This window comes from Hymenobacter nitidus (assembly GCF_020447315.1).
GTDB lineage: Bacteria > Bacteroidota > Bacteroidia > Cytophagales > Hymenobacteraceae > Hymenobacter > Hymenobacter nitidus.
Window position 1 is genome coordinate 171498 of the sequence record NZ_JAJADQ010000003.1, and the last position, 115343, is coordinate 286840.

Annotated in this window: 63 protein-coding genes and 1 tRNA gene (2 of these 64 cut by a window edge); 31 read left to right on the forward strand and 33 right to left on the reverse strand. The window is 62.3% G+C overall.

Annotated elements, in window-relative coordinates; translation table 11 throughout:
- The 7 genes from LGH70_RS06890 to LGH70_RS06920 form a co-directional block, all read left to right on the forward strand.
- Positions 1–55: the 3' end of a glycoside hydrolase family protein gene (locus LGH70_RS06890; protein WP_226184002.1), read on the forward strand. Its footprint begins 1088 nt before the window's first position; the window shows 55 of its 1143 coding nt (coding positions 1089–1143); its start codon lies off the left edge, out of view; it ends in the stop codon at positions 53–55.
- A 165-nt stretch (positions 56–220) separates the two neighbouring features.
- Positions 221–2644, forward strand: coding sequence for a beta-galactosidase GalB (gene galB / locus LGH70_RS06895; RefSeq protein WP_226184004.1), 2424 nt, complete (start codon positions 221–223; stop codon positions 2642–2644).
- 158 nt (positions 2645–2802) lie between these two features.
- On the forward strand, positions 2803–6156 hold the full coding sequence (locus LGH70_RS06900) for a glycoside hydrolase family 2 TIM barrel-domain containing protein (protein WP_226184005.1): 3354 nt from the start codon (positions 2803–2805) through the stop codon (positions 6154–6156).
- Position 6157: 1 nt separating this feature from the next.
- On the forward strand, positions 6158–9619 hold the full coding sequence (locus tag LGH70_RS06905) for a glycosyl hydrolase (RefSeq protein WP_226184007.1): 3462 nt from the start codon (positions 6158–6160) through the stop codon (positions 9617–9619).
- Positions 9620–9649: 30 nt separating this feature from the next.
- A complete protein-coding gene (locus tag LGH70_RS06910; RefSeq protein WP_226184010.1) occupies positions 9650–11701 on the forward strand; it encodes an aceric acid hydrolase in 2052 nt (683 codons plus the stop codon).
- 144 nt (positions 11702–11845) lie between these two features.
- Positions 11846–13282 (forward strand): sialate O-acetylesterase, encoded by a 1437-nt coding sequence (locus LGH70_RS06915; protein ID WP_226184012.1) that lies wholly within the window; start codon positions 11846–11848, stop codon positions 13280–13282.
- A gap of 26 nt (positions 13283–13308) precedes the next feature.
- Positions 13309–15609, forward strand: a complete 2301-nt coding sequence (locus LGH70_RS06920; protein ID WP_226184014.1) for a DUF5703 domain-containing protein — start codon at positions 13309–13311, stop codon at positions 15607–15609.
- A 206-nt stretch (positions 15610–15815) separates the two neighbouring features.
- On the opposite strand, the gene LGH70_RS06925 is transcribed toward LGH70_RS06920, so the two are convergent.
- From LGH70_RS06925 to LGH70_RS06995, 15 genes are all read right to left on the reverse strand, one after another.
- On the reverse strand, positions 15816–18002 hold the full coding sequence (locus tag LGH70_RS06925; RefSeq protein WP_226184016.1) for an alpha-L-rhamnosidase-related protein: 2187 nt from the start codon (positions 18000–18002) through the stop codon (positions 15816–15818).
- A gap of 59 nt (positions 18003–18061) precedes the next feature.
- Entirely contained in the window at positions 18062–19936 is a 1875-nt protein-coding gene (locus tag LGH70_RS06930; protein ID WP_226184018.1) for a right-handed parallel beta-helix repeat-containing protein, read from the reverse strand.
- A 132-nt stretch (positions 19937–20068) separates the two neighbouring features.
- Positions 20069–21469: an alpha/beta hydrolase family protein gene (locus LGH70_RS06935; RefSeq protein WP_226184020.1), complete on the reverse strand. Its 1401-nt coding sequence runs from the start codon at positions 21467–21469 to the stop codon at positions 20069–20071.
- 115 nt (positions 21470–21584) lie between these two features.
- Positions 21585–22715: a sialidase family protein gene (locus tag LGH70_RS06940; RefSeq protein ID WP_226184030.1), complete on the reverse strand. Its 1131-nt coding sequence runs from the start codon at positions 22713–22715 to the stop codon at positions 21585–21587.
- Positions 22716–22746: 31 nt separating this feature from the next.
- Positions 22747–23979, reverse strand: coding sequence for a glycoside hydrolase family 88/105 protein (locus tag LGH70_RS06945; RefSeq protein WP_226184032.1), 1233 nt, complete (start codon positions 23977–23979; stop codon positions 22747–22749).
- Between the two features lie 163 nt (positions 23980–24142).
- Positions 24143–26905 carry an alpha-L-rhamnosidase gene (locus tag LGH70_RS06950; protein WP_226184034.1) on the reverse strand — a complete coding sequence of 921 codons (2763 nt, stop codon included), beginning with the start codon at positions 26903–26905 and terminating at the stop codon, positions 24143–24145.
- A 225-nt stretch (positions 26906–27130) separates the two neighbouring features.
- Entirely contained in the window at positions 27131–29275 is a 2145-nt protein-coding gene (locus LGH70_RS06955; RefSeq protein WP_226184036.1) for a hypothetical protein, read from the reverse strand.
- A 74-nt stretch (positions 29276–29349) separates the two neighbouring features.
- Positions 29350–32190, reverse strand: a complete 2841-nt coding sequence (locus LGH70_RS06960) for a glycoside hydrolase family 2 protein (protein WP_226184038.1) — start codon at positions 32188–32190, stop codon at positions 29350–29352.
- A 129-nt stretch (positions 32191–32319) separates the two neighbouring features.
- Positions 32320–34194, reverse strand: coding sequence for a sialidase/neuraminidase family protein (locus tag LGH70_RS06965; RefSeq protein ID WP_226184048.1), 1875 nt, complete (start codon positions 34192–34194; stop codon positions 32320–32322).
- Complete coding sequence (locus tag LGH70_RS06970) at positions 34187–35149, reverse strand: glycoside hydrolase family 43 protein (RefSeq protein ID WP_226184050.1); 963 nt, start codon at positions 35147–35149, stop codon at positions 34187–34189. The genes LGH70_RS06965 and LGH70_RS06970 overlap by 8 nt, the downstream gene beginning before the upstream one ends.
- 5 nt (positions 35150–35154) lie before the next feature.
- Complete coding sequence (locus LGH70_RS06975; RefSeq protein ID WP_226184052.1) at positions 35155–36564, reverse strand: glycoside hydrolase family 140 protein; 1410 nt, start codon at positions 36562–36564, stop codon at positions 35155–35157.
- A 230-nt stretch (positions 36565–36794) separates the two neighbouring features.
- Positions 36795–38447 (reverse strand): pectate lyase family protein, encoded by a 1653-nt coding sequence (locus LGH70_RS06980; protein WP_226184054.1) that lies wholly within the window; start codon positions 38445–38447, stop codon positions 36795–36797.
- 206 nt (positions 38448–38653) lie between these two features.
- A complete protein-coding gene (locus LGH70_RS06985) occupies positions 38654–40393 on the reverse strand; it encodes a RagB/SusD family nutrient uptake outer membrane protein (protein WP_226184064.1) in 1740 nt (579 codons plus the stop codon).
- 19 nt (positions 40394–40412) lie between these two features.
- On the reverse strand, positions 40413–43394 hold the full coding sequence (locus LGH70_RS06990) for a SusC/RagA family TonB-linked outer membrane protein (protein WP_226184067.1): 2982 nt from the start codon (positions 43392–43394) through the stop codon (positions 40413–40415).
- A 53-nt stretch (positions 43395–43447) separates the two neighbouring features.
- Positions 43448–45118 (reverse strand): fucose isomerase, encoded by a 1671-nt coding sequence (locus LGH70_RS06995; RefSeq protein ID WP_226184070.1) that lies wholly within the window; start codon positions 45116–45118, stop codon positions 43448–43450.
- A 574-nt stretch (positions 45119–45692) separates the two neighbouring features.
- Between LGH70_RS06995 and LGH70_RS07000 the strand changes: the two genes are divergently transcribed.
- The gene (locus LGH70_RS07000; RefSeq protein ID WP_226184073.1) at positions 45693–46586 is read left to right on the forward strand and encodes an AraC family transcriptional regulator; all 894 of its coding nucleotides are present in this window, start codon (positions 45693–45695) and stop codon (positions 46584–46586) included.
- A gap of 111 nt (positions 46587–46697) precedes the next feature.
- Here LGH70_RS07000 and LGH70_RS07005 read toward each other — a convergent pair whose 3' ends face one another.
- The 7 genes from LGH70_RS07005 to LGH70_RS07035 all read right to left on the reverse strand — a co-directional run bounded on the left by LGH70_RS07005 (position 46698) and on the right by LGH70_RS07035 (position 62049).
- Positions 46698–47621: a dihydrodipicolinate synthase family protein gene (locus LGH70_RS07005; protein ID WP_226184082.1), complete on the reverse strand. Its 924-nt coding sequence runs from the start codon at positions 47619–47621 to the stop codon at positions 46698–46700.
- A gap of 70 nt (positions 47622–47691) precedes the next feature.
- Complete coding sequence (locus LGH70_RS07010; RefSeq protein WP_226184084.1) at positions 47692–49293, reverse strand: sodium:solute symporter family protein; 1602 nt, start codon at positions 49291–49293, stop codon at positions 47692–47694.
- A 149-nt stretch (positions 49294–49442) separates the two neighbouring features.
- Complete coding sequence (locus LGH70_RS07015; protein ID WP_226184086.1) at positions 49443–52982, reverse strand: malectin domain-containing carbohydrate-binding protein; 3540 nt, start codon at positions 52980–52982, stop codon at positions 49443–49445.
- Between the two features lie 174 nt (positions 52983–53156).
- A complete protein-coding gene (locus tag LGH70_RS07020) occupies positions 53157–55988 on the reverse strand; it encodes a glycoside hydrolase family 95 protein (protein WP_226184088.1) in 2832 nt (943 codons plus the stop codon).
- 38 nt (positions 55989–56026) lie between these two features.
- Positions 56027–57601 (reverse strand): glycoside hydrolase family 28 protein, encoded by a 1575-nt coding sequence (locus LGH70_RS07025; RefSeq protein ID WP_226184090.1) that lies wholly within the window; start codon positions 57599–57601, stop codon positions 56027–56029.
- Between the two features lie 92 nt (positions 57602–57693).
- Entirely contained in the window at positions 57694–59259 is a 1566-nt protein-coding gene (locus tag LGH70_RS07030; protein ID WP_226184092.1) for an MGH1-like glycoside hydrolase domain-containing protein, read from the reverse strand.
- Between the two features lie 18 nt (positions 59260–59277).
- A complete protein-coding gene (locus LGH70_RS07035) occupies positions 59278–62049 on the reverse strand; it encodes an alpha-d-galacturonidase (protein ID WP_226184095.1) in 2772 nt (923 codons plus the stop codon).
- A gap of 500 nt (positions 62050–62549) precedes the next feature.
- Here LGH70_RS07035 and LGH70_RS07040 point away from each other — a divergent pair, with 500 nt between their 5' ends.
- The 9 genes from LGH70_RS07040 (at position 62550) to LGH70_RS07090 (ending at position 79148) form a co-directional block, all read left to right on the forward strand.
- Positions 62550–64187 carry a pectate lyase family protein gene (locus LGH70_RS07040; RefSeq protein ID WP_226184097.1) on the forward strand — a complete coding sequence of 546 codons (1638 nt, stop codon included), beginning with the start codon at positions 62550–62552 and terminating at the stop codon, positions 64185–64187.
- Positions 64188–64291: 104 nt separating this feature from the next.
- The gene (locus LGH70_RS07045; protein ID WP_226184098.1) at positions 64292–67435 is read left to right on the forward strand and encodes a DUF6298 domain-containing protein; all 3144 of its coding nucleotides are present in this window, start codon (positions 64292–64294) and stop codon (positions 67433–67435) included.
- Between the two features lie 2 nt (positions 67436–67437).
- Entirely contained in the window at positions 67438–68901 is a 1464-nt protein-coding gene (locus LGH70_RS07050; RefSeq protein WP_226184100.1) for a sialate O-acetylesterase, read from the forward strand.
- On the forward strand, positions 68898–69800 hold the full coding sequence (locus LGH70_RS07055) for a sugar phosphate isomerase/epimerase family protein (protein ID WP_226184102.1): 903 nt from the start codon (positions 68898–68900) through the stop codon (positions 69798–69800). The genes LGH70_RS07050 and LGH70_RS07055 overlap by 4 nt, the downstream gene beginning before the upstream one ends.
- 239 nt (positions 69801–70039) lie before the next feature.
- Entirely contained in the window at positions 70040–70726 is a 687-nt protein-coding gene (locus LGH70_RS07060) for a DUF3826 domain-containing protein (RefSeq protein WP_226184104.1), read from the forward strand.
- 31 nt (positions 70727–70757) lie between these two features.
- A complete protein-coding gene (locus LGH70_RS07065; RefSeq protein WP_226184109.1) occupies positions 70758–73970 on the forward strand; it encodes a SusC/RagA family TonB-linked outer membrane protein in 3213 nt (1070 codons plus the stop codon).
- A gap of 15 nt (positions 73971–73985) precedes the next feature.
- Positions 73986–75764: a RagB/SusD family nutrient uptake outer membrane protein gene (locus tag LGH70_RS23540; RefSeq protein ID WP_262905261.1), complete on the forward strand. Its 1779-nt coding sequence runs from the start codon at positions 73986–73988 to the stop codon at positions 75762–75764.
- A 659-nt stretch (positions 75765–76423) separates the two neighbouring features.
- The gene (locus LGH70_RS07085) at positions 76424–78211 is read left to right on the forward strand and encodes a GMC oxidoreductase (RefSeq protein WP_226184117.1); all 1788 of its coding nucleotides are present in this window, start codon (positions 76424–76426) and stop codon (positions 78209–78211) included.
- Between the two features lie 16 nt (positions 78212–78227).
- Entirely contained in the window at positions 78228–79148 is a 921-nt protein-coding gene (locus LGH70_RS07090) for a cupin domain-containing protein (protein WP_226184119.1), read from the forward strand.
- A 419-nt stretch (positions 79149–79567) separates the two neighbouring features.
- On the opposite strand, the gene LGH70_RS07095 is transcribed toward LGH70_RS07090, so the two are convergent.
- From LGH70_RS07095 to LGH70_RS07105, 3 genes are all read right to left on the reverse strand, one after another.
- Positions 79568–79864, reverse strand: a complete 297-nt coding sequence (locus LGH70_RS07095) for a helix-turn-helix domain-containing protein (protein ID WP_226184121.1) — start codon at positions 79862–79864, stop codon at positions 79568–79570.
- Positions 79865–80009: 145 nt separating this feature from the next.
- Positions 80010–80822 (reverse strand): hypothetical protein, encoded by an 813-nt coding sequence (locus LGH70_RS07100; protein ID WP_226184123.1) that lies wholly within the window; start codon positions 80820–80822, stop codon positions 80010–80012.
- Between the two features lie 191 nt (positions 80823–81013).
- Positions 81014–81089: transfer RNA gene (locus LGH70_RS07105), tRNA-Lys, on the reverse strand.
- Positions 81090–81356: 267 nt separating this feature from the next.
- On the opposite strand from LGH70_RS07105, the gene LGH70_RS07110 reads away from it, so the two are divergent.
- Positions 81357–81878: a hypothetical protein gene (locus LGH70_RS07110; RefSeq protein WP_226184125.1), complete on the forward strand. Its 522-nt coding sequence runs from the start codon at positions 81357–81359 to the stop codon at positions 81876–81878.
- Positions 81879–81963: 85 nt separating this feature from the next.
- Here LGH70_RS07110 and LGH70_RS07115 read toward each other — a convergent pair whose 3' ends face one another.
- Entirely contained in the window at positions 81964–82770 is an 807-nt protein-coding gene (locus LGH70_RS07115) for an SDR family oxidoreductase (RefSeq protein WP_226184127.1), read from the reverse strand.
- Positions 82771–82962: 192 nt separating this feature from the next.
- On the opposite strand from LGH70_RS07115, the gene LGH70_RS07120 reads away from it, so the two are divergent.
- From LGH70_RS07120 to LGH70_RS07140, 5 genes are all read left to right on the forward strand, one after another.
- Positions 82963–85191 carry a GEVED domain-containing protein gene (locus LGH70_RS07120; RefSeq protein WP_226184129.1) on the forward strand — a complete coding sequence of 743 codons (2229 nt, stop codon included), beginning with the start codon at positions 82963–82965 and terminating at the stop codon, positions 85189–85191.
- Positions 85192–85278: 87 nt separating this feature from the next.
- A complete protein-coding gene (locus LGH70_RS07125) occupies positions 85279–91047 on the forward strand; it encodes a T9SS type B sorting domain-containing protein (protein ID WP_226184147.1) in 5769 nt (1922 codons plus the stop codon).
- Positions 91048–91389: 342 nt separating this feature from the next.
- Positions 91390–92799: a 23S rRNA (uracil(1939)-C(5))-methyltransferase RlmD gene (gene rlmD, locus LGH70_RS07130; protein WP_226184149.1), complete on the forward strand. Its 1410-nt coding sequence runs from the start codon at positions 91390–91392 to the stop codon at positions 92797–92799.
- A gap of 6 nt (positions 92800–92805) precedes the next feature.
- Positions 92806–93129, forward strand: coding sequence for a hypothetical protein (locus LGH70_RS07135; RefSeq protein WP_226184154.1), 324 nt, complete (start codon positions 92806–92808; stop codon positions 93127–93129).
- Positions 93130–93141: 12 nt separating this feature from the next.
- Entirely contained in the window at positions 93142–93516 is a 375-nt protein-coding gene (locus LGH70_RS07140) for a hypothetical protein (RefSeq protein ID WP_100336676.1), read from the forward strand.
- A 96-nt stretch (positions 93517–93612) separates the two neighbouring features.
- On the opposite strand, the gene thiL is transcribed toward LGH70_RS07140, so the two are convergent.
- The gene (gene thiL, locus LGH70_RS07145) at positions 93613–94641 is read right to left on the reverse strand and encodes a thiamine-phosphate kinase (protein ID WP_226184156.1); all 1029 of its coding nucleotides are present in this window, start codon (positions 94639–94641) and stop codon (positions 93613–93615) included.
- 306 nt (positions 94642–94947) lie between these two features.
- Between thiL and LGH70_RS07150 the strand changes: the two genes are divergently transcribed.
- From LGH70_RS07150 to LGH70_RS07165, 4 genes are all read left to right on the forward strand, one after another.
- Positions 94948–95826 carry a helix-turn-helix transcriptional regulator gene (locus LGH70_RS07150; protein ID WP_226184158.1) on the forward strand — a complete coding sequence of 293 codons (879 nt, stop codon included), beginning with the start codon at positions 94948–94950 and terminating at the stop codon, positions 95824–95826.
- Between the two features lie 136 nt (positions 95827–95962).
- Positions 95963–96847 carry an NmrA family NAD(P)-binding protein gene (locus tag LGH70_RS07155; protein WP_226184160.1) on the forward strand — a complete coding sequence of 295 codons (885 nt, stop codon included), beginning with the start codon at positions 95963–95965 and terminating at the stop codon, positions 96845–96847.
- Between the two features lie 4 nt (positions 96848–96851).
- Positions 96852–97790: an alpha/beta fold hydrolase gene (locus LGH70_RS07160; RefSeq protein WP_226184161.1), complete on the forward strand. Its 939-nt coding sequence runs from the start codon at positions 96852–96854 to the stop codon at positions 97788–97790.
- Between the two features lie 239 nt (positions 97791–98029).
- Positions 98030–98623, forward strand: coding sequence for a hypothetical protein (locus LGH70_RS07165; protein WP_226184163.1), 594 nt, complete (start codon positions 98030–98032; stop codon positions 98621–98623).
- A gap of 196 nt (positions 98624–98819) precedes the next feature.
- On the opposite strand, the gene LGH70_RS07170 is transcribed toward LGH70_RS07165, so the two are convergent.
- The gene (locus tag LGH70_RS07170) at positions 98820–100565 is read right to left on the reverse strand and encodes a M3 family oligoendopeptidase (protein ID WP_226184165.1); all 1746 of its coding nucleotides are present in this window, start codon (positions 100563–100565) and stop codon (positions 98820–98822) included.
- 404 nt (positions 100566–100969) lie between these two features.
- The gene (locus LGH70_RS07175) at positions 100970–102076 is read right to left on the reverse strand and encodes a ferredoxin--NADP reductase (RefSeq protein ID WP_226184167.1); all 1107 of its coding nucleotides are present in this window, start codon (positions 102074–102076) and stop codon (positions 100970–100972) included.
- 166 nt (positions 102077–102242) lie between these two features.
- Between LGH70_RS07175 and LGH70_RS07180 the strand changes: the two genes are divergently transcribed.
- Positions 102243–102947, forward strand: coding sequence for a peptidoglycan DD-metalloendopeptidase family protein (locus LGH70_RS07180; protein WP_226184168.1), 705 nt, complete (start codon positions 102243–102245; stop codon positions 102945–102947).
- 86 nt (positions 102948–103033) lie between these two features.
- Here LGH70_RS07180 and LGH70_RS07185 read toward each other — a convergent pair whose 3' ends face one another.
- Positions 103034–104365 carry a Gfo/Idh/MocA family protein gene (locus tag LGH70_RS07185; protein WP_226184169.1) on the reverse strand — a complete coding sequence of 444 codons (1332 nt, stop codon included), beginning with the start codon at positions 104363–104365 and terminating at the stop codon, positions 103034–103036.
- A gap of 321 nt (positions 104366–104686) precedes the next feature.
- Positions 104687–105901 (reverse strand): ABC transporter permease, encoded by a 1215-nt coding sequence (locus LGH70_RS23790; RefSeq protein ID WP_226184171.1) that lies wholly within the window; start codon positions 105899–105901, stop codon positions 104687–104689.
- A 48-nt stretch (positions 105902–105949) separates the two neighbouring features.
- On the opposite strand from LGH70_RS23790, the gene LGH70_RS07195 reads away from it, so the two are divergent.
- The 3 genes from LGH70_RS07195 to LGH70_RS07205 all read left to right on the forward strand — a co-directional run bounded on the left by LGH70_RS07195 (position 105950) and on the right by LGH70_RS07205 (position 108753).
- A complete protein-coding gene (locus LGH70_RS07195; protein ID WP_226184174.1) occupies positions 105950–107188 on the forward strand; it encodes an exo-beta-N-acetylmuramidase NamZ family protein in 1239 nt (412 codons plus the stop codon).
- 132 nt (positions 107189–107320) lie between these two features.
- Positions 107321–108271, forward strand: a complete 951-nt coding sequence (gene fmt, locus LGH70_RS07200; RefSeq protein WP_226184176.1) for a methionyl-tRNA formyltransferase — start codon at positions 107321–107323, stop codon at positions 108269–108271.
- Positions 108268–108753, forward strand: coding sequence for a dihydrofolate reductase (locus LGH70_RS07205; protein ID WP_226184178.1), 486 nt, complete (start codon positions 108268–108270; stop codon positions 108751–108753). The genes fmt and LGH70_RS07205 overlap by 4 nt, the downstream gene beginning before the upstream one ends.
- Here LGH70_RS07205 and LGH70_RS07210 read toward each other — a convergent pair.
- Both LGH70_RS07210 and porU2 read right to left on the reverse strand, forming a co-directional pair.
- Positions 108725–109993: an acyltransferase family protein gene (locus LGH70_RS07210; RefSeq protein ID WP_226184180.1), complete on the reverse strand. Its 1269-nt coding sequence runs from the start codon at positions 109991–109993 to the stop codon at positions 108725–108727. The two genes, LGH70_RS07205 and LGH70_RS07210, sit on opposite strands and share 29 nt — an antisense overlap.
- Before the next feature lie 253 nt (positions 109994–110246).
- On the reverse strand, positions 110247–115343 hold the 3' portion of the coding sequence (porU2, locus tag LGH70_RS07215; protein ID WP_226184182.1) for a putative type IX secretion system sortase PorU2. Its footprint extends 72 nt past the window's final position; 5097 of the gene's 5169 nt are visible here — the last part of the coding sequence; the start codon falls outside the window, past its right edge; its stop codon occupies positions 110247–110249.

Genomic DNA, 115343 nt, shown 5'->3' on the forward strand with positions numbered 1-115343 from the left:
AAGCAAACTCACCTTCATTGCCCCGCCCGTGAAGAAACCGAAAGAAGCGAAGTAGTACGCCTCACCCCCAGCCCCCTCTCCGAAAAGGAAAGGGGGAGCCGAACGAAATAAAGTAAAAGCCTACCTGACAGAAACAAGATACCGCCCACGCCGCCGTGGCTCCCCCTCTCCTTTTCGGAGAGGGGGCCGGGGGGTGAGGCCCACCGCAAGAACGACCACTATGCCCCGTCTCCTCCCCTTCCTTCTGCTGCTGTTAGTGCTCGGTACCCGGCCAGCTGCCGACGCCAAGCCGCGGCCAGCCGGGCGGGTAGTAGCGGAATTTAACAAGGGCTGGAAGTTCTTGCTAGGCGACGAGGCGCAGGCAAAAGAAGCGGCCTTCAACGATGCCAACTGGCGGCAGCTGACCTTGCCGCACGATTGGAGCATTGAGGGCAAATTTGACGAGAAGAACCCCGCCAAGCCCGAGGGCGGCGGCCTGCCTACCGGCATCGGCTGGTACCGCAAAACGTTCACGCTGCCCGCTACCAAGGACAAGCGCGTCTACATCGAGTTTGATGGCGTGTACCAGCACAGCGACGTGTGGGTGAACGGCCACCTGTTGGGGCACCGCCCCAACGGCTACAGTTCCTTCCGCTACGACCTGACGCCCCATCTGCGCCCCGCCGGCCAGCCCAACGTGCTGGCCGTGCGCGTCGATAATTCGGCGCAGCCGAACTCGCGCTGGTACTCCGGCTCGGGCATCTACCGCAACGTGCGGCTGGTGACCACCAACGCCGTAGCCGTGGACCACTGGGGCACCTTCGTGACGACGCCGCAGGTTAGCACTACGGCCGCTACGGTGGCCGTGCAAACTCAGATCCGCAACTCGGCGGGCGGACAAGGGTCAGTGAACCTGCAAACAGTGGTGCTGGATGCGCAGGGCAAGGAAGTGGCCCGGCAACTCACCCAAAACATCCGCCTGACCGATTCCACCACCCGCGTGGCCCAGTCCCTCAGCCTCAGCAACCCGCAGCTGTGGTCAACCACGCGGCCCTACCTATACCGAGTGCAGACCTCTGTACTGCGCGGTAAGAAGGCTATTGACTCCTACGAAACGACCCTGGGCGTGCGCACCGCCGTGTTTGGGCCGCAAGGCTTTCTGCTGAACGGCCAAGTGCTGCGCATTCAGGGCGTCAATCAGCACCACGATTTGGGGGCGCTGGGGGCGGCTTTCAACGTGCGGGCCGCCGAGCGGCAGCTGGAAATCCTGCGGGCTATGGGCTGCAATGCCATCAGGATGTCGCACAACCCGCCGGCGCCCGAGCTGCTGGACCTGTGCGACCGGATGGGCTTTCTGGTGATGGACGAGGCCTTCGACATGTGGCAGAAAAAGAAGAACGGCAAAGACTACCACCTCGACTTCCCGCAATGGCACCGCCGCGACCTGGAAGATATGGTGCTCCGCGACCGGAACCACCCCTCAGTATTCATTTGGAGCATCGGCAACGAAATCCGGGAGCAGTTCGACAGCACCGGCACGCGCCTCGCCAAGGAGCTGACCGCCACCGTGAAGCGCCTTGACCCCACCCGGCCCGTCACCTCAGCCCTCACGGAGCAGGAGCCCGACAAGAACTTCATCAGCCAGGCCAGTGTGCTCGACGTGCTGAGCTTCAACTACAAGCACGCGGAATACCCCAAGCTGCCCCAGCGCTTTCCCGGCCAAATCTTCCTGGCTACCGAAACCGCCGCCGCCTTCGAAACCCGCGGGCACTACGATATGCCTTCCGACAGTGTCCGCGTTTGGCCCTTGGACGGCAAAACCAAGTTCACCACCGGCAACCCCGACTTCACGGCCTCCAGCTACGACAACGCCCGGCCCTACTGGGGCGCCACCCACGAAGCCGCCTGGGGCGCCCTCAAGCAGAACCTGCACCTGACCGGCACCTTCGTCTGGAGCGGCTTCGACTACCTGGGCGAGCCGCTACCCTACCCCTGGCCGGCGCATAGCTCCTACTTCGGGGTCATCGACCTGGCCGGCTTCCCCAAGGACGCCTACTACCTCTACCAGAGCGAGTGGACCACCCAGCCCGTGCTGCACCTGCTACCGCATTGGAACTGGCAGCTCGGCCAGACCGTGGACGTGTGGGCCTACTACAACCAGGCCGACGAAGTGGAACTACTCCTGAATGGCAAGTCGCTGGGCACTAGAAAAAAAACCTCCAATGACCTGCACGTATTCTGGCGCGTGCCCTACGCCCCCGGCACGCTGCAAGCCGTGTCGCGCAAAGCCGGCCAAACCGTCCTGACGCGTACCATCAGCACTGCCGGTCCAGCCGCCAAAATCGAGCTAACCGCCGACCGGAGCAAGCTGCAAGCCGACGGTAAAGACCTGTCCTTTCTGACGGTGCGCGTGCTGGATGCCGCCGGCAACCTAGTTCCTGATGCTGCCAACCTGGTGAAGTTCGCCGTCAGCGGCCCCGGCGTTGTGGCCGGCGTGGACAACGGCTACCAAGCTAGTCTAGAATCCTTTAAAGCCGACTCCCGCAAGGCCTACAACGGCATGTGCCTAGCCATCATTCAAACCACCGAAAAAGGCGGCACCATTACGGTGCAGGCCACCGCTGAGGGGCTGGCGCCCGCAGCGGTAACGCTGACGAGCCGGTAGTGGGGCCTCACCCCCTGGCCCCCTCTCCGAAAAGGAGAGGGGAGCCTGACGAAAAAAATTGACTACGAACAAAATAGATGATGCGTCCCATAGATACTTGTTCTGCTAAACAATGCCGCCGTGGCACCCCCTCTCCGTTGAGGAGAGGGGGCCGGGGGGTGAGGCTCCTCGTCTGGGCATTCCTGCTGCTATTTCCCTCACTGCTCCGCGCCCAGGAAGCCAGCGTGTACTTCTTTCCCGGCGTTTCCAACCCGCCCAAAATCTACGCGGGCCCCGAGGGCGACGCCTGGGAAATGCCGCAAATCACGGAGCTGAACCGGGACCGGACGCGGGCCACGGCCTATTCCTTCCCCACCGAAAAAGACGCTCTGCTCGGCGACCGGTCCAAAACGCCGCGCCTGCTGAATTTGAATGGTAACTGGGACTTCAGCTTCGCCAGTAAGCCCAGTGATGCGCCCAAGGATTTCTACAAGAGCCGCGTGAGTGGCTGGAAGCAGCTGGCCGTGCCCGCTAACTGGGAAATGAACGGCTACGATTTGCCGATTTACAAGAGCGCCAAGTACCCATTCCGGCCCGTGAATCCGCCCTTCGTGCCGCAGGACTACAACGGCGTGGGTTCCTACCAACGCACCTTCACGGTGCCTGCGGGCTGGCAAAATCAGAACGTGACGCTGCACTTTGGCGGCGTTAGCTCGGCGTTCAAGGTGTGGGTGAACGGCAAGTTTCTGGGCTATGGCGAGGATAGCTGCTTACCCTCCGAGTTCAACGTGACGCCCTACCTGCAAGCCGGCGAAAACGTCGTGTCGGTGCAGGTAATCCGTTGGTCGGATGGCTCGTATCTGGAAGACCAGGACCACTGGCGGCTCAGCGGCATCTACCGGGAGGTGCTGCTGCTGGCCGAGCCGAAAATGCGCCTGGCCGACTTCCACTGGCAGGCCAAGCTAGATAAACAGTACAAAGATGCGGTGTTGAGCATCCGGCCGCGCCTGGAAAACCTGACCGGCAACAACGACCTGAGCGGCTACCAAGTAGTGGCCCAACTCTACGATAAAACCGGCAAGGCGGTGCTAGCTCAGCCCTTGCAGCGCACCGCCGAAAGCATCATTAACGAGCCCTACCCGCGCCTCGACAACGCCAAGTTCGGCTTGCTGGAAACCACGGTGCGCAACCCGCTGAAGTGGAGCGACGAAGCGCCCAACCTCTACACGCTGGTCCTCACGCTCACCGACAAAACCGGGGCGGTGCTGGAAGCCAAAAGCTGCAAAGTGGGCTTCCGCAGCATCGAATTTTCCAAGGACAACGGTAAGCTGCTCATCAACGGCAAGCAAACCTACCTCTACGGCGTCAACCGCCACGACCACCACCCCACCAAGGGCATGGCCGTGTCGCGGGAGGATATCCGGGAAGACGTGCGCACGCTTAAGCAGTTCAATTTCAACTGCATCCGCACCAGCCACTACCCCAACGACCCGTATTTCTACGACCTCTGCGACGAGTACGGCATCCTGGTAATCGACGAAGCCAACCTGGAAACCCACGGCCTGGGTTCCAAGCTCAGCAACGACCCGGCCTGGACTGCCGCCTATCAGGAACGCAGCATGCGCATGGCCTTGCGCGACAAAAACCACCCCAGCATCATCTTCTGGAGCCTCGGGAATGAGTCGGGGCGCGGGCCGAACCACGCGGCTATGGCGGCTTGGCTGCACGATTTCGACATCACCCGGCCCATCCACTACGAGCCCGCCATGGGCGACCCGCACGTGGAAGGCTACATCGACCCCAACGACCCCGCCTACCCAAAAAACCATGCCTACCGCATCCAAACGCCCCGCGACCAGGCCTACGTGGACATGGTGAGCCGCATGTACCCCGGCTTGTTCACTGGCGAGCTGCTAGCCAACCAGCAAAACGGCGACACCCGGCCTATTTTCTTCTGCGAATACGCCCACTCTATGGGCAATGCTACCGGCAACATGAAGGAGTTCTGGGACGGTTGGCGTGCCACCAAACGCGTGATTGGCGGCTGCATCTGGGAGTTCAAAGACCAGGGCTTGCAGAAGCGCGACTCCGCTGGCACGGCCTTCTATGCCTACGGTGGCGACTTCCAGGAGAAATACTACGACGACTTCACCATCAAGGGCATCGTAGCTTCCGACGGCAAACCCCACGCGGCCATTTACGAGTGCAAGCGGGTGTATCAACCGCTGGAATGCACGTTGGCTGATGCTGGCAAGAACTTGATAAAAGTCGAGAACCGGCACGCTATGAAGTCGGCAGTTGACTACGCGGTGGCGCTGGTGGTGCGCGAAGATGGCCGGGTGGTAAGCACCAAACCGCTGCCCCGGCTGCGCCTAGCGGCCGGCCGCGACACGGTGCTCAACCTCAAACCTTACCTGCCGAAGATGAAGGCGGGCGCCGAGTATCTGGCCACAATTTCCTTCACATTGCCCGAGGCCACCAACTGGGCTCCGAGAGGCCACGAAGTAGCCAGCAACCAGTTTGCCCTGAGTGGCTTGGCCCAGCCGCAAACCAAAACCGCTAAGTATCCGGCCGTAGCGGTGCGCGACGAAGCCGCCGCCTACACGCTGAGCGGCAATAACTTCCAGGTGACCATCGACAAAACCACCGGCGCGCTGACCTCCTACCGCCACCGCGGCACCGAGCAGCTGGCCACCCCGCTCCTGCCGCACTTCACCCGCCCACTCACCGACAACGACCGGCGCGGCTGGAAGGCCGACAAGAAGCTAAAAGAGTGGTTCGCAACGGAACCCAAGCTGCAAAACCTGACCCTGGATAAGTCGAACCCCAGCCAGCCTAGCCTCACCGGCACCTACTCGCTCATCGACGGTAAAACCACGCTGCGCGTGGCGTACACCGTGAATGGCGACGGCACCTTGAAAGTAGATTACGCCCTAATGCCCGCCGCCGGCCTGCCCAACATTCCGCGGGTGGGCATGCAAGTCGGCATTAAGCGCGCCTACGACAACATCAGCTTCTACGGCCGCGGGCCCATGGAAAACTACATCGACCGGCGCTACGGTTTCGATGCGGGCATCTATAGCCAGCCGCTCAGTGAGTTTGCCGATTCGTACGTGGTGCCGATGGAGTACGCCAACCGCACCGATGTGCGCTGGATGCACCTGGCCGACAAGCAAAACACCGGCCTGTTGGTGGTGGCCGATAGCCTGCTGAGCATGAGCGCCTGGCCGCACACCGAGCAAAACATCCAAAAGGCTCGCCACACCAACAAGCTCCAGGACGCCGGTTTCGTCACCCTCAACATTGACCTAGCCCAAATGGGCGTCGGGGGCAACACCAGCTGGGATGCCCAAGCCGCCCCCATCGACAAGTACCAGCTGCCCGCCAAACCCTACAGCTACAGCTTCTATCTGCTGCCCATAGCGGGTAAAAAGACAGATATCAGCACCCTGGCCCGCAAAGTCCGGTTTGGTAGCAAGCAGGGCACTGGGGAAAGCAAACCGTCTACTGTCGGCAGCACCGGCAAACTGTAGCATGAACTGTAGACTCACTTCTTCTTCCTTTACATTCGGCTTGCTGCTCAGCTTTGCCATCTGCGTGGCCAGCCAAACGGCGCAGGCGCAATCCAGCGCGGTGCCTGTTGACTTACAAGCGGCCTTCCAGAACCCACCCGAGGCGGCCAAGCCGTGGGTATTCTGGTACTGGATGAACGCGGCCGTCACGCCCGAGGGCCTCACTGCCGACCTGGAAGCCATGCGCGAAGCGGGCATCGGCGGGGCCTACCTCATGCCCATCAAGGGCGCGGAAAATCCGCCGGCCATTACCCCGCCCGCCGAGCAGCTGTCCCCGCGCTGGTGGCAGATGGTGAAGCACGCCATGACCGAAGCCGAACGCCTCAACCTGAAACTGGCCATGCACGTCAGCGACGGGTTTGCGCTGGCCGGTGGCCCCTGGATTACGCCCGAGCTCTCGATGCAGAAGGTGGTGCACACCCAAACCCAGGTGCAGGGCGGCCGTCGCATCAGCCAGGTGCTGCTGAAAGCTGCCACCGTGCAGAACTACTACCGCGACATTGCCGTGTACGCCTACCCTACTCCTGCGGGCGCTACGACTACCACCGCTAAACCGCAGGTTACAAGCAGCATAGCGGGCACCAAGCCGGAGTTATTGGCCGTGCCAGGCAACAAGGAAGGCTTGAAAACCAGTGAGCCAGGCTGGATCCAGTACGCCTACGCGCAGCCCTTCACCTGCCGCTCCATCCGCATTCGGTCAACGGGCTATAACTACCAGGCCAACCGCCTGCGGGTGGAAGTCAGCGCCGACGGCCGCACCTTCCGGCCCGTCGTGCAACTGACGCCACCCCGCAGCGGCTGGCAGGACAGCAGCGCCGTGACACACGCCATTCCGGCCACTACGGCGCGGTTTTTCCGGTTTGTGTACGACCCGGCTGGCTCGGAACCGGGAGCCGAGGACCTCGACGCGGCCAAGTGGAAACAGTCGTTGAAGGTGACGGAAATCCGGTTGTCGGGTGAGGCGCGCATCAACCATTACGAAGGCAAAAATGGCGAAGTATGGCGCGTGAGTCCGCGCACCACCGCCCAGCAACTCCCCGCTTCGCTGTGCGTACCGCTCAATAAAGTCGTGAACCTGACCGGCAAGATGGACGCCAACGGCCGCCTGACCTGGACCGCGCCGCCCGGCAACTGGACCATCCTGCGCGTGGGCCACGGCTCCACGGGCCAGATCAACACCACCGGCGGCGGGGCCCGGGGCCTGGAGTGTGACAAATTCAACCCCGCGGCCGTGCAGCTGCAGTTCGACAGCTGGTTTGGGGAAGCCGCGCGCCAGGGTGGGCCGGAACTGGCTGGTCGGGTGCTGAAAATGTTTCATGTGGACAGCTGGGAGTGCGGCTCCCAGAACTGGTCGACAAACTTTGCCACCGAGTTCCAGCAGCGCCGAGGCTACGATTTGCTGCCCTACCTGCCGGTACTGACCGGCGTGCCCCTGGAAAGCGCCGACGTCTCGGAGCGGGTGCTGGCCGATGTGCGCCAAACCATTGCCGAGCTGGTGAACGACAAGTTCTACGTGACGCTCAAAGAGCGGGCCCACGCCCACGGCTGCACGTTTTCGGCCGAGGCCATTGCCCCCACCATGGTCAGTGACGGGCTGCTGCACTACCAGCACGCCGACGTGCCCATGGGCGAGTTCTGGCTGCGCAGCCCCACCCACGACAAGCCCAACGACATGTTCGACGCCATTTCGGGGGCGCATATCTACGGCAAGAACATCGTGCAGGCCGAGGCCTTCACCGAGCTCAAGCTGGCCTGGGATGAGCATCCGGGCATGCTCAAAGTCCTGCAGGACCGCAACTACGCGCTGGGCGTCAACCGGATGGTCTACCACGTCTTCGTGCACAACCCCTGGCTTGGCCGGCAGCCCGGCATGACGCTCAGCGGCATCGGCCTGTTTTTCCAGCGCGACCAAACCTGGTGGCAGCCCGGCCGCGCCTGGGTCGACTACGCCCGCCGCTGCCAGGCCCTGCTGCAGCTGGGCCGCCCGGTGGTGGACGTGGCCGTGTTTACGGGCGAAGAAACCCCACGCCGGGCCCTGCTGCCCGACCGGCTGGTCTCGACCCTGCCCGGCATCTTCGGGGAGGCCACGGTAGCCCGGGAAAGGCAGCGCATGGCCAACGTAGGGTTGCCCATGCGGGAGCAGCCGGAAAAAGTGTCGGCCTCGGCGAATATGGCCACGGCCGAGCAACTGGTTGATCCGCTGCGCGGCTACGCCTACGACTCGTTCAATAAGGACGCGCTGCTGCGCCTGGCCACCGTGCGCAACGGCCGCATTGAGCTGCCCGGCGGAGCCAGCTACGGGGTGCTGGTGGTACCCGGCGCCCACCCCATGGACCCGGACAGCACGGCCATGTCGCCGGCTGTGGCCCGGCGGCTGCGCGAGCTAGTGCAGGCCGGCGCTACCGTGCTGCTGAACCGGCGCCCCACTCACTCGCCCGAACTGCGCAACTTCCCGGCCGCCGACAAGGAAATTCAGCAATTGAGCGCGCAACTGCCCGCCTCGAATGGTCCACTGGCAGCTGCGGTGGTGACGCCGGTATCCTACGGTCAGGGCCGGGTGGTACCGGGGCCTTACCCCGCTGCCTCATTTGAGACGCTGGGGCTACCGCGCGACGTAGTAGCGACCGTGAATGGGCAGCCGACCCAAGGCCTGGCCTGGAACCACCGAGCGGGCGACGGATTCGACATCTACTTCATTTCCAACCAGCTCGACAGCGCCCGAACCATCCACTTGTCCTTACGCGTGACGGGCCGGGTGCCCGAACTCTGGGACGCGGTGAGCGGGGAAACCCGCGTGGCCGGGCAATGGCAGATGGCTGATGGTCGCACGCAGTTGCCCCTGCGGCTGGCACCCAACGGCTCGGTGTTCGTGGTGCTGCGCCAGCCAACTACCCAAACCGCCGCCCGCACCGGCGCCAATTGGACCGAGGTGCAACCCCTGCAAACCCTGGCCGGCCCCTGGCAGGTGCGCTTCGATACGCGGGCCGGTGGCCCGGCTCAGCCAGTTCCCTTCCCGGAGCTGACGGATTGGAGCAAAAGCCCGGACGCGGCCATTCGGCACTATTCCGGTACGGCCGAGTACACCAAGTCTTTCCGCTGGAAGCCCAATAAGCGCGGCCCGCAGCGCGTGTGGCTGGAGCTGGGAACAGTAGCCAACCTGGCCGACGTGCAGGTGAACGGCAAATCCTGCGGCATTGCCTGGACGGTACCCTACCGCGTGGATATCACCGCGGCCGTGCAAAAAGGCGACAACCAGCTGCGCATCCTCGTCACCAACACCTGGGCCAACCGCCTCATTGGCGACCAGGCCCTGCCGCCCGAGCAGCGCCTGACCCACACCACCGCGCCCTCGCCGGCCGCTACCAAACCACTGTTGCCGGCTGGTTTGCTCGGGCCGGTTCGCCTCGGGGTTTCCGCTGAGTAACGCCCGCCTTTGCCTTTTATCCCCTCTGTTATGGCTTCTCTTTCTTCCCGCCTGCTGCCGGCCGCCTTGCTGGCCCTGGCCGCCTTTTCTACCCCACCCGCCGCTGCCCAGGGCAAGGGCCTGGTCAATACCTCGGCCAGCCGGTATGCCCGCCTCAGCAGCGTGGATGTGGGCAGCGTGCAGTGGCAGGCGGGCAGCTTCTGGGCCGACCGGTTTGAGGTGTGCCGCCAGTCCATGCTGCCGACCATGTGGGCGCTCTACCATGACCCGGTCCGCAACCACTCTTTCCGCAACTTCGAAATTGCGGCGGGGTTGCAGAAAGGCGAGCATAAAGGCCCACCCTTCCACGACGGGGACTTCTACAAGCTGCTCGAAGCCGTGGCCGCCACCTACGCCACCACCCACGACCCGCAGCTAAATCAGATGATGGACGAGGCCATCGGCGTCATTGCCAAGTGCCAGCGGGCCGATGGCTACCTAAACACCCAGGCTACCATCAACGCCCTGAACACGGGCAAGAGCACCGCGTTTCAGGACCGGCTCAACTTCGAGAGCTACAACCTGGGCCACCTGATGACGGCCGCCTGCGTGCACTACCGCGCCACCGGCAAAACCTCGATGCTGGACCTGGCCAAAAAGGCCACCGACTACCTCTACAACTTCTATCAACGCTCCTCGCCCGAGCTGGCCCGCAACGCCATCTGCCCCTCCCACTACATGGGCGTGGTGGAAATGTACCGCACCACGCAGGACCCGCGCTACCTGGAGCTGGCCCAGCAGCTAATTAACATCCGCGGGCTGGCTGCCGACATTGGCACCGACGACAACCAGGACCGCCTGCCCTTCCGGCAGATGCAAAAAGCCGGGGGCCACGCCGTGCGCGCCAACTACCTCTTCGCCGGGGTAGCCGACGTGTACGCCGAAACCGGCGACGCGACCCTGCTCACGACGCTCGACAAGATGTGGGACGACGTGACCAGCCGCAAAATGTACGTCACCGGGGCCTGCGGGGCCTTGTACGACGGCGTCTCGCCCGACGGCACGGCCTACAAGCCCGACACGGTGCAGAAAATCCACCAGGCCTACGGGCGCGACTACCAGCTGCCCAACCACACGGCCCACGGCGAAACCTGCGCCAACATCGGCAACGTGCTCTGGAACTGGCGCATGCTGCAGGTCACGGGCGAGGCCAAGTACGCCGACGTGCTCGAAACGGCCCTCCACAACAGCGTCTTGTCGGGCATCAGCCTCGACGGCACAAAGTTTCTCTACACCAACCCGCTGGCGACTTCCGCAGCCCTGCCCTTCCAGCAGCGCTGGAGCAAGGACCGCGTCGACTACATCAGCCTCTCCAACTGCTGCCCACCCAACGTGGTGCGCACCGTGGCCGAGGTGAGCAATTATTTGTACAGCGTCTCGGACAAGGGTTTGTGGCTGAACCTGTACGGCGGCAACACGCTCAGCACCACGCTCAAGGACGGCTCCCCGCTCAAGCTCCAGCAGCAAACCAACTATCCCTGGGACGGCGCTATCCAGCTCACCGTACAACAAGCCCCGACCCAGGCGTTTTCCCTGTTTCTGCGCATTCCGGGCTGGGCGGAAGGAGCTAAACTGCTCATCAATGGCAAAACCCAGAACATGCCGCTACAGCCCGGCACGTACGCCGAAGTCAGCCGCGGCTGGCAGGTCGGTGACCGGGTGGAGCTGCAGCTGCCCATGCCCGCACGGCTGGTGGAAGCCAACCCGCTGGTGGAAGAAACCCGCAACCAGGTGGCCGTCAAGCGCGGGCCCATCGTGTACTGCCTCGAAACCCAGGACTTTCCCGCCGGCCAGCCCCTGTCGGCCCTGACTATTCCGGCCGGTACCAAGCTCACGCCTAAGCTAATAACTGTGGAGGGCAGCCCCATGATGAGCCTAACGGGCAAGGGCGAGCTGGCCCCCGGGCCGCAGTGGACCGGGCAGCTCTACCGCACCCTCTCCGGCCGCAAGCCGACTACCGTGCCGCTCACCCTGGTGCCCTACTACGCCTGGGGCAACCGCGGCCACGCCGACATGGAAGTCTGGATTCCGCTGAGCCGGTAGTCGCCACGCATGTCGAGACGCAACCTTGGCTACCGGCTTCCTTCGGTTGCGTCTCGTCGTTGAACGACAACCGATGGAACGAACAACATCAGCAATGCCGGAAACGCACGGTTGCGTTTCTACACTACTTGCCCTGCTTTCCACATGAATTCCAAGTCCTTTCTGCTTTCCTGCCTCTTGCTGCTGGCCCCGGTGCTGCTGCGGGCTGAGCTGCGCCTGCCCTCCATCTTCACCGACAACATGATTTTCCAGCAGCAGGCCGAGTGCGCGGTCTGGGGCTGGGCCCGGCCGGGCGCTACCATTACGGTGGCACCCTCCTGGGGCAAGGCCAAATACCAGACCCAAGCTGACGAGAAAGGCCACTGGAAGCTGAAAGTGAAGACCCCGGCCGCCGGCGGACCCTACACCCTGCGCTTCAGCGGCGACGCCAAGCCGCTGACCTTGCAGAACGTGCTGGTGGGCGAAGTCTGGCTGTGCACGGGGCAGTCGAACATGGAAATGCCGATGAAGGGCTTCAAGGGCCAGCCGATTCTGAACTCCAACGAGGCTATTCTTCGGTCGGCCAACAGCAACATCCGTCTCTACAACGTGCCGCGCAACTCCCGCACCGAACCCAAGCAGAACAGCAAGCCCTTCGCCTGGAAAGTGGCTGAGCCCGAGGCGGTAGCCAATTTCAGCGCCACGGCCTATTATTTCGGCCGCCTGCTGCAAGAGCAGCTCCACGTGCCTATTGGCCTGATCAACTGCAGCTACGGGGGCTCGACCATCGAGGCCTGGATGAGCGCCGAAACCCTGCGGCAGTTCGCGGGCGAAACCCTGCCGGCCACAACCGACTCCATCAAAGTCGTGAACCGCACGCCCACCACGCTCTACAACGGCATGCTGCACCCGGTGGCGGGCTTCGGCATCCGCGGGGCCTTATGGTACCAGGGCGAGTCGAACTACGAGCACCCCGACGAGTACCCGGCCCGGCTGCAGGCCCTGGTGAAGCAGTGGCGCGCGGAGTGGGGCATGGGAGAATTCCCCTTCTACTACGCCCAGATTGCGCCCTACAACTACGCCCAGCTGCCGCCCTACAACAAGGGCGTCAAGTTCAACTCGGCCTTCCTGCGCGACGCCCAGCGCAAGGCTGAAAGCCAGATTCCCAACGCGGCCATGGCCGTGCTGCTCGACGTGGGCGAGGAAAATTCGATTCACCCCATGCGTAAGGAGCCCGGCGGGCAGCGCTTGGCCCTGCTGGCCCTGGCCAAGACCTACGGCCGTAAGGGCTTCGGGGCGGTGAGTCCGGCCTACGAGTCGCTGGAAGTGAAAGACGGCGCGGCCCTGGTCAAATTTCGCGACGCGCCCAACGGCCTGACTTCGTTTGGGGAGGCGCTAGCGGGCTTCGAAGTGGCTGGAGCCGACCAGAAGTTTTACCCCGCCAAGGCCAGCATCAGCGGCAGCGTCATCACCGTGGCGGCCGAGGCGGTGAAGGTGCCCGTGGCCGTGCGCTACGCCTTCCAGGACTTCACCCGGGCCACGCTCTTCAGCACCGAAGGCCTGCCCGTGTCCTCGTTCCGCACCGACGACTGGCAGCAATGAACCGGGCGCTTCACCCCCGCCGCTGGTTGCTCCTGCTCCTACTGCTGCCCTTTAGTCTTCGCAGCACCGCTCAAAACGAGCTATCCACCAACAACATCACCTGGACCAGCCCCAGCCGTAATAGCGCCGAATCCATGCCCTGCGGGGGCGGCGACGTGGGGCTGAACGTGTGGAGTGAAGGTGGCGACGTGCTGTTCTACGTGGCCCGCAGCGGCACTTTCGACGAGAACAACAGCCTGCTTAAGCTAGGCCGGGTGCGCCTGCGCCTCTCGCCCAACCCGTTTGCCGGCGGCACGTTCCGGCAGCAGCTCAACCTGCACACCGGCGACGTGACGCTGACCGGCACCGTGGGCAAAAGCTCGGCCCGCGTGCATATCTGGGTCGAGGTGTTCCGACCGGTGGTGCACGTGGAGGTGAGCAGCACCGAGAAGCTGACGGCCACGGCCGGCTACGAAACCTGGCGCCACCAGGACCGTGCGACCAAAGGCAAGGAAAACAACCAGAACTCCTACAAGTGGGCGCCCCAGGGCGAGGTCTGTACCTGGGCCGACAGCGTCACTTTTCGTGACGGCGCGGTAGAGTTCGTGCACCAGAACCGCGCCCGCACGGTCTTCGACGTGGCCGTGCAGCAGCAGGGCCTGGCTGCCGCGAAAGACCAGCTGTTCAACCCCTTGCAGAACCTGATTTTCGGCGGCGTGCTTTCGGGCGCCAACCTACAGCCGGCCGGAACTACCGATGGCCAGTACCAACGCACGCCCTACCGCAGCTACGCTTTGCAAAGCCGCATTCCGGCCCGCTCCCACGCTCTCACGCTGACCCTGCACACGAGCTACACGCCCAGTCTGGTGCAGTGGCAGCAGCAACTACGGCAAACCCAGCAAGCGGCCCGGCAACACCCAAAGGCCGCCCGGCAGCAGACCCTGGCCTGGTGGCAGGCCTTCTGGCAGCGCAGCTTCATCCACATTGAGCCCGACAAGGCCACAGCCACTACCCCGCAGTGGCAGGCGGGCCGCAACTACCAGCTCATGCGCTATATGCTGGGCTGCAATGCCCTGGGCGCCTATCCAACCAAGTTCAACGGCGGCCTCTTTACCTACGACCCGGCCCTGACCGACTCTACGCTGCGCTTCACGCCTGACTTTCGCAACTGGGGCGGCGGCACCCACACGGCCCAGAACCAGCGGCTGGTGTACTGGCCCCTACTCAAAAGCGGCGACGCGGCCCTGCTGAAGCCTCAGTTCGACTTCTACCTGCGCCTGCTCCACAACGCAGAGCTGCGCAGCCAGACCTACTGGAACCACCCCGGGGCCTGCTTTACCGAGCAGCTCGAAAACTTCGGCCTGCCCAATCCGGCCGAGTACGGCTGGAAACGCCCGCCCGGCTTCGACCCCGGCCTGGAGTACAACGCCTGGCTGGAATACGAGTGGGATACGGTGCTCGAATTCTGTTTGATGATGCTCGAAACCGGCCGCTATGCCGGCCACGACGTGGGCACGTATCTGCCTTTCGTGGAAAGCTGCCTCACGTTTTTCGACCAGCATTACCAGCAGCTGGCCCGGCAGCGCGGGGCCAAGGCCCTGGACGGAGAAGGCCACCTGGTACTCTACCCCGGCTCGGGCGCCGAAACCTACAAGATGGCCTATAACTCGACGGCTACCATCAGCGGCCTGCGCACCGTGCTGACCCGTCTGCTGGCCCTGCCAGCATGTTACGGCACGGCTGAGCAGCGGAAAGGCTGGGCCGGTATGCTCAGCCGGATTCCCGCCATCAGCTTCCGGGAAGTCAACGGGCACCGGCTGATTGCTCCGGCCAAATCCTGGGAGCGGGTCAACAACGTGGAAAGCCCCCAGCTCTACCCCGTGTTTCCCTGGGCCGAGTACGGCATCGGCCGGCCCGACCTGGAAACGGCCCTTAACACCTACCTGCACGACCCGGACGTGCAGAAATTCCGCTCCCACATCGGCTGGAAGCAGCACAACATCTTCGCCGCCCGCCTGGGCCTGACCGACGAAGCCGCCGCCCTGACCCTGCTGAAGCTGCAGGACTCGGGCCGCCGCTTCCCGGCTTTCTGGGGCCCGGGCTACGACTGGGCCCCCGACCACAACTGGGGCGGGGCGGGCATGATCGGGCTGCAGGAAATGCTGCTGCAAACCGACGACCGGAAAATTTACCTACTCCCAGCCTGGCCCAAAAGCTGGGACGTGCACTTCAAGCTGCACGCGCCCTACCAGACTACGGTGGAGTGCGTGGTGAAAGACGGGAAAGTGCAGAAGCTTCTCGTCACGCCCGACTCGCGCCGCGTCGATGTGGTGGTAATGCTGGAATAATAGTGGCTTCGTTGTTTTTCATCTGTCATCCCGAAGCAATGAAGTGGAGCGAAGGACCTACCTCACTACCGTTTTACCACCGTGCAAAAGCCCTTTGCCACCTGGGTGGCAAAGGGCTTTTGCACGGTGAATACTGCTTGTCGCGCAGCAGAACAAGGTCCTTCGCTAAGCGTATCCAGCTGAAGGGTGACAGGCAAAAGACGCCCTCAATCCGCGGCCTGATACGACACCACGTACTCTTTGCCCGGCGCCAGCGGCAACTCGTACTGCCCGTTGCCCTTAGCCTGAATCCGGGTGCCCTTGCAGCTGGGCTTCGACTTGCTGGTGAACCGTAAAACCCCAGTGCCGGCGGCGCCTTTTACCTTGAGTTGCCGGGCCGTGGCGCGCACCGTAATGTCGCCCTGGGGCGTGGGCACGGTGCCTTCCATCCACTCTAAGCCGCCCAGGCTGGGCACGATTTCGTAGGTGGTGTAGCCGGCCGAAAGCGGCTTGACGCCCAGGTAATACTTGCCCAGCAGGTAGATCGGGCTGGCGCCCCAGGCATGGCAGAGGCTCTTACCGAAGGGCCGGCCGTACATGGCCAGGTGCTCGGGGCCCTTTTTCGAGGGGTCATACTCCTCCCAGAACGAGGTGGCGCCCAACTCGAGCATGCCGCCCCAGTAGCTTTTCATTTCCTTCAGCACGTAGGGCTGCTCGCCCAGGGCACAGAGGGCTTCGAGCTCGTAGAAGCGCATGTAGGGCGTCGTGATTTTGGGCACCTGCGAGTTCAGCAGTACCGACTGCTTGACCTGCTGCTGTTGCGCGGGCGTGAGGTAGCCAAAGAAGATGCTGAACATGTTGGCGTAGCGCGTCACGTGCTCGGTCGGTTGCCCGTTCACGCGGCTGTGCACCAAGGCGCCTTTTTCGGCATTCCAGTACGTAGCAAAGATTTTCGCCTTGAGGTCGGCAGCCAGCTGCTGGTACTTACGAGCCCCGGCCTGGTCGTTTACCAGATTGGCGCACAGGGCCATGCTTTCCAGGCTGCGGCACAAGAGCAGCTGCTCGAAGCTGACTTCGCCCTTTTTGCTCAGCCCGTCGGCCCAGTCGATGAACACCCAGTCGCCGGCCAGTCCTTCCATGTAGCCATCCTGATTGCGCCGGCTCAGACAGTAGTCCATCAGGCTCTGCATGCGCGGGTAGAGCTGCTGCACCACGGTTTTGTCGCCGGTGTACTGGTAGGCGTCGTAGATGCCGATAAACCAGTAGAAGGTATAGTCCATGATGGTGTTCACATGGCTCGTTACCGGGTCTTTGCCGCGCAACGCGAAGGTGGTGCGGTTTACCGTAGGCGTGTCGAAGTACAGATAGTAATTCATCAGGTAGCTCTGGTAGGCGTCGCCCGACCACACCCACCGGTCCCGCTTGATGCCGTCGATGAAGAACTCCCGGGTGGTCAGGTCCATGGTGTAGGCGGCCACGTCCCAGATTTTGTTCAGCTGCGCGTCCGAGCTGCGAAACCGGCCCCGCTGGGTTACGGGCGCATATTCGTAGAGCATCGACACCGAATCCAGCGTGACGCCCTGCTCAGGCCGGATATTCACGTAGCGAAATGCCTTGGATAAAGTGGTGAGCTTATCGGCTTTCTGGGGCTGGTTAATCTCCAGACGCTCCAGGGTTTCGCAGCCCTCCACGCTCAGCGCCTCCTCCCTGGACTCGCCGAAGTACAGCGTGGCAGGCCCCTGCCCTTGCAGGCCGTGCAGGCGCACGTAGCCGAAGGTTTCGCGCCCGAAATCTACCAGCAGGCTACCATCCGCGTTGCGCGTGACCCGAGTGGCCCGCCGTGGCTCGGTTCTGAGCTGAAAGGCTGAGGGCAGGGCCTGCGCGTCGTCGAAGTTCCAGGAGCCGGCCGTCAGCCACGTCGTGCCCGACTGGTCCGAGACCTTGCCCGAGGCGTCAATCCACTCCTTGTCCTCGAAAGTGACCAGCCAGCTTCCGTCGGTGCCGATGGTTTTACCCCGCACAAACACGGCCGGCACGTGCTGCTGGTTATACACCTTGATGTTGAGCCGGTGCTTGCCGGCGGGCACCGTCAGCTGCTCGGGCGCACCAGTCAGGAGCTTGCCATCGAGCTTGACGTTGTACTGCCCCTCGGCCCGCAGCTCTATCTGCTCGGCTTCTTTCAGGTCGAAATCCTGGTGAAAGTCAACCAGGGCGTAGTGGCTGTCGAGGCGCCAGAAGGGCGGAAAGAACGAGCCCCGCTCGGTGCGCCGGTTCTGCATCTGGTTGCTGAGCCAGATTTCGTAGTCGCCGGGGTACCAGATCCAGGTGGCGCGGCGTTGGGCCCGCACTTCCCCACAAAGTCCCAGCGCCAGGGTCACGACGAAAGCAATTCGGTTTAAGCGGGAGTTTAGCATCGGATAAGGTTAGAAAATGACTGGCTGGCAGTTAGGAATGATGGCGTGCAGCAATACTTTTACTTGCCGGCGCGCAGGTCCTGGTAGGCAGGCTCCAGACCAGCGGCCTGCTTGATGGCGTCGCTCACCCTCGGCCCGTTGTTGGTCCAGACGTTGTTCGGCCCGTTGGCATTGGCCAGAAACTTCTCCGTGGGGCACCAGTTGTCCTGCACCGTAATGCCCGAGGAGCCTTCGTCGAGGTAGAGGTAAAACCAGTGGTCCGGGTCGTGCACGTAGGGCGCGCGGCCGATTTCCTCTACCCGGTTTTCACTGATGACGGTGCCGGGCTGGGCCGACAGCGTGTAGATGCCGGCCACGTCGTAGGTGTGCTGGGCGTAGTGGTGGATGTAGTTCTGGGTCACTCGGTTGCCGTGCATGGCATTGGCCGTTTTGGTCCACCCCCAACCCAGGCTGATGCCGGTGTAGGGCACCTGGGCAATTTCGTTGTGGCGGATGGTGGCCTGGCGCACGTAGCCGGCCGCAATGCCCACGCAGCCCCAGTCTTCGTTGCCGCAGTCGGTCAGCAGGTTGTTTTCCAGCACCTCGCTGGTGCAGATTTCGCGCGGGTCGGTGGGGTTGTAGGGCAGGTGGGTTTCGGTACCTTCGTCGGAGAACTTGCCCAGTTGGATGCCGTTGCCGGCAATGTCGCGGAAGGTGCAGCCCGTTACCGCGTCGTCGTGGGTGCCACTCTGGTAGTCGAGCCCGGCGGAGGCCAGGTGCAGGAAGCGGCAGCGCGTAAAGCCGGTATGATGGGCCCTGCTGAGCTCTACGGCCGCCGGCGGGCGGCCCAGCCAGGCCTGGTTTTCGAGGTCTTTCTTGTCGGGAGTGCCGGGCGTTTGCAGCGAGTAGGCATCCAGCATAAACAGGCCCGCCTGCAGCGGCACGTGGCCCTGCTCGGAGGGCCGCAGCCAGGTGGTATAAGCAAAGGTCAGCCCTTTGAACTGCACATGGCTCACGGGCTGGTCGAGTGAGCCCGCCACGCGCACCAGGGTTTGGAGGGCAGGCACTATTACTTGCGCAGTGCTCAGGTTTTCGCCCGGGCGCGGCCAGTAGAGAATCTGCCCGCGCGGGGCGTCGAGAAACCACTCCCCGGGCTGGTCGAGCAGTTCCGCGGCGTTGGTCAGGTAAAAGGCCGAGCTGCCGTTTTTGCCGTCGATAATGGGCCGGGGCCAGGGGTGCTCAAACTGAATCCGGCTTTCGGGCTCGTGAAACGTGACGCGGGCCTTGTCACCTGTGACTGTCAGCGTGCGGACGCGCAGCACGTTCACGGCCCACATCTGATGCAGCACCATTTCCAGCTGGCCTGGCTGCCGCACGGCCCCTACTGCCGCAGCCGGAACCACGGCCTCGCGCTGGTCGGTGTCCCAGCTCAGCAGGCGCGGCAGGTTGTCGTGGTTGGGCGTGCGGGCCCGCGTGGCTTTGCGGCTATTCACCCAGAGCTGCCGAAAGTTCAGGGCCCGGCCGGCCACCAGCGGCACTTTGGCCATCCACACCTGCCCCTGCGCGGCAGCAGGCAAGCCGGTAATTTTGCCCGCCACCTTCTGCCAGCCCGCCACGGGTACGCCGCCGCTCAGCACCGGCTGCTCACCGGGTGCGGCTTCAATGGTGGTGGGACTGGCGGCCGTGCCCGAATCTTCGGGCCGGAAAAGCCAGGGCTCGTGCAGCCGGTACTGGCCGCCGCGCAGCCAGATGCGTACGCCGCTCTGCACGGAGGCATCGTGCAAGCGGCGCAGATTACGCGCCGTGCGCAGGGCCATATTCAGCGTGGCCAGTGGCTTTTCCTTCGTGCCGGGGTTGCGGTCCGAGCCTGTGGGGGCCACCCAGATATCGGCGGCATGGGCTACTGAGGTCAGCAGTGTAAGCGCGAGTAGGGCGTAGATGAATCGTTTGCTCATGCTTGTCTGGTGTCCGCGAATCCGAAGCATCTCTACTGCTTCATTGCTGAGAATTAAGGCCATATCGACCAGCGGGAGACATAACATTTTGCTGAGAAAGACGCTCTGGTGGCTATGTCGACCAGTGACACTCTAGGGTGTCGCCGCTTTGTTAAACACGGCCTGCAAAGCCTCGAAGCTCCGGAGGGCAGTAGCGGGCAGCAGCTCACCTTTCGGGCCGAATACCTTCTGTGCTTCTTCCTTTTCCACGGTCACTTTCGACTCGTCCAGCTTCCCGGCCGCATCCTCGGCCGCTGTCAGGTTCAGGCCCAGGTGTTGGGCCAGAAACCGGTACATGGCCTGACGCTTGGAGGGGCCGTAGTCGTGGCCTTCGGCGGGCAGATGGGTGTTTTGCACGAGGCTGGTTTTGCCGTAGTAGCCGTAGATTTTCTGCAGGTAGGGGTAGGCTACTTCCGGAGTTTGGGCAGTCCAGTCCTTGCCATCGGTAATGGCCAGCTGGGGCCGGGGCGCGGCCATGGCGGCCAGCTCGGCGTTGTTGGTGCCGCCCCCGCAGAGGTGCACCGGCATGCCGCTTTCGCAGGGGCAGCCCCCGCTGTGGTAAGTCGAGAGCATCACCACCGGCACGCTGACTTTGATCCGGTCGTCGAGGGCGGTGAGCAGCATGGTCTGGCTGCCCCCGCCCGAGCCCCCGGTGATGGCCACGCGGGTGGGGTCGGCGTTTTTCTGGGTTAGCAGAAAGTCCAGGGCCCGCAGGCCGTTCAGGGCCTGCACCGTCATGGCCAAGCTGCGGCGGTGGTCTTCGGGCTTGAATTGGAGCAGCGACTCGCCCCAGGCAAACAAATCGTAGCTGTAGACCATAGCGCCCATGCGGGCCAGCGTGGCGCAGCGCTTCTGGGCGTCGGCCCGGTAGCGCCCGTCGCCGAAGTGCCCGTCGGGGCTGATGATGACCGGAATTTTGCCTTTAACTTTCAAAGGCCGGTACAGGGAGCCGGTGACGTATAGGCCGGGCAGGGTCTCGAGGGCCACGTTTTCCACCGAGTAGCCGTCGAACTGCCGCTTGTTGGTAGTAATGGGCTTGCCAGCGGGCTTGGCGGGCATAGGGGAAAGTCGCAGGGCCGACCACAGACAGCCCCGCAGCTCAGCTTTGCGCTTTTCCCAGCTGGCCGCATCGGTGTAGCGCGTGGCCAGCTGGGCCAGCTGGGCGGCGCCTTCCTCGGGCGTTTTGAGGTGGTACTGGAAGGTCTTGAGCTTGTAGGCGTTGGCGCCGGTTTTGCTGGCCTGAAGATCAAACGGAGCCAGCACGTTGCGTAGCGTCTCGTCCACGTCGGGGCGGTAGCGCCACTCGGCGTAGGTCACCCACTTGTCCTGTACCATGGCCGCGTCGGGCCTGATTTTCACGCCGTAGCGCTGCTGAATCTGCTCCAGCACCGTGTGCAGCGGCAGGCGGTACTGCTCGTCCGAGGTCTGGGACCGGACGCTGGTAGCCAGGGTCAACAGGAAGCCAATCGTGAGAAGACAAAGCTTGTTAAGCATGGAGAAAAGGCGATGTAGAGACGCCTATTTGCGTCTCAATCGTTGCTGAAGTTGTTCCGGCACGTTGGCAAATCGTTCGACGGCGAGACGCAAGTATGCGTCTCTACAAGCCGGTCTAGTCCTGGGTGATTTCCGCCGTTTCGCCGGGGGCTTTGTAGCCTTTAACGGCGGGCCATTTGCCGTCCTTGATTTTCACCAGCTTCATCTTTTTCGGGTCCAGCACGGCGTGCTTGATGCTCTTGCGGCGCCAGGTATACACGAAATGCACCAGCCCGTCCCGGGTCTGAATCACCGACGGATACGAGTACTGGCTGATGGGCGAGTCTTCCAGAATGGCGGCCGCGTACCACTTCTTGCCATCCTTCGACACCGACACGTTCAGCGGGGTGCGCGGGCCTTTAGCTAAGGTGCCGGGCGGCAGCACGTGGTTATACACCAACAACTGGCGGCCGTCCTGCAGGGTCACCGCGTCGGTGCCGGAGTTGTTGCCGGGCAGGGTGGTCTTGGCCAACGGGGTCCAGGTCCGGCCCTGGTCCGACGACCACGACTCCAGAATGGCCCGGTCGCGGCTGCGGCAGAGCAACTGGAGCTGGCCGTTTTTGTGCTTCAGAATGCTGGGCTGAATGGCGCCCTTGGTTGCGCCGTTTTCGATGGGGCCAATCATCTTCCACGTCTTGCCATTGTCGGCGGTTTCCTCCAGATGCACGCGCCAGCCCCCGCTGCCCTCGGTGCTGGTGGGGCTCAGCAGGCGGCCATCGGCGAGTAGCACGGGCTTGTTTTTCACCGGCCCGATGTAGCCCTCGGGCAGGGCTTCGGCCGCCGCCCACGTCAGGCCGCCGTCGGTGGAGCGGCGCAGGTAGCCTTTCCAGTCGCTGGGCTTGGGGCCGATTTTGTAGAAAAGCATCAGCTCGCCGCCGGGCACCTGGTAGAGCACCGGGTTCCAGGCCGGGTAGCGCAGGGTTTCGTTCACCACGCCGTTGGCCACTTCCACCGGGGCCGTCCAGCGGCCGTTTTCCTGCCGGCTGATCCAGATGCCCACGTCGGGGTTGCGCTCCTTGGTGCCCCCAAACCAGGCCGTGACCAGGCCCCGGGGCGTTTCGGCAATGGTAGCGGCGTGGCTTTCCGGGAAGGGCATCTTCTCCAGAATGAACTCGTCGGTGAGAATGCCGTGCTTCCAGGGCTTGGTCTGGGCCGTGGCGCTCAGCAGCAGCAGGCTACCCAGAAGCGTCAGAACTGTCTTTTTCATGCGAAATTGTTACGGTCAGGCCGAAGGCTATCTATTGGTTCAGCTCCAGACTGGCCAGAATGAAAGGGCCGGTACCTTTGGGGTCATTCACCCGAATCGGCTCCTTGATGTAATACTCGAAGCTGCCGTCCCGGTCGGCACTCAGGCCAGCTACCTCGCAGACTTGCAGCAGGTTCACTTCGCCGTCGGGCTTCACTTCCACCAGCTGCCCGGTAATGCCCGCGTAGCCTTTCTCGGCCGCCGCACGGTAGGTTTTGGGCAAATAGCCCCGGTTGGCCCCTTTGGCCAGGGCGTACACGAACATGCTCGACGCCGAGGCTTCCAGGTAGTTGCCGGGCTTGTCTGCCTTGTCCATTACCTGATACCACAGGCCCGATTTGGGGTCTTGGTACTTGACCACGGCCACGGCGAGGCGGTCCAGAATCTGGAGCAGCTCCTTGCGCTGCGGGTGCTTGGCGGGAAAATGGTCGAGCACGTCGACCAGGGCCATGCCGTACCAGCCCATGGCCCGGCCCCAGACGTTGGGCGAGGCGCCGGTTTGCGGGTTGGCCCATTTCTGCTGCCGGCTTTCATCCCAGCCGTGGTAGAGCAGGCCGGTCTGGGGGTTGCGCAGGTGCTTTTCCATCAGGATAAACTGCCGGGCTACCTCATCGAAAGCGGCGGGCTCGTTGAACGTGGCCGCGTACTGGGCCAGAAAAGGACTGGCCATGTAGGCCCCGTCGAGCCACATTTGCTGGGTGTATTTGAGTTTGTGCCAGTAGCCGCCCTCACTGGTGCGGGGCTGTTTGCGGAGCTGTTCGCGCAGCTGGTCGAGGGCCTTACGGTACTTCTCGTCCTTGGTCTGGGCGTAGAGGTTAAACAGCACCTTGCCCGAGTTGAGGTTGTCGAGGTTGAAGTCCTCAAACTTGTAGGTTTTGATAGTCCCCTGGGCGTCAATCATCTTGTCGCCGTAGCGCTGAATGTAAGCCAGATACTGCGGGTCCCTGGTCTGGCGCCACACCTGCTCCAGGGCGTAGATAATCAGCCCCTGCGTGTAGCCCCAGGTGTCTTTCTGCGTAGCATCGGCCATCCACGGGCTGCGCTTCAGTACCGACTGCAGCATGCGCTCCGACCATTTTGCCGGGACCGGCGCGGGCGGCACCGCGCCCGCCACAGTCTGCGCACCGCCTGGCACTGCCACCGACGCACTGACGCAGCCGCTGCCCATCCCAAAAGTCAGGGACAACGCCAGCAGACCGGTCCGGTATGTGTTTGATCTTAGCATCGTTAGTCTTTCTATCTTTTGAAAGCTCGTCAAATAGTATTTTTTCGGTCATGCTGAGCTTGTCGAAGCATCTCTACCGCTTCGTTGCAGTACCGAATGATTAGCACTGTGGTAGAGATGCTTCGGCAAGCTCAGCATGACGTTCTTGGGTGGTCGTTCAGACTCATTTCACCACGAAAGCATAGTTCCCCGAGCCGACTTCAAACACGGCCCTCTCCCCTTCCATGCGCAAAAACTTCACGCCCGGCGCATTGGCGGCCTTCTTGCCGCCTTCCTGCACCCGCTCGGCATCCTTAGCCGGAATATAGACCAGCGCCTTGGTATTACCGGGCACGGTAATATTCCAGGTGAAACGCTTCGGCTCCTGCTTCCAGCTGCTCTTGATCAGGCCGCGCACCGACTGGTAGGAAGCCGAAACCGAAGTCAGGCCGGCGGTGGGCGTGGGTTTCATTTCCAGGCGCTGGAAGCCCGGCGCGTCGGGGGCGGATTTGATGCCGGCCAGGTTTTCGTACTGCCAGATCAGCAGGTCGCCGAGCAGCATCACGTGGTTCTGCGAGTTCATGGCCGGATCGGCGGTGTTGCCGTTCCACAGCTCCCAGATGGTCGTGGCCCCGTTGGCGGCCATGTAGCCCCAGCTGGGGTAGTCGCGGTTTGAGGCCAGGCGCAGGGCCACGTCGGGGCGGCCGCGCTGGGTAAGGCCGCGCATCAGCCACTGTGTCCCGATGACGCCGGTGCTGATGTGGCCTTTGTTCTCCACCATGATTTTGTCAACGATGTTCTGAAAGACCTTGGCCTCGGCTTCCGGCGGCACCATGCCGTAGGACAAGGGCAGCAGGTTGGCCGTTACGGTATTGTTCGAGTACTGGCAGCTTTCGGGGTTCAGGAATTTCTGGTTGAAAGCCGTTTTCAGCGCGGCCATCTGCTGGGTGTACTCGTCGGCGTCCTTGGTCTTGCCCAGCGTGCCGGCAAAGCCACGCATCAAATCCAGCATATGATAATAGGTGCTGCTGGCAATGAGTACGCCGTCGGTGTTGCGGGCGGGGTCTTTGGAGTGGATGAGCTTCTCCGACTCCGGCGGCACGCACCAGTCGCCGTACTTGTCCTTGGTCACGAGGCCGTTTTCGGAGTAGTTCTGGCCCATATACACCAGCCAGCGGCGCATGGAGTCGTAGTGGCGGGCCAGCACCTGCTCGTCGCCGTACTGGTGGTAGAGCATGTCGGCCACGGTGAGGTAGGTGCCGGGCCAGGTCACGTTGTCGCCGTAGTAGCGCCAGAAGGCGGGGGCCACGTCGGGGATGCTGCCGTCGGCTTTCTGGGCCTGCTCGATGTCGCGCAGCCACTTGGCGTAGAGGCGGGAGTTGTCGAACACGAAACTCTCGCCGTAGGCCCCGGTGGTCCGGTCGCCGAGCCAGGGCTGCCGCTCGTTGCGCTGCGGGCAGTCCACGGGCATGCCCTTGTAGTTGCTGCGGATGCCCCAGTAGGCGTTGCGGTACACCTGATTGATGGTCGCATCGGAGGTGGTCAGCGCGCCGGTGGTCTGCATGTCGTCGTACACCACGCGGCCGTCGAAATCGGCCAGGGTGGGCGCCGGGCCGGGCCAGCCGCTAATTTCCACGTAGCGGAAGCCGTGGTAGACGAAGCGCGGCTCCCAGGTTTCGGGCCCGCCGCCTTTTAAGGTGTACACGTCGGTTACGCGGGCGTCGCGCAGGTTGCGCACGTACAGCTCGCCGCTGGGCTGCAGGGTTTCGGCGAAGCGCAAGGTCACCTGGTCGCCGGCCTTGCCCTGCACGCGCAGGCGCAGCCAGCCGGCCAGGTTCTGGCCCAGGTCGAGGATGTACTTGCCGCCGGCCAGGGGCTTGATGGCCACGGGCTTGAGCGTTTCCATCACCTTCATGTTCTCGTTCATCTGCGCCTCGTAGGTGCCGCCGGGCTCCTGCACCAGCTCGGCCTTGAGCCAGCTTTTGGCGTCGAAGCCGGCGGTGGCCCAGCCGCTCATTTCCTTGGTGGCGTCGTATTCCTCGCCGTCGTACTCGTTGTTGGTGCGGATGGGGCCGTCGGCGGTGCCCTGCCAGGTGTCGTCGGTCTTGACGATGTCGCGCGAGCCGTCGGCGTAGGTCACCTCAAGCTGCATGAGCAGCTTTGGGTAGCCGAAGGTCTTGATTTTGTAGGGCTTGTAGCGCTGCCGCATGGCGTAGAAGCGGCCGTTGCCCAGGGTCACGCCCACCGCGTTGGGGCCGGCTTTCAGCAGGCCGGTCACGTCGTAGGTGTTGTACTTCACGCCCTGGCCGTAGTCGGTGGGGCCGGGGGCCAGCACCTGCTCCCCTACCCGCTGCCCGTTCAGGTGCAGCTCGTACAGGCCCAGCCCGATGATGTAGGCCGTGGCCTGGCGGATGGGCTTGTCGGCCTTGAATTCCTTGCGGAAGTAGCGGGCCGAGAGGCGGGCGTGGCTTTCCTCCTTGTCCCAGGCAAAGGCGCGGTCGAAGCCGATCCAGCGGCCTTTCCAGTCGAGGTAGTTGAGCAGGCCCATGCTCCAGCTGCCGGGCGCGCTCCAGGCCGTGGCGCCCTGGCTGGTCCAGGTGCGCACCTTCCAGTAGCAGCGGGTGCGACTGCGCAGCGGCTGCCCGCCATAGCGCACGTGCACCGACTGCGCCGAGCTGACCTGGCCGGAGTTCCACAGGTCGCCTTCGTCGGCGGCCAGCTTTTCGGGCGAAGAGGCCACCAGCACCTGGTAGGCGGTTTGCTCCAGGCCGCGGGCCGGACCGCTCAGCTCCCAGCTCAGGCGCGGGGCGGTGGCGTCGATGCCTTCGGGGTTGGTGAGCAACTCGCAGCGCAGGCGCCGCAGCTGCACGGCCGCGGGCTTGTCGGTGCGGAAGGCCGTGAGCAGCAGGGCGGTGAGAAGCGAAGAAAGTATAATGCGAAGGTTCATGGGGTAGGCCAGGCCCCGCGGCCCCCGCGCCAACTGAGGCGAGGGGAAGCCGGCCGATGGGCCGGCCGGGGCCGCGGGGTTGTGCTGGGCACTTTTGGCGCTACATAGTTCGCCAATTTCCCCGGGCCATCATTCTACGATCTTAGCAGAAAGCTTTAGGATTTGGGCATGAGTGGGGAAGATTACAGAGAAATCATCAATGGTCAAATTATTACACCTTACAAATCAATCATCCATTAGCTCAGATTCTTCTTTTACAACCTTAATTCCATGTTTTTTCAAAAATTCATCGGTTTTTATATCTATTTCTTCAAATCGCTCAATCTTTTCAAGATTAATAGATTCAATAACCTCAGTCTTGAATATATCTATATCACGTTTGAATTCCCAATTCTGCATCTCAGGTGCAGCATAAGCAATAACTCTGTCTATTATTCGAGCCCCGACTGCAAGAGTTTTTTCACTAAAGGTTGCAAATGAATGAACAAGCGAAATCAATCTAGCTTCTCCAAGAGGCTTAGTAACTTCAGCAAAATCCAAAAATTTAATTGGATTAGCAATCCAACCTTGAAACAGCTTACTCTTTGAAACAGAAATCATAGCAGTATCATACGTAAGCACAATCCAATGCTCATGATTATTGATAATCCTGTCATTAACAAATTGCAAAGCATAAATGTCATGACTAATTAAATTGTGCTTTTTATCAATACCTAATTCACTCAGATGATATGTATATTCCATTTCGAAATCTTTACAATCACCTGGATTATAAAACGGCACATCAATAAATTGAACTTTAGATCTACCAAGTATTGATTGTATATCAATCATTATTGCTCTAACCCAACTCTTTATATCACTTCGTTCAGTTATGATATTCGCGCTAAACGAAGACAAATAATCCATAAAACTATTAGGCACTTTTGCGCCCTTGCTTTTAAGAGCAAAATAATTAGCAACAAAAGCATTTGAAGAGTACGCTAATTCATCTTCACTAAACTCAAGTCCATTATATTTTCTAGCCCTGAGCAAATGCCCAGCACATTCACTAATGTAGAAATAGGGAATATACAAACCAACACCAAGCTCAAGCGCTTGACCAAGGCTTTTAATACTTAAATCAAAATATCTGTTAACTGAACCTTTATACAAACTAGAGCATATATATGGTATGGCAATAGTAGGTTCAACGAGGATTTTAAAATCAGACCAACGATTTGCACCTAAAGCTTTTGCTGAACTTATTGGATTGGAACCTTCTAATGCTAAATAAATCGAAGCACGTGCAATTTTATTAATTAAGGGATGATTCGAAGCATTATCCAATAGCTTTTCCACGACTTTGGAAACATCCTTGTATTTTATCTTTTTCTCCTTAACTAAAAAGTCCCTTAGTTTATCTTCACCATTCTGCGCTATCTGAAATAATGGATTTGACACTATACTAGCTTTGGCTTCCTTCAAAGCATTCAGCTGATCATAAACAGATATATTAGCAATCCATAGTGCAACTTTTTTTGAATCATCCTCTGTCCAAGCACAATCAAAATCATTAACCATTAAATCAACTTGAGATGAAGATATACTTGCTAGTTCTACAGAATATACATCCTTTCTTAACTGAAGTTCTTTCTGCGAACTTGGGTGCAGTTCAACACAACCGTCTGTTGATCTAACAAGCTTACTTTTCCCAAACAAAGCACCTATACGCCTCTTAATTGCATCTAATTTTGCATCATTTAATCCAAGAAATTCTTTTACCTTTACAACAAGCGAATCCTCATTATATCTTTCTTTACCAGAAAGAACAAAGAGAATAGTATCGTCATAAATATTATTTTTCATTTTCATTGCATCATCAGATAATAGAGTATACGAATGCAACGCCATTTCCTTGTAATCATATGAAGGCGTATAATCTCTTGGAAGTGGATAATTACTTTCATCTAATAACCTATTAAGCAAACCTGACTCCAATATTAAGCCAGCAATATTTCTTGGCGACAAGCAGACGGCTTGAATACCTAGGGCACTTGATATATCATTTTCAATAATTCTTGTTTCAATTTCAGTCAAATTATATGTGGCAAAAAAATAGTATCTCTGAACACCCAACTTTTCTATCGCCTTTTTAGCATCTCTATATGCTTTATTTTGAATATCCGTTTTTTGAGTTGTTATCTGGTAACCAACATTTAGCCTTTCTCCAGATGACAGAAAAGAAGAAAAATCAGTGCCTCCATCACTTTTTCCATCAACATTAATTGCATTGAGACCAAAAACATCTTTAAGTACGATTTTGCATGCATTATCGAAATAGATTTTCCCCATTCCAGCTACATGGTTAGTTAACGTTTCGATATCCATTGTCTTAAGTTTTTTAAGGTTGTTTTGTCGGGAGTTTTTGTATCCCACAAACATAGCTTTTCAAACTCTATTTCCTACCGCCGCCCGACGGCTCCAACCGCCGCCTGCTGGCCGGAGAAATCGAAGTACAGGGTCATTTCCTTGGCGTACGAGGGGTCTTTGCCGTAGTCGTAGTACATGTTGGTTTTGCCCATCGGGCCCATGTTCTCGGCTTTCTGCGACTTGGTGCCAATGGCCGAAATGCCGTGCATAAAGGAGAGCTGGCCGCCGGGGAAGGCCGGGGCCGTGTTATAAGGTGTGGCCGAGAAGCGCGGCGTGAACAGGCGCAGGTACACGTCTTCCTGGTCGCAGACGATTGTGAGGGGCTGGCCGGTGGTCTGCAGGGTGAGCCAGTAGAAATTGGAGTAGTAGCCCTTGAACTCGGGGTACTCGGGGCCGCGGGTGCCTTCCATTTCGCCGGTGCTGGTGTTGTTGTAGGCCTTGGTCCACACGCCCAGGTTGGTGCCCTTCAGGCGGTCTTTCCAGACGCGGTAGGGCCCGTCGCCGCGCCACTGAATGCCTTTGACTTCCTTTTCGGGGTAATTGAAGTTGAGGCCGGCCAGCTGGAAGTCGTAGTCTTTGGGGAAGTACTTGGCAGTCAGCTTCACCCAGCCCGAGGGGTACACCGTCCACTGCAGCGACTGGTAGCGGCTCTGCTTGCCGAACTTGGCTTCGATGACCACGTTGGCGCCGTCCTGGCGCTGGCTCAGGCCCTCGAAGGCGGTTTCGCCCTCGGCCAGCACGGGGCCGTTGGAAAGCGGGATGAGGCCCTTGGCGTTGCGCACCTGGCGCAGCAGACCGGAGCGGCGGCTGAATGTCAGCTCCACGCCGTTGGCGGCTACGGAGTAGAGCGAGTCGGTTTCGGTGAGCTTGGCGGCGCCGGGTGCTTCGAGGCGCACGAGCTGCTGGGCCACGGCGCCGGGGCGGGCAATGGGCCAGCTCCAGGTGTAGATTTCGCGGCCGTCGGGGTACTGGGCGGTGATGTAGAGCACGTCGAATCCTTGCCACTTCGAGGGCATTTCGAGGCGCAGGGTGCCGTAGGTGCCGCCGGGCGCGATGCTGGGCACGGTGAGGGTGCCGGTTTGGGTGGCGAGGGTGGCGGCTTTGGCGCCGGGACCGGGCAGCTGGGCGAGCTTCCAGGTGAACTTACACTGGTTCAGATCGGTGAAGTGGAAGCGGTTTTGCACGCGGAAGGTGCCGTCGAAGGTCGGGGTGATTTCGCGGCGCTCGAAGAACACGGGGCTCCAGACTTCCTTGATGGTGAAGAAGCTGCCCTCCTTTTCGCGGTAAGGGCCGAGGATGCCGTCGGCGCCGTGGTTGCCGTCGGTGTCGAGGATGCCGCCCTTGTCGGTGCGCACCACGCCGGCGTCGGAGAAGTCCCAGAGGAAGCCGCCGGCCGAGCGCGGGTGGGCCCACATCTGCTCCCAGTAGTCTTCGAGGCCGGCGCCGTGGCCGCCGTCGTAGAGGCCGTGCAGGAACTCGGTGGGAAACACCACGTTGTGGCCCTGCAGGTGGGTGCCGTTGCCGTAGTCGTAGTTGATGTAGTGCTGGGTATCGGTGCCGCGGAACACCTGCCAGGCGTGGATAACAGGGCGCTGCTGCAGGTCCATGCGGTCGAGCACCGGGTCGAGGTCGAAGTTGTGGCCGCCCTCGTTGCCGTTCACCCACACCACGATGCTGGGGTGGTTTTCATCCTTGCGCACCATCTCTTCGGTGAGCTTGGTGCCGGTGGGCGTGTCGTAGTTGCCGTGCCAGCCGGCAATTTCGTCGAGCACCATCAGGCCCAGCGAGTCGCAGGCGGCCAGGAAATGGTCGTCGGGCGGGTAGTGGGCCATGCGCACCGAGTTCATGTTCATCTCGCGCATCAGGTTCACGTCGATGATGCTCAGCGCCTTGCTGGTGACGCGGCCCGAGGTGGGCCAGAACGAGTGGCGGTTGACGCCCTTGAACTTGACTTTGACGCCGTTGAGATACATGCCGTCCCGCTCGCGCACTTCCATGGTGCGGAAGCCGATGCGCTTATCCACGGTGTGCACTGGCTGCCCGCCCTTGCGCAGGGCGAAGGCCACGCGGTAGAGGTTGGGCGTTTCGGGCGTCCAGAGCCGGGCCTGGCTCAGCGAGGTTTGCAGGCGGGTGGTGGCGGCCCCGCCGGTTACGGCCGCGCGGAACTCGGCGCCGGCCTTCTGCCCGTCGAGGGTGTAGAGCTGGGCCACGACTTCGTCGGCCCCGCTGCCCTGGGTGTACACGTCGGCGCGCAGGGAGCCGTCGGCCTTGGCATCCACGGCTACGCGGCTGATGTGGGTGGCGGGCAGGGCCTCCAGGAACACCGGGCGGAAGATGCCGCCGAACAGCCAGAAGTCGCCGCGCCGCTCGGCGTCGTTGACCGACTCGTTGGCCGAGTGCTTGGCCACGGTGGCTTCGAGCAGGTTGGTTTTGCCCGGCTTGAGCAGCCGGGTAATGTCGTACTTGAAGCGGTAGTAGGAGCCCTGGTGCACTGGCCCGGCCGACTGCCCGTTGATGCGTACTTCGGTGTCGGTCATCGCGCCGTCGAAGACAATGTTCACGGTCTTGCCGTCCCAGTTTTTGGGCACCTTGAACTCGTACTGGTACTGGCCCACTTCCTTGCCGCGGGCGGTGTCCTTGGCGTGGCCGTAGTTGTACTTGCCGAAGCCCTGCAGCTCCCAGTTGGACGGCACCGGGATGGTGGTCCACTTGCCCGCCTTGCGGCCGGCCGAGCAGTGGAACTTCCACTTGACCGTGTGGTCTTTGTCGGTACCGGAGAGGTACTGGATTTGCGTCTGCTGGGCTTGTGAGGCCAGGGGCAGCAGCGTCAGCAGTACTGCGGCAAGGCGGGACACGAGGGAAGTAGTGGGCATGGCAGAGGTGTAGAGACGCCTATTTGCGTCTCAATCGTTGCTGATAGAGGAAATGCATGGTGCCGCTCGTTCAACGTGGGCCGTTCAACGAGGAGACGCAAGTATGCGTCTCTACACCGGGCGAATGGCTTAGTTAGCTTCTTTCGCTGCTGAACTGGCGGCATCCGGCACCGAGGTCTTCAGCGACTTCAGATAAAACACCGCCAACTTCTCCGACTCGCCGGCTCGGGGCAAGTCGTAGGTCTGGTCGGCGGGCGTGTCGGGCGTGGGGAAGTGGCGGGCGGGGCCGGTGCGCAGCATCACCCGCTCGAAGGAGGTCACCGGCGCGAAGAAGATGAAGGTGCTGGTCTTGCCGCCGTTCACCGATACCGTGCAGGTGCGGTTGGGCGCGTCCAGGGTCACTTTCAGGTCCAGCGGCTGGCCGGCCTGGTACTTGGTCACGCCCTTGAAGCGGGCCCCGGCCTTGTAGCTGAGCGTGCCGGTGGAGTCAAACGAAAGCTGCACGGCGGGCAGGCCCTTGGCGTCCTGAAACTCGATTTGCAGCAGGCCGTGGTCGTTCTGCGCGGGCACCACCGACAACTCGGCCACCAGCTGCTTGCTTTCGGGGATGATGCGCTCGGCCTTGCCGTAGTCGAAGCGGTCCGAATCTTTGAATACGAGGCCCTTGCTCCCATCCGGCAGCTTGCCGATTTCTACCGGGGCCTGCACCAGGCTGTAGGTGTTCCACTGGTCCAGTTCCTGACCGGCGGGCAGCTGGGCAAACACGTCGTTGGCGTGGCTCGTAGCCGTGGCGCGGATGGGCACCGGCACCGAGGCAATCCACATATCCTCCTTGTTCACGCTGTAGCTCACCCACATTTTCTTGTCGGGCGGCGTGCCGTCGCCTTCCTGGATGCCGCGCACGTACTGCGGGCCGTAGCTTTTGTAGTTGCCGCCGTAGCGCATGGGCGTGATTTCGCCGTGCACCAGCCAGAGGTCGGTATAGTCGAGGCCGTTCTGGGAGGTGGAAACGGCCAGCGGCCAGCGGAACTCCGAGGGGTTGTACACCGTGGCGTAGCGGCCGTCACTGGTGCGTTGCCCCCAGATTTTGGCGTTGCTGTTCACGAAGCCGGGGGCCCGCACCACCCGGTTGGGCCAGGTTTTCCCGCCGTCGGGGCTGATGGTGGTCAAGGCGTGCTTCCAGAGGCCTACCACCCGGTTGTCGGGCAGATGGTAGTAGCTGAAGGCCTTGTACTCCTTGCGCAGCGGAATGAGCTGGTCGTCGCGGTCCTGCTCCTCCACCATCTGCTGCATCATCAAGGGCGAGGCCAGAATTTCCTCGCAGGCGGCCACGAAGCCCTTGTCCTTGCTCTTGGTGTAGAACGGGTAGGCCGACTTAGCCTGGTCCCAGGTTTTGTTGTAGCGCAGGAAGTAGATGGGGCCGAACTTGCCATTCGGCAGCACTTCGCGCACCACCCGGCCGATGCCCTGTCCGTCGTTGGGGTCGTCCTTGGCGTCGAGGGCAATGCCGTAGTAGCCCAGGGTCAGCAGGCGGTTTTTCCTGGAGGTGAAGAAACCCACGCGCTGGTGCATCACGGCCTCCAGGTTCCGGGCCACCTTGCCGGGCTGGTCGGGCTTGGTGAAGCCGTCGGGCACCTTGTAGGGCGGGAAGATGACCACGGGGTTCGTCCAGGTGTAGCCGTCCTTGCTGGTCAGCAGCAGGGTGCGGCCGGGTGGAATATGCTCGCCGGCGGGGTTGCTCAGGTACTGGTAGTAGAACTGCCCCTGCCAGTAGGCCAGCATGGGCGCGTGGTTGTAGGTCCACCCCTCCCCGTTGGCGGCGCTGGGCTGCTCCCGGTTGGCGCGCAGCACCTGCCTGGCGTGGGTGCCGATGGCCGGGCGCAGCTGCCCGTGGTGATAGTCCACGCTGCTGAGCGTGGTGCCGGTGTAGCGGATGGTTTCCTGGGCCCGGGCCCCGAAGCCAGCCAACGCCGCGGCGGTCAGAAGTGCTAGGTGCTTAGTCATGCGTTCGGCTGGTTGAGGTAGTTGCGGGCGCCCCGGTTGGGGCAGTTTGCAACAGATTTTTCAACGTCTTGCGCGGGGCCCGGAATACGGTACCGTGCTTGTGGCCCGGCGGTACGCTGGTTTGGTCCGATACGTCGGTGAACGTCTTGAAATCGGCCGTTTTCATCACGCCGTAGCGTTTTTCCTGGTAAGCGTCGTAGTAAATCAGCCACTGCTTATTGGGCAGGGCCAGCACGCTCGGCCCCTCGGTGAAGTTGCCGGTGAAAGGGGCCGACACGCTGGGAAATGGCCCCGTGGCACTCGGCCCGAAGGCGACCTTGATGTTGCGGTTGGGCCGGGTATTGTCCTTGACTACCAGCACGTAGTCCTGGGGGCCACGCGGCACCACTACGGCATCAATGGCGCTCCAGCCCGGGTCCAGAAACAGCTGGGTGGGCGCAAAGGTCCGGAAATCAGTTGTCGTGGTGTAGTAGAGGCGGTGGTTGTTGTCTTCGGCTTCCTGGCCCTTCGCAAACCGCCCGGGAATGGTGCTGGCCCACACGATGAAGTACTGCTTGGTGGGCGCGTCGTAGAAAATTTCCGGGGCCCACACGTTCACCGTCGTCGGCTCCTGGCTCATCACATCAACAAAGCGCTGCGCCGACCAGTGCACCAGGTCTTTGGACGAGGCGTAGCCGAAGCCCGTGTCGCCCTTCCAGCCGCAGGTCCAGACGAGGTGGTAGGTGCCGTCGGGGCCGCGGGCAATGCTGGGGTCGCGCATGAGCTTGCTCGGGCCCACCTGCGGGGCGAGGAACGTGCGGTTCAGATCCTGCCACTGGTAGCCGTCGTAGCTGTAGAGCAGGCGCAGGCCTTCGTTGGCCGGCTCGTGAAACGAGGTAAATATATACACGTCCTTCGACGCGGCGCAGGAGCTCAGCAGTACGCCGGCCAGCAGCCAACTCAGGTGTTTGATCATGATGCTCACCCTTTTATCGTGCGGGCCGAGTCCAGAGTCAAGACCCAGTCGTTGCCGTTTTTTGGCTCCCCCGGCGGGTTGAACTCCCGCACGCCGGTGTTGGGAAACTTGCCGATAACGGTGATTTTCCCATCCCGCGGATTATACCAAGCCGCCTGCACTTCCGTGCTCTGAATCTTGCCCATATTCACCTTGATATTGCGGCCGGTGTAGGTGTAGATGAAGGCGTAACTGTTGCCCCGGGTGGCAAACAGCCGGTCGTACTTCTCCCCCACTTCGCCCGCAATCAGGCTCTGGTCGGGCACCCGCTCGAAAAAGCGGCGGGACAGCATCAGGTTTCTCAAATGCACCATCTGGCTTGCGCCCGGCGCGTTCAGGGCCTCCGACCACAGCTCCTTGGAGCCGTAGGCGCTGCCCTTGTCGAAGGCGCTGTGCATCTGCATCACCGAGTTCTGGCCGTAGGTGTAGCCAAAGGCGCCGGCAAACACTGACCAGTAGCCGTAGCGGCGCACGTCGGCATCGGTCCAGCGGGGCTGCTTGATGTCGTGCAGCCCCTGCGGAATCCCCTCGTAGGACGGCTCCCCGTCGAGGCTGGGCTTCAGGGGCTTCAGCGTGTTATCGACGAGCTGGTAGCGCCAGTTATCCTCGCCGAAGTGCTTCTTTTCGTTGCGCGAAGTATCCTGCTCGTAGCGCCGGTGGCCCGACTGGTACATGTGGAAATCCAGCCAGCTGGCGTTGTGAAACCAATCCGACGACTGGGTGCGGCCCCGCGGGTGGTAGGTCACCAGGTGGTTGGGGTCCAGGCTTTTGAGCGTGCTGCCGATAGTGTGCCAGACTTTCAGGGAGTCGGAGCCGGCAATGTCGCCGCCGTTCAGCCAGATGATGTTCGGCCGGTTCTTGTAGCGCTCGGCCAGGAAAGTCGCGTAGGTTTTGGCCTGTTGCTGATTGACTTTGCCGGCCTTCACATTAGTACCCCACACCGGCACAAGGCCCATGTATAACCCCTTTTTGGCGGCCAGATCCACGATGTAGTCGACATGGTCCCAGAAGTCGTACTGGGCGGCATCGGTGGCGGCATTACCCGGCGTGGTCAGGGGCCGGGCCACGTTGCCGCGCACCAGGGCCGAGTCACCGTACACGTTCACACTCGGCACCTGGTGGAGCACCATCACCTGAATGACGTTGAAGCCCTTTTTGCGCCGGTCTTCCAGGTAGGTTTCCGCTTCTTCCCGCTTGAGCTTATTGAACAAGAGCCAACCCGTGTCGCCGAGCCAGAAAAAGGGCTGGCCAGCTTCGGTCTGCAGATAGCGGCCGTTGGCGGATACTTTCAGCTTGCCCGTGGGCGCGGCGGCCGGGGCCGCGCCCACAAGTGACGCTAACAAGACGGAACAGAAAAGGCGCAGGGCTTTGGTCATATACTTGGCAAATACTTTTTGACGCCTGAAATCAGGCCATATGTCATGTCGAGCACAGCGCGGCATCTCGCGTGCCACGGTATTGTCATGCTGAGCTTGCCGAAGCATCCCTCCCGCAATACTTATGTAGCACTTATGTAGCTAGCACTACAACGAAGCGGCAGAGATGCTTCGGCTTCACTGCGTTGCGCTCAGCATGACGTCCTTTTTGCTGCAGTCAACGCCGGTCGTTACGACTTGCTTTTGCCGGCGGGGCGCACGGTGGGCAGGCTCACCACGCTGTCGAGGTATTCCTCGATGTTGGTGTAGCCGTCCTGGTTGCGGTCCTGGGCGGCGTCGGCGGCATTTTTGGGGTTGAGACCGTGCTTTTTCTCCCAGTCGTCGGGCATGCCGTCCTGGTCGGCGTCCTTGTAAGGCGTGCCCTTGTAGGTGGGGTAGCCGCCCACCTGCGCGGGGTCCGTGATGATGCCCTGCTTGTAGGAATCCTCGGGCAGGCGGCGCTTGATGTAGGGGCTTTTCGCCGAAGGCTTGGCGTCTTTGGCGTAGGTGATTTTGCCGGTGCGCACTTCCTCCACAATCCGTGCATCCACCGCGTCGCGCCGGGGCAGGGTCGCGCCCACGTTGGCCAGCACGTACTGGTAGGCCTCCGGCGCGGATACGACCGTCACGTTGGGCAGGGGCAGCGGCTCAGTCAGGCGCAGGCCGGCCAGGATTTTCTCCGGCTCGGCCACGTCCTCCAGCTGCACGCCGCCGGCCCAGTTGTCCTTGGTAATCTTGTCGTTGCCCTCGATGACGTTGCCGGCCACGTAGGCCTTGCCGTACACGGTGCCCAGCTGCTTGTCCCGGCTGGCCTCGGGCTTCAGAATCCGGAAACTGATGGGCTTGTCCAGGGGCGTGATGGGGCCGGGCTTGTAGTAGTTGTTCACGAAGTTGTAGACCGAGCGGTTGTCGCCGCCGTCGGCCGAGCGGTTCCACCAGTTAAACACCACGTTGTTGGCAAAGCCGAAGTCGCCGTACATGCCAATCGAAGGGTTGCGGCTGATGTTGTTAGCCCACAGGTTGCGCATAAACGTGCTGTTCAGGCCCCCGATAGTGCTGCCGAAAGCGTGGTTGTAGGTGTCCAGGGCTTCGGAGAAAATCGAGTTCTGGATGGTCACGTTCACCGTGGGCAGCTTGTCGGCCTTGCCGGTGTCGGGGTTCTGGTACACGTGGCGGTACATCGACATGTTCTCATCCAGCCCCCAGGAAGCCGAAACGTGGTCAATCAGGATGTTGCCCACCGGGTTGCCGCCCAGCGCGTCGTCGCGGCGGCCAACCTCGGTAGCCCCGCGGCGGAAGCGCAGAAAGCGCACCACCACGTCGTGGGTGTTGATCCAGATGGACTCGCCGGCCACGCACACCCCGTCGCCGGGCGCGGTCTGCCCGGCCAGGGTGATATAGGGAGCCCGGATGATGATGGGACTTTGCAGGCGAATAATACCGGCCACGTTGAAGACTACCATGCGGGCCCCACCCTGCTCACAGGCCTCGCGCAGGGTGCCCGGCCCGCTGTCGGCCAGACTGGTCACCACGAACACCTTACCGCCCCGGCCCCCGAAGGAGTACGCCCCGCCCCCCTCGGCCCCGGCAAACGCCGGAATCCTGGCCTGGGGCAAATCCGAGGGCTTGGCGGCCCAGGGTACGTAGGGCTTGCCAGCCTTGGCTTCCCGCTCGATGATGGGCAGAGCCTTGGCCCAGGCCTCGTCCGAGCGTTTCTGGGCCGCGGCCAGTGCCGCTTCGGCCTTGGCTTCCACGTCGGGCGGAATGGAGGGGTACTGCGCCCGGGCGGGCGTGGCGGCCCCAGCGGAAGCGAGGAAAGCGAGGAAAAGCAAGCGGTGGTTCATGTTGGATTGTGGTAGTCGTTCAACGAGGCCTCACCCCCGGCCCCTCTCCGAAATGGAGAGGGGTGCCAGACGGTTCAATTGCCTTCTGTGGCATTGTGCTTTCGTATTTCTTATAACTCATTCTTCCGTGGCTCCCCCGCAAATGCTTGATGCGCATTACCTTCTCGGGGAGGGGGCCGGGGGGTAAGGCGCCCATACTTCTAGGCTTAGTAGCCCGGGTTCTGCTGGAACTCGCCCTTGTTGGTTACCGCGTCAATGTCGCTCTGCGGTATGGGGCGGCGGGCGTGGAAATCCTGGATGGAGGCCTTGGCGTCGGGGTTGTGCTGACGCACGCGCTCCACCAGCTTGCCGGTACGCTTCAGATCCAGCCAGCGCACCTGCTCCCCGGCCAGCTCCCGGGCCCGCTCGTCGAGCACGAAGTCCAGGCTCATCTGCGCGGGCGTCACCTGCATGGCGGCCGTACGGCCGGGCAGGGCGGCCCGGGTGCGCACCAGGTTCACGTAGTAGGCTGCCGAATCGGTGCGGCCCAGGCGCACCTGGGCTTCGGCTCCGATGAGCACGATGTCGCCCAGGCGCAGCATAAACGCGTCGCGGGAGCTTTCCGTGGTCGTGGCCGTGGCCCGGGTTGGGTCGTCGAACTTGCGCAGCGAGGGGTAGTAGCGCCGCTCCCCTTTCAAGGAGCCGTCGGCGTTATACAGATCGTCGATGTCATACACTTTGTAGCGGTAGCGGCGGGTGTAGAGCTGCTGGAAGTTGTCGATGCTGCGCTTGGTGGTGAAGACGGCCGTGTCGCCGACGGCAAACTTGGGCTGGTTCAGCAGGGGTGCCAGGGCCGCGTTCTGGTTGACTTCGGCCTGACTCCAGCGCGGAATGTTGGTGGCGCTGTTGGCCAGCCAGGCCTGCTTGAACGAGCCCAGGTAGCGGGCATCGTTCTGCTCGTTGTAGAGGTCCAGCAAAAAGCGCGTGGGCATGTAGCGCACGCCCGGCAGGCCGTTGGCCACGTCGCGCACCAGGCCCGGCTGGTCGTCGTACTTCATCAGAAACCACTGGTGGCCGGTGTGGCTGCCCGCGTTGAAGGTCAGGTTGGTGGAGTAGTTCACCGCCCAGAGTACTTCCGAATTGCGCTGGTTGCCCATGGTCCACAGGTCGGCGTAGTTGGCCAGCAGCCGGATGCCTTGCCCGCTGTAGGCCGTCGTGACGCGCCGGGCAAAGTGGGCCGCCCGCTGGTACTGCCCGCTCGACAGATACGCCTTGGCGGCAAAGGCCTCGGCGGCGGGCCGGGTGATGCGGCCGTAGTCGGTGGCGGTGGCCGGGGCCGGATACGTGGCCAGCGTGACGGGCAGGTTGGCCACGGCAAACTCCACATCGGCCACAATCTGGGCGTAAACCTCTGTTACCGGGGCGCGGGTGGCCGTCGTCACGACGCCCTCGGTGGGCTCCAGGCGCAGGGGCACCGGCCCGAAGCTTTCCACCAAATGGTAGTAGTACCAGGCCCGCATAAAGCGCAGCTCGGCCTCAGCCGAGGCGCGGCGCGTCGAGGCCAGCCCGGCCGTGTTGATGTACTTCAGGGCCTGGTTCACCAGGTTGATACCGGCGTAGCAGGGCGTCCAGAGGTTGTTTTTCACCCAAACGTTGTCCGTGTTCAGGGCTTGGTAGTTCATCAGTGGGGGCTGGGGCCGGGTGTTGCTGGCGGCCGTGCCGTCGTTGGTGGCCCCGCTGGTCCAGATATCGGTACCCATTTCCAGCAAGGCGTAGCCTGATTCCTTACCGTAGATGATCCGGTTGTAGGTATAGGCGCCGTTGATGGCCGTTTCGAAGCCCTCGGGGGTGGTAAACACGGCTTCGGCGGTGGCGCCGCTGGGGTTAAACTCGTCGAGCTGATCCTGGCAGGCGGAGGCGGCCAGCACGAGCAGGGCCAGCGTCAGGGGGCGGATGATCTTATGCATGATGCGTCGTCTGGTCGGATTAGAAGCCCACGTTCAGGCCGAGCACGAAGGCGCGGTTCAGGGGCCGGTCAATTACGCCTTCGCCCTCGGGGTCGAAGTCCTGCAGGTTGCTCAGGGTGTAGAGGTTACGCCCCGAGATGTACACGCGCACGTTGTCGATGTGGGCCGGGCCCAGCAGGCTCTTGGGCAGGGTGTAGCCCAGCGTCACGTTGCGCACCTTGGCCCAGGAAGCCTCGCGCTCGGTCAGCGTGGTCACGTAGCTGAGCGTGCGCGTGGCGTGGGGGCGTGGGTACTCGTTAGTGGGGTTTTCCGGCGTCCAGTAGTCCACCACGGCCCCGTTGTTGTTGCCGCTGCGGGTGTACTTAGCGTAGTAGTCGGAACTGATCCACTGACCCACACGGGCCACCAGCAGCACGTTCAGGTCGAAGCCCTTGTAGCGCACGTCGTTGCTCAGGCCCCCGGTCCACTTGGGCACCCGCGAGCCAATGACGGTGCGGTCGGCGGCGGTAATTTTGCCGTCGGGCACCCCGTCGGGACCCGATAGGTCGGCCACCTTGATGTCGCCGGGCTGAAACACGCCCGCCCCGTACTGCGAAGCGTCCTCGCCGAGCTGCCAGATACCGATTTTCTTGTAGTCATAGTACACCTGCGCCGGCTGGCCCACAATCAGGGAGTTGCGGTAGTCGTCGGCAATAACGTTGCCGTTGGGCAGCTCCACGATGGTTTCGCGGTTGGCGGCAAAGGTGGCCGTGGTCGACCAGGTCAGGCTCTCGCCACGCAGGTTCTGGGTGGTCAGAGCCACTTCCAGGCCCTTGTTGCGGGTGCGGCCGATGTTGCGGTTTACCGTGGTAACGCCCGTAAACGAGGGCAGGGTGTAGGGGAAAATCAGGTCCCGGGTCTGGGCGTCGTAGTAGTCCACGGTGCCGGTCACGCGGTTATCAAACAGGCCGAAATCCACGCCCAGGTCCAGGGTGTAGGTTTTCTCCCAGCCCAGGTCCCGGTTGCCGATCAGCGGGGCAATGGTATAGGTAGGCGCCGCATTGCCGTCCACGTAGGCGAACGACGTGTTGGTCAACGAGTTCTGGGTACCGTAGGCGTTGATACCGTCGTTACCCGACACGCCGTAGGAGCCGCGCAGCTTCAGCTCGGTGAGCTTCGTGATACCCTGCATAAAGGGCTCGTCGATGAGGCGCCAGGCCAGGGCCGCCGAGGGGAAATAGTCCCACTTGCGGGCCAGCTTGGAAGAGCCGTCCACGCGGTTGGTAGCCGTAAACAGGTAGCGGCCCTTCCAGCCGTAGTTGACGCGGCCGGCAAAGGACACCAGGTTGCTGCGCACGAAGCCCGAGCCGAAGAAGGGGTTCTGGTTGGCCGCGCCCAGGTTGTAGAACGACTGCGAGGGCAGCACCTGGTTGTTGCCGCCGGCAAAGCTGTTGGTGTTGGTGAAGATCAGGTCGCTGGCCACGCCGGTGAGCGTGAGCGAATGGTCGCCGAAGTCTTTCTTGTAGGTCAGTACGTTTTCCCAGCTCAGGTTGCGGTTCTGGTTGCTGGTAACCGAGGCCTGGGAACGGTTGCCGGCCCCGTCGATGGTGTTCAGGCCGTAGAAGCTGCCGGCCTCGGAGGTGGCAAAGTTGGCCGCGAAGGTCGAGCGGAAGCTCAGCCCTTCGAGTGGGGTCAGCTCCACGTAGGCGGCCGCCGTGAGGCGGTTGGTCTTGGTGTTGCGCTCGTAGGCGCCGGGCTGCTCGTCGGCCAGTGGGTTGATCTGGGTGCTGCCCAGCAGGCGGTAAATCAGCTTGCCCTCGTCGTCGTAGACGCGGCCCAGGGGCACGGCCTGGGAAGCCAGGTTGAACGGGTCGCGCCGGATGTCGTTGTTGATGTAGGCCAGCTGGGTCTGCACGCCCACTTTCAGCCACTTGTTCACCGTCTGGTCGATGTTGGCACGGGTGGTGTAGCGCTTGAAGCGGTCCAGCTTCAGCAGGCCTTTCTCGTCGTAATAGCCCAGCGAGAAGTACACCTTGGTGTTCTCCGAGCCGCCGGTGAGGCCGATCTGGTAGTTTTGCTGCATGCCGTTGTGCAGCAGCTGGTCGGGCCAGTTCACGTACTGCTCCTGGGCAATGGCCTCGCGCTGGGCGGGCGTAAAGGCCACCGCGTCGTCGGCGGGCGAGTTCCAGGTGCCGGCCGCTCGGAAGGCTTCCCGGCGGAAGGCCACGTATTGGGGCCCGCTCATAAACTCGCCGTAGCCGGCTACTTTCGTGATGCCGGTGTAGGCGTTAAAGTTGATTTTGGGCTTGCCCGCACTCCCGCGCTTGGTGGTGATGATAATCACGCCGTTGGCCCCGCGCGAGCCGTAGATGGCCGTCGAGGAAGCATCCTTAAGCACCTCGATGCTTTGCACGTCGTTGGGGTCGATGTCGGCCGCATTCACGCCCTGCACCCCATCCACGATGTAGAGCACGTTGTTGGAGGAGCCCGGGTTGGCAATGGAGCGGTTGCCGCGGATGCGGATGCTGGCGCCCTGGCCCGCGTAGCCGTTGGCCCGGCTGATGTCGGCCCCGGGAATCTTGCCCTGCAGGGCTTCGGTCACGGTCGTCACCGGCAGCTTGGTAACCTCCTCCCCTTTCACCGACGTCACGGCCCCGGTCAAGTCGCGCTTGCGCACCGTGCCGTAGCCGATAACCACCACGTCGTCGAGTTCGGCGGTGGCCGGGGCCAGGCGCACTTCCACCCGGGTCTGGTCGGACCGCACGGTCAGCTCCTGGTTGGTATAGCCGATGTAGGAAACGACCAGGGTCACGTCCTGCTTGTCGGGCACCTGCAGGGTAAAGCGGCCCTCCGTGTCGGTGCTGTTGCCGTTGGTGGTGCCTTTCACGACTACCGTCACGCCGGGCAGCGGTTCGGCCTTGTCGCTGCCGACCACCTGCCCGGTCAGAGTGCGCGTCTGGGCCTGGGCGGCCGTGGCCACGCACAGCACGGAGGCAGTGAGAAGAGGAAATAAGCGGTTCATAGGGTGGGAAGAGTTAGAAGCGCAACAATCAGGTGGCGAAGGCCTGGCCGGCGTTAGCGCGGCATAGCCAGGTGCCGGGTCCGGTCTTTGGCGGCCGCCGGGGCAGCCACGCCGATTACGTCGCCGCAGAAGTGCACTTCCACGCCCAGCTCGGCCAGGGCGGCGGCCTTGATGCGGCAGGCCTGGTGGGCCTTGGCCTCGTAGGGGGCATACACCACCTGAATGTGGTTGGCCTTGTGGCGGGCCATCATCTGGTTGCGGCTCACCCCGCGCAGCACGGCGTGCATAATGGGCCACTCGGGCGTGGTTTCCTGCCAGCGGCGCTGGGTTTCGGCCGCGGGCAAAGCCACGGCCTCGCCCACGCCCAAGTCGCAGTGCAGCTTGCCGTCCATTACATACACCCGGCTCCAGACCAGGGAGCCCGGCCGGCTGATGCCCTTGAGGCTGCCCCCGCCGAGGCGGAAATACATGGGCGGCTGCCGCTCGCTGCTGGCGCCCTGGTAGCCGCCCACAAAGTGCGCCGGTGGGGCCGCCCCCGAAATCAGGAACAGCCACACAAACTCCTCGCCCTCGCCCGTGTCGTAGAGCTGGCCCCAGCGCAAATCGTGCAGGGTGGTTTCGCCCGACATGCCCAGCTCCTCCCACAGGCGGTAGGTCAGCAGGGCGTCGAGGCCGGCGCACTCGTCCACCTCGTTGAAGTGGGGCAGGGCCCGGCCGGGGTACAGCTCCTCGCCGGCCAGGGAAAAGACCGGGGGCCGGTCGGTGTTGTTGAGCAGTCCCTCGACCAGGTCGCTGGCGGCAGTCAGGTCCTTAAGGCCCTGCTGGTACTGTATGCCGATGGTGTCGCAGCCAAACTCGGCGGCCAGGCGCAGGGCGGCCACGTACATCCGGCACTGGTCCAGGGTCTGAGCCCGGGTCAGCTCGGTGGCTTCGTCGGTGCCCCAGTTGAACTTCATGCCTTTGGCCAGCAGCCAATGGAGCACGGCCTGGGCATCCTGCTCGCTTACCTCGCGCATCGCCGCGTAGAGCGTGGCCTGGCTCAGGCGCTCCTTGAACACGCCGGTGGGGTGGAGCAGTTCGTCGGGCACAATGGCATTGTACATGCCCATGCAGCCCTCGTCGAAGACGCCCATAATGGCCTTTTGCTCACGGAAGCGGCGGCCAAAGGTCCGGCCGGCTTTCTCGTCGGCGGCGGGCAGGGTGGCGCTGGTAAAGGACTGAACGTGGCTGGCATCCTGGCTGATGGTGCCTTCCTGGAGCCACTGGCGCAGGCCGGTTTCGAAAAAGTCGTCGGTAAAATCCTCGCTCCAGAGCGTGCTGTACGCCACGCCGGCCTTGGTCAGGCAGCCGTTCAGGTTCAGCATGCCCACCAGGCCGGGCCACTGCCCGCTCCAGTTGGCCACCGTCAGGATGGGGCCCTGGTGGGTGGTGAGGCCGGCCAGCACGTGGTGAGAGTACTGCCACACGCTTTCGGCCACAATCAGGGGCTGCTGCGGGTCCAGGGAGCGGAACACGTCCATGCCCATCTTCTGCGAGTCGATAAAGCCGTGCTGCTTCTGCGCGTCGTAGGCGTGGGCGCGCCGCACCGCGTAGCCCTGCCGGGCCAGGGCCGCACCGAGCTGCTCTTCCATGGCCTGCTGGGCGGCCCAGCAGTTCTGGTTGGCGGCCAGGCGCAAGTCGCCGCTGGCCACGAGTAGTACTTCTTTTAGAATAACGGGAGCCACTGCTTGCTGCTAATTAAAGGTTCAGGGGAAGGGTGGCGCCGAGTCGGCCACCGGGACTAGAGTCGGCGCGCCCAGCACTCCCGGACGAGCAAACCCAGCCGGCAACCCACTTGCCCGGACGGCGTGCCGGGGGCGGAAAGTTGCCGTAACAAATATGCCGGACGGCGGCGCCCGGTCCCTGCCGGTTATTAGCTACTTAGTATAGGATGTTAGCATAGCACCCCCACCGCCAAATTTCAGGCACCGCTCCGGCCCGGCCGCACCGCCTGAGGCCAGCAAGTGCCCACTCACCCCGTGGGGCAGTAAAAGAAGTGCCATCCGGCCCCGGGCAGTAGAGTACAGGAGAGTTCGGGGCGCCCGGCAAAATATATTAGTGTCCACTCACTACAAAGCAGGCCTCTCTCTTCCCGCTTAGCAGCTGCTCCCGGCTGAAGCTAAGATCCTAGAGTAAGGGGCCGGGGTTGGCCTTCCACCCGGGAAAGCAGCCCCGACCGGCTGGCCTAGTGAGGTCTGGCCGTAGCCGTTCCCCGGCGCGTTGCTCTCTCCAACTTCCCACCCTATTCCCACCCTCGTCATGAAAGCGCACTTCCACAAAGTCCCGGTCAGCACCCAGAGCTCCTTCAGCATCCGCCACGACCGGAAGCCCAACTTCGGCACCACCTGGCATTACCACCCCGAGCTGGAGCTGCACTTTGTGATTCGGGGCGAGGGCGTGCGCCTCATCGGCGACAACATCAGCAACTTCTCCTCGGGCGAGATTATCCTGCTGGGCGCCAACCTGCCCCACACCTGGCGCTGCAATGAGGAGTATTTTCAGAACGACCCCAGCCAGGAAGTCGAGGCCATCGTGATTCAGTTTCTGCCCGAGTGCCTGGGCCGCTACCTGCTGGGGCTGCCCGAGGCCTACCTGATTCCGAAGCTGTTTGAAAAAGCCAAGAGCGGCCTGCTCATCGGGGGCGAAGCCAAGGCCCGCCTGGCCCCGCTGATGCTGGCCGCCGTGCAGGCCACCGACCTGGACCGCATCATCATCTTTCTCTCGATCCTGAAAATCATTTCCGAGACGTCGGAAATCCAGGCCATTGCCGCCGAGCACCACGCCTACAAGCAGTCCAACGAGTCGGACACCCAGCGCATTAATAAGGTGTGCAACTACACGCTGTCCAACTATAAAAAGGAAATTACGCTGGAGGAAATTGCCTCCATCAGCAACCTGAGTGTGACGTCGTTTTGCCGGTATTTCAAGCTCATCACCAAGAAAACGTACTACGACTTTCTGATTGAAATCCGCATCAGTCAGGCCTGCCGTCTGCTCATTGAGGACAAGATGCCGACGGAAGTTATCTGCTTTGAGTGCGGGTTCAACAACGTGTCGAACTTCTACCGGCACTTCAAGAAAATTACGAAAATGACGCCGCTGGAGTACAAGCGCAAGTATCTGCACAGCTACAAGGAGCTGGCCGCGGCCTAAGAGAAACCCAAGCAGAAAAGGTGAGAGACAAAAAGGCCGCCGTCAGCATTGACGGCGGCCTTTTTGTCTCTCACCTTTTCCTCTTTACCCTTCCCTTCTCTCCTACTTGCCCTACACCAGCTCCAGGCTGCGGCTCAGCGTGAGGTAGTCGCCGCTGAGGGCTTCCACGCCCTGGCGCACGGTGCTGGTAAAATTGCCCACCTGGCGGCGGGTAAACGTTGAAATATCGATGCCGCGCTGCTTGAGCGAGTACTTGGCCGCAATGGGGTACACGTGGTGCATCACGTCCATGTGGCGGATGAAAAACTGCTGCACCTCTTCCACTTCCTGCTGCAGGTGGGGCTGGTCGTAGTTGTCGCAGAGCCACACAATCAGCTCGGGGAAGAAGTTGCCCTGAATGCAGGACAAGCCCGCCGCCCCGGCCCGCAGCGACTCCACCGCGTGGCCCATGTAGGCGTCGTAGAGGCCGAACGGATGGCCTTCGGCGGCGGCCAGCTTGGCTTGCACCTGCTGAATGTCCAGGCAGGTATCCTTGTGATAAATCACGCGGCCGGTTTGCACGAACTCGCCCAGCTGCCGGGCCGAGAGCAGGCGCTTGTAGGGCTCGGGGCACTCGTAGAAGCCCAGCGGAATGCCCGGCGTCCAGTCGAGCAGGCGGAATACCCGCTCGTTGAAGACGGCGTCCGACTCACTTTGCTCGGCCAGCAGGCCGGTGATGACGATGACCGCCTCGGTGCCGGTTTCGTAGACCTGCTTCACAAAATCGGCCTGCTCGGTAAGAGAGCCGGCGAAGGTGCCGGTGGCCACCACGGGCACGGCCCCGCCCACCACGTCCACCACGTGGCGGATGCTTTGCAGGCGCTCCTGGGCACTGAGTTCGAACATCTCGCTCGACAGGCAATTGGCAAACAGCCCGGACGCGCCGGCCCGCAAGTACAGCTCCGTCAGGCGCGTCAGCGCCGGATAATCAATCTGCCCATCGTTCTGAAAAGGCATGAGCATGACCGGGACAAATCCTTTGCGTGATTTTTCCATCTCCTAAACCAGTAATAGTCAGTTAGAATAGCCGCTTCGGGGCTACGTAGTTACGTCTTGGGACCGGGGGCTAGTGCACCGGGTGCTCGGCCGCGGCCAGGGTTTCTTCGGTGGGTACCGCTTTGGCCCCGCGCCACTTGGTAAGCAGCAGGCCCACCAGGAAAATAGTGAGCGTACCGACCACGATAATCATGCTCTTGTGCAGCGGGTTGCGGAAGGCGGCCAGCTCCTCGGGCAGCTTGCCCGAAAACGTCATCCAGAGAATCACCAGCACGCCAATGATAGTGGCGGTGAGGGCTTCGTGGTTGCCGGTCTGCCGGCTGATGACGCCCAGCAGGAACAGGCCCAGCATACCGGCGGCGAAGATGCCCGACAGCTCCCACCACACGTCCAGCACGCTTTTCACGCCAATCATGGCAATACCGGTGCCCATGCCCAGCAAGCCCACCACCACGGTGCCCAAGTGCAGCACCCGCATGGTCTGGCGCATGTTCAGATTGGGCTTGAAGTACCGCTCGTAGATGTCGGCGGTAAATACCGTGGCCGAGGCGTTCATGCCCGAGCTGATGGTGCTCATGGCCGCCGACAAAATGGCCGACACGATGAGTCCCACGAAGCCGGTCGGAATCTTGGTGACCATGAAGTGCGGCATGACTTTGTCGCCGTAGTCGGAAGGCAGCAGCTGGGCCGCGGCCTGGCTGATCTGGGCGGCGGTGGCCGTGAGGGGCAGCTTTTCAGCGGCCACTTTCAGCTTCACGGCCTCAATCAGCTCGGGGTGCACCTGGTAGTAGGCAAACAGGGCCGAACCGATGACGAAAAACAAGAGCGAAGCAGGCAAATACAGCCACACGCACAGCCAGATGGACTTGGCCGCCTGCTTGGCCGAAGCCGCCGTGTGGTAGCGCTGCACGTAGTTCTGGTCGACGCCGAAGTTATTCAGGTTGATAAAGAAGCCGTAGAGCAGTACCACCCAGAAGGTCGACTGGGTGAAGTCGGGCACGAAGCCGCCAAGGCTGAACTTGTCGTGCTGCTGGCCGATGGCAACCACGTTGGGCAGGCCGCCGGGCATGTTCTCGATAATCAGGTAGAGAATCAGCAGAGCTCCAAAGGTCTTGATAACGCCCTGCACTACTTCGGTCCAGATAACGGCCTCAATGCCGCCCAGCACGGTGTAGATGATGATGCAGATGCCGGTGCAGAGCATAATCATCTCCATGGAAAAGCCCGTCAGCGCCTGCAGCGTGAGGGCAATGCCGAAGAAGATGGAACCGATACGGGCCAGCTGGGTGAGCAGAAAGCAAACCACCGCGTAGGTGCGGGCCCAGCTGCCGAAGCGGTGCTCCAGGTGGGTGTAGGCCGATATTTCGCCGGTGCTGCGGTAAAACGGCACGAAGTAGCGCGCCGCCACCCAGGCCGCCAGCGGCATCGACAGGCTGAAGACAAAGGCGTTCCAGTTGGTACCAAAGGCTTTGCCCGGCACGCCCAGGAACGTATTGCTGCTCAGGAAGGTAGCGTAAATCGACAGGCCGATGGCCCAGCCCGGAATCGAGCCCGAGGCGCTGGAATACTGCTCGGGGTTGACGTTTTTCCGGGCAAAGTATACCCCCACGGCTATCATGGCTACCAGGTAGAGGGCAATAATGGACAGGTCTAGAACTCGCAGATTGCTCATGAAACAAACATTGCCAAAATGCCGCGAAATCTCGCCTGCTGGTCAGGGGTAAACTCCTGTTAGCAAAGATATCGGACCGCGCCCCCGGGTACGTGTACCATCTTCCCCTTCTATTGTAGCATCTTGACTTGGTAGGCTAACACTGTGGCCTACTGCACTTCCAGGCCCGAAACGCTTAGCCCGGCCGCGTCCACGGCCGTGAGGCGCACGGTGTAGCTGCCCGCGTTGATCATCGTGCCGGTGGAGGAGGCCAGGTAGTTCCACTTGCCCGGCTTGGAGGGCAGCAGCATGACAGGCTCTTCCCGCAGCCGGGTACCGTCGACGGCCGAGAGGGTGAGCTTGCCCTGCAGGGGCCGGGCGAGTTGGTTGGCGTAGCGCAGCGTGAGCGAATAGGTATCGGCCACGCCCACCTGAATCGTCCATTCCAGGGCTCCGCCGGCCGCTTCGCGGAAACTGATGCTTTCCTTGGCGTGCACGGTTTCCTTGACTACGCCGGGACCCGAGAGGCGGGCTGTGGCCGGCTTGTAGCCCGTCAGGGCCTTCAGGTCGTAGGCCGGCTCGATGGTCGTGGCGCGGTTGACGGCTACCAGATACTCAGTGCCCGCGCCTAGCTCTACCCGGGAGCCGGCCGCAAACCGCCGCCGCAGCACCCGGAAATGCCGGCCGCCGGCCTCGTTGGTGGTCAGCGTGGTTTTGGTGTCCTCGTACTCCTTAAGCCAGCCGGGCAGGACTTTCTGCTGCGCGTCCAGACTGATATACACGTCGGCAGCAGTGCTTACCCGGAAGCTGCCTCCTAACGTACCCGCCGCAGACTGGCGGGGCCCGCGCAGCCACTCCGCTCCGTACAGGGCCGAGGGCAAGGCGCTGAACGCCACGGGTGAATCCTGGTAGGGCTGGTTGCCGGTGTCGAGCCAGGTTTCGGCCGTCCAGAGTGCGGCTGCGTTGGCACTCTGCACGTTGCTGATAACTGGCTCGGGAGCCGGCGCGGGTTTACGCGTGGCGTCAAGGCTGGCAATGGCAATGGCCGAAATCAGGGCCTGCCCGGAGGCGACCTGCGGAAACGAGACGATCAGCTGCCCGCCGGTGACCTGTACTTTCATGGTCTTTTTCAGAGCTTGGTCGTGGCCGGCTTCCTTCCAGATATCCAGGTTGTGAAGCACGGTTTCGTTGTTGATGGCCACGTCAAACTGCCGCCAGCCGGTGCCGTCGAGCCCACCACCGGTGCCCACCCAGGGTTCCACGAAGTACAGCTCGACCAGGTAGTCGCCGTCGGGCACGGGGAAGCGGTAGCGCAGCTTGTCGCGCCCGTAGCGGAAGTCCTGGAACAGAGGCCAGTCGGTGGTGCCGCGGATGGGGTCGTGGGTGCGGCGCTGGCTGGCAAAGAAGGGCGAGAGGCCGGGAAAGTCCCGGGTCCACGACTCCGAGCCCCAGGTTCCGGGGCCAGAGCGGGGCTGGTCGGCCAGCCAGCGGCTGCCGTGCCGGTCCACGTAGGCCGGGCCGCCGCAGTTCACGCGGTAGAGGTAGTTGTAGCCAGCTTGGGGCGCGGTAATCGGCTGGGCAGCGGCCAGCAGCTGGTTGAAGTTCGGCGCTTGGGGCAAGTGGTGCAGCACAATCAGGTCGCGGGCCACGGGCTTGCCGGCCACGTAGCCCACGGCCAGCAGCACGTTGTAGCGCACCTCGACCCCGTCCCACTGAAAGGCCGTGCCGAAGGCGCCGCGGGCTTTGCGGCCCAGGGAGCCGGCGTCCACGTCGTTGAAGAGCTCCACTTCGTCGCAGTTGGAATACACCAGCAGGCTGTCCTGCCGGCCGGGCTTGAGCCACCGGTCGGGCCAGGTGTGGGAGGCCAGGTACACCATCGGCTCCGTTTCTTTGGGGGCGTAGTGCGAGCGGAACATGTAAAACGCGTCGGTGGGCTCTTCCCAGGGCGTGAGCAGGCCCTTGTAGTTCACCGGGCCGATGCGGTCCAGCTCCCGTTGCCCTTCCCCGCCCTGCACCCGGCCGGGGTTGTCGTGGGAAGTGAGCAGCCAGAAAAAGTGGCCGGCGGTTTTGTCTTTCGCCGATTCGGCCAGCCGCACTTTCAGCTGCATGAGCTGGGTGAACCGGTCTTCGCTGAACGGACCCGTATTAAGCGCCGGCGGACCGGTGCGGTGCAGATCCAGAGTGCGCCAGGCCCCGTACTCGCCGATAAGCACCTGCCGCTCCACGTCGGCCGCGTACAGGCTGGGGTCGCCGCCGTAGGTGCCGGTCCAGTTCTGGGGCACATCCCAGTCGGTGCCCTGCCCGCCGTTACAGGTCGTCACTTTCCGTTCCCGCGAAGCCGTAGGGTCAAGCTCCCGGATGAGGGCGGTGCATTCCCGGGCAAAGTCGGCGGGTAGAGTGCTTTCGTTTTCCAGGCCCCAGAGCACCACCGAGGGCGAGTTGCGCCGCTCTTTGACCCATTCGGTGAGCAGGGTTTTGAAGTTCTGCCGGAACTGGGGCGTATCGTACCAGACGTGGGCCGCCAGCTGGGGCCACCACAGCCAGCCTAGCGAGTCCCAGTTGGCCTGGTAGCGCAGATTGTGGGGCTGGTGGGCGTCGCGGAAGGCATTGAAGCCGGCGGCACGCATCTGCTGCACCCGGGTGCGGACCTGCTGGGCCGAAAAAGCGTGGCTCTGGCCCAGCAGGTGCTCGTATTCGGCAATACCGTTGATAAACACCGGCTGGCCGTTCAGTAAAAACTGCTTCTGCCCGGCCGCTGCCGCCTTGCCAATCGGCCAGCTGATCCAGCGGATGCCGTAGGGCGTTTCCAACTCGTCCAGGAGCTTTTTACCGGCACTGATGCGTGTGACCAGCCGGTACAGGTACGGGTCGGCCACCGACCATAGGTGGGGTTGCTGCATTTCGGGCAGCTGCTGTTTCACCTGAACCGCCTGCCCCGCCGCCAGCTTCCGTTTTGTTTTCACTTCGGCCACTACCCGGCCCTGCCGGTCGAGCAGCTGGTTGGTAAGCATCAGCGTCTGCGGCTTGGCGCTGTAGTTTTTCACCTCGGTTTCGACCCGCAGCGTGGCGGCCTGCGCGCTCAGCGTGGAGTCGGCCCAGACGTGGACGCCAAAGTGCTCGATGCGGACAGCCTTGGTGGATACCAGCGTAACGGGCCGGAAAATGCCCAGGGGCTGGGAGCCTTCGGAAAAGCCGCGCTCCTCGGAACAGCCCCCGCATACCCAGGGCAAATCCTGGATACCGGCCGGGTGGTCGGCGCGCACGGCCAGCAGGTTGGCCCGGCCATCGGTGTGCAGGGCCTCAGTTACATCAAGGGTGAAGGTGGTGCGGCCCCCGGCGTGGCTGCCCACAGGCCGGCCGTTCAGCCACACGGTAGCGTAGGAGCCCACGCCTTCGAAGAAGAGAAAGTGGCGCTGCTGGCCCGTTTTGGCTTTGAAGGGGAAGCTTTTGCGGTACCAGGCGTAGCCGTGGCGGTTTCCGTGGCGCTGCCGCCGGTAGCCTTCGTAGGCATCCCAGTTGTGGGGCACGGCCACGGTTTGCCATTTCTGATCCGGAAAATCGGGCAACTCAAATCCGGTATACGCCTGCTGATTTTGGTCGTCGGCCACGGTGCGCCAGTTGTCGAGCAGCGGCGTTTCCTGGCGCGTTTGGGCACGAGCGGTTAGCAGTGGTATCAGGCAGAGCAGCAGCAGCAGTTTTCGCATAGTCATAGCGCGTACGGTGCGCCTCACCCCCTAGCCCCCTCTCCGAAAAGGAGAGGGAGAACTAGCTACGGTTGTATATATTCCACTTCTAGCAAGGTGCTAGAAATCTAATTTCTAGTTCCTCCTCTCCCTTTTCGGAGAGGGAGGCCAGGGGGTGAGGCGTGCTGAAGAGCCATGACTTTACATCGGCTGCAGTTCAGCCGTTAGCTTGTACACTTTGTCAGCTTTGGTTGGAAAGCGTATTTGCTTGCTGCCGTAGCGCACCTCGCAGGGCTGGCCGGATTTCGAGGTTATTTCCACCTGCGTCAGCTTTCCGGCCTGCCAGCGCAGGTTCACGACGAAGCCGCCGCGGGCCCGCAGGCCGCGCACCTCGCCCTGGGGCCAGGCCGTGGGCAGGGCGGGCAGCAGCTCCAGGTAGCCATCGTGGCTTTGCAGCAGCATTTCGGCCATGGCGGCCGCGCCGCCGAAGTTGCCGTCGATTTGAAACGGCGGGTGGGCGTCGAACAGGTTTTTGTAGACGCCGCCCTGCTCACTGCCGGTGGCGTTGTCGGCTGGAGAAAGCAGCTTATCCAGGATGCGCAAGGCGTGGTTTCCGTCGCGGAAACGGGCCCAGAGGTTGGCTTTCCAGGCCAGGCTCCAGCCCGTGCCCTCGTCGCCGCGCTGCAGCAGCGAGGTGCGGGCCGCCTGCATCAGGTCGGGGCTGGTGGCCCAGGTGATGTCGGTGCCGGGAAACACGCCCCAGAGGTGGGACACGTGGCGGTGCGTGTCTTTGGGGTCGTCTTTGTCTTCGAGCCACTCCTGCAGCTGCCCGTGCTTGCCGACCTGATTCGGCGCCAATTGACGGGCTTTGTCGGCCAGCTCCCGGCTGAGCTCCGCATCCAGGCCCAGCACCTGGGCCGCGACGTGGGTATTATCGAACAGCTCCCGGATAAGCTGGTGGTCCATGGTGGGGCCGGCCACCAACCCGCCGTGCTCGGGCGAGTTGGAAGGCGTGCTGATGAGGCGGCCGGTACGTGGTTCTTTTACCAGAAAATCCACGAAAAACAGGGCTGCCTGCTGCATTATTGGGTAGTGCTGGCGCAGAAACTGCTGGTCCTGGGTGAAGCGGTAATGCTCCCAGATGTGCTGGCTGAGCCAGGCCGCGCCCGTTACCCAGATGCCATGATTCGAGGCGTTGATGGGCGCGGTGCCTCGCCAGATATCTGTGTTGTGGTGCAGCACCCAGCCCCGGGCGTTGTAGTGCTCTTTCGCCGTGGCTTTTCCCGCTTCCGAAGCCTCTTGGATTAGCCCAAACAGCGGCTCCGTGCAGGCCGACAAGCCCAGCAGCTCGGCGGGCCAGTAGTTCATCTGCAGGTTGATGTTGGTCGTGTACTTGCTGCCCCAGGACGGCGTCAGCGACTCATTCCACAGGCCCTGCAGGTTAGCCGGCTGCCCGCCTTTGCGCGAGGAGGCAATGAGCAGATAGCGGCCGTACTGCTGGTAGAGCGCCAGCAGGCCGGGGTCGGCGGCGGGGCTGAATTGCAGAATCCGCTCGTCGGTGGGCTGCGCTTCGTTGGGCCCGTGGCCCAGGTCGACGGAATAGGTGTTGAACAAGGGCTGGTAGTCCCGGATATGCTCGGCTTCCAGCGCCTTATACGACTTGCCCCGGACGATGCGCAACGTGTGCTCGGCCAGATTTTCCGGCTGATTTGTCACGTCCTGATAGTTCTTGAAAGACGTGGCGGCCGTGAGGTAAAACGTGGCTTCGGTGGCGCCTTCCAGTTGCATCCGGCCATCTGTTACGGTGACTTTGCCGCCCTTGGCTTGCACGTGCAGGTAGCTCACGCCGCGCACCACCCCGTCCCTGACCTGCACGGCCAGGGCCAGCGTGTGGTCGTCGAGGCGGTAGGTGAGAAAGCCTTTGTGCGGACTTTCCAGGCGGGCCGTCAGGCTGATGCTGCCCTTCTGGCTGGCCCGCAGCCGATACACCAGTGCGTTGCGCGGGGCGCTGGCGAAATAGTCGCGGGTGAAGCGCACGTTGTGTTGGGTGTACTCGGTGCGGGCCACGGCCCGGCTGATATCCAGCTCGCGGCGGTAGCTGGTGGCTTCGCCCTGGTTGGCAAAATCGAGCAGCACCTCCCCAAAAGGCTGGTAGGAAGCCTGGTAGCTGGGCGCCAGCGGCGGTTTTTCGTTCTGCACCCAGTACTGCCACCCGGGATTCAGGGGCACGCCGCTAGCCGGGTCGGCGCCCTCGGGGTAGACCACGAAGATCGGCTGTTTCTCCTTTACCCCAATCAGGCCGCCCTTGTCGTAGTAGTTGAAAACCTGAATGGCCACTTCGTTACGGCCGGGCCGCAGCGCCGCGGCCGGCACCCGGTAGCGCCGCTTCTTGCTGATGCCCTCGTCGGTGCCGATTTGCTGGCCGTTCACGTAGGTCACGTCCTGGTCGCGGATGCGGCCCAGGCTCAGAGTCAGGTCTTTGCCGGCCCAGGCAGCGGGCAGCTCGAACGTCGTTTTAAACCAGACTGCCCCGTCCATTCCTTCCAGGCCCAGGCCGGCGCTTTCCCAGCCGTTGGGCGTCGGAATGGCCACGGGTTTCCAGTCTCGCTGGCTCAGCGCCTGCTGCACGCCGATGGCCTGCACTTCTTGCTGCCACAACGCCTTGAAACCCTCATAGCCTTGCTCGTGGTCCTTCAGACCCATAAACTGCGCGGTGGCCAGGGCTTCGGCCTCGGCCTGCTTGCCTTCGGCGAGCAGCTGCCGGATGCGGGGCAGGTACTGCGCGGCGCCGGGGCGGGCGTAGGCCCGGGGCTGGCCGGTCCAGAGCGTGGCTTCGTTGAACTGCAGCCGGTCCTGGGCTACCCCGCCGAAAATCATGGCGCCCAGCCGGCCGTTGCCGATGGGCAGCGCGTCGGTCCACTTCTCGGCCGGCTTGGTGTACCAGAGCTTCAGCGGGCCGGGCTGCGCGAGGCCCGCACCGGCCGGCAGCCAGCATAGCAGAAGAAGCAGGAAACCAAGGCGCGGCAGGGGCATACGGGCGGGGTAAGTACTGTTCTGAAGCGGTTGACCGGCTAGTTAACCAGCACTTTTTCCGGCACGGCCGCGTCCTGGCTGACCGGGGCTTTCAGGGACTTGAAGTGGTTGTTTTGCAGCACAATGTTGCGCGTTTTAGCGCCCTTGAGCTTAAGAAACGTCTCGGTGCCGGCATAAGGGAAGGAGTTGTAGAGGAACACGTTTTCCGTGTTGGTCAGCTCGACGACCGGCGTGGCGGCGGGCAGGGCGCTGCGCAGTCCGTCGAGGCGCAGCTCCCGCACGTTTTCGGCGCGCAGTGCGGGGCCGGTTTGCGGATTAATCTGCACGTTATGGAAGGCAATGTTGCGCGCTTCCTTTACCGTGAAACCCTGCTTGGCGTCGATGTTGATGTTGCTGAACGTCACGTTTTCGATGGGCATTTCCGCCAGTCCGTTCAGCAGGCCGGCTTGGTTGCCCTCGGCCGTGATGTTGCTGAAATGAATGTTGCGAAACCGCGGCGTACGCTCCGAAACCGGCTCTTCCGGGGCGTTGGCGTACTGCATGTCGAGCACGATGACCTGCTCGCGGATGTTTTTCATCACCACGTTGTCCACCCGAATATCCTCCACCACGCCGCCGCGGCCCCGGGCGGTTTTGATGCGGATGCCCCGGTCGGTGCCGTCGAAGATGCAGTTGCTGATGGTAATTTTCTTCACCCCGCCCGACATTTCCGAGCCGATAACCACCCCGCCGTGGCCCGAGAGCATGGTGCAGTTGGTGATGGTGTAGTTTTCGGCCGGCACGTTCATCTGCCGCCCCGCCCGGTCCTTGCCCGACTTGATGGTGATGCAGTCGTCGCCCACGCTGATGTGGCAGTCGGAAATGCGCACGTTGCGGCACGACTCGGGGTTGATGCCATCGGTGTTGGGCGACTTAGGGTTGTTGATCGTCACGCCCGTGATGGTCACGTTGTCGCAGAACTCGGGGTTCACGGTCCAGAAAGGCGAGTTGCGGATGGTGATGCCCTCGATGCGCACGTTGGAGCAGTACATGGTCTGAATGAAGGGCGGGCGCATGAAGCCGCGCTCAATCACACCGGGCAGATCGGGCTTGAGGATGTTCTGGTTGAGGCGGAAAAACTCCTGCTGCCACTTTGAGTCTTGGCTGGCGCGCGACTTGCCCTCGGCAAAATCCCACCATTTCTTGCCCTGCCCGTCGATAATGCCGCGGCCCTTAATGGTGATGTTCTGAGCCTTATAGGCATAGAACAAGGGCGAAAAGCTGGTAATATCGGTGCCCTCGTAGCGCGTGGGCACCATGGGCAGGTAGTCGTCGAAATTGTCGCTGAAGTAAAGGATGGCCCCGGCTTCGAGGTCGATGGTGATGTTGCTTTTCAAATGAATCGGGCCGGTGCGGTACTTGCCGGCCGGGAAATACACCGTGCCCCCGCCGGCCTTGCTGGCCGCGGCTATAGCCTTGCTGATGGCGACGGTACTGAGCTTGGTGCTGTCGTTGCGGGCCCCGTATTTAAGCACGTTGTAGGACTGCTGGGCCTGGGCAGCAGTGGCGCCGAGCAGCAGCACAAGCAATAGGCAGCAACTGCGGCGCAGGGAGGTGAGGGAAATATGAGTCATGATAAGAGTCACGTTAAGCTATGGCTGACCAGTTCAATCAGGTCGTCATGCTGCGCTTGTCGAAGCATGACGACCTTTACTTGCGTCCTGTGCTATCCGGGCAGCTTGGCCGTTACGCGCTGCAACTTCTCAGCCCGACCGATTTCCTTGCCGTCGGCGAAGATGCGTAGGCCCGCGCCCTTGCCGTATTTCTGGCCGGTTTTGTCCCAGAGCACCGTGAGCAGGCGGCCGTGGTAGCGCACCTGGTCGAGGCAGAAATAGTCCCACTGGCCCGGGGGCACGAGGGGTACTACTTCCACCACGTTGTCGGGGCGGGGCTTGAGGCCCACCAGGCCGGTGATGATGAGGTCGGCAAAGCCGGAGTGGTTGTAGTAGCTGCTGCGCGGGTTGTCGCCTTTGAGCCACTCGCCGTTCTTTTCGTCCTGGTATTCACCCAGATAGGGCTGGCCGTTTTTCTGGTGCGAAAGGGCGTATTTGCGCAGCTCGTCGTAGTATACCTGCTTGCTCATGCCATCCTGGTGCTTGTATTCGGTCAGCAGGTTGGCTAGGCCTTTGAGCGTCTGGGTGGTGGCGTAGGGCCACACGGCTCCGTCCCACTCGCAGCCGTGGCCCGAGCCGTGGGTGCGGAAGCCCGGGGCGCGCCGCTCGGCCGTGGTCAGGCCCCAGGGGGCCCGGAAGCCGCCCTCGTCGGTGAGCTGCGCCCACTGCTTGGCGTACTTGGGCTTGTCGGCGGGCAGGGAGAAATACCACGGGATGTAGCCCAGCTCCTCGCGCCATTCGCAGAGGCCGCCTTTCTCGTACTGCACCTTGAAAAACGAGGCGTTTTCATCCCATAAGGTGCGCTGCACGTCGGTGCGCAGCTGCTTGGCCTTGGCGGCGTACTTGCGCTGCAGTGAGTCGTTTTTCGCCAGTTTGGCCATAGCCGTCAGGGCTTTGGCATTGCCATACATGTAGCTGTTGATGGTGGGCCGCACATTCTTGACCTTGCGCCCTCCGCTGATGGACTCTTCCATGGCGTCCTTCACGTCGTACTGCCAGAACATGCCAGAAGGCAGCATCCGCTCCTTTTCCCAAAGCTTGTAGTCGGCGTTCAGGGCCGGCAAGAGCTCCTGCACCATTTGCTTGTTGTTCTGCACCAGATACACGCTATATACCGCATCCTGGAGCCAGCTGCTGAAGCCGTGGAGCTTGGGCGCCGACCGTTTGGCGTCGGCAAAAAGCCAGAACTTGGTGTACTGGTCGATGTACTGCGGGTCCTGCAGCCAGCGGCCCTCGTTGAGGTGGTGGCCCAGGGCGCTGCTGATGGTGTTGTGGGAGCCCGCGTGCTTCATCGGGGTGATGAACTCGGTAAACACGAAGCCGTCGGGCGTCTGCTTCAGGTGCTTGCGCATACACCACCAGCGGTAGTAGTAGGTGTGCTGCAGGGCCGAGTCGGGGCACTCGAAGCGGGGCACCTGCTGGCTGAGCCAGTCGGCGGCCTGGGCATTGGGCACGTAGTTAATAACCGTTTCCTGGTCCAGCGCGTTGAAGCGGGCCACGTCGGCGCGCAGGGTGGCGTCGGTCAGCACGAAGCCGGCCGGGGCCATTTGGGCGGCCGCGTGGCCGGTAGCGCCCAGCAGGCCGAGGAAAAGGAAAAAGCCGGAGACGGGGAATTTCATAGGTAGTGTGCAGCGCAATTACTCAAATAACCAGTCCACTTCCTTAGCCTGTGCCCCGCCGCTGTTCAGGCCCGCATTGTAGGTGGGCACCGGCTGGCGGGCATCGACAAAGCCCAGCAGCAACACGGCGCCCCGACCCAGATTGAGCGTATGGGTACCGGCCTTAAAGCTATAGGCGTGCACGTTCACCGGGGGCTGCCCGGCCACGGCCACGGCGTTGGCAATCTTGATGTCGGCCTGCCCGTAGTCGTTGGCGCTGGCGTCGGTTTCGAGCTGGGGCGCGGGCAGGTAGCGCGGACTTTTCGCATTGAAGTAGCCCACCAGCAGCTGCACGGGCCGGGTGGTAGTAAAGCGCACCTCGGTGCCTTGCTTGCGCTGCTGACTCCGGCTCAGGCGCAGCCCCCGCAGGCCCGCCAGTTCCGGGGCCAGGGCCGCAATGGCCGCCGTTGTATCAGCAAAAACAGCCTGGCCCGCCTTAAGCGAATACGAGCCAGCCTTGGTGAGCAGCGTGACGGGCGCGTTGGCCAGCACCGTGTTTTTCCGGACCACGGGCACTAGGCGCACCTGCTTGATCGAGTCCAGGTTGTGGCGCAGGTGCCGCACTTCCTTTTGGTAGACGGGCAGCATTTCGGCCCAGGTAATGTAGGTGGCATCCACGCCGCGCATCGGAATTTTGCGCTGGGCGGTCTGCATGCTGTTGGCGTAGAGGTAAGTGTCCTTGGTCAGGCTCACCATCTTCTCCCAGTGCTGCACGCTGCGCTCCAGCAGCGGCAGGGCCGCCTCTAAATCGGCCACGTTGCGCGAGTACTTGTAGCGCAGCACGTGCAGGGCGGCTAAGGCCTTGTCGGCGTAGAAGTTGGCCAGCGCGTCTTGGCAGTACATGTCGTTTTTGAGGCGGGCAAACTCGGCCTGGTTTCTAGTTACCGCCGGCGCGGCCCGCTCAATGGCTGCTACTGCCGCCTTACCGTGGGCTACCACCTCGGCCGCTACCTGGGGCGGGGTTTCGCCGACGTGGGGCAGGCCCTTGGCTTCCTTCTCGGCGTACTCGATAATCATCTCCCCTTCCGGCGCTTCCGATTCGTACAGAAGCGTAAACAGGCCGTAGCGCTTGGGGTTGATAAGCTGGGTCATGAGCATGCCCAGGGTCAGGGTCTGGCGGTTGCCGTCGGTGATGCCGTAGCGGCGCAGGAGCTTGGGCTCAATCTCGCCGGCCTGCTCGTAGGCTTCCAGCACCTGCTTGCCGGCTGCCACGTCGGTGCCGTACAGGGTGCCCAGCTGCTGGCCCCAGTACTCGATTTCGGCGGGCCGGGGCCGGTCGGCCTTCCAGGCGTAGCGGGCCCACTGCTTGTACCAGATCCAGTCCCTATCCACCTGCAGCAGGCGCTCGGGCGTTTTGTCGGCGGTGTAGGGCCAGTCCCAGTACGAGGCCTGGGGGTAGAGGTGCAGGCCGTTGGCCCCGTAGATGCCGTGCATGGCTTGCACCGATTTCTGGATAAAATCGGCTGAGCCGTAGCGGAAGGGTTCCAGGTTGGCCAGGATGTGCACGTTTTCGATGTGCACCGAATTCATGCCGCTCAGGGTGCGGTGCAGCTCGGCCCAGGAGCCGCGCGGGGTGTAGGTCGTCAGGGCCTCCCCGTTGAATTTGGCTTCGGTGTACAGGTTCTTATACAGCGGCAGCGCGGCCTTGATTACGCTCGGCGCGTCGGTGTCGTGGGCCCGCAGCACGATGGGCGGCAGCTCGGTCTGGCCCAGGGCCTTGAGGCCGTCGTGCACGCCGGGAATGATGGTCTTGGTAAACCAGTCGATGTCGTCCTGGCCCACGCCTTCCATGGCTTCGCCCAGGGCCACCATCAGGCCCACGTTGGGGTATTTCTCCACGAAGGCGGCAATGGACTTGCGGGTATAGTCGCTCAGCAGTGGGGTGATGGGCCGGGCCCGGTCCTGGGTTTTGATGCCGTGGTGCTCGGCAAAGGGCTTGGAAACAATAATGTTGTAGAACATCTGAATCACCCAGATACCGCGCTTATCGGCCTCCTGGGCCAGAAACCGGTACATCTCCTCGTTCTTCTTAAAGGTCGCGTCGTCAACTTCCACCGCGTAGGGGTAGTCCTTGAGGCGCACCAGGGAGGCAAACGGGTGGCCGTTCCAGAGGTAGAGCGAGTTCATGCGGTTGTCGGCCAGCATGTCCAGGTACTTCACCCACAGGGCTTTGTCGTAGAGCCACGGAAATACCTCGGGCGTATAGGGATACTCGTACACGGTGCGGCCGGGCAGGTAGTACGGCTTCTGCACCCCGATGCAGGCCCCGCGCAGCACCATTTCGGGCTGGTCGGTGAGGCTGATGTTGTCGCTGAGTTTGCCTTGGCTCTGCACCTGCTCGGCCAGCTCCAGGCAGCCGTAGAGGGCTCCGGTGTTGTCGGCCCCGCTGATGAGAACGTTGTTGTTGGCGGCTGAAACGATGGAAAAGCCCTCTTTGCCGGGGGCAGTGGCACCAGTGGCGGCCGCCTGGCGCAGCAGCCCGTCGGCGGCCCGGCCCACCAGAATCTGGTTTTTTTTCCGGCCGGGCTGGTCCTGCTCACTGATGGTGACCTGGTAGCCGGCCTTGCGCAACGCCGTGGCCAGCCGCTCGGCCCCGTAGTGCAGACGGCCGTGGGCGTTTTTGGGCAGCACGATGGTGCGCGCCCGGCCCGCCGGGTCCGGCTCCGCAGCCCGGGTGCCGAGCGAGGAAAGCAGCAGGCAGCCGATCAGGAAATAACGGGTGGCAAGGTGCTTCCACAAACTTGGACTCATGGGCGCGGGGAGTTATTACGAGGGAAAGATGATTCGCCAAGCCGCTACGGGCGGGTTCAGGGCCCAGAGCCGGCAAAGCAGAACGAATGCCCTCAAAGGTATCCGCAGGCGCCGCCCGCGTCTTATACCATCTTCTCCGGCTCTTATAGCATGTTGCCATCGGCCCGCGGCCTGCCTGCGGACACTATAAGGAGTGGTTTGACTGGTATGCACCACCGCCGGTTTTCGTCCCGAGCCGGTTCGGCTATTACTTTTGGCATCCGCAGGGCAGGTAACGGTACCTTTTTCAGGATTTCCAGCTCCGCAACCGGCTCACTACCCCAAACCGGGCCGATTACTCCCGGACCAGCGCAAATTGGGTAGCTGCCCGCTCCGGAACGCGCGCCCGGGAAAGCCGAACTGGCCGGAATGCTAACATCCTACACAGGGTCGAAAAAATGGTATAGGTGCCGCCCGCTTTTGTCCTGTTATTTAGCTGCGGTTAAAACCCCACCTTCCCCATGAAAAAAATTGCTGGCTCCCTTCTCGGTTTGGCCGTGTCCGTCGCAACGCAGCACGCAGCCCTGGCCCAATACCCCCAGATTCCGGCCGACGTGCAGAAAGCCAGCAAAGAGCTGATGGACGACGCCATGCGCCAGTCGGAACTGGCCTGGGCCAAGGCCTACCCCATCATTCAGCAGGAAGCCCGCCAGGGCAAGCCCTACATTCCCTGGGCCGCCCGCCCGGTCGATTTGCCCCAGTCGCCGCTGCTCGCGTTTCCGGGCGCCGAGGGAGGCGGGGCCCATTCCTTCGGGGGCCGGGGCGGCAAGGTCTACGTGGTGACCAGCCTGGAGGACCGCGGCCCGGGCACCCTGCGCGAGGCCTGTGAGCAGGGCGGGGCCCGCACCATCGTGTTCAACGTGGCCGGCATCATCCGCCTGAAAACTCCGCTCATTATCCGGGCGCCCTACGTCACCATTGCGGGCCAGACCGCGCCCGGCGACGGAATCTGCGTGGCCGGCGAATCGGTGTGGATCAACACCCACGATGTGGTGATTCGCTACATGCGCTTCCGCCGCGGCGAAACCAACGTGGGCCGGCGCGACGACGCCATCGGGGGCAACCCCATCGGCAACATCATGATTGACCACGTCTCGGCCTCCTGGGGCCTGGACGAGAACATGTCGATGTACCGCCACATGTACAACGACAGCACCGGCATTGCCGAGCAGAAGCTGGGTACGGTGAACATCACGATTCAGAACTCTATCTTCTCCGAGGCCCTGGATACCTGGAACCACGCCTTCGGCAGCACCCTGGGCGGGGAGAACTGCACCTTCATGCGCAACCTCTGGGCCGACAACGCCGGCCGCAACCCTTCCATCGGCTGGAACGGGGTGTTCAACTTCGCCAATAACGTGATGTTCAACTGGGTGCACCGCTCCACCGACGGCGGCGACTACCGGGCCATGTACAATATTGTCAACAACTACTACAAGCCCGGCCCGCTCACGCCCAAGGATTCGCCGGTGGGCCACCGCATCCTCAAGCCCGAATCGGGCCGCAGCAAGCTGGGCTACCAGGTCTACGGCCGCGCCTACGTGAACGGCAACATCATGGAAGGCAACGAGAAGGTCACCAAGGACAACTGGGACGGCGGCGTGCAGGTGGAGGAGCTCTCCAACGCGGGCAAGTACATGGCCGACATGCGCGTGAACACGCCCCTGCCTATGCCCGACATCACTATCCTGCCCACCCCGAAAGCCTACGCCTACGTACTGGAAAACGCCGGCGCCACCCTGCCCAAGCGCGACCCGGTGGATACGCGCATCGTGGAGCAGGTGCGCACGGGCAAAATCACCTACAAGGAAGGTGTGAAGCTGCCCGAAACCCAGTTCAAGCACCGCCGCCTGCCCATCGACTCCTACAAGCAGGGCATCATCACCGACATCAGCCAGGTGGGCGGCTACCCCACCTACGCCGGCCAGCCCTACCAGGACGCCGACAAGGACGGCATGCCCGACCAGTACGAGAAGAAGAACAAGCTCAACCCCAACGACGCCGCCGACGCCAGCCAGGTGCGGGGCAAAGACGGCTACACCAACATCGAAGTGTACCTCAACAGTGTGGTGCCGGTCAAGGAAGTAAAGCCGACCTAGCCCGGACTGTTGGCCGCTTTTCTTCCGCTGTGTAAGGCCCGACTCCCCAGAGGCCGCTAGCTTAGCGCCCCCGCATTTTTCTTCACGCCTGCCTTTTTCGCCCAGTGCCCACGCCCCGCTTCCTGCCCGCCGCCTTGCTGTTCCTACTCGCCGCCAGTGCCACGCCGGGGCTGGCGCAGGGCGGCAAGCCGGTGAAAAAGCAGCCGCCCGTGTCGACCGACGCACAGGGTAAGCTGGTGTACGCCCCCGATTCACTGGGCAACCGGATTCCGGACTTTTCCTACTGCGGCTACCAGGCCGGGGAACAGGCTATTCCGCTGGTGCGCAGCCGGGTGGTAGTGCCGGCCCAGGCCGGGGATGCCACCGCCCGCATTCAGGCTGCGTTGAACTACGTGGCGGGCCTGCCGCTGGGCAAGGACGGGTTTCGCGGGGCAGTGCTGCTGGGCCGAGGTCGGCACGAAGTGGCCGGCCGCCTGCTCATCCGGGCCTCGGGCGTGGTGCTGCGCGGCAGTGGCCTTGATGAAAACGGCACCACTCTCATTGGCACCGGTTACTCGCGCGACAACCTGCTTACCCTCACCGGCCGCAACGACCGGAAGCTGGAAAACGCCCAGGCCATTACCGACGCCTACGTACCAGTAAATGCCCGCACCGTGCGCGTGGCCCAGGCTGCCAGCTTCAAAGTCGGGGACCGGGTGCTGGTGCAACGGCCTTCCACGGCGGCCTGGATTCAGACGCTGGGCACTTACACATTTGGCGGGGGCGAGTCGGCCCTGGGCTGGAAACCCGGGCAGCGCGACCTGTTCTGGGACCGGCAGGTGGTGGCCGTGGATGCCACTGGCATCACCCTGGACGCGCCCCTTACCACCGCGTTAGACCAGAAGTACGGCGGTGGCACCGTGGCCCGCTACACCTGGCCCGGACTACTTACGCGGGTCGGGGTGGAAAACCTGCGGCTGGAATCGGCCATGGACCCGGCCAATGCCAAAGACGAAGACCACCGCTGGATGGCTGTGGTGCTGCAGCACGTGCAGGACGCCTGGGTGCGGCAGGTCACGTTTCGCCACTTCGCCGGCTCGGCCGTGCTGGCCCACGAATCGGTGCGCCGCCTGACGGTGGAAGACTGCATTTCCACCGAGCCGGTGTCGGAAATCGGGGGCGAGCGGCGCAACACCTTTCTCACCAAGGGCCAGCAAACCCTGTTTCAGCGCCTGTACGCCCAATCCGGTTACCACGATTTTGCCGTGGGCTATTGCGCGGCCGGCCCCAACGCCTTCGTGCAGTGCGAGGCCGAGGACGCCTACAGCTTCAGCGGGGCCATCGACAGCTGGGCCGCAGGCACTTTGTTCGACATCGTGAAAGAGTACGGGCAAGCCCTGCGCTTCGGCAATCGGGAGCAGGACGGACAGGGCGCCGGCTGGGCCGCGGCCAACAGCGTGTTCTGGCAGTGCACCGCCGCCCGCGTGGACTGCTACCAGCCGCCCACGGCCCAAAACTGGGCTTTTGGGACCTGGGCCCAGTTTGCCGGCAACGGCCACTGGGAGCAGTCCAACGAGCACATCAAGCCCCGCAGCCTCTACTATGCTCAGCTCCAGGACCGCCTCGGCGCCGCGGTGGCCAGCCGGGCTTTTCTGCTGCCCATTTCCACCGAAGCTTCGAGCAGTCCGCCCGTGGCCGTAGCCCAGGAACTGACCAAGCTCTCGGCCCAGGCCGCCCCTACCCTGCTGGCGTTCATCCAGGCCGCGCCTCAGCGCCAGCCCATTGCCACGCAGGACAAGGCCCCCAGCATTGATAATGTAAAGACCAGGCCGGCTGCCAAGCCCGCGTACGCCGCGCCTCTGCAAGTGACCCGCGGCATGCTGGTGCGCGGCAACGCCTTGGTGACGGGGCGCCGCCAGGAAGTACCCTGGTGGAACGGCAGCGCCCGGCCCCACGGCCTGCGCACCCCCAAGCCCCACGTCACGCGCTTCGTGCCGGGCCTGACGGGTCCGGGCCTGACCGACGAGCTAGCCCAGATGACCGACTCGCTGCAGGCCGGCAACGTGGTGGCCCTTTCCCACAACTACGGCCTGTGGTATGAGCGCCGCCGCGACGACCACGAGCGGGTAAAGCGCATGGATGGCGAGGTGTGGGCCCCGTTCTACGAACTGCCTTTCGCCCGCAGCGGGCAGGGCACCGCCTGGGACGGCCTGAGCCGCTACGATTTGACTAAGTACAACAAGTGGTACTGGGGCCGCCTGGCCGAGTTTGCCGACCTAGCCGACCAAAAAGGCCTGGTACTGCTCAACCAGCACTATTTCCAACACAACATCATCGAGGCCGGGGCTCACTACGCCGACTTTCCCTGGCGGCCGGTCAACAACATCAACAACACCGGCTTTCCCGAACCCGCACCCTACGCCGGCGACAAGCGCATCTTCATGGCCGAGCAGTTCTACGACGTGACGGACGCCACGCGCCGGCCCCTGCACCGGGCCTATATCCGGCAGTGCCTGAATAACTTCGTGGGCAAAACCGGTGTCGTGCACCTGATTGGGGCCGAATTCACGGGGCCGCTGAGCTTAGTGCAGTTCTGGCTCGACACTATTAAAGAGTGGGAAGCAGAAACCGGCCAGCAAGCCACCATTGCTCTGAGCACTACCAAGGACGTGCAGGACGCCATCCTCGCCGACCCGGCCCGGGCTGCCGTCGTCGACGTTGTCGACATCAACTACTGGCACTACCAGGCCGACGGTAGCGCCTACGCCCCGCTGGGCGGGCAGAACCTGGCCCCGCGCCAGCACGCCCGCCTGCTCAAGCCCAAGCGCAGCTCCTTTGAGCAGGTGTATAGGGCCGTGCGCGAGTACCGCCAGCAGTTTCCCGCCAAAGCCGTGTTCTACTCGGCCGACAGCTACGACGCCTTCGGATGGGCTGTGCTGCTGGCCGGCGGCTCGTTGCCCAGCCTGCCCCGCGTAGCCGATGCCCGCTTTGCCGCCGCCGTGGCCGACATGACGCCGCTGGAGCTGCCGGGCCAGCCCGCCGGGCAGTGGGCCCTAAGCAATGGTAAAACCGGCCTGCTGGTGTACCGCGACGGGTCGGCCCCGGTGCAGCTGGATTTGTCGGCGCTGAAAGGCACGTTCACCGTGCGGCGCATCAACCCCAAAACCGGCCAACTGAGCGGCGGCAAGGAAACCGTGAAGGGCGGCCAGCCAGTGACGCTCAGTGCGGAACCGGCGGGAGCGGAAGTCCTCTGGCTTCAGAAGAAATAAGCATGAAATCAGGACGTATCGGTGGGCTGCTGGCCGCAATAGCCCTGGCCTTGTCAGGATTGACGCAGACGGTGCGGGCCGAGGTGGTGCTGCCCCGAGTGCTGGGCCACCACATGGTGTTGCAGCGCAACCAGCCCGTGCCGGTGTGGGGCACGGCCGCGCCGGGCGAGGCCGTGGCGGTGCAGTTTGCCGGCCAGCAGCTGCGCACTACGGCCGATGCCAGTGGTTCCTGGCGCGTGACGCTGGGGCCGCTGCGGGCCTCCGCCACGCCGGCCGAGCTGGTCATCACGGGCCGCAACACGATTCGGCTGCAAAACGTGCTGGTGGGCGAAGTCTGGCTGTGCTCGGGGCAGTCGAACATGGAGTATACCATGCGCAAGAACAGCAAGGCCACGATTCCCGCCACCGAAGACGCCGGCCCGCTGCGGGAGCTGGAACGAGCCCACAACCCGCAGCTGCGCATTTTCCTGGTCAACCGCAAGCAGCTGGCCAAGCCCGATTCGCTGCACCGGGGATGGAGCATCGCCCAGGATTCGGCGTTGCGCGCCTTTTCAGCCCCGGCCTATTTCTTTGCCAAAGAGCTGCACGAGAAGCTTCGGGTGCCGGTTGGCGTCATTTCCTCGGCCGTGCCCGGCTCCCGCATCGAGCCCTGGATTGCGGAAGCGGCCTTTGCCCAGGAACCTTACTACACCGGCCGGAAAGTAGACGGCGACCCGGGCAAGTTCTACGAGCCCATGATCCGGCCGCTAGTGCCCTTTGCCCTGCGCGGCTTTCTGTGGTACCAGGGCGAGTCGAACTGCTTTCTGGCCGAAACCACTACTTACACCCGCAAGCTCCAGACCCTGATTCGCAGCTGGCGGGCGGCCTGGCAGAACGAGCAGCTGCCCTTCTACTTCGTGCAGCTGGCCCCGTTCAGGTATTCCGAGTCGAAAGAGCCTAAGGCGGCCCTGACCCGGCTGACGCTGCCCCTGTTTCGCGAGGCCCAGCAGGCGGTGCTCCAAACGCCCCGCACGGGTATGATTGTCACCACCGACCTGGTTACCAAGCTCGACGATATTCATCCGCCCTACAAGTGGAAAATCGGCCAGCGCCTGGCTTGGCTGGCCCTGGCTGATACCTACCGACAACGCCAAATGGCCGCCTCCGGGCCGGTATTTCGCCGGCTGAAAGTGGAGGGCAGTCAGGCCATTGTCACGTTCGCGCCTCTGAAAAGCCGCCTCATCAGCCAGGACGGACAGCCGCTGACGGACTTTACCGTAGCCGGCGCTGATAGTGTGTTCGTGCCGGCCCAGGCCCGCATTCAGGGCCGGCGCGTGGTGGTGTCGGCCCCCGGTGTGACCCGGCCGGTAGCTGTGCGCTTCGCCTGGGATGAGGCGGCCCAGCCCAACCTGTTTTCGGCCGCCGGCCTGCCCGCCCGGCCCTTCCGCACCGATTCGCTCATCCCTTCCCCTCCTTCCCTGCCATGAAGCACCTTGTTTCCCGCCGCGAATTTCTGAAAGCCGGCTCCCTGCTCACGGCCGGCCTGCTGATTCCGGGCCTGGCTGACTCAGCACCCAAGGCGCGGCCCCTCCGCTACAAGATTGCGGTGGTGGATCTGATGATTCTCAAGCGCCAGAAGCTGGGCGCCCTGCCGCTAACCAAGGAAATCGGGGCCGATGGGGTGGAGCTGGACATGGGCGGCCTGGGCCAGCGCGAGACCTTTGACAACCAATTGGCTAAGCCCGAAATCCGCCAGCAGTTTCTCGATAAGGCCCGGGAGCTGGGTCTGGAAATCTGCTCCCTGGCCATGACGGGCTTCTACGCGCAATCGTTTGCGACCCGCCCCACCTACCAGCGCATGGTGCAGGACTGTTTCGACACGATGCAGCTGATGAACGTGAAAGTGGCGTTTCTGCCCCTGGGCACCCAGGGCGACCTAGTGCGCAACCCCGAACTGCGCCCCGCCATCGTGGAGCGGCTGAAGGTGGTGGGCCGTATGGCGCAAAAGGCCGGGGTCGTGGTGGGCATTGAGACGGCGCTGGATGCCCGCGGAGAAGTAGAGCTGCTGCGCGAAATCGGCTCGAAGCACATTCAGATCTACTTCAACTTCTCCAACCCGCTCAAGGCCGGGCGCGACCTGCACGAGGAGCTCAAAATTCTGGGCCGTAAGCGCATCTGCCAGATGCACTGCACCGACGAAGACGGCGTGTGGCTGGAGCACAATACCCGCCTGGACATGCGCCGGGTAAAGCAGACCCTGGCCGAAATGAACTGGCAGGGCTGGCTGGTGATTGAACGCTCCCGCGACGCCAACGACGCCCGCAACGTGCGCCGCAACTTCGGAGCCAACGCAGCATATCTGAAGTCCATTTTCCAGGCGGGGTAGCTTGCCAAGCACCGGCCGATGCGGCGGGCGTAACCGGCACGGTCCCTCAGGGCAGGCCTAGCAGGCAGAAAAAACCAGCACAGGCAGCGCTTCGGCCCGCTTCTGTAGTCAAGGTTAGTGCTTACTCACCCACTGGCCCGCACATGGTAAGATTGTATAATAAGTTGGCTAAAAGCTGGAGGCAGCCCTAAAAAAGGCTATATAAATTGCTTCACCTTTAAGCAGTTACGCACTACGCCATGTCTCACCTATTCTCCCGCTTGCTGTTCGCCGGATTTTTGGCCGCCAGCGCCCCTAGCTGGGCCGTAGCCCAAACAGTAGCGCCGGCCGAAACCAAGGAAGCGGCTTACACGCGCACCATCAACGAGCGGGCGGGCAAAATCGTCGACAAAATCGGGCCGCTGGCTCCGGCCACGGCTTCCCGGGTGCAGCAGATCATTGCCGAGCAGTACCGCCAGCTGAATGAGGTGCACGAGCGCCAGAAAACGGCGCTGGCCGCCCTGAAAGCTCAACCCAAAACCGACGCTACAGCGGCCGCCGTCAAGAAAGCAGAAGACCGCACAAGCCACGACCTGGCCAAGCTGCACACCCGCTACCTGCGCCGCCTCGGCCAGCAGCTCACCCCCGCCCAGGTCGACCAGGTGAAGGACGGCATGACCTACGGGGTGCTGCCCATCACGGTGCGGGCCTACCAGGATATGCTGCCCGATCTGACCGAAGAGCAGAAAACTCAGATCCTGGTCTGGCTGACCGAAGCCCGCGAAAAGGCCATGGATGCCGGCTCCTCGGAACAGAAGCACGCCTGGTTTGGCAAGTACAAAGGCAAAATCAACAACTACCTCTCGGCGGCCGGCATCAACATGAACCAGGCCGGCAAGGACTGGCAGGCCCGCCGGGCCCGTGAAGCCGCCGACTCGTCCAAGTAAGTCCCTCAGCAATTCCCACAACACCATTGCTATGACTAAATTTCTACCCTTGCACCCCACCCGCGCCCACGCTCTGTGCCAGGGCTCGGCCTACACGCTGCTCGTTAGCCTACTGCTCGGCGGTAGTCCGGCCCTGGCCGCTCCGGCCCTGGCTGCCCACCCGCCGGGAGCAGCCGTGCCCGTGTTTATGAACGTCACGGGTACCGTGCGCGACGCCAAAGGGGAAGGCATTCCCGGGGCCAGCGTGGTACTGAAGGGCACCACCACCGGCACTACCACCGACGCCCAGGGCGTGTTCCGCATCAACCTGCCCACCGGCAATGAGGTGCTGGTCATCAGCTCCATCGGCTTTACCAAGCAGGAAATAACGGTGGGCGGCCGCACTACGCTGGAGGTTACGCTGCAGGAAGAGACCTCGAAGCTGAACGAGGTGGTGGTGGTAGGCTACGGCACCCAGTCGCGGGAAACCCTGACGGGCGCCGTCACGACCGTCGACATGAAGGCCATTGAGGAGCTGCCCGTGGGTAGCCTCTCCACCGCCCTGGTGGGCCAGAACCCCGGCGTAGGCGTAAGCGGCGGCACGGGCCGCCCCGGCGACAAAGGCCAGATTACGGTCCGCAACCCGATTGTGCTGACCAAGGACGGCGGCACCACCCGCCCGCTTTACGTGATTGACAACGTGGTGCGCACGGAGGAAGACTTCAACCTGCTCGACCAGTCGGAGGTGGAGGCCATTTCGGTGCTCAAGGACGCGGCGGCGGCCATTTACGGGGCCCGCTCCAACCAGGGCGTGGTGGTGGTGGCTACCAAGCGCGGCAAAGTCGGCCCGCCCAAGTTCTCCTACAGCGGCTCGGTGGGCCAGGCCGATGCCGTGCGCCTGCCCAACATGATGGACGGCGTGCAGCTGGCCACCTACCTGAACGACTACAACATCTACCGGGGCCGCCCGCTGACCGACGCGTCAATTTACACGCCGGATGAGCTGCAGTACTTTGCCAACAACAACTACAACTGGCTGAAAGCGGCCTGGAAACCGGCCGTCGTGACGCGCCACGCCCTGAACGTAAGCGGCGGCACCGACCGGATGACGTACTTCGCCGGCATGTCGTACAACTACCAGAACGGCAACTTCGACAACATCAACGCCAACAAGTGGACGTTCCGGGCCAGCACCGACGTGGTGGTGGCCAAGGGCCTGAAGGCGGGCCTCTCGCTCAGCGGCGACCTGTACCAGAAGCGCATGTACTACCTGAAGGTGGGCGGCGAAAACGCCGAAAACGACATGCGCGGCCTGCTCTACACGCCCATGTTCAACCAGCCCTACGTGAACGGGCTGCCGGTGCAGCTCTCCAGCGGCACGGGCTTCGACTCCTTCCACTTCTTCGAGATTCAGAAGTCGGACAACTACACCTCCCAGCGCAACACCGGCCTGAACATCACGGCCAACCTCGACTACGAGCTGCCCTTCGTCAAGGGCCTGAAAGCCCGGGTGCTGTTCAGCAAGACGATGGACAACAACTTCGGCAAGCAGTACGGCACGCGCTTCCCGGTGTACCAGTTTGCCATGCTCGGCGAGCATAAGCACATCTACGGCGGGGCCGTTACCAAGCAAAACTTTCTCAGCAATGGCGACATTGTGCGCCTGGTGCCCAGCTACACCAACAGCTACCAGCTGAACGGCTACCTAAACTACGACCGGCAGTTTGGCAAGCACCTAGTGTCGGCCATTGCTTTCTTCGAGCAGTCGGAAACCCTCTTCGACGAGGCCGAAACCTACAAGACCAGCCCCATTCCCGGCGGCCTCGACAACGTGCGCTTTGCCACGGGCAGCACCTATTCTTATGAGAGCCAGTCGGAGTCGGGTATCCTTTCTTACGCCGGCCGCCTCAACTACAGCTACGCCAATAAGTACCTGCTGGAGCTGGCCGTGCGCTACGACGGCTCCACGAACTTTGCCCCCGAATACCGCTGGGGCCTCTTCCCCTCGCTGTCGGCCGGCTGGATTCTGTCGGAAGAGTCCTTCTTCCCCACCAGTGCGCGCATCAACTTCCTGAAGCTGCGCGGCTCGGTGGGCATGCTGGGCGGCGACGCCACCCGCGCCTACAACTGGCAGGAAAACTACCGGATTGAAACCGGCAAGGGCGCCGTATTCGGCGGCAACGCCGACCGCACCCTGACGGCCACGCCCAACAACGCGCTGGCCAACCGCGCCGCCCGCTGGGACGACAACACCAAATACAACGCCGGCCTCGACGCGCGCTTCCTCAACAACCGCCTCTCGCTCACGGTCGACGGCTTCTACGACCACCGCTACAACATGCTCACGGCCCTCTCGGCCTCGGCACCGCTGCTGATTGGGGCGCCCCTGCCCTCCGAGAACTTCTCGACCGTGGATGGCTTCGGCTACGAGGTGTCCCTGGGCTTCAGTGACAACATCACCAGCGACTTCTCCTACCGCCTGAACACGTTCCTGTCGTGGAACGACAACAAGCAGATCAAGGTGGACGTGGAGCGCGGCAAGATCGGGCAGTGGGACGACCCCACGGGCCACTCCACCGACCGGGGCGTAGTGGGCTACCGCTACGTGGGCATGTTCCGCAATCAGGCCGAAGTGGACCGTTTCCTGGAAACGAACCGCAACTACACCCTGTTTGGCGACGCGCCCAAGCCCGGCATGCTCTACTACCAGGACATCCGGGGGCCCAAAGATGCGGCCGGCAACTACACCGCCCCCGACGGCAAGATTACCGAAGACGACCAGACCTACCTGACTAAGAAGGAGCAGAACCACTACGGCGTGGGCCTGAACCCCAGCGTGACCTACAAGGGCCTGAGCATCCAAATGACCATGGGCATCTCCTTTGGGGGCCAGGCTGTGGTGGAAAGCGCCGCCCGCAAGGCCGCCACGGCCACGTCCAACCGCCCCGAGTTCTGGGCCGACCACTGGACCCCGGAAAACCAGGGCGCCAAGTACCCGGCCCCGTTCACCAGCAACAGCTACGACCGTACCTCGGAATTCTGGTTTAAGAGCTCTACCTCGGTCGGGATTCGCAACGCAACCATTGCCTATGCCCTGCCCACCACGCTCACGACCCGCATGGGCGTCAGCGGCGTGAAGGTGTTTATGACGGCCGTCAACGCCGTCAATTTCTACAATCCCTTCAACTACAAGGTGTACGGAGGGGGCTATGATGCCTACCCCACGCTGCGCTCGTTGTCGCTGGGTCTGAATGTTGGCTTCTAACCGTCGGATGAACACATGAAATTCTCTCGCATCACTACCCTGCTGGCCTGCGCGGCCTGGTTTACGCTCTCCGGCTGCGAAGACACCCTGGATAAAATGGACCTGAGTGCCGCCAGCGAAGATCTCATCTTCCAGGATGAGTCGCTCGCGGCGCTGAACCTGAGCTACATCTACGACCAAAACCTGCCGACCTGGTTTGGCCAGACCGGCGTGGGCCTGGGCAGCACCAACCCCAGCATTCTCTCGGATGAGGCCGCGGGCGAAAGCCCCTACTTCGAGGGCACCGTGCAGCTGAACACGGTAACGGACTTCGGCACGGCCCTGGCCAACAACAACAACTACGGCAAGGTCCGGACTATCAACATGTTCCTGCGGGCCCTCGACCGCTCGCCCCTGTCCAAAGAAGCCAAGGACCGGCTCCGCTCCCAGGCCCTGTTTTTCCGGGCCTGGCGCTACTTCGACTTCGTGCGCATCTACGGCGGCGTGCCTCTGGTTACCAGCCCCCTGGATGCCGTGGGCGTAGAAGCCAAGGCCGCGGCCTACCTGCCCCGCAACACGACCTCCGCCACGTTTGCGCGCATCGTAACCGACCTGGACTCGGCCATTGCTTACCTGCCCGGCAAGTGGAGCAACTCCGGCGACTGGGGCCGCGTCACGAAAGGAGCCGCGGCAGCCTTCAAGGCCCGGGCCCTGCTGTACGCGGCCAGCCCCCAGTTCAACCCCAACGATGACGTGGCCAAGTGGCAGGCCGCCTTTACTGCCAGCCAGCAGGCCAAAGCGCTGCTTTCGGCCAACAGCTTCGGCCTGAATGCCTCCTTCGACCAGCTCTGGTTTCAGGAGCTCAACAACCCGGAGGCTGTGCTGGTCACGGGCTTCAACAACGCCACCGCCGACCAGCTCAAGAAAAGCAACACCTACGACAACCAGACGCGCCCCTCCTACACCGGCACCGCCGGCGGCTCCAACCAGCCCACCTGGGAGCTGGTGAAAGCCTTCCCGATGCTGGACGGCAAGAAGCCCGGCCAATCAACCAAGTACGCCTATTCCGACCAGCTGTTCTATAAGAACCGGGACCCGCGCTTCGGCAAAACCATTGCCTACAACGGAGCCGTCTGGCCAATGAACGGCAACTCGACCTACAAGCTCTGGACCTACTACAAGGGCAGCACGACGGTAGAGGCCAAGGCCAGCAACACGGGCTTCTACACCCGCAAAGCCATCAGCCCCACGCTGGGCGTGAACGAGGTGCAATTTTCCGGTACCGACTGGATTGAAATCCGCTACGCCGAAGTGCTGCTGAACCTGGCCGAAAGCGCCTGCGGGGCCGGCAACCTGGCCGAAGCCTACACCCAGCTGAAAGCCATTCGGCAGCGGGCCGGCATCGAGGCCGGCGACGGCAACTACGGCCTGCAAACCGGCATGAGCCGGGCCGAAATGTTCGAGGCTATTCTCTACGAGCGCCAGATTGAGCTGGCCTTCGAAGGCAAGCGGTTCTGGGACCTGCGGCGTTGGAAGAAGTTTGAAAGCACCCTCAACGGCAAGCGCCGCCAGGGCGTAACCATCACGCTGAAGAGCAACGCCCCGGCCGACTTCGCCACCAACCGCGACAACCTCGACTTGGACCAGGTGTACACCAACTACTTCACCGTGGCCACCAAGTCGCTCGACACCCGCTACGCCATCAACTGGAAGCCACAGTACTACTTCTTCGCCATTCCCCAGTCGGCCATCGACAACAACCCTTCCCTGGTGCAGAACAGCACCTGGGGCGGGGCCTTCGACCCGGTGCAGTAACGCTGCTTCCGGCCGGCGCGCCAGCCCGGGCCGCAGCCACCACCGTTTTTTGCCATCCCTCATAACCAGTCGTTGCTCATCAGGGGCGCTGGCCGTAGCGTGGGAACTACGGCCGGCCTTCTCACGCCCTTGGAGAGGGGCTTGATGGGTAGCGACTGGTAACGGAATTTCCCCAGCCACTTTTCCTGAATTCCGCCGGCTATTATTTACCCCCAACGGCCTGGCGCAAGTGAAGCAAGCTGCGTAGCCGCTGCTGTATAGGCCAGCACTCTGCTGCGCACTCGTTTAAACGTCCGAAAAAGCCCCGGCCCCACAAGCCGGGGCTTTTGTGCGTGAAGAAGGCGTTGCTGCGGGTAGTAAGTATGGCTACCCAGTAGAAATACCTGGTTCGAAATATGGGTGCTTCTACGCTGTTTCGGTGGGCCGGCAGGCAGTTCCTTTGTCGTGGCAGATGCATTTCCCGGCAGCCGGCTGAGGAGGCCCCTGAGCTACACCAGCAGTAGTGGCGCTCCTTCCTAACGCCCCGCTTCCAGGCTCCCGCTACCGGAAAAGCGGGCCGGGGCCACGCGTGCAAAGCAAGGCTGACTGGCCAGCTCCCTCCAAAAGGAATGCTACTGAAAAACCGCCCATAACACCCCAGAAACTCAAGTATCAGGTATATGAAAACATTCTCCTCCAGCCCCAATCTAGCTTTTGGCTACCCCACCCCGGGTCCGCAGTACCCCACGCCGCAAAAGGTGATGGACCATATCTTCTTCTTGTCGGAAGAGGACTGGAAGCACGCCCGGGAGCAGGAGCAGTTCGATTACATCATCATTGGCAGCGGGTTTTGCTCCCTTGCTTTCGCGGAAAGAATCCTGGCCAAAACCCCAATGGCTAAAATTCTGATTCTGGAGCGAGGCCCGTTTTTCCTGCCCGAGCATTTTCAGAATCTGCCCCTGCCCTACCAGCACACGCTGGGCGGATTGTCGGAAACCTTTCCCTGGACGCTCTCCGGTAAAACGGCGGCGCAGCCCGCGGGCAACATCCAGTTTCAGCACGGCATGGTGCCCTTCTTTGGCGGGCGGAGCATTATGTGGAGCGCCTGGTGTCCGCGGCCCACAACGGAGGAAATGCAGTATTGGCCCAAGGAAACCATTGCGGCCGCCAAGGCCCACTTCGATTCGGCTGAAAAGCTGCTGAACGTGGTGCCCGCCGACAAGATTGACCAGGATCTGGACCCCGAGCACCTGCGCTTCGTGGCCTCGCAACGCCCCGTCTACCGGGTTATGCAGCACGAGCTGCAAGCCATGCTTGAGGCGAACCTGAAGAAAATTCCGTCGGCCACCCGGATGATGGCCGCCCCACTGGCGGCGGGTGCCAGCGTGCAGGAGGGCATCGATTTCGCCAAGTTCTCGACACCTTCCGTCCTGCTGGATCTGGCCAGCAAGCAAGCCGACCTGAGCGCCAAGCAACAGGGCAGCCCCCTGAAAATTGCGGGCGAGTGCGTGGTCAACCTGATTTATCAGCAGGACGGCGTGGCTACAGCCCTCGACACGTCGCGCGGGGTGGTGAATATTGGCAATGCCAAACTGATTCTGGCCATGGGCACCATTCCACCCGCCACGCTGCTCATGAACTCCTTCCCGCAGCTGGCCAAGGCCGGTGAGCGGTTTACGGCCCACTTCATCACGTCGGTCGTTGCCCGTATTCCCCGCCAGGACTACGCGTTTGCCGACCGCCTCGAAGAGTTGGAGTTGGCTGCAATCTACCTGGCCGGCGTGAACGGCAAAAGTGGCATGCAGTACCACGTGCAGCTCTCGGTCCTGTCGGACCGCGACCCGATGAAAAATGCCCGCAAGGCCGCCCGGTACATGCCCGATGTGGTTGCCACGGCCTCGCTGGCCCAGCTGACCAGCTCCGAGGATTACCTGGTATTTGTGTGTGCCGTGCTGGGAGAGCTGGATTTCAAGAACCCCGATAATTTTCTCCGCCGCAACGGCCAAGGCAACCCGACAACGAACGTGGATCTGCAGGTGCTGGCCAACGAAAAGGATTTGCAGACCTGGGACACGATGGACGAAGGCACTTTCCAGATGCTGGAGCGGGCCTTGTCTCCCCGGGGAGGCCAGCGCGTGGAGTACTGGCACGGCACGCCCACGGCAGGAACTTGGAGCCACGAGCAGCCCGCCATGGAGCAGCGCCGCGTGGGCGGCCTGGTGCACGAAGGCTCGCTGCTGTGGATTGGCAAAGGCACGGAGGGCGTTGTCGGCCTCGATTACCGGCCCAACGGCATCGAGAATGTATACGTGACCGGCGGCGCCCTGTGGCCCGCGAGCGGCTCCTGGAACCCGACCATGACCATGGTGGCCCTCACCCAGGATCTGGCAGATAAGCTGCTGGAAGAAGATCAATCCACTCCCGCTTCGGCTTCGGTAGGCCAGGTACTGGCCCCGGCCCACGCGTAAGCCCTGCAGCAGCACCATGGAAAATACCCAGGTAAACCTCGAAGATATTGACCTCAACGATTTGCCGCTGAACACCGATCCTGCCATGTCGGTGGGCGATGTACTTAGCCTCACCGACGGCGTTTATTTCTGCATAAAGGACCGCGACTCGGTTTTTTTATGGGTGAATGAAAACTTCGCCCGGCTGGTAGGCCAGCGCCAGCAGGACATCATCGGCACCCGCGACAGCCGGGCCGCCCACGTTGCCCACGACAAGGAGGTGATGGCCAGTGGCATTCCCTTGCTCAACTTCCACGAAACGATTCAGGTACCGACCGAAAATGGCGACCTGACCGATTTGGAAATCGTCACTCAGAAAGGCCTGCTGCGTAAAAAGGGCGGCACCGAAATCATCGGCATCACGGTTTGCTTTGCCGAAAGATTTCCCGCCGCCGCTCAGGAAGCCGACGACTTGATTGAGCGGCTGCACATGGTGCCCACCGGCATCGGCGGCTACCTGGCCCCCGGCCTCACCGGCGACTTTACCCTGCAACCGGACGCGCTGCCGCCGCGCTTTGACGGAACACGGGGCATTTACTCCGCGAATTACTTTCTGTTGAAAGCGGGCGAATTCCTACAGCTGCATTCCCTCAACCAGGACGAGCAGTGGTTTTTCCACCAGGGAAGCGCCATTCGGCTGCACGCTTTCTCGGAGCAAGGCGTCTACTCGACGGTTACGCTCGGCAGCGACATGGCGCAAGGCCAGTTCTTTCAGGGAGTAGCCCCGCACGGTCAGTGGTTTGGAGCCGAGCTGCTCGGCCCGGGCTATGCCCTTGTCAGCTGCAGCTTGGCGCCCGCCTGGAATAAGACCGATTCGGGCAAGCCCACTCCAGAGCAGATTGAGGCACTGAAAGATAGTTTTCCTGAACAAGCGGCTATCCTTGAATTGCTCCGCTAAAAGTGCCTGAGAAAGCCTCACCCTAATATAGTGGTGGGGCTTTTTTGCCAGATAGTTTTACCTCGCCCGAATAGGTATCCTCCAAAGCCAGTAACTATACCCGATAGTGTCCCAATATGCTCGTAGCCATGCTCCCTGGCGCAGGCCTGACCAGTAAGCCTTGTACTCTCGAAACCACTTCCTCACCTTAGAAGCGGTATTTTTCTATGGCCACTGCTGTAGCCTGACACAAAAAAACGCCTCCCTTGCAAGGTGCAAAGGAGGCGTTTTGGTGATCCAGCTTGATTCAGGATTACGCCCCCTGTTGAACGCTGCCCGTAACCCATTCTCGCAAAACGGAACCGCTACAGCAGAGAGGTAGCTGTCTTCATTAGATCCCTGTGAGCACCTGCTGCTACACGAAACGCTTAAGTCAGTGTCTAGCCGGTTGGCTTTCCGCCCTTCATCGCGGCTTGCAGGTAGGCCAGCAGTTCGCTGCGCTTGAAGAGCACCCGTTTGTCGGAGGAGTTATACGAAGCAATGCGGCCTTCCCGGCGCAGCTTGTAGAGCGTGGGTTTTGATAGGTGCATGAAGGCCAAAGCCTCTTGGGTAGTCAGGTATTCTGCTTCGCTAGGCTGCGCAGCACGCAAGTGGTGCAGCAGTTGAGTAAAACGAGTGTCCAACAGTGCGCCCAACTCCTGGTGGAGGTCGTCTAGGCTGAGGGTGATAATTTTCATGGGTGGAGGAAATGAAGCGTGAGACCAAAGCAGCTGCGCAGTTTGCTGGTGCAATACTCCTCATTTCAGCCCGCGGACGAGGGTGATTATTGGGGGCAATTTTCAATTACTTTACCTGCCTGTACTCTATTTTACCCTAATACTCTCATTGTAAAGCCTCTAAATCATCGGCCGCTAGTTGAGCGAACAGCGGCATCTGAGCATCCTCGAAGTGCTTTTTAGCCCGGGCAATATATTTCTCATTCAGCACGAGGTTGCGCTCCTGACTGGGGGGCTCGGTTAAAAAGCGCAACAAGGGCTCAATGTTGTTGGCCGAACGAGCCAACACGCCGGCTAAGAAGCCTGCTAGATCCTTCGTAGGCAGCAGCGGCCCTGGCCACATCTTGCCCCGATGCAGGTAGTGAACCACCGCTAATTGCGACTTCAAGTCCAATACCTGCGCTTGACTTTTCCCATTGCGGATACCAATGGGTCGTTCCAGGTACCCGCGTTGACGTTGAATCCACTGCCGTAACAGTTGGCCTCCCTCCTGCTGCCAGAGGCTAGCCGCCTCTTCCTTAATCCCTAATAAGACCGGCGCATGAGCGATGATATCCCGGTCTAGGAAATCCAGAAAGGATTCGGGCGTGCGGGTGCGGGTATAACGGCCGTAATGCGCCTCCAACAAAGCTAGCCGGTCCTCGGTGGTGTAGGCCGGATTGAAAAAGCGGTGTAAAAATGCCGCGTTATAGGACGCTTCGTCCAGGATGCGCGTTTGTTGCCCCGCTTCGTTGATGCGGACTTGTAGCGGAAGCGTGACGTTATCTTTGGGGAGAATGTTCTGCGGCAACACGACGTATTCGGCGCCATCGTCGGGCAGCGGCTGCTCCTGCCGGATACAGTTGGTTCGTCCGCTGTACACATACGTACAACAGGTGCGGTCTATATGCAAGTAAGGATGGATACGACGGTTGGGCATAGGAAAGCATAAGAAGCGGCGGGCTCACACGTGCGAAACACCCTTTACCACCTGTCATACCAAGATACTGCCGATAGTTGCCCATACTTGCCACCATGCCCGGTATTTTCAACAATACACGATGCTTGCACGGTCCCACTCGCGGCCCCAGTAACAAAAAAACCTCGTCTGCATTGCGCAAACGAGGTTTTTGGTGATCCCGCTGGGATTCGAACCCAGGACCCGTACATTAAAAGTGTACTGCTCTACCAGCTGAGCTACAGAATCGTTTATTTTGCATTCGGGAACTGTCTTCCCTGATTGCGGATGCAAAAGTAGAAGTACCCGCATAATATTCCAAATGCTTTGCTGAAAAAGGCCCTGTTTTTTTTACTTCCTGCTCTACTTCTCTTCCAAGAAGTTCGCAGTCAAAATATTAGCCTGCCTATTCAGAAGGCTGATTCCCTGTTTGCGCGCGGCCGCTACGAAGTAGCTTATCCGCTGTACCGGCAGGGGCTGCGTCAGGGTCTAACCTCGGTGCGGGTACTCTTGCGCATGGCCTATATTCAGGAAGGGCTGGGGCATTATCCGGCCGCGTTGTACTATTTGAGTCTGGCTCAGCGCCGCCAGCCGAGCTATGCGACCTGGCGCAAAATGACGGAACTGGCGCAGAGCTACCGGCTGGCCGGCTACCCCGATACCTGGCGCACCAAGCTCCTGATTACGTTCAGGCGCTACTACTATACGCTGCTGCAGGGCCTGCTGATTGGCGCCGTACTCGGGGCCGTTCTGCTCCTGGTACGACGCGGGGCTACCAGGCCCTGGTGGCTAGCCTACGGGCTGTATCTGGCTTTTGTGGGCTTTTACCTCAACTTTCTGCGCTCTAGCCAAGTGGGCCTGGTGGCCCGGCCCCACGCGGCCCTGATGGGCGGCCCCAGCGCGGGAGCTACCTGGCTCACCACGGCCCGGGCCGGCGACCGGCTGCTGGTGCGCGACCAGCAGGACATCTGGTACCGGGTGGAATGGCGCAACCGCGACGCCTACATCCGTCGCAATGATCTGCTGTTGCTTGACTAAAGCTTCCTGTTAGTTTAGTGCAGCATAGGCAACAAAAAGGCCCGACAGGATTCTGCCGGACCTTCTTGCGTTTGGCCGTGGGCCTTTACTTTACCGGAGAGTTTTCTTCCTTGCGGAAGTGATTGAGCACCAGCTTATCGGCCAGGCCGGGCAGCCATTTATTCAGAAAAACGGTCAGCTTGCCCTGGGCGGTGAGCACTAGGTCGCGGCGGCGCTGCTGCACGGCTTTCAGCAGGTGGCCGGCTACTTCCTCACTGGTCATCATCTTGCCTTCGTCGCGGGGCGACTCGCCCTGGGCCGAACCATCGGCGGCCAGGGCCGTCTGCCGGATGTTGGAAGCCGTGAAACCCGGGCAGGCCACCAGCACGTGGACGCCCTGAGGGAGCAGTTCGGTGCGGAGCGCTTCCAGAAAGCCCTGCATGGCAAATTTGGAGGCCGAATAGCCCGTGCGGCCCGGCAGGCCGCGGTAGCCAGCAATGCTGGAAATGCCCACGATAGAGCCCTGGGAGGCCAGCAGGTGGGGCAGGGCAAACTTGGTCGTGTACACGGTACCGAAGAAGTTGGTTTGCATCAGTTGCCGGATGACGTCGAGGTCGGCGTCCTGGAACATGGCCCGCATGGAGATGCCGGCGTTGTTAATCAGCACGTCGAGACGGCCGAAGGCGGCAATGGTTTCGGCCACGGCCCGCCGCGAATCAGCTTCCACGCCCACGTCGGCCCGCACGGTGCGGTGGACAATACCGTGTTGGGTCAGCTCGGCGGCGGTGGCGGCCAGACGGGCTTCGTCGCGGCCGGTTACGACAACTTGCGCGCCAGCCTGCCCAAAGACCAGGGCACAGGCCCGCCCGATACCGGAGGTAGCTCCCGTGATAAGCACCACTTTTCCTTTCATATAGCTCTAAATTGGATGATTGCCGGCTTACCGCAGCCAGCCGACACGAGCAAAACTACGGCTTTTTAAGACTTTAACCGGATCCTGGTGGCCGTAATTTCAATCTAAACAGACGCGTTTGACCTATTTCCGGAATTGGATTTAGTCGCTACATTTAGGAACGGAAACAACCTTCTCTTCCGGGTGGATTATATGATGCAACTTCTACGCAGGTGGCGCTGTGCGCCTATTTCTCAGGGTTCTTTGGTGGCGGCGCTACTGCTGCTGGGCGCGGCCAGCGGCCAGGCTCAGTGCCCGGCTGCTACGTCGGCCTGCACGCCGGGAGCGGCCCCGAGCAGCAGCTACCCCTTCGGGATGGGTATTCTGAACGTGACGCTCGGCACTATCAACAACACCACCGCGGGCGTGCAGGAAGGCTACCGCGACTATTCCTGCACCGGTGGGGCCGCGCTGAACGTGGGAACCGACTACCCCATTACCGTGCGCACCAATACCGGCACCGACGAAACCGTGCGCGTCTGGATAGATCTGAACAACGACGGTACCCTAAATGCTACCACGGAGCTGGTGTTCAGCTCGGACGCTAAAAAAGTGCATACCGGCACCGTACGGCTGCCCGTGGGCACTACGCTCGGCGCGCGCCTGCGGATGCGGGTAGCGGCCGACTACAGCAACTCGCCGGTACCTTCGCCCTGCTCGACGCCGCTGTACTCGCAGACGGAAGACTACGCCGTGACGGCCACAGCCAATTCGGCGCCGCCCGTGGCCGAGTTCGTGGCCAACCAGACGCTCACCTGCGCGGGCTGCGTGCAGTTTACCGACCAGACCCAGAACTCGCCGACAACCTGGCTGTGGAACTTTGGCGACAACACCACCAGCAACCTGCAGAGCCCGAGCCACTGCTACACCACGCCCGGCACCTACACCGTGACGCTGACCGCTACTAACGCGGCCGGTACCAGCATCCGCACCCGCACAGGCTACATCACCTACAACTCGGCGGTGCCGGTGGCGGCCAGCTGCACGCCCAACACGGCCGCTTACTGCTGCGGCTACGGCATCACGCAGTTTACCCTGGGCACCCTGAGCAAGGCCTCGGCCAACGGGCAGGAAGGCTACGAGGACTTCACCTGCGCCAGCCGGGTTGAGCTGACGGAGGGCAACGCCTACCCCGTGAGCATAACGACGGGCCCGAGCAACCCCCAGGACACGCGCGTGTGGCTGGATCTAAACAACGACGGCAGTTTCAGCGCCGCTGAGCTGCTATTCACGGCCCTGAACCGCACCAACCCCAGCGGCACGATACTGCTGCCAGCCACGGCCGTGAAAAACCAGCCGCTGCGCCTGCGCGTGATTTCGGACTACGTGGGTGCCCCGGCCGGGCCCTGCGCCGAACCCCAGCTGGGCCAGGCCGAAGACTACACCGTGACGGTGCGGGCCAATACGAATCCGCCGGTGGCCGCCTTCACCTCCAGCTACGTGCCCACCAGCTGCGTGAACCCGGTGCAGTTTACCGACCAGAGCCAGAATGCGCCCACCTCGTGGCTGTGGAATTTTGGCGACAACACGACCAGCACCCAGCAAAACCCCGTGCACCAGTACGCCAGCTCGGGCACCTACACCGTGACGCTGACCGCTACCAACTCCTTCGGTTCCAATGTTCTAACGCGCCCCAACTACCTGACCGTGGCGGTACCGTGCCTGACGTACTGCGCCTCCAACGGCCTGAACGGCAATGTGTGGCTCACCAGCGTGACGGTGCGGGGTACCGCCGCTTCCTTTGCCAACAACTCAGCGGCGGATGCGGGAGGCTACGGCAACTACATCAGCCAGACCATTAGCCTGCGCCAGGGCCAGGCCTACACGCTGGGCACCACCACCAACCAGAACTTTCAGCGCACGACCTCCATGTGGCTGGATCTGAACCGCAACGGCGTGTTTGAAGGGAGTGAACTGCTCGTGAACGGCACGTCTACCCTCACCTCGTCCCACGCCTTTACCATTCCGAACACGGCTGGTGTGCTGGGCTTCACGCGCATGCGGGTGCTCACGCGGGCCAATGCCAACCAGGCCCAGCCCTGCGTGCAAAACCAGGTCAACTCCGAAACGGAAGACTACTCCGTGCGCATTGACCTGGTAACCAGCACGAACGAGGCGCAGCGCCTGCCGTCACTGAGCATTTTCCCCAACCCCACAGCTACCGGCCTGGTGCACCTGCGCCTCGCTGATGCCGCTGCAGCCGGCACCTACACCGTGACGGTGCACAACGTGCTGGGTGCGCAGCTACTGACCACGACCCGGCGCCTGCACCCCACCACCGAGGCCACCCTCGACCTGACAGCCTTGCCCCGGGGCCTGTATGTGGTGCGGCTGACCGATGCGGCCGGCCAGACCGCCCTGCGCCGCGTGGAGCGCAACTAATCCACTGCCTGCCCTTTACTGCTCCCATCCACACTCCCGGCCAGCCCGCTACCCCGTAGCGGGCTAGGCTTTTCTTACTGCCCCTGTATGCACACAACTCTACTGCGCACTTTTTGGCTGCTGCTACTGCTGCTAGGACTACGTGCGGCCCCGGCCAGCGCGTCTCACCTGGTAGGCGGCGAAATGAACTACCAGTATCTGGATGCCAACGGCCCAGCCGCGGCGCCCTACCGCTACCGCATCACGGTGCTGCTCTACATCAACTGGGAATGCACCAACCCCAACGATTTGTCGAACGTACCGGACGGGCGCTGCAACATCTTCGTCAACGTCTACAACAAGCAGAACGGGGCACGCCTCAACAGCGGGCAGGCGGCCCAGGGCTTTAGCTGCGCCCAGACAAGCTGCTCGGGGCGGCCGGCGCAGAACGATACCCAGCCCCAGGGCTCGTTCCGGCTGCCCCGGGTTTCCAACCCTTCCATTACCCCGCCCCTGCCCGGGGGCTGCACCCTGCCCGGCGGCCCGCCGCCGCCCGTGCGTCTGTGCCGCTACGAGGCCATCGTCAATCTGCCGGCCTCGGCCGCGGGATACTACGTGGTGTATACCGACGGCACGCGCAACCGCTCAATCAATAACCTGCTGCAGCCCGACACCCAGAACCAGACCATCTTCGTGGACATGGCCGCGCCGCTGCTGCCCAATACCTCGCCTACCTTCTCGGATACGGCCGTGGTCGTGATTTGCCAGGGCGACACGAGCATCGTGGTCAACAACGCCGTGGATGCCGACGGCGACCGGCTGATTTACTCCTTCAGCACGCCCTACAACATTCCGGGGGCCATTGGCGGGGCACCGCCCTTCTCCTTCTCCCCGCCCCCACCGAGCGTGACTTACAACGCGGGGTTTTCGGCTACGGCTCCCTTTGGGCCCGGCACCGGCAACTACGCCTTTCTGAACGCCAGCAACGGCCTAAGCCGGTATGCCACTTCCCAGCAGGGGCGCTACGTGGTAGCGGTGGAAGTCAAGGAGTTCCGCACTATCAATGGCAATGAGGTGCTCATTGGCTCCACCAGGCGCGAAATTCAGCTGGTGTCGCGGCAGTGCCAGCCCAACCAGGCGCCGCAGTTTACCGCCGGCACGCTCTCCAACAAAACCTTCACCATTGAGGAAGGAGAAACGCTCAACTTCAACCTAGCCGCCACCGACCCCGACGGCAATGCCATCAGCCTGAAGGTGAACAGCGTGCTACTCGACGGCTCGGGGCCGTTCAACGCCAGCTTCGGCGGCAGCCAGGGCACGGTGCCCGCGGGCAGCCCTACGGGGGTCGCCACGCTGACGGGCACCGGGGGCATCGTCAACGGCACGTTCAGCTTCAGCTCCCAGTGCGGCAACGCCCGCAGCACGCTCTACGACGTGGTGGTAACGGCCACCGACCAGACCTGCGGAGCCAAAAGCGTGTCCGACATCTTCCAGATTCGGGTGAACCGCGCGGCTGGCCCCACCAGCATTCAGGGCGAGGCCGTTATCTGCGACCAGGCCCAGGTGCGCACCTACACGGCCGCGGGACCGACGCCGGCGTCCTACTTCTGGAAAGTTCGGGGCGGCACGATTCAGGGCTCGAACTCGGGCAGCAGCGTGCAGGTGCGCTGGACGGCCCCCGGCGCGGGCCGCGTTACGTTGCAGGGCGTTTCCAGCCTGGGCTGCCCCTCTGACTCGGTGGCGCGCGACATTGAGATACGCCCCGCCAGCGCCCTGGCCGTGACGCCCACCAGCGCCACGATTTGCGTCGGGGGCTCTACGACCCTGACGGCCAGCGGCGGCCCGGCCTACACCTGGACCGGCGGCAACCAGACCTTTACCGGCCCCACCATCACCGTGTCGCCGACGCAGACCACGACCTACACCGTGACCAGCACCGACGGCGTGTGCACAACGTCCCGCCAGGTTACCATCACCGTAAACCCCGCCGCGGTAGCCGATGCCGGCGCCAATGCAACGCTGTGTTCGGGCGAAACCCGGGCCCTGGGCGCTGCCGCCTTAACCGGCTATACCTACCTCTGGAGCCCGGCCACGGGTTTGAGCAACGCCAACACCGCCCAGCCTACTTTCACGCTGACGAACACGGGCACCGCGCCCCAGCAGTTTACCTACACGCTCACGGCCACCACGGCCCAGGGCTGCGTGGCTACCGACGTGGTAACGGTGACCCTGAACCCGGCCGCCGTGGCTGATGCCGGCGCGGCCAAAACCATCTGCTCGGGTGGCTCGGCGGTACTGGGCACCCCGGCTGTCGGCCTGGCGGGCCGCACCTACCTTTGGAGCCCGGCCACCGGTCTGAACGATGCCACCGCCGCCACGCCAACCGTCACGCTGACTAACACCGGCACCGCCCCAGTGGTGGTGCGCTACACGCTGACCGTTACCACCAACGGCCTGTGCTCGACCAGCGCCACGGTGGATGTGACGGTGAATCCGGCGGCCATTGCCAACGCCGGCGCGGATGTGGCCACCTGCTCGGGGGAGGCCAAAGTACTAGGCTCGGCGGCGTTGACGGGCTACTCCTACCAGTGGAGTCCGGCTACGGGGTTGAGCAATGCCACCACCGCCCAGCCCACCTTCCAGCTGACGAACACGGGCACCGCGCCCCAGCAATTCACCTACACGCTCACGGCTACCACCGCCGAAGGCTGTCTGGCTACCGACGTGGTAACGGTGACCCTGAACCCGGCCGCCGTAGCCGATGCGGGCACCAACAAAGTATTTTGCTCGGGTGGCTCAGCAGTACTGGGCAACCCTACCAGCGCCGTGGCCGGCAGCACGTATCAGTGGAGCCCGGCTACCGGCCTGAGCAATCCTTCAGCCGTAGCCCCCACCGTCACGCTGACCAATACCGGTTCGGTGCCGGTAACGACCACCTACACCCTGCGCGTTACCACCGACCAAGGTTGCGTGGATACCCGAACGGTGCAGGTCACGGTGAATCCGGCGGCCGTGGCCAATGCCGGCACCGACGTAGCTCTGTGCTCGGGTGAGGCCCGGACGCTGGGCACGGCGGCTTTGACGGGCTATACGTACCAGTGGAGTCCGGCTACCGGCCTGAGCAGCACCTCGGTAGCCCAGCCGGTTTTCTCCCTGACCAATACCGGCACCACGCCCCAGCAGTTTACCTACACGCTGACAGTTACTACGGCTGAAGGCTGCACCGCCACCGATGTGGTAACGGTTACCCTGAACCCGGCCGCTGTAGCCGATGCGGGTACGAACAAAGTATTCTGCTCGGGTGGCTCGGCGGTGCTGGGCAACGCGGCCACGGCCGTAGCGGGCAGCACTTACCTCTGGAGCCCGGCCACGGGGCTGAGTAGTGCTTCGGCTGCTACACCGACCGTAACTCTAACCAACACCACCGCCCTCCCGGTAACGACCACCTACACCCTGCGCGTCACGACGGATAAAGGCTGCGTGGCGACCAGAACGGTGGATGTGACGGTGAACCCAGCGGCCATCGCCAACGCCGGCGCGGATGTGGCCACCTGCTCGGGGGAGGCCAAAGTACTAGGCTCGGCGGCGTTGACGGGCTACTCCTACCAGTGGAGTCCGGCTACGGGGTTGAGCAATGCCACCACCGCCCAGCCCACCTTCCAGCTGACGAACACGGGCACCGCGCCCCAGCAATTCACCTACACGCTCACGGCTACTACGGCCGAAGGCTGTCTGGCTACCGACGTGGTAACCGTCACGCTCAACCCGGCCGCCGTAGCCAATGCCGGTGCCGATGCAGCCTTGTGCGACGGTAAAAAGGTGACGCTGGGCACAGCGGCGCTGGCGGGCTACGCTTACCAGTGGACCCCGGCCACAGGGCTGAGCAGCGCCACCGCGGCCCGCCCCGAGCTGACGGCCGTGAACCTCACACAGGCCCCGATTACGCGCACCTACACCCTGACCACCACCACGGCCCAGGGCTGCACCCAAACCGACGAGGTGGTGGTAACCATCAATCCACGGCCGCAGGTGGACAATATCCAGGGCTCGGCCTCGGTGTGCCCCACCATTCAGGGCGTGGTTTACAGCATTCTGAATCCGCGCAGCACGGAGTACCGCTGGGCGGTAGTGGGCGGCACTATTACCAGCGGCGACGGCACGGCCAGCATCACCGTGAACTGGGGCGCGGCCAATGCTGCTGCCAGCGTGCAGGCGGTGGCCCGCAACCAGTTCCAGTGCGACTCCGACCCAGTGATTTTCCCCGTGATTATCAACCAGCGCCTGGCTACCGAAACGCCCAAGGGCCCCGGCAGCGTGTGCCTGGCCAATGGGCCCTACACCTACTCGGTGCAGCCCACCACGGGCTCTATCTACGCCTGGCAGATTACGGGCGGCACCCAAATCAACACCGGGCCCGGCTCGGTGCTGGTGCAGTGGAACGGCCCCGGCACGGGTAGCATCACGGTCACGGAAACCAGCAACCCCAACGGCGGCCCCATCACCTGCTTTGGACAGAGCCAGGCCCTGAGCGTGACGATTCTGCCCTCCCCGGCCGCCAACCTGGCTATTGCCGGCCCCGACCGGGTGTGCCTGGGCGGCGCGGTGAGCTTCTCGCTGCCGGGCGCGGCCACTTCCACCTACGCCTTCACCCTGGATGGGGCTCCCATTGCCAGCACCGGCAACACGGTTAGCTTTACCCCCACGGCCGCCCGCTCCTACACCCTCACGGCCCGGGAAACCAACGCCAGTGCCTGCGCCGGCCCGGTATTCAGCCGGCAGTTTATCGTGGACCCACGGCCGGCGGCAGTGGCTATTGCCGGGCCCGCCAGCATCTGCCCCGGCCCCGGCGGCTTCGACCCTCAGCAGTACTCGGTACCAAATACGCCCGGCTCGACGTACGCCTGGACGGTAACCGGTGGCACCATTGTCGGCGGGAACGGCGGCAGCGGTATTACGGTCAGCTTTACGGCCGGCGCTGAAGACCGGACAGTGGCCGTGACGGAAACCTCCAGCTTCGGCTGCGCCGGGGCCCTGGCCTCGCTCACCGTGCGGCCCGACAACGTCGGCATTGGCCTGCGCGCCGCCTCAGTAGCCGCCGGCGACCGGAGCATTACGCTGGGTATGGTAACGGTTAACTCCGGCGCTAACGGCAACCAGATCCGGATTCTGCGGCGCGATGCGGGCACGACGACCGCCTTTGCGCAGGTCGGCACGACTGCCATCGGCAGTGGCAGCTTCACCGATACCAGCGTGGATGCCGATGCCAAAGCCTACGACTACCGCCTGGAGCTGCTCAACAACTGCGGCACCACTCTGGCCAGCCAGGAGCACACCACCATCCGGACGACGGCCACGGCCATCGAAGGCAGCCGGGACGGCTATAAGGAAGGCAAGGTGAAAGTCAGCTGGAATGCCTACCGGGGCTTTGAGGTGAAGGAATACCAGCTGGTACGCACTGTCGGCAATGGCCCGGCCCAGGTGGTCTTCACCGGGCCGGCCACGACGCTGGAAACGGAGTTTGCCAGCAGCTCGGCCGGCTTCGACCAGTGCTTCCGGGTGGTGGCCATCAGCACCCAGAACGCCATTATCACCGCCGCCTCCAACGATGCCTGCGTGAATTTCACCAACGACCTGGTGTTCTACAACGTCATCACGCCCAACAACGACGGCATCAACGACGCGTTTTTCATCCGCAACATCGGCCTCTACTCCGACTACACGATGACTTTCTTCAACCGCTGGGGCAAGGAAGTGTACAAAACCGGCCGCTACGCCAACGACTGGAAGGCCGAGCAGCAGCCGGCCGGGGTCTACTACTACCTGCTCACGCTCCCGACCGGCAAGTCGTACAAAGGCTGGTTTGAGGTAGTTAAATAGACCACGAATTGCTTCGGATTGGTCGGATTTCGCGGACGATTACCAAATTGCCCTTCCGTTGTTTACCTGGAAAAGGCGACCCGCAGCGGGCCGCCTTTTCTTGTTTTCCGACCCGGCTGCTGCTCGTTCCGGCGTGGCATGGCTGTCCAGCCGTGCCGGGCATTTTGGGTAGACATACTTATGCCCGAGGTATGACATAACTATGTCACGTACCACGGCCGCGCTCCAAAGATGCCGTCGGTTTTAAAAACCGACGGGGCAATTCAGCGGCACGAATGGGACCAACCACAAAATCCGCCGAATCCGCAAAATCCGCCCGAATCCGTGGTTACCTTTGCCCTTGTGAGGAAATCAGCTAAAAACATTCCCGCGGAACTGCTCCGCGAAGTCGAAATTACCGACATGGTGGCCGAGGGCAAGTGCCTGGTGCGCCGCGACAACCTGGTTATTTTCGTGACGGGCGTGGCCCCCGGCGACGTGGTAGACCTGCGCGTGACCAAGGCCAAGAAAACCTTTCTGGAGGCCGTAGCCACCAAGTTTCATAAGTACTCCGACCTGCGCGTGGAGCCCTTTTGCCAGCACTTCGGCACCTGCGGGGGCTGCAAGTGGCAGCACCTGGGCTACGACACCCAGCTTAAGTTCAAGCAGCAGCAGGTGCAGGATAACCTGCAGCGCATCGGCAAGGTGGCGCTTCCCGAGTTGGAGCCCATTCAGCACTCCCCGGCCCTGCAGTACTACCGCAACAAGCTCGAATACACCTTCAGCCACAACGGCTGGCTGACCAACGAGCAGATTCAGGCCGGCGAGGAAATCGAGCGGCGCGTGCTGGGCTTTCACACCCCGGCCCGCTTCGACAAGATTATCGACGTGCAGCACTGCTGGCTGCAGCCCAACCCCTCGAACCAGATCCGGCTGGCCATCCGCAACTACGCCCTGGAGCACGACTTGCCCTTCAACAACCTCGTAACCCAGGAAGGCTTCCTGCGCAACCTCATCATCCGCACAGCCAATACCGGCGACCTGATGGTGATTCTGCAGTGCTACTACGCCCACGAGGCCCTGTTTCCCTTGCTGGATTTCGTGGCGGCGAAGTTCCCCGAAATCACCTCGCTCAACTACGTGCTCAACAACAAGGGCAACGAAACCTTCCACGACCTGGACGTGGTCTGCTACAAGGGCGAGCCGCACATTCACGAGCAGATGGAGGATTTGCGCTTCCGCGTGGGCCCCAAGTCGTTCTACCAAACCAACTCCGAAGGGGCCTACAACCTGTACAAGCTCACCCGCGAGTTTGCCGGCCTCACCGGCTCCGAGCTGGTGTATGACCTTTACACCGGGGCCGGCACCATTGCCAACTTCGTGGCCCGGCAGGCCCGGCACGTGGTGGGCGTGGAGTACGTGGAGTCGGCGGTGAAAGACGCCTACATCAACTCCGAAATCAACGGGGTGACCAACACCGAATTCTACGCCGGCGACATGAAGGACGTGCTCAACGCCGAGTTCATCGCCAAGCACGGCCGCCCCGACGTCATCATCACCGACCCGCCCCGGGCCGGCATGCACCCTGACGTAGTGGCCCGCCTGCTCGAAATGCGTGCCCCCCGCATCGTCTACGTCAGCTGCAACCCCGCCACCCAGGCCCGCGACCTGGAAATGCTCGATGAGGCTTATGCCGTTACGCGCGTGCGGCCCGTGGATATGTTCCCCCACACCCACCACGTGGAGAATGTGGTGCTGCTGGAGCTGAAGTAACAAGTTATGTCGGAACTGGTCCAACATAGCTTCTGGTGCTGGAAACAGAAGCTGCAAGGAGTCTTGCAGCTTCTATCCCTGCTTTCCGGCTATGTTTACTCAGAGGCTGATGCTACGACAGTAGCACATGGCTTGCATATTACCAATGCTGATGACAAGCAGGTGCAGCCGTATGATCTTTCTGGCAAAAACGGACAATGTTACGTAGAACTCTCGCTGGACGCGGATAACCGAGATATTGTATTTGTCACGACTACAGCTTCTGGTGCGTTCCAAGAACGAATAGTATTTCTTGCCCAATTGCAGGAAGCGTTAAAACAATCGAAGTAGACTTTACCTAAAATGGACTACGCCAACGACCCCGAACTGAACGGCAAATACCTGGGCACCATCTCCAAGGATTTCGCCATGGTGTCCGACACCATCATGGAAGCCTCTTCCCAGGTGCGGAAGATGGACATTTCGAAATACCCGATTTTCATCTTCGCCAAGCGCGAAATTCCCCTGGGCAGCCTGCTGGTCAATGCCGACGAGGCCAACCTGGAGTGGCACGTATTTGCCTCCTACCTGGAGCTGTTCGTGCAGCAGGGCATTGTGGGCCAGGAGGGCATCGAAGCCTTCGAGCAGACCTACAAGGACCCCAACGAGTACTGCTGCCTGTTCGTGCTCGACGAGGATTTCACCAACTTCGTCTTCATTCCCTACCCGGAAGACTAGACTCAGTTTTGGCTCCGTCCAACGCCAAGACAAACGCCCGTCCTCTGTGCAGAGTGACGGGCGTTTGTCTATAAACCGATACCCAATAACCGTGGTTTAGAAGTGCTGCCAGCCCTGGGCCCGCAGCGGAATGGGTTGCCCCTGCTTGGTCACCAGATTTACGCCGTCACTGGCCTCGGTCATGTGGCCCAGCACGGTGATGTCGGGGTGGTTCTTGATTTTGTCGTGGTCCTTGAGCGAGATGGTGAACAGCAGCTCGTAATCCTCGCCCCCGTTGAGCATGCACATGATGGGGTCGAGCTGGAACTCCTCGGCCACTTCCAGCATGGGGTTGGCCGCGGGCAGGTTCTCGGAAAACACCCGCGCCCCAGTACCCGAGGCCTTGCACAGGTGCAGCACTTCCGAAGCCAACCCGTCCGACACGTCAATCATGCTAGTAGGCACCACGCCCAAGTCGCGCAGCTCGTGCACCACGTCCATGCGGGCTTCGGGGCGTAGCTGCCGCTGCAATACGTAGGGGTACTTGCTCAGCTCGGGCTGCATGTCGGGGTCGGCCGACCAGGCGGCTTTTTCGCGCTCCAGCACCTGTAGGCCCAGGAAAGCCCCGCCCAGGTCGCCGGTCACGCAGATCAGGTCGTTGGGCTGGGCCCCGCTGCGGCGCACGGCCTGCCCGTGGGCCACCTGCCCCATGGCCGTAATGCTGATGGTGAGGCCGCCGCGGCTGGCGGTAGTGTCGCCGCCCACCAGGTCCACGTTGTAGGCTTCGCAGGCCAGGCGCATACCCTCATACAGCTCGTCGATGGCCTCTACCGAGTAGCGGCTGCCGATGGCCAGCCCCACCACAATCTGGGTGGGCGTGGCGTTCATGGCGGCAATGTCGGACACGTTGACGGCCACGGCCTTATAGCCGACATGCTTGAGCGGGCAGAAGGTCAGATCAAAGTGCACGCCTTCGACCAGCAGATCGGTGCTGACCACTAGGTCGTGGCCGGCTTCGGGGGCCAGAATGGCCGCGTCGTCGCCGATGCCGAGGCTGGTGCTGGGCTGACGCAAAGTCACGGTTTCCTGAATCCGGCGGATCAGGCCAAACTCTCCAAGGTTTTCCAGGGGGGTGATGTCACTCATAGCGGGCAAAAGTACGGTAGCGAAAGGAAGGATGATACAACCGGTACGTATTTGCGGCGCCCAGCGCCCAGGTTCGGCGTATCGTTTTGCCAACTGCCCATCTGCCTGCACGGTGCTATACTACTTTAGAAGATCGGGAAAAGGTAAAGCAGTTATACTCCTTCCATTTGCTATACTTTTTTGAAACGTGTAAAAAAAGTATAGCCAAACCGCCGGTTTGTTTGCTCTACCTTTTAGAGCAGCTCTGAAAACGGAAAGCAGATTCGTCCCCAACTATTGTGCGCCGTAAGCTGTTACTTGCCACTTATGCCGGATTTCACCCCGTATACTTACACCTCGGAGCTGTACGAGCGCCCCGCCCTGACGAGCAGCATCGCGCTGGACTGGCCCGGAGTACGCCTGGAGCGTTACCAGCTCGACCCCATGGACGTGCCGGCCCATAGCCATGAGCACCACCTGCTGCTGGTCCACCAGGGCGCTCAGCCGGTGGTTGCCAGCCGCCGCACCGGGTCCCGGGTGGAAGCCCAGCAGTTTCGGAGCGGGGACGCAGGCCTGTACCCGGGCGGCGAGTACGGCCCGTTTGGCTGGGATGCCCCGGTCGACATCATCCAGGTACACCTGGACGCGCAGGCGCTGGAAACCCGGGCCCGCCGCGACCTGAACCTGCGCTACTTTGCCCTGCGCGAGCGGTTCCGCTGCGAGGACGGGCTGCTGGTGCAGGTGAGCCAGCAGCTGCTGGCTGCCACGGGCCGGGCGCATACGCTAGGGCTGCTCTACGCCGAGTCGCTGGTCACGACGCTCTGCTACCACCTCATCGAGCACCACGCCACCTTCGAGCGCCGCTTGGCCGATGGCGCCGGAGGGCAGCTGCCGGCGGCGGTACTGGCCCGCGTGGATGCCTACCTGGAGGCCCACGCGGAAGCACCCGTCACGCTGGAAATACTGGCCGGCCTGGCTAATCTGAGCGTGTTTCACTTCGCCCGCCGCTTTAAGCACAGCACCGGCCGCTCGCCCTACCAGTACGTGCTGGACTGGAAAATCCGGCGGGCCCGCACCCTGCTGCGGGCTGGCGAGCTGCCGGTAGCCGCCATTGGCGACGCGCTGGGCTTTGCCTCGCCGGCTCATTTCGCGGCCGCCTTCAAGCGGGCCGTGGGCCAGAGCCCCCGGTCGTTTCAGCAAGGCTAGGCCGGGCGCCAGAAGCGCAGGAATGTGTAAGTAAAGCGCAAGAATCAGGCAGGCCGCCGGGCAGCGCCGCAGAACCTTTGGGGCAGTTAAAAGCCGCTGTCAGATGGCGGCGGCCTCACCCTCATTCCCTGCTTGCATGAACTCTCTTATTCTAGTGGCCGGCGCCACCGGCGACCTGGGCGGCCGTATCACCCTCGCTTTGCGGCAGCGCGGAGCTACCGTGCGGGCCCTGGTGCGGCCCGAAACCGACTCCGCCAAGGTTGACCACCTAACCCAGCTCGGCGTCGAGGTGCAGCGCGTCGAGTTTGCTGACCACGCCGCCCTCACCCGGGCCTGCGCCGGGGCCAGCTGCGTGGTGTCGGTGCTGGCGGGCCTGCGCGAGGTCATCGTAGATGCCCAAACCCAGCTGCTCAACGCGGCCGTGGCCGCCGGCGTGCCCCGCTTTATCCCCTCTGACTTTGCCAGCGACTACACCCAGCAGGCCCCGGGTCTGAACCGCAACTTCGACCTACGCCGCGAGTTTCAGGCCCGCCTCGACCAGGCGCCCATTGCCGCCACCTCTATTCTCAACGGGGCCTTTGCCGAAGTACTGACCTACAACATTCCCCTGCTCGATTTCAAGCAGCAGCAGGTGGGCTACTGGGAAGATGCCGACTGGCCGATTGACTTCACCACGATGAACGACACGGCCGCCTTCACGGCCGCCGCCGCCCTGGACGCAACTACGCCCCGCTTCCTGCGCGTTGCCAGCTTCCAGCCCAGCCCCCGCGAGTTGGTGACCCTGGCCGAACGGGCCGGGCGGGGGCAGTTTGCCCTGGTGCGCCTGGGCGCCCGCGCCGACCTATCTATGGCTATCCAGCACCGTCGGGCGGCCAACCCCGCCGGCGAAGCGCAGCTCTACGCCGACTGGCAGCAGATGCAGTACCTGCTCAGCATGTTCAGCGTGCAGAACCAGCCCCTCGACAACAGCCGCTACCCGGACCTGGCCTGGACCAACCCTGTCACCTTTTTAAGCGCTTAACACCGTGCTACCGACTACATCCACTTCCCTGGGCGCCTATTCCGACGAGGAGCTCGTCAAGCGCCTGCCCGGCTTTACCAACCACTACGCCACCGTCAACGGGGTGCGCCTGCACTACGTGGAGGGCGGCAGCGGCCCGGCCCTGGTGTGCCTGCCGGGTTGGCCCCAGACCTGGTATTCCTACCACCCTATTGCCGCGGAGCTGGCCCGCCACTACCGCGTTATCATTGTCGATATCCGGGGCATGGGCAGCTCGGAAAAGCACGCCACGGGCTACGACAAAAAGACCATGGCCCGGGATATTTACGAGCTGCTGGGCCACCTGGGCCTGGAAAAAGCGTCGCTCCTGGGCCACGACATCGGCGGCATGGTGGCCAGCAGCTTCGGCTTCAACTACCCGCAGGCCACGGAAAAGCTGATTCTGGCCGACGGGGCTCACCCCAGCGAAGGAATGCGGCAGATGCCCCTGCTGCCGCCCCCCGGTGCTTTTACTGACAAGATGGACGGGCAGCAGCCCTACGTCTGGTGGATGGCCTTCAATCAGGTAAAGGAGCTACCCGAGCAGCTGCTGGCCGGGCGGTTTGAGTTTTTGCTGAACTACCTTTTCCGCTACGTGATGCTGGACGAGAGCCGGATGTCGGCCTTCGACCGGGCGGTGTACGCGGCCGTGTACAACCAACCCGAGAACATCCGGGCGGCCAACGCCTGGTACCAGGCCCTGGAGCAGGACATTGCCGATGCTAACACCTACGGCCGCCTCCCGATGCCGGTACTGGGCATTGGCAGCCACGTGTCGTACAGCTACCTGCAAATGAGCCTGCCTTATATGGCTGAGAATGTCGAGGTCGTTGGCATCCTGGACAGTGGGCACTACATGTTTGAGGAAAAGCCCGCGCAAGTGCTCAAAGCCGTGCTCGGTTTCCTGCGGCCGTCCGCTGGCTAACGGGGCGTTGCCAGGCGTGGGAAAGGCCACCGTGCCTGGCAAACGCTCTTTTTCGGGCTGGTCCGACTGAGGGGCAGTCTTATGCTCCCGGACTTGCAGGGAGGATTTCTCTGTTTATTGAACAACGCGTAAGGTCCCAGAACCGGCTTTCTACTTAACGCAGCGGCGAGGCACCCGTAAATTCCGCTCAACTTCGCCATCGACGGAATATTTTAGGGATTATTGACGTTTTTGCCGCTATGAAACTTCTTCTGCCGATGACGTTGCTCGTATTGCTGAGCAACCTGAACTCCTGCAAAACTGACCGCTCCACCAAGGCTGTAGACCCCACTTCGCCCGCGGCGGCCAAAGCCCAGCTCGACGTGCTGCGCGACTCGGTGGATGCCCGCTGGACCAAGATGACCGCCAGCGACGACGCCAAAATCAAGTCTACCGACCAAGTGCTGCGGGCCCTGGAAAAGCAGCCCGGCGCTGATAAAGCCCAGCTCAAAGCCCTGGCCCGCGCCAACGACCAGCTCAAAAACCGCCGCTACGACCAGCAAACGATGAGCGCCTCCGATAAAATCGACGCCTACGACGCGGCCCAGGATTCGGTACTGAAGGCCGTGTATAACCTGGCTATGCCCGCCGCCGGCCAGCCCGACGCCACCGTACAGCAGCTGACCAACGACATCCAGACAGCTGACGGGCAGGTCATCGGCTTCCGTGTGAACTATGACCGGGCCGCCAAGCAGTTCAACAATTATATCCAGCTCCACCAGGATGCTCTAAGCAAAGCTGGCGGCAAATACACCCAGCTTCAGCCCTTACCGCTGTTTGAGTTGAAGGAGTAAGCTGTGCAGACACCGTTCCGTCTGTCATCCTGAGCCTAGCGAAGGACCTTCTCTCGTTGATTTTAAGACCTGATAAAGGTAAAAAGCCCTTTACTGCTGGCGCGGTAAAGGGCTTTTTACCTTTAATCAATCTTGTCACTGGGGTGAGGCCGATTCTTCACTGCGTTGCGTTCAGGATGGCAAACGACCAGTGCTGCTACAGCTTGGCCATTTCCTCGCGCACGAAGTCGGCCAGGGTGCGCAGGTACTCGGTGCTGAAGTCGAAGCGGATGCCGGCGGCGGCGTAGATTTCGCCGATGGGCGCGGTGTAGCCCAGGGCCAGGGCCCGCTTGTAGGCTTCGAGGCCTTCCTGCGGGTTCTGGCGGAAGTTGCGCCACACGGCAATGGCCCCGAGCTGGGCCATAGCGTACTCGATGTAGTAGAAGGGCACTTCGTAGAGGTGCAGCTGCTTCTGCCACAGGTAGGGCTTGTAGTTTTCCAGGCCCTTCCAGCTCACGGTGCGCTGGTTGAACTCGTCAAACGTTTTGGTCCACTGGGCGTGGCGCTGCTCCACGCTGTGCTCGGGGTTTTCGTACACCCAGTGCTGAAACTTGTCGATGGTAGCCACCCAGGGGAAAGTTTCCAGCACGCTTTCCAGGTGGGTTTTCTTGGCCCGGCGCAGCTCGTCCTCATCGGGAAAGAACAAGTCCCACTGGTCCATCGAAATCAACTCCATGCTCATCGAGGCCAGCTCGGCTACCTCGGACGGCGGGTGCTTGTCGGCCGACAGCGGCAAGGAGCGCGTCAGGAAGGAATGCACCGCGTGGCCACCCTCGTGCAGCATCGTAATCACGTCGCGTAAGGAGGAAGTAGCGTTCATAAAGATGAACGGCACACCGGTTTCATCCAGCGGGTAGTTGTAGCCGCCCGGCGCCTTGCCCTTGCGCGACTCCAGATCGAGGTGGCCCATCTGGCGCATCGTTTTCAGGCAGTCGCCCAGGTAGGGGTCGAGGCGCTGAAACACAGTAATGGTCTTTTCCAGCAGCTCCTGGCCGGTTTCGAAGGGGCGCAGCGGGGCTTTGCCGCTCACGTCCACGTCGAGGTCCCAGGGGCGCAGCTCGGCCAGCGCCAGGTCCTGACGCCGCTCCAGGTCGAGGTCATCAATCAGGGGCACCACGGTTTCCCGGATGGCGCGGTGGAAGGCAAAGCAATCCTCGGCGGTATAGTCGAAGCGGCCCAGGGCGGCAAACATATAGTCGCGGAAGTTGGGAAAATCCGCGTTGCGAGCCATCTGGTGGCGCAGGCTCACCAGCTCGGTAAACAGCTGGTCCAGGGGCTTGGAGTCCTGCAGACGACGCTCCTGCACAGCCCGGTAGGCCTGCTCCCGCACGGCGCGGTCGGGGCTTTTGAGGCGGTCGGCGGCGCGGGGCAAGGTCATTTCCTCGCCGTCGAGCGTCACGGTCATGGCACCCACGGTGGCAGCGTACTGCTGCTGCTTGGTGCTGATTTCGGTTTTGAGCGGAATATTCTCGGGCCGGTAGATTTCCAGGGCCTGCCGCACCGAGCGCACAAAAATGCGGTAGCGCTGCGGGTCGAGGCCGCCCAAAAACTCCGACTCCATCATCTTCTCGTTCAGGGCGTGGTCGTAGGGGGCCACATTGGGCTCAATCTCGCTCACGAAATACTGAAACGACTCGGCCCGCTCCTGATCCTGGGTGTCGCAGGTCATGCGGATATAGCGCCAGGCCAGGTCTTCGCTCAAGACGCTTTCCAGCTCCGAGCGGTCCAGCAGCCAGCGTTCCAGCTCCTGGGCCGCCTGTATCTGCCGGTCGCGCAGCTCGATGAAGTAGGGTTCGAGTGATTCCCAGTCGGTTACGGAGAAAGACTCGGGCAGGTACTGACGCGGCGGACGCTGCGTGTCAGTGGCCGAAGCCAGGGCAGTTTCGGGGGCGGTATTCATCATGAATAGCAAGATACGTCGGGGGACGAAAGAATGGACGCTAGACTCTAAACAGCATTTACCAGTGCACGGGGAAGAAAAAAGCAACGCCTGAGCCTTCTCCGCCGAAGCGCAACCTTGTTTCTACGCATGGCGGGCAAAAGTCGTTGGCCTTGGGAAGGTGGAAAATGCTGAAAGGTTTAACCGTTGGCAAGGAGAAAAGTTAGGGACGGCTACAAACATAAAAAAGTCCTGCTGAGCTTGACGAAGCGCCTCTCCCGTCACAGTAAATTAATTACTACTGCGACCAATATGCATCGGCAAACTCAGCAGGACAAATGGGTTTGCGCTTGGCAACGTCAGCTCAGAAGTGCTCCTGCATAAGTGATAAACAGGACGTTCGGCATGCTACCCACGCTTTCTTGCGCTTAGTCGACTTCGATAACTACGTCGTCGGTGACGGGGTGGCCTACGCACAGAAGCACGTAGCCCTGCTTCATTTCCGAGTCGGAGAGGCCTTCGCGCTCATCCAGGTGTACTTTTCCCGAGAGACACTTGCCGCGGCAGGCCGTGCACAGACCCGCCTGGCAGCTGTAGGGCAGGTCGATATCCTGGTCGAGAGCGGCTTCCAGAATGGTCTGACTGGGCTTCACTTCCAGCTCGTACTCGGCGCCTTCGTAGTGAATCGTGACAGTGCGCACCGAGATTTTATCGGTGTCGGCAGCGGAAACGTCGCCGTGGCCGTTGGGCTGGCCGGCAGCGGCTTCAATGGTTTCGGCCGCTGCCAGGAAGCTTTCCCGCTGGATGCGGGCGGCCGGCACCCCCAGCAAATCGAGGGCGGCACGGGCTTCGGTCATCATGCCCTCGGGGCCGCAGAGGTAGTACTCGGCCTGCTGGGCCGGAAACTGGTGGCGCTGCTCCAGAATGCGCAGTAGCATGGTGCGGTTCAGACGGCCGGTGTGCTGGTGGCCCGAGGTGGGGCTGCTGGGCTGGCTGAACACGTGCTCGACCTGCAGGCGCCCACCGGCCTGGCTTTCCAGCTGCTGCAGCTGCTGGCGGAAAATCACGGATTCCTCGTTGCGGTTGCCATACACGAGCAGCACGTGGCTCCGGGGCTCGTCGCGCACCACTGCTTTTAGGATAGACATGAGCGGGGTGATGCCGCTGCCGGCCCCTACGAGCACGATAGAGCGGGAAGCATTCGGGCTGGTTTTGAGGGTGAAATTGCCCAGCGGCGCCATCACTTCCACCTGCTGGCCTACCCGCACGGTATCGAGCAGGTAGTTGCTGACCAAGCCGCCGGTAACGCGCTTCACCGTAACGGACAGGCGCGGGGCCTCCGACGGGGTGCTGCTGAGCGAGTACGCCCGCCGCTCTTTTTTGCCGCCGGCACCGCAGGGCAGAATCAGGGTCAGGAACTGGCCGGGCTCACAGGCCACGGGCTGGCGGTCGGGCCGTTCGAAGTGAATGGTGGCGGCGTCGGGGGTTTCGTGGGTGATTTCCACGACGTTAAGCATCAGGTACGGACTGCTCATCGGGGCAAGGAACTGCGAAGAGTGGAGAGGTGGAATCAGGGTAAACCGCGGCGCTGGGGCTACGGGCGTGCAAAGTACGGTAAATGGGGCGGCTTGGTCGGCATGCCCGCAGGGTTTAGCTTGCAGCCTGCCTTTCCTCCTCCCTCCTGAAATAACGATTTTACCTATGTCTGGTTTTGACCTTGCCGCATTACTTGAGCGGCATCAGCACGAGTTCGGGCCCGTGCTGCCCGTCGATTTGAACGCGCCCGAAGTTGCCCGTCTCGACTTCACGGCCGCCAACCCCACGCTGGCCGATGCCGACCTGCGCGACACGGAAGCGTTTGAGGCGCTGGTGGCCCGGCTGCTGGAGGCGCAAAACGCGCTGATCGGCGTGGGCGGCTACCTCGAAAACCGCGTTATTTACCGCCGCAGTCCCGGTTTGTTTGGCGACCCGGCCGTGCCCGCCCGCTCCCTGCACCTGGGCGTAGACGTGTGGCTGCGGGCCGGCACGCCGGTGCTGGCCCCCCTGGATGCCACCGTGCACAGCGTGGCCGACAACGACAACTTCGGCGACTACGGTCCCACGGTTATTCTGCAGCACCAGCTCGAAGACACCACATTTTACACGCTCTACGGCCACCTGGGCCGGGCCGAAGTGGCGCTGCTGCGCGCGGGCATGACGCTGGAGAAAGGCGAGAAATTCGCCGAAGTAGGGCCGCACCCCGAAAACGGCGACTGGCCGCCCCACCTTCACTTCCAGGTCATTGCCAACCTGCTGGGCCGCGAAGGTGACTTCCCCGGCGTGGCCCTGCCCGAGGAGCGGGAACAGTGGGCCCGGCTCTGCCCCGACCCCAATCTGATATTGCAGGCCAGCGTGCTGGCGGTTTAGAGGCCGGCATTATTTGAAAACGCAAAAAGCGGGAAGATTCGCCTTCCCGCTTTTTGCGTTTTCAATGCGGCTACTACTATACTACATCAAACGCGCTGCACCTGGGGCTTGAGCGAGGTCAGGTCGGCAATTTTGACCGGCTGCCCGCTGTCGATGCTTTTGCGGGCCGCAATGCCCACGAGTACGGCCAGGGCCCCGTCGCGGCTGCGGGCAGCCTGGCGGAACGGGTCTTTGCCATCGGGCGCGAAGATTTGCTTGCGCAGGCGCACATCGCCGCCGCCGTGGCCTTCCTCCGTGTTGGACATCTGGATCATCTCGCGCTTGCCGAAATTGGTGGTTACCTGGATTTCGTCGAACTTCTCGGCTTCCCAGGGCTGCTTTTCCTTGATCCAAGCGTCGATTTTGCCCTTGGTGCCATTAAAAGAAATGCGGTAGCCTTCGTAGGGCGAGTAGGCCGTGAGCGAGTAGCTGACCTGCACGCTGTTGGCGTACTTGATTTGCACGGCCATCTTGTCTAAGATGTCCACGTCTTCGCGCCACACGCAGCCGTCGCGGTGGTAGCCGTCGTACTTTTCGTTGTCGACGTAGATTTTGGTCAGGCGCTCGTCCTTGGTGACATCCCAGTAGAACTGGCACTTGTCTTTGTGCGGGCACGGGCGGCAGTGGGTGTGGCGGAAGCTGTTGTTTTTGCCGTAGAAATTCAGCTGTCCGTTGCCGTACACCGATTCCGGGTCGGAGTCGAGCCACCAGTTCAGCAGATCAAAATGGTGGGAGGCTTTGTGCACCAGCAGGGAGCCGCTGTTTTCGCGGCGCCGGTGCCAGCGGCGGAAGTAGTCGGCGCCGTGGTACACGTCGAGGTACCAGTGGAAGTCGGCGGAGGTAACGGTGCCGATGATGCCGCTGCGCAACAGCTCGTAGATTTTCTGGCGGTGGGGCGAGTAGCGGTAGTTGAAGGTTACCATCACGGTTTTGCCCGTCCGCTTTTCGGCCTGCAGAATGGCTTCGCACTTCTGCTCATCGGTGGTCATGGGCTTTTCCGTCACGATGTCGGCCCCGTATTCCATACCCTTGATAATGAACTCGTCGTGGGTCGAATCGACGGTGGTGACAATGAGCAGCTCGGGCTTGGTCTGCTTCATCATCTGGTCGAAGTCGGTAAAGGTGGGGCACTTCACGCCCAGCATCTTCTTGCCCGTCGCCACCCGGCCGGGGTTAATGTCGCAGAGGCCCACAAACTCAATCTGGTTACCAAACTCCTTGAGCACGGAAGTGCCCCACATACCCAGGCCGCGGTGGCCGGTGCCCACCATGGCGACGCGCTTGCGCGAACCGGCCAGGGCGGCAGCCAAAGCATTGTCGGTGAGCAACGTGCCGGCCAGGGCAGTGCCGGTGGTCTGAAGGAAGGTTCTGCGCAGCATGGGAATGGGCGGGTAAGCAGGAGCGAAAAGCGTAAGCGTACTTAAGCTGGCAGTATTTCTCCTGATTTGGCAGCAAATCCGCGCATTTATCTATGCAAACGTTCCCGGCAACGTTGTCATTTTCTGCTGGCGCAAAACAGGATCGGCTATCCTTTTCTGTGTTCTTCCGCCTGTCACCCCATGGCACCGTGCAGGACCTTGCGGCTCTATCCCACTGCCCCCGACAACGTGAAAAAGCCCTTTACCAAGTTGGTGGCAAAGGGCTTTGTCTATGTACGCTTGGCCTTGTCGCTCAGAATGACAGACCGTAAGCGGGCTTACTTAATCGAACTTGATGGCAGCCACCGGGCGAATGCGCGAAATCAGGTAGGTCGGAATCAGCACGGCCAGCAGGGAGGTCAGGAAGGTAGCCACGTTCAGGACCACGACCATGGTGAAGTCCCAGTAAATCGGCACCCGGTCCATGTAGTAATTTTCCGGGTCCAGGGGAATGGGGTGGAAAAAGTACTGAATGGCGCAAAAGCCCAGCCCAAACAGATTGCCGTAAACCATGCCGCGCAACGTCAGGCTCAGGCCCCGGTAGAAGAACATGCTGCGAATCTGGTTGTCGGTAGCGCCCAGGGCCTTGAGCACGCCAATCATGTTGGTGCGCTCCAGAATCATGATAAAGATGGTGGCCACCATATTGAAGGTAGCCACAAAAATGATGAGCACCAGGAAGATGACCACGTTGCGGTTCAGCAGCTTCAACCAGTCGAAGAGCTGGGCGTACTGGTCCGTGATTTTGTCCAGCTTCAGGTCGTAGCGCAGGTTTTCGTACATGTTGTCCGAAACCGGGTCGAGCTTGTTGAAGTCCTTGAGCACCACTTCCACGCCGCCCACGAGCGAATCGGGCCAGGCATTCAGCTCCCGGATCTGGCGAATGTCGCCGATGATATACACCTCGTCGAACTCGTCGAGGCCGGTCTGGTAGATGCCGCGCACGTTGAACTTGCGGATGCGGGGCGGGTTCTGGATAAAGTAGAACAGGGCCTCGTCCCCTACTTTGAGCCGCAGCTTGTCGGCCACTTTACGGCTGAGCAGCACATCGTTGCTGGCCGCCGAGTCGGGGAAGGTCAGAAACTTGCCCGCCACCAGGTTGGTGCGCATCGGCGAGACACCGTCTTTTTCGTCGATGCCCTTGAGCACCACGCCCAACACTTCCTCCTTGGTCTTGATGATGGCCGTTTTGCGGGCAAACGACTGCGTGGACTTCACCTGCCCAAACCGGTGCAGGTCCTTGATCAGGCGGGGTCCGCCGATGGGCTCGACCTCCAGGGAGTTGTTGGTATCGTACTTGCTGACCTGCAGGTGGGCGCCGAAGGAAAAGATCTTGCTTTGAATCTCATTGCGGAATCCTTCCAGGATGGCAAACGACACAATCATGACGGCCACGCCCAGCGCAATGCTGATAATGGCTATTTTTGTCACCGACGAGGTAAAAGACCCGGTGTCGGCTCCGTCAATCTTATTGGATATGTACCGCGAGATGTTCACTGGCGTAAAGCTACGCGTCTACGTTCAGTTTCCTAGCTTCGTTTCCTGATGCCATCTTCTATCTTCTCGGGTCTGCTTGGCCTGACGCTCTTTGTGGGCGAATGTACGCCCTCCCCTGCCCGCTTAGCTAAGTCCGGCAGCACACCCGAAACGACCGTGCAGGCCGTAGGCCGGCCGGCGCAAACGGGGCTGCAAATGGGGGCCGCCCAGTTCGGCAAATACCTGCCCCAGCTGCAGGGCAAGCGCGTGGGCCTGGTGGTAAACCAAACTTCGCTGGTGGGCCGCGCCCACCTGGTGGATACGCTGCTCACCCAAGGAATTCAGGTGAAGGCCATTTTCGCGCCCGAGCACGGCTTCCGGGGCGAGGAAGCCGACGGCGCCACCATCAAGGACGGGCGCGACACGCGCAGCGGCCTGCCGGTGAAGTCGCTCTACGGCAAAAGCAAGAAGCCTTCGGTTGAAATGCTGGCTGACGTGGACGTGCTCATCTTCGACATTCAGGACGTGGGCGTGCGGTTCTACACCTTCATCAGCACGATGCACTACGTGATGGAAGCCGCCGCCGAGCAGGGCAAAACCGTCATCGTGCTGGACCGGCCCAACCCCAACGGCTTCTACGTGGACGGCCCGGTGCTGGAACCCGCGCACAAGTCGTTCGTGGGCATGCATCCCATTCCGGTGGTCCACGGCCTGACGGTGGGTGAGCTGGCCCAAATGATAAACGGCGAAAAGTGGCTGGCCGGCGGCAAGCAGTGCCCGCTCACGGTGGTGCCGGTGCTGGGCTACACCCACGCCACGCGCTATGAGCTGCCGGTGCGGCCTTCACCCAACCTGCCCAACGCCCACTCTGTGCTGCTGTACCCGACTATCTGTCTGTTTGAGGGCACCAATGTGAGTGTAGGCCGCGGTACGGATGCGCCATTTGAGCAAATCGGGGCGCCCACGCAGCCGACTACGCGGCCCCACAGCTTCACGCCCCGCCCCACCACCGGCTCGCCGCAGCCGCCCCTAAACGGACAGAAGTGCTACGGCCTGGATTTGCGCCAGCTGCCCATGGCTGAGTCCGGGGGCTTCACCCTGCGCTACCTGATTGATTTTTATAAGCAGAGCACAGCCAAGGACAAGTTTTTCGGCAAGTACTTTGAGCAGCTCACCGGCACCAACTCCCTGCGCGAAATGGTCATTGCCGGCAAGTCGGAAAAGGAAATCCGCAAGGCCTGGGAGCCGAAGCTAAGCCAGTACAAAGCCATGCGCCAGAAGTATCTGCTGTACCCGGACTTCCAGTAGTCTAATTCCTTGTCATTTTGAGCTTGCGCAGGCCCTTGTAGGATACGAACGATTTGTTCTCCCATGATAAGGATAAGGTCCTTCACTTTGCTCAGGATAACAATCGGCTTTAATTTATCATAACCCGCTTTCATGACTCCCCTCCGCCTCATCTTCATGGGCACGCCTGAGTTTGCCGTGCCTACCCTCGAAACCCTGCACAGCTGGTCCGGCTGCGAAGTGGTGGCCGTTATTACGGCACCCGACAAGCCCGCGGGGCGCGGCCGGCAGCTGGCCGAGTCGGCGGTGAAGCAGGCGGCGGTGGCCCACGGCATTCCAGTGCTGCAGCCCACGAATCTGAAGTCGCCGGAGTTTCAGGCGCAGCTGCGCGGCTACGCGGCTGATTTGCAGGTGGTGGTGGCCTTCCGGATGCTGCCCGAGGCGGTGTGGAACATGCCGCGCCTGGGCTCCATCAATATCCACGCCTCTTTGCTGCCCCAGTACCGCGGCGCGGCGCCCATCAACTGGGCCCTGATTCACGGCGAAAAGGAAACCGGCGTCACCTCGTTTTTCCTGCAGCACGAAATTGACACCGGCAATCTGATTTTTCAGGATGTGGTGCCCATTGCCGACGAAGACGACTTCGGCGCGCTGTACGAAAAGCTGAAGGCCGCCGGGGCCCAGCTAGCGTTGCGCACCGTGCAGGCCATTGCCGAAGGCACCGCGCCCAGTATTCCGCAGGCTACGGGCCAGGAGCTACGCGTGGCGCCCAAGATTCAGAAGGAAACCGGCCGCCTCGACGTGCAGCAGCCCGCCACCGCACTGGTGAACCTGGTGCGGGGCCTCTCGCCGGTGCCCACGGCTTTCACCCAACTGCCCGACGGCCGCACGCTCAAGATTTTCCGCGCCCAGGTGTTGCCGCAGCAGAATGATTTGACGGCGCCCGGCACCTGGGCCACCGACGGCCGTACCTATCTGCGCCTGCAAGCCGGCCAGGGCCAGCTCGAGCTGCTGGATGTACAGCTGGAAGGCAAAAAGCGCATGCCGGTCGTGGAATTTCTGCGTGGCTTCAATACTACCGTTCTAAACGTCCCCGCCGTATGATAGCCTTAGTCGTTGCCGTTGCCGATAACGGCGTTATCGGGCGGGATAACCAACTGATCTGGCATTTGCCCGACGACCTGAAACACTTCAAAAACCTGACGCTCAACCACCCGATTATTATGGGCCGGCGCACGTTTGAAGCTATTGGCCGGCCCCTGCCCAAGCGGCGCAACATCATAGTCACCCGCCAGGCCGACTGGCAGGCCGAGGGCTGCGAAGTGGCCTTTTCGATACCCGACGCGCTGGAAACGGCCCGCACCACCGACGAGGAAATCTTCGTGATTGGGGGCGGCGAAATCTACCGCCAGGCGCTGCCGGCGGCCGACACGGTTTACCTGACCGAAGTGCATCATGACTTCGAGGGCGACGCGGTGTTTCCGGATTTGTCGCCGCTGGAATGGCGCGAGGAAACCCGGGAGCGACACGAGCCCGACGATAAGCACGCCTACGCCTTTAGCTTCGTGACGCTTCGGCGGCGGTAACAGCCGGAGCTGTAGCCGCTTCTGCTTCTGGCAGCACTGCAGCGCGGGCCGGCCGAAAAAACGTGTGGTACAGCCACTGGGCCAGCCGGATACCGGGCAAATCGACTAGGCGGTACATGGCATAAGATACCAGCCCCAGCACGGGCAGCGACGCCAGCACCGTGAGACCTACGCTGGCGTGGTAGCCAAGCTGCGGCTGCAAGGACAGGAATACGGAGCTGGAAAACGAGCCCAGTACCAGAAAGTGCAGCAGGTAGAGCGAAAAGGAAACCGCACCTAGGCCGCGCAGCCAGCGTGTACTCAGGAACCGCTGCAGCCCCGGCAGGGCAAATACGGCCAGCAGCAGCAGGGCCGCACCCAGCAGGTGCCAGAGCTGGATAGCCCGCTCATTGCCCAGCCAGTTGGGTTGCAGAAAGCTATACATCGTGTCCTCCACCCGGATTACATCGGCCGTAGGATACGAGCCCAGAAACACAGCCAGCAGCAGCAGCCCGATGCCCACCCAGCGCCCGGCCGGCAGCTTCCGCGGCGCGTGGTGGCGCCAGTCGTTGAGCCCGAGGCCCAGAATAAAGCCGGCGTAATAGAAGTTGAGCTCCGACAAGCTTAGAAACAGAATGGCAACGCCGTACACCACGCCCCGGTGGCGCACCGCGCCAAAAAAGGCCAGCAGCGCAAACACGATAAAGGAGCCGAACAGCTCGATGCTTAGCGTCCAGAACACGGGGTTGTAGCTCGATTCGCCCCCCAGCGGAATGCCCACTACCAGGTCGTGCAGAATCTGCTTGAGGCCGGGCAGCTCGGCCCAGTACTCGCCGAAGCGCTTGGCCCCGGTTGTTTCGGCTACTTCGGTGTTCTGGTAGGCCCCGGCTACCCACAGCCCCAGGGCTACCAGGGCGGCAAACGTAACGGGCAGCATCAGGCGCACGTAGCGGCGGCAGGCCTGGGAACGAAGCACCTCCAGCTGGCCGGTGCGCCAGAATTTCTCACTGAGCACCAGGCCGCTGAGCACGAAAAACAAGCAGACGGCAAAGTTACCACCAATCAGAATATTGACCGGGCTGGCAGCCAGAGCCACTTCCACGTCCCCGCCAAGGTGGGCAAAGTAGGCGTCACCCGAAAGCAGCGTGGGATAGAAAAAGCCCGCGAAGTGGTGCAGCACCACGATGGCCGCAGCCAGGCCGCGCAGGCCGTCGAGGTAGCCAAGGGTGTGGGACGAGGAAACAGGCAGGGTTGCGGCCATAGGTGCGACGGAGCTTAGAAATGCAATAGAGCCTTACCGGGGCCCGGCCGGCTCGCCAGCTGGCGGTAGGTGGCCGGGGCCGCGCGCAAGGAACACGCCGCGGTGAGGGACGCCCGCATACTGACTGGAATTGTCATAGAGCTGAGGACAAATAAACTGGCGGGCGAGCTGCGTGGACCGGCCGGCCACAAAGTAAACGAGGCGGCCGGATATGGACGCCTCGTTTACTTTATTGTGAGTTGAAATCTGAATTCTAGCGGAGCAAGACGAGCTTGCCCCAGCCGTTCTTGAAGGCCTGGTCGGCCAGGGTGGTGCGGCGCTCAAACTGGCCTTTAGCGTCGTCGAGCACCACCCGATAGAGGTATGTGCCGTTGGCCAGCCGGTCGCCGTACTCGTCCGTGCCGTCCCAGCGGTAGCTGGTCACGTTGGTGCCAATGCGCAGGGGCCCCAGCTCCTGCATCATAATCTGCTTGACGACCTTGCCCGTCAGGGTCAGGACCTGAATCTTGAGGTTGCGCGGCAGCTCAGCCCCGGTGAGCGTAAAGACGAACTGGGCCGAGCTGGTGATGGGGTTGGGATAGGGAAAGAAGTTCGTGATGCTGCTGGCGTTGATGACCTCGAAGCTGACGCGGTAGTTCTCCGGGCCCGCAGCCCGGCCCGTGGCGTCGCGCCCCTGCACTTCCAGCGTGTACTGACCGTCCGGCAACGGCGTGTCTTCCCCGGGCTTGTACTCAATGCGGGCCGTGCCCTTGGCCGGGTCCGTCAGGAACGTGACGTTGGAGGCGTTCAGGTTTACTTTCTGGGGCGTGCCGTTGCGCGGAGTCAGCACCAGATCAAAGGCACTCCGGTCGGTGATGGGGCGCTGCTTGTCCTCATCGGTGAGCAGCACGCTGATGATAGGGCGGGGTGAGACGATGTCACCGTTGAGGATGTGCTGCCCGTCGAAAGCCACGTCCAGCACCGGCGGCACGCTGCGGTCCTCCACCGTAAAGGTGGGCAGCGTCAGCTCGTTGTTAAAGTAATACAGCTCCGGCAGACGGCTGCGGTTCTTATCGATGTTGAGGGTCACCGAGCCGCTGATGTCACCATACAAATCCAGGGGCATGCTGGCATTAAACGACACCGCGCCATTGGCACCCAGGGCGGGCACATCAATTTCCTTGGTGGTTTCCTTCGTGGCGTTGCGCAGCGTAAACACCGCCTTCAGCGGCGTGCCGAACGGCAGACCACTCACGTTCTGGAAAATAACCGGGATGGTGATGCTGCCACCTTCGGCCTGCTTGGCCAGAGCGGCGGCATCATAAATCGTCGGCGTTTTAGCTACCACCGAGTCGCGACGCACCAGGCCCTCGGGCACGCCCTGATAGGTGACTAGCAGCTGCTCCACCTGCGGAGCCGTGCGGTTCACTGTGTCCTGGAGCACGAGCTGCAGCTGCAGATACGGATAGTCCTTGGCCGAGACGTTGCTCAACGCATATTCGCGGCGCGTCACATTCGCCTCGAGCACCGTACGGCGCCCGTCGGCGGCGATGCCCAGCAGGCGCAGCGTGTAGCGGCCACTGAGGCCGGGGCGCACGGTGTGGTGCAGCGTGGTCCACTGCTGGGCCGGGCCGATGCGCGTGCTGGTCACTACGCCGCTGCCGCCCTGTGTCGTCATGGCTCCGCTGAGTGAAATGACCTGCTCGGCCCGCGGCACCGCACTGCCCAGGTCCGCCGTGGCTTCCCGGGCAGGCTGCCCACCGGGGCCCTTCTGCCCGATGAACACGAACGGGTCCCCATCCTGCAGCTGATTAATTTTCTGGGAGCCCAGAGCCGCCAAGGCCGCTTTCAGCGGAGCCGAGAAGGAGGAGAAGTTCACTTTGTTCACCGAAAGCAGGGCCACGTAGGCTCCCCGGGGCACATTCGTCAGCAAAGCTAGCAGCTGGGCCTGCCGGGCTGACGAGTTGATGTTGTCGGTAGCAGAGGAAGCAAACTGGTAGAACCGATTGGGCGCCGTGCCGCAGGAGTCGTAAGCCCCGGCCACCGTGCGCAGGGATTTTAGCGAGCGGCCGTCGAATATGCTCACCAGAATATTGGGGAAGGTCACGCCGCATTCCAGCACCGACAGTGGCTCATTATTAACCTGCAAACCGTAGGAATCGAGGAAGGTAATGCCACCGGTGCCGCCGCCGCGGGTTTGCAGGGTCAGGCGCTTGGTAATGTCGCTGAAGCGCCACTGCCCCCCCGGCCCGGCCACCTGCACCCGCTGCAGCTCGTCGCGCCCGAACTGCCCGTGGTGGCTCTGCGACCAGCCGCCTACGCTGCCCACAATCTGGCGGAAGGAGCTGGTCACCCACTGCGTATTCTCCGTGGGCGTGAGCTGGGTCTCGAAGCGCATACGCCAGTACCAGACCACACTGTCGCGGCCCGCTACCACGGGCAGCGTGGGGCGCCAGTCGGCCAGCAGCGGGGCCTGCACCCGGGTGCGCTGCACCAGCGGGCTGCTAAAGCTCAGGGTTGTGTCCAGCTCCACCACAAAGCCGCGCACCGGGCCCCGTGGGTCGTTGGTCTGCCCTACCAGCCGTGGCTTGGCCGTGCTCACAATAGCAAACTCCGGCGGGTTCAGCAGCGTGATGCCGTCCTGCAGGAAGGCGAAGCTGGTCGTAGTCTGGTTGTTCGACTCGTTTAGCTCATCGACCCGGTTCTGGTAATCAAGCGTGACGGTGAACTGGTTTGAGCCAAACGAGTTGCCCGAGTTTTGCAGTACCAGCGTGTAGGTGGTGTCGCGCAGGGCCTGGCGCAGGTTGGTGAACGTGTAGAGCGTATCGGCCCGCAACGGCAGCGTGGTAGGGTCGTAGGTGCGCTTCACCGAGATATCCAGTCTGTCGTAGGTCACCTTGCCGGGGTTGCGCACCTGCACTTCCAGCTTAAACTGCCGCGACGAGGTCCGGACCGGCTCGGTGCCGATCGGGGCTACCGTAACAGGCGTGGCCCCGAAGGCGAAATCGGGCTTGGCGGGCGAGAACAGGCGTACGGCCGGGTCGGCGTGCCACACGGTATTCATCAGGGCCGACTGCCCCACCGGGTTGTTTAGCGCACCATTCTGAAGGCGGCGGGCCACCTCATTCTGCACATCGGCTACGGGCTTGCCATACCAGGCCGCATCGTTGAGCAGCAACTGGTTGGTCAGCTTCTGAATGACGTGCATCGTGGACTCAAAGCCAAAGCTCGACTCCGACATAAAGCCAATCAGGCCCTTTTTGGGCGCCAGCAGCCAGTCTTCGGGGTAGAGCGAGGTGACGATGGAAAAGGAGTTGCCGGCGGCGCAGCCGTTGGCAAACATGATGGGATACTTGCCCCGGTTGTTGTAGCCCTTGGCCGGGTTGGTGCGCACGTTGCCCAGGCCCAAAGACAACTCCTGCGGGGAGCCGTGGCCGAAATAGTTGATGATGGCCAGGCCCGTGTTCAGCTCCGAGGCAATGTTGATTTCCTGGGGCAGCCCCAGCGTAGTCCGCGAATACGTTTTGACGACGGTACCGGCGAAAAACGGCTTTTCGATCTGCACCTTGTACTCGTTCAGGTACTCGGCAAACAGCTCAAACTGGTAGGGCTCCTCGCCGCCGCCCAAATGCAGGGCGTTCTTGCGCCACGCCAGGTCGGGGGTATAGGGCCGGCTGATGATGTCCTCGTGCTCCTTGAGCTTATTGAGGTAGTCGAGCACCTCGCGCGGGGTCTGGGCCGAAATCCGGCCGGTAGCCATGCGGGCCGCGTAGTCGTTGCGGGGCCAGTCGGCCGTGAAAAAAGCATCGGACGCGCCCCGGGTACTGGTGGGCACCAGGTCCCGCACCGTGGGCGAATAGCCCAGCGGGTTTTTGCGGTGGTACAAATTGCCATTGCCCACTTCGCCCGTAATCAGGCCCTTGCCCAGAAGCAGCAGGTACTTTTCGCGGGTGTTGGTGAGCATGTAGAGGCCAAACTGCCGGATGGCCAGCGCTGACTTCTCGCCGTAGTGAAACTGGTTGTAGAGTTGATCGGTGGTGACGACCAGCGTGTCGTAGCGCCCCCCGCCAGCCGAGGCGCGGTACTTGGCGTACTCGCGCACCGGGTTGAGCGTATCGCCGGCCGGCCTCATCAGAGCCTGGTGGCTTACGATCAGGAAGTTGTGCGCCGAGGGGGTGATGGTACGGAACTGCACGCGCTGGGCGGGCAGCGGCACCAGCGGCAGCGCCACGTCGGCCAGCAGCAGGTTGCGCGTGCGGGCGCCGGGCAGCGCGTTCGGGAATACGTAGGTGCGCTTGCGGCCCGCGCCGGCCACGCCCGTAATGCGCTGCAGGTTATAGGGGTCGGTAATATCGAAGCCCCGCACGGTGGCCGGGATGCTGTCGAGGGTGTAGTAGGCCGGGGCAGAACCCAGCGTGGAGTCGTTGCTGAAGCTGAAGCTGCGCCGGTTGGCCAGCCAGCGGGGTGTTTGCGGGAAGGTTACTTTCAGGTAAGCCAGGCTGACAAAGTTGTTGGCCGTACCGGGCGTGGCGGCCGTCACTACTTCCAACAGGACCTTCACCTGCCCATCTGCCCTGACATCCGTTCGCTGCAGGCGCTCCACAATTTTACGCTGCTCGAAGCCTTGCAGCACGAAGGTGCGAAATACGCGCCATTGGGTGCTGCCTTGCGGCATTACGTACAAGTTAACGGTGTGGGGCACCGCGCTGGCACCCACTACCATTACTTCCAGCAACGGCAGTGGCCCGGTAGTAGCGCGGCTACGGACCGAGTCAACGTAGAACTCACCGGCCGATACCACCCCGCCAAAGTTGTCGAAGCCCTTGCCGAAGTGGCGCGAAAGAAACCCTTCCCCAGCCTCGGCCCAGGGCTGATACACGTAATCTTCCAAGGCTACATCGTTGTAGCGCTCGGTCTGGACGGCCAGCTGGGGCTGCATCCAGTACGGCTGCTGACCACCCACGGGGTTCACAACGGGCTCGGCCATGCGTCGTCCGAGGGCGGAGTTGGAGTAAGTCAGAAAGTAGGCGGCCGTGTCGGTGTAAAGGCTGTAGTGGCGCTGGGCCTGGTCAGCGGCATTTTTGTACATGCCTTTGTCCAGGGCCCCGTCGTTGCGCTGCCCGTAGAACTCAACATACGTGCTGGCGTCCATGACCGTGGGCGAGGTGCCGCCCACGTAGATGGCCACCTGCTGGCCCCGGCGCCAGAGCTGCAGGCGCTGCGGGTTCACCCCGCTCAGGCCCGCCTGCGTCAGGTAGGCATAGTCCAGGCGGTAGATACCGTCCTGGGCCACTTGTATCTTGTAGTAGGGCTGCCCCGTCACAATCCACTCGTTGCCATACGGACCCGATTGGGCTTGGGCGCTGCCGCT

Excerpts from the sequence above, each read along its gene's own strand:
- galB (WP_226184004.1), top strand. The coding sequence starts at position 221 with ATGCCCCGTCTCCTCCCCTTCCTTCTGCTGCTGTTAGTGCTCGGTACC.
- LGH70_RS06905 (WP_226184007.1), top strand. The coding sequence starts at position 6,158 with ATGAACTGTAGACTCACTTCTTCTTCCTTTACATTCGGCTTGCTGCTC.
- LGH70_RS06910 (WP_226184010.1), top strand. The coding sequence starts at position 9,650 with ATGGCTTCTCTTTCTTCCCGCCTGCTGCCGGCCGCCTTGCTGGCCCTG.
- LGH70_RS06915 (WP_226184012.1), top strand. The coding sequence starts at position 11,846 with ATGAATTCCAAGTCCTTTCTGCTTTCCTGCCTCTTGCTGCTGGCCCCG.
- LGH70_RS06925 (WP_226184016.1), bottom strand. The coding sequence starts at position 18,002 with ATGCTAAACTCCCGCTTAAACCGAATTGCTTTCGTCGTGACCCTGGCG.
- LGH70_RS06930 (WP_226184018.1), bottom strand. The coding sequence starts at position 19,936 with ATGAGCAAACGATTCATCTACGCCCTACTCGCGCTTACACTGCTGACC.
- LGH70_RS06935 (WP_226184020.1), bottom strand. The coding sequence starts at position 21,469 with ATGCTTAACAAGCTTTGTCTTCTCACGATTGGCTTCCTGTTGACCCTG.
- LGH70_RS06940 (WP_226184030.1), bottom strand. The coding sequence starts at position 22,715 with ATGAAAAAGACAGTTCTGACGCTTCTGGGTAGCCTGCTGCTGCTGAGC.
- LGH70_RS06945 (WP_226184032.1), bottom strand. The coding sequence starts at position 23,979 with ATGCTAAGATCAAACACATACCGGACCGGTCTGCTGGCGTTGTCCCTG.
- LGH70_RS06950 (WP_226184034.1), bottom strand. The coding sequence starts at position 26,905 with ATGAACCTTCGCATTATACTTTCTTCGCTTCTCACCGCCCTGCTGCTC.
- LGH70_RS06955 (WP_226184036.1), bottom strand. The coding sequence starts at position 29,275 with ATGGATATCGAAACGTTAACTAACCATGTAGCTGGAATGGGGAAAATC.
- LGH70_RS06960 (WP_226184038.1), bottom strand. The coding sequence starts at position 32,190 with ATGCCCACTACTTCCCTCGTGTCCCGCCTTGCCGCAGTACTGCTGACG.
- LGH70_RS06965 (WP_226184048.1), bottom strand. The coding sequence starts at position 34,194 with ATGACTAAGCACCTAGCACTTCTGACCGCCGCGGCGTTGGCTGGCTTC.
- LGH70_RS06970 (WP_226184050.1), bottom strand. The coding sequence starts at position 35,149 with ATGATCAAACACCTGAGTTGGCTGCTGGCCGGCGTACTGCTGAGCTCC.
- LGH70_RS06975 (WP_226184052.1), bottom strand. The coding sequence starts at position 36,564 with ATGACCAAAGCCCTGCGCCTTTTCTGTTCCGTCTTGTTAGCGTCACTT.
- LGH70_RS06980 (WP_226184054.1), bottom strand. The coding sequence starts at position 38,447 with ATGAACCACCGCTTGCTTTTCCTCGCTTTCCTCGCTTCCGCTGGGGCC.
- LGH70_RS06985 (WP_226184064.1), bottom strand. The coding sequence starts at position 40,393 with ATGCATAAGATCATCCGCCCCCTGACGCTGGCCCTGCTCGTGCTGGCC.
- LGH70_RS06990 (WP_226184067.1), bottom strand. The coding sequence starts at position 43,394 with ATGAACCGCTTATTTCCTCTTCTCACTGCCTCCGTGCTGTGCGTGGCC.
- LGH70_RS07000 (WP_226184073.1), top strand. The coding sequence starts at position 45,693 with ATGAAAGCGCACTTCCACAAAGTCCCGGTCAGCACCCAGAGCTCCTTC.
- LGH70_RS07005 (WP_226184082.1), bottom strand. The coding sequence starts at position 47,621 with ATGGAAAAATCACGCAAAGGATTTGTCCCGGTCATGCTCATGCCTTTT.
- LGH70_RS07010 (WP_226184084.1), bottom strand. The coding sequence starts at position 49,293 with ATGAGCAATCTGCGAGTTCTAGACCTGTCCATTATTGCCCTCTACCTG.
- LGH70_RS07015 (WP_226184086.1), bottom strand. The coding sequence starts at position 52,982 with ATGACTATGCGAAAACTGCTGCTGCTGCTCTGCCTGATACCACTGCTA.
- LGH70_RS07020 (WP_226184088.1), bottom strand. The coding sequence starts at position 55,988 with ATGCCCCTGCCGCGCCTTGGTTTCCTGCTTCTTCTGCTATGCTGGCTG.
- LGH70_RS07025 (WP_226184090.1), bottom strand. The coding sequence starts at position 57,601 with ATGACTCATATTTCCCTCACCTCCCTGCGCCGCAGTTGCTGCCTATTG.
- LGH70_RS07030 (WP_226184092.1), bottom strand. The coding sequence starts at position 59,259 with ATGAAATTCCCCGTCTCCGGCTTTTTCCTTTTCCTCGGCCTGCTGGGC.
- LGH70_RS07035 (WP_226184095.1), bottom strand. The coding sequence starts at position 62,049 with ATGAGTCCAAGTTTGTGGAAGCACCTTGCCACCCGTTATTTCCTGATC.
- LGH70_RS07040 (WP_226184097.1), top strand. The coding sequence starts at position 62,550 with ATGAAAAAAATTGCTGGCTCCCTTCTCGGTTTGGCCGTGTCCGTCGCA.
- LGH70_RS07050 (WP_226184100.1), top strand. The coding sequence starts at position 67,438 with ATGAAATCAGGACGTATCGGTGGGCTGCTGGCCGCAATAGCCCTGGCC.
- LGH70_RS07055 (WP_226184102.1), top strand. The coding sequence starts at position 68,898 with ATGAAGCACCTTGTTTCCCGCCGCGAATTTCTGAAAGCCGGCTCCCTG.
- LGH70_RS07060 (WP_226184104.1), top strand. The coding sequence starts at position 70,040 with ATGTCTCACCTATTCTCCCGCTTGCTGTTCGCCGGATTTTTGGCCGCC.
- LGH70_RS07065 (WP_226184109.1), top strand. The coding sequence starts at position 70,758 with ATGACTAAATTTCTACCCTTGCACCCCACCCGCGCCCACGCTCTGTGC.
- LGH70_RS23540 (WP_262905261.1), top strand. The coding sequence starts at position 73,986 with ATGAAATTCTCTCGCATCACTACCCTGCTGGCCTGCGCGGCCTGGTTT.
- LGH70_RS07085 (WP_226184117.1), top strand. The coding sequence starts at position 76,424 with ATGAAAACATTCTCCTCCAGCCCCAATCTAGCTTTTGGCTACCCCACC.
- LGH70_RS07090 (WP_226184119.1), top strand. The coding sequence starts at position 78,228 with ATGGAAAATACCCAGGTAAACCTCGAAGATATTGACCTCAACGATTTG.
- LGH70_RS07095 (WP_226184121.1), bottom strand. The coding sequence starts at position 79,864 with ATGAAAATTATCACCCTCAGCCTAGACGACCTCCACCAGGAGTTGGGC.
- LGH70_RS07100 (WP_226184123.1), bottom strand. The coding sequence starts at position 80,822 with ATGCCCAACCGTCGTATCCATCCTTACTTGCATATAGACCGCACCTGT.
- LGH70_RS07110 (WP_226184125.1), top strand. The coding sequence starts at position 81,357 with ATGGCCTATATTCAGGAAGGGCTGGGGCATTATCCGGCCGCGTTGTAC.
- LGH70_RS07115 (WP_226184127.1), bottom strand. The coding sequence starts at position 82,770 with ATGAAAGGAAAAGTGGTGCTTATCACGGGAGCTACCTCCGGTATCGGG.
- LGH70_RS07120 (WP_226184129.1), top strand. The coding sequence starts at position 82,963 with ATGATGCAACTTCTACGCAGGTGGCGCTGTGCGCCTATTTCTCAGGGT.
- LGH70_RS07125 (WP_226184147.1), top strand. The coding sequence starts at position 85,279 with ATGCACACAACTCTACTGCGCACTTTTTGGCTGCTGCTACTGCTGCTA.
- LGH70_RS07135 (WP_226184154.1), top strand. The coding sequence starts at position 92,806 with ATGTCGGAACTGGTCCAACATAGCTTCTGGTGCTGGAAACAGAAGCTG.
- LGH70_RS07140 (WP_100336676.1), top strand. The coding sequence starts at position 93,142 with ATGGACTACGCCAACGACCCCGAACTGAACGGCAAATACCTGGGCACC.
- thiL (WP_226184156.1), bottom strand. The coding sequence starts at position 94,641 with ATGAGTGACATCACCCCCCTGGAAAACCTTGGAGAGTTTGGCCTGATC.
- LGH70_RS07150 (WP_226184158.1), top strand. The coding sequence starts at position 94,948 with ATGCCGGATTTCACCCCGTATACTTACACCTCGGAGCTGTACGAGCGC.
- LGH70_RS07155 (WP_226184160.1), top strand. The coding sequence starts at position 95,963 with ATGAACTCTCTTATTCTAGTGGCCGGCGCCACCGGCGACCTGGGCGGC.
- LGH70_RS07165 (WP_226184163.1), top strand. The coding sequence starts at position 98,030 with ATGAAACTTCTTCTGCCGATGACGTTGCTCGTATTGCTGAGCAACCTG.
- LGH70_RS07170 (WP_226184165.1), bottom strand. The coding sequence starts at position 100,565 with ATGATGAATACCGCCCCCGAAACTGCCCTGGCTTCGGCCACTGACACG.
- LGH70_RS07175 (WP_226184167.1), bottom strand. The coding sequence starts at position 102,076 with ATGAGCAGTCCGTACCTGATGCTTAACGTCGTGGAAATCACCCACGAA.
- LGH70_RS07180 (WP_226184168.1), top strand. The coding sequence starts at position 102,243 with ATGTCTGGTTTTGACCTTGCCGCATTACTTGAGCGGCATCAGCACGAG.
- LGH70_RS07185 (WP_226184169.1), bottom strand. The coding sequence starts at position 104,365 with ATGCTGCGCAGAACCTTCCTTCAGACCACCGGCACTGCCCTGGCCGGC.
- LGH70_RS07195 (WP_226184174.1), top strand. The coding sequence starts at position 105,950 with ATGCCATCTTCTATCTTCTCGGGTCTGCTTGGCCTGACGCTCTTTGTG.
- fmt (WP_226184176.1), top strand. The coding sequence starts at position 107,321 with ATGACTCCCCTCCGCCTCATCTTCATGGGCACGCCTGAGTTTGCCGTG.
- LGH70_RS07205 (WP_226184178.1), top strand. The coding sequence starts at position 108,268 with ATGATAGCCTTAGTCGTTGCCGTTGCCGATAACGGCGTTATCGGGCGG.
- LGH70_RS07210 (WP_226184180.1), bottom strand. The coding sequence starts at position 109,993 with ATGGCCGCAACCCTGCCTGTTTCCTCGTCCCACACCCTTGGCTACCTC.